The 115,343-nt window shown below is 69.8% G+C and carries 94 protein-coding genes, 1 pseudogene and 1 riboswitch (1 of these 96 running past the window's edge); of the genes and pseudogenes, 30 read left to right on the top strand and 65 right to left on the bottom strand.

Going from position 1 to position 115,343, the window contains the following annotated elements; translation table 11 throughout:
* The 8 genes from ACPW96_RS19170 to ACPW96_RS19135 form a co-directional block, all read right to left on the bottom strand.
* A protein-coding gene (locus tag ACPW96_RS19170; protein ID WP_425884998.1) for a carboxypeptidase-like regulatory domain-containing protein crosses the window boundary here: on the bottom strand, positions 1-673 show its 5' portion. It extends 50 nt beyond the left edge of the window; 673 of the gene's 723 nt are visible here — the first part of the coding sequence; the start codon lies at positions 671-673; its stop codon lies beyond the left edge, outside the window.
* Positions 657-1,319 (bottom strand): hypothetical protein, encoded by a 663-nt coding sequence (locus tag ACPW96_RS19165; protein ID WP_425884996.1) that lies wholly within the window; start codon positions 1,317-1,319, stop codon positions 657-659. Before ACPW96_RS19165 ends, ACPW96_RS19170 begins: the two co-directional genes overlap by 17 nt.
* A 180-nt stretch (positions 1,320-1,499) precedes the next feature.
* Entirely contained in the window at positions 1,500-2,420 is a 921-nt protein-coding gene (locus ACPW96_RS19160) for a hypothetical protein (protein WP_425884995.1), read from the bottom strand.
* 69 nt (positions 2,421-2,489) lie between these two features.
* Entirely contained in the window at positions 2,490-3,380 is an 891-nt protein-coding gene (locus ACPW96_RS19155; protein ID WP_425884993.1) for a hypothetical protein, read from the bottom strand.
* Positions 3,377-4,165 (bottom strand): hypothetical protein, encoded by a 789-nt coding sequence (locus ACPW96_RS19150; RefSeq protein WP_425884991.1) that lies wholly within the window; start codon positions 4,163-4,165, stop codon positions 3,377-3,379. The genes ACPW96_RS19155 and ACPW96_RS19150 overlap by 4 nt, the downstream gene beginning before the upstream one ends.
* A 532-nt stretch (positions 4,166-4,697) precedes the next feature.
* Positions 4,698-5,276: a hypothetical protein gene (locus ACPW96_RS19145; protein ID WP_425884989.1), complete on the bottom strand. Its 579-nt coding sequence runs from the start codon at positions 5,274-5,276 to the stop codon at positions 4,698-4,700.
* A gap of 556 nt (positions 5,277-5,832) precedes the next feature.
* Positions 5,833-6,594, bottom strand: coding sequence for a hypothetical protein (locus ACPW96_RS19140; protein ID WP_425884987.1), 762 nt, complete (start codon positions 6,592-6,594; stop codon positions 5,833-5,835).
* Positions 6,595-6,886: 292 nt separating this feature from the next.
* Positions 6,887-7,732 carry a hypothetical protein gene (locus tag ACPW96_RS19135; protein ID WP_425884985.1) on the bottom strand — a complete coding sequence of 282 codons (846 nt, stop codon included), beginning with the start codon at positions 7,730-7,732 and terminating at the stop codon, positions 6,887-6,889.
* Between ACPW96_RS19135 and ACPW96_RS19130 the strand changes: the two genes are divergently transcribed.
* Positions 7,698-8,000: a hypothetical protein gene (locus ACPW96_RS19130; RefSeq protein WP_425884983.1), complete on the top strand. Its 303-nt coding sequence runs from the start codon at positions 7,698-7,700 to the stop codon at positions 7,998-8,000. The genes ACPW96_RS19135 and ACPW96_RS19130 overlap by 35 nt on opposite strands.
* A 126-nt stretch (positions 8,001-8,126) precedes the next feature.
* Here ACPW96_RS19130 and ACPW96_RS19125 read toward each other — a convergent pair whose 3' ends face one another.
* Positions 8,127-9,479: an Ig-like domain-containing protein gene (locus tag ACPW96_RS19125; RefSeq protein ID WP_425884981.1), complete on the bottom strand. Its 1,353-nt coding sequence runs from the start codon at positions 9,477-9,479 to the stop codon at positions 8,127-8,129.
* Positions 9,476-10,153 carry a hypothetical protein gene (locus ACPW96_RS19120; protein ID WP_425884980.1) on the bottom strand — a complete coding sequence of 226 codons (678 nt, stop codon included), beginning with the start codon at positions 10,151-10,153 and terminating at the stop codon, positions 9,476-9,478. Before ACPW96_RS19120 ends, ACPW96_RS19125 begins: the two co-directional genes overlap by 4 nt.
* Before the next feature lie 401 nt (positions 10,154-10,554).
* Between ACPW96_RS19120 and ACPW96_RS19115 the strand changes: the two genes are divergently transcribed.
* A complete protein-coding gene (locus tag ACPW96_RS19115) occupies positions 10,555-12,813 on the top strand; it encodes a CHAT domain-containing protein (protein ID WP_425884978.1) in 2,259 nt (752 codons plus the stop codon).
* 44 nt (positions 12,814-12,857) lie between these two features.
* Here the strand turns inward: ACPW96_RS19115 and ACPW96_RS19110 are convergent, their stop codons facing one another.
* From ACPW96_RS19110 to ACPW96_RS19090, 5 genes are all read right to left on the bottom strand, one after another.
* A complete protein-coding gene (locus ACPW96_RS19110; protein ID WP_425884977.1) occupies positions 12,858-13,703 on the bottom strand; it encodes a transglutaminase family protein in 846 nt (281 codons plus the stop codon).
* Entirely contained in the window at positions 13,700-14,632 is a 933-nt protein-coding gene (locus ACPW96_RS19105) for an alpha-E domain-containing protein (protein WP_425821084.1), read from the bottom strand. The genes ACPW96_RS19110 and ACPW96_RS19105 overlap by 4 nt, the downstream gene beginning before the upstream one ends.
* A gap of 196 nt (positions 14,633-14,828) precedes the next feature.
* Positions 14,829-16,568, bottom strand: a complete 1,740-nt coding sequence (locus ACPW96_RS19100) for a circularly permuted type 2 ATP-grasp protein (RefSeq protein WP_425821085.1) — start codon at positions 16,566-16,568, stop codon at positions 14,829-14,831.
* 74 nt (positions 16,569-16,642) lie between these two features.
* Positions 16,643-16,969 carry a CU044_2847 family protein gene (locus ACPW96_RS19095; protein ID WP_425821086.1) on the bottom strand — a complete coding sequence of 109 codons (327 nt, stop codon included), beginning with the start codon at positions 16,967-16,969 and terminating at the stop codon, positions 16,643-16,645.
* 11 nt (positions 16,970-16,980) lie between these two features.
* Entirely contained in the window at positions 16,981-19,305 is a 2,325-nt protein-coding gene (locus ACPW96_RS19090) for a CHAT domain-containing protein (RefSeq protein WP_425884975.1), read from the bottom strand.
* 196 nt (positions 19,306-19,501) lie between these two features.
* Here ACPW96_RS19090 and ACPW96_RS19085 point away from each other — a divergent pair, with 196 nt between their 5' ends.
* Positions 19,502-21,118 (top strand): molybdopterin-dependent oxidoreductase, encoded by a 1,617-nt coding sequence (locus ACPW96_RS19085; protein WP_425884974.1) that lies wholly within the window; start codon positions 19,502-19,504, stop codon positions 21,116-21,118.
* Here the strand turns inward: ACPW96_RS19085 and rocD are convergent.
* From rocD to ACPW96_RS19060, 5 genes are all read right to left on the bottom strand, one after another.
* Entirely contained in the window at positions 21,115-22,338 is a 1,224-nt protein-coding gene (gene rocD, locus ACPW96_RS19080) for an ornithine--oxo-acid transaminase (RefSeq protein WP_425884972.1), read from the bottom strand. The genes ACPW96_RS19085 and rocD overlap by 4 nt on opposite strands.
* A complete protein-coding gene (gene ddaH, locus ACPW96_RS19075; RefSeq protein WP_425884970.1) occupies positions 22,335-23,240 on the bottom strand; it encodes a dimethylargininase in 906 nt (301 codons plus the stop codon). The genes rocD and ddaH overlap by 4 nt, the downstream gene beginning before the upstream one ends.
* A gap of 123 nt (positions 23,241-23,363) precedes the next feature.
* Positions 23,364-24,476, bottom strand: a complete 1,113-nt coding sequence (locus ACPW96_RS19070; protein WP_425884968.1) for an NAD(P)-dependent alcohol dehydrogenase — start codon at positions 24,474-24,476, stop codon at positions 23,364-23,366.
* A complete protein-coding gene (locus tag ACPW96_RS19065; RefSeq protein ID WP_425821091.1) occupies positions 24,473-24,697 on the bottom strand; it encodes a helix-turn-helix transcriptional regulator in 225 nt (74 codons plus the stop codon). The genes ACPW96_RS19070 and ACPW96_RS19065 overlap by 4 nt, the downstream gene beginning before the upstream one ends.
* Positions 24,697-25,167 (bottom strand): hypothetical protein, encoded by a 471-nt coding sequence (locus ACPW96_RS19060; protein WP_425821092.1) that lies wholly within the window; start codon positions 25,165-25,167, stop codon positions 24,697-24,699. Before ACPW96_RS19060 ends, ACPW96_RS19065 begins: the two co-directional genes overlap by 1 nt.
* A gap of 49 nt (positions 25,168-25,216) precedes the next feature.
* On the opposite strand from ACPW96_RS19060, the gene ACPW96_RS19055 reads away from it, so the two are divergent.
* Positions 25,217-25,699 carry a nuclear transport factor 2 family protein gene (locus ACPW96_RS19055; RefSeq protein ID WP_425884966.1) on the top strand — a complete coding sequence of 161 codons (483 nt, stop codon included), beginning with the start codon at positions 25,217-25,219 and terminating at the stop codon, positions 25,697-25,699.
* A gap of 237 nt (positions 25,700-25,936) precedes the next feature.
* Here ACPW96_RS19055 and ACPW96_RS19050 read toward each other — a convergent pair whose 3' ends face one another.
* The 5 genes from ACPW96_RS19050 to ACPW96_RS19030 form a co-directional block, all read right to left on the bottom strand.
* Complete coding sequence (locus tag ACPW96_RS19050) at positions 25,937-26,992, bottom strand: DUF222 domain-containing protein (protein WP_425884964.1); 1,056 nt, start codon at positions 26,990-26,992, stop codon at positions 25,937-25,939.
* A 654-nt stretch (positions 26,993-27,646) separates the two neighbouring features.
* A complete protein-coding gene (gene nhaA / locus ACPW96_RS19045; RefSeq protein ID WP_425884963.1) occupies positions 27,647-29,524 on the bottom strand; it encodes a Na+/H+ antiporter NhaA in 1,878 nt (625 codons plus the stop codon).
* Between the two features lie 168 nt (positions 29,525-29,692).
* On the bottom strand, positions 29,693-33,391 hold the full coding sequence (locus ACPW96_RS19040) for a proline dehydrogenase family protein (protein WP_425884961.1): 3,699 nt from the start codon (positions 33,389-33,391) through the stop codon (positions 29,693-29,695).
* A 116-nt stretch (positions 33,392-33,507) separates the two neighbouring features.
* Positions 33,508-34,176: a hypothetical protein gene (locus ACPW96_RS19035; RefSeq protein WP_425884959.1), complete on the bottom strand. Its 669-nt coding sequence runs from the start codon at positions 34,174-34,176 to the stop codon at positions 33,508-33,510.
* A gap of 144 nt (positions 34,177-34,320) precedes the next feature.
* Positions 34,321-34,881, bottom strand: a complete 561-nt coding sequence (locus ACPW96_RS19030; protein WP_425884958.1) for an acyl-CoA thioesterase — start codon at positions 34,879-34,881, stop codon at positions 34,321-34,323.
* A 119-nt stretch (positions 34,882-35,000) separates the two neighbouring features.
* Between ACPW96_RS19030 and ACPW96_RS19025 the strand changes: the two genes are divergently transcribed.
* Positions 35,001-35,507, top strand: a complete 507-nt coding sequence (locus tag ACPW96_RS19025; RefSeq protein ID WP_425884956.1) for a GNAT family N-acetyltransferase — start codon at positions 35,001-35,003, stop codon at positions 35,505-35,507.
* 10 nt (positions 35,508-35,517) lie between these two features.
* Positions 35,518-36,357: a coenzyme F420-0:L-glutamate ligase gene (gene cofE, locus ACPW96_RS19020; protein WP_425884954.1), complete on the top strand. Its 840-nt coding sequence runs from the start codon at positions 35,518-35,520 to the stop codon at positions 36,355-36,357.
* Here the strand turns inward: cofE and ACPW96_RS19015 are convergent.
* Genes ACPW96_RS19015 through ACPW96_RS19005 form a run of 3 tightly spaced genes read right to left on the bottom strand, consistent with a single transcriptional unit; the run spans position 36,354 to position 40,001 of the window.
* The gene (locus ACPW96_RS19015; protein ID WP_425884952.1) at positions 36,354-38,225 is read right to left on the bottom strand and encodes a cytochrome b/b6 domain-containing protein; all 1,872 of its coding nucleotides are present in this window, start codon (positions 38,223-38,225) and stop codon (positions 36,354-36,356) included. The genes cofE and ACPW96_RS19015 overlap by 4 nt on opposite strands.
* A gap of 3 nt (positions 38,226-38,228) precedes the next feature.
* Positions 38,229-39,215, bottom strand: a complete 987-nt coding sequence (locus tag ACPW96_RS19010) for an electron transfer flavoprotein subunit alpha/FixB family protein (protein ID WP_425884951.1) — start codon at positions 39,213-39,215, stop codon at positions 38,229-38,231.
* Between the two features lie 9 nt (positions 39,216-39,224).
* Complete coding sequence (locus ACPW96_RS19005) at positions 39,225-40,001, bottom strand: electron transfer flavoprotein subunit beta/FixA family protein (protein ID WP_425821104.1); 777 nt, start codon at positions 39,999-40,001, stop codon at positions 39,225-39,227.
* Positions 40,002-40,107: 106 nt separating this feature from the next.
* Here ACPW96_RS19005 and ACPW96_RS19000 point away from each other — a divergent pair, with 106 nt between their 5' ends.
* On the top strand, positions 40,108-40,641 hold the full coding sequence (locus ACPW96_RS19000) for a MarR family winged helix-turn-helix transcriptional regulator (RefSeq protein WP_425884949.1): 534 nt from the start codon (positions 40,108-40,110) through the stop codon (positions 40,639-40,641).
* Positions 40,642-40,653: 12 nt separating this feature from the next.
* Here ACPW96_RS19000 and ACPW96_RS18995 read toward each other — a convergent pair whose 3' ends face one another.
* Complete coding sequence (locus ACPW96_RS18995; RefSeq protein WP_425884948.1) at positions 40,654-41,430, bottom strand: enoyl-CoA hydratase-related protein; 777 nt, start codon at positions 41,428-41,430, stop codon at positions 40,654-40,656.
* A gap of 224 nt (positions 41,431-41,654) precedes the next feature.
* On the opposite strand from ACPW96_RS18995, the gene ACPW96_RS18990 reads away from it, so the two are divergent.
* Positions 41,655-46,814 carry a glycoside hydrolase family 3 N-terminal domain-containing protein gene (locus ACPW96_RS18990; protein WP_425884946.1) on the top strand — a complete coding sequence of 1,720 codons (5,160 nt, stop codon included), beginning with the start codon at positions 41,655-41,657 and terminating at the stop codon, positions 46,812-46,814.
* Between the two features lie 102 nt (positions 46,815-46,916).
* On the opposite strand, the gene mmsB is transcribed toward ACPW96_RS18990, so the two are convergent.
* Genes mmsB through ACPW96_RS18975 form a run of 3 tightly spaced genes read right to left on the bottom strand, consistent with a single transcriptional unit; the run spans position 46,917 to position 50,547 of the window.
* A complete protein-coding gene (gene mmsB, locus ACPW96_RS18985; RefSeq protein ID WP_425884944.1) occupies positions 46,917-47,825 on the bottom strand; it encodes a 3-hydroxyisobutyrate dehydrogenase in 909 nt (302 codons plus the stop codon).
* A 53-nt stretch (positions 47,826-47,878) separates the two neighbouring features.
* Positions 47,879-49,024, bottom strand: coding sequence for an acyl-CoA dehydrogenase family protein (locus tag ACPW96_RS18980; protein ID WP_425884943.1), 1,146 nt, complete (start codon positions 49,022-49,024; stop codon positions 47,879-47,881).
* A gap of 2 nt (positions 49,025-49,026) precedes the next feature.
* Complete coding sequence (locus tag ACPW96_RS18975) at positions 49,027-50,547, bottom strand: CoA-acylating methylmalonate-semialdehyde dehydrogenase (RefSeq protein ID WP_425884941.1); 1,521 nt, start codon at positions 50,545-50,547, stop codon at positions 49,027-49,029.
* Positions 50,548-50,724: 177 nt separating this feature from the next.
* Between ACPW96_RS18975 and ACPW96_RS18970 the strand changes: the two genes are divergently transcribed.
* Both ACPW96_RS18970 and ACPW96_RS18965 read left to right on the top strand, forming a co-directional pair.
* Positions 50,725-52,953 carry a choice-of-anchor I family protein gene (locus ACPW96_RS18970; RefSeq protein WP_425884939.1) on the top strand — a complete coding sequence of 743 codons (2,229 nt, stop codon included), beginning with the start codon at positions 50,725-50,727 and terminating at the stop codon, positions 52,951-52,953.
* 382 nt (positions 52,954-53,335) lie between these two features.
* Entirely contained in the window at positions 53,336-53,824 is a 489-nt protein-coding gene (locus ACPW96_RS18965) for an Hcp family type VI secretion system effector (protein WP_425884938.1), read from the top strand.
* A 111-nt stretch (positions 53,825-53,935) separates the two neighbouring features.
* On the opposite strand, the gene pulA is transcribed toward ACPW96_RS18965, so the two are convergent.
* The 8 genes from pulA to ACPW96_RS18925 form a co-directional block, all read right to left on the bottom strand.
* Positions 53,936-60,022 (bottom strand): pullulanase-type alpha-1,6-glucosidase, encoded by a 6,087-nt coding sequence (gene pulA, locus ACPW96_RS18960; protein WP_425884936.1) that lies wholly within the window; start codon positions 60,020-60,022, stop codon positions 53,936-53,938.
* Positions 60,023-60,195: 173 nt separating this feature from the next.
* Entirely contained in the window at positions 60,196-61,380 is a 1,185-nt protein-coding gene (locus tag ACPW96_RS18955) for a thiolase family protein (RefSeq protein WP_425884934.1), read from the bottom strand.
* 2 nt (positions 61,381-61,382) lie between these two features.
* Complete coding sequence (locus ACPW96_RS18950; protein WP_425821115.1) at positions 61,383-61,712, bottom strand: YciI family protein; 330 nt, start codon at positions 61,710-61,712, stop codon at positions 61,383-61,385.
* A gap of 85 nt (positions 61,713-61,797) precedes the next feature.
* Positions 61,798-62,253, bottom strand: a complete 456-nt coding sequence (locus tag ACPW96_RS18945; RefSeq protein ID WP_425821116.1) for a hotdog fold thioesterase — start codon at positions 62,251-62,253, stop codon at positions 61,798-61,800.
* Entirely contained in the window at positions 62,250-63,434 is a 1,185-nt protein-coding gene (locus ACPW96_RS18940) for a bifunctional 2-methylcitrate synthase/citrate synthase (RefSeq protein ID WP_425821117.1), read from the bottom strand. The genes ACPW96_RS18945 and ACPW96_RS18940 overlap by 4 nt, the downstream gene beginning before the upstream one ends.
* 10 nt (positions 63,435-63,444) lie before the next feature.
* The gene (prpB, locus tag ACPW96_RS18935) at positions 63,445-64,344 is read right to left on the bottom strand and encodes a methylisocitrate lyase (protein ID WP_425884933.1); all 900 of its coding nucleotides are present in this window, start codon (positions 64,342-64,344) and stop codon (positions 63,445-63,447) included.
* Positions 64,345-64,465: 121 nt separating this feature from the next.
* The gene (locus ACPW96_RS18930) at positions 64,466-65,992 is read right to left on the bottom strand and encodes an MmgE/PrpD family protein (RefSeq protein WP_425884931.1); all 1,527 of its coding nucleotides are present in this window, start codon (positions 65,990-65,992) and stop codon (positions 64,466-64,468) included.
* On the bottom strand, positions 65,989-66,708 hold the full coding sequence (locus ACPW96_RS18925) for a GntR family transcriptional regulator (RefSeq protein WP_425884930.1): 720 nt from the start codon (positions 66,706-66,708) through the stop codon (positions 65,989-65,991). Before ACPW96_RS18925 ends, ACPW96_RS18930 begins: the two co-directional genes overlap by 4 nt.
* Before the next feature lie 173 nt (positions 66,709-66,881).
* On the opposite strand from ACPW96_RS18925, the gene ACPW96_RS18920 reads away from it, so the two are divergent.
* The 4 genes from ACPW96_RS18920 (at position 66,882) to ACPW96_RS18905 (ending at position 70,907) form a co-directional block, all read left to right on the top strand.
* Positions 66,882-67,796, top strand: a complete 915-nt coding sequence (locus ACPW96_RS18920) for an ATP-binding cassette domain-containing protein (RefSeq protein WP_425821121.1) — start codon at positions 66,882-66,884, stop codon at positions 67,794-67,796.
* The gene (locus ACPW96_RS18915; RefSeq protein ID WP_425884929.1) at positions 67,793-69,499 is read left to right on the top strand and encodes an ABC transporter permease; all 1,707 of its coding nucleotides are present in this window, start codon (positions 67,793-67,795) and stop codon (positions 69,497-69,499) included. The genes ACPW96_RS18920 and ACPW96_RS18915 overlap by 4 nt, the downstream gene beginning before the upstream one ends.
* A 4-nt stretch (positions 69,500-69,503) precedes the next feature.
* Entirely contained in the window at positions 69,504-69,959 is a 456-nt protein-coding gene (locus ACPW96_RS18910; protein WP_425884927.1) for a GbsR/MarR family transcriptional regulator, read from the top strand.
* Between the two features lie 75 nt (positions 69,960-70,034).
* On the top strand, positions 70,035-70,907 hold the full coding sequence (locus ACPW96_RS18905; protein ID WP_425884925.1) for a hypothetical protein: 873 nt from the start codon (positions 70,035-70,037) through the stop codon (positions 70,905-70,907).
* A gap of 27 nt (positions 70,908-70,934) precedes the next feature.
* Here ACPW96_RS18905 and ACPW96_RS18900 read toward each other — a convergent pair whose 3' ends face one another.
* Together ACPW96_RS18900 and ACPW96_RS18895 are read right to left on the bottom strand one after the other, a co-directional pair.
* Entirely contained in the window at positions 70,935-71,600 is a 666-nt protein-coding gene (locus ACPW96_RS18900) for a methyltransferase domain-containing protein (RefSeq protein ID WP_425884924.1), read from the bottom strand.
* Positions 71,601-71,723: 123 nt separating this feature from the next.
* A complete protein-coding gene (locus tag ACPW96_RS18895) occupies positions 71,724-72,749 on the bottom strand; it encodes an alpha/beta fold hydrolase (RefSeq protein ID WP_425884922.1) in 1,026 nt (341 codons plus the stop codon).
* 62 nt (positions 72,750-72,811) lie between these two features.
* Between ACPW96_RS18895 and rox the strand changes: the two genes are divergently transcribed.
* Positions 72,812-74,239, top strand: coding sequence for a rifampin monooxygenase (gene rox / locus ACPW96_RS18890; RefSeq protein WP_425884920.1), 1,428 nt, complete (start codon positions 72,812-72,814; stop codon positions 74,237-74,239).
* Positions 74,240-74,307: 68 nt separating this feature from the next.
* On the opposite strand, the gene ACPW96_RS18885 is transcribed toward rox, so the two are convergent.
* The 3 genes from ACPW96_RS18885 to ACPW96_RS18875 all read right to left on the bottom strand — a co-directional run bounded on the left by ACPW96_RS18885 (position 74,308) and on the right by ACPW96_RS18875 (position 77,983).
* Positions 74,308-74,790, bottom strand: a complete 483-nt coding sequence (locus ACPW96_RS18885; RefSeq protein ID WP_425884918.1) for an NUDIX domain-containing protein — start codon at positions 74,788-74,790, stop codon at positions 74,308-74,310.
* Between the two features lie 143 nt (positions 74,791-74,933).
* Complete coding sequence (locus ACPW96_RS18880) at positions 74,934-75,944, bottom strand: aldo/keto reductase family protein (protein ID WP_425885069.1); 1,011 nt, start codon at positions 75,942-75,944, stop codon at positions 74,934-74,936.
* A gap of 71 nt (positions 75,945-76,015) precedes the next feature.
* Complete coding sequence (locus ACPW96_RS18875) at positions 76,016-77,983, bottom strand: ABC1 kinase family protein (protein ID WP_425884916.1); 1,968 nt, start codon at positions 77,981-77,983, stop codon at positions 76,016-76,018.
* A 107-nt stretch (positions 77,984-78,090) separates the two neighbouring features.
* Here ACPW96_RS18875 and ACPW96_RS18870 point away from each other — a divergent pair, with 107 nt between their 5' ends.
* Both ACPW96_RS18870 and ACPW96_RS18865 read left to right on the top strand, forming a co-directional pair.
* The gene (locus tag ACPW96_RS18870) at positions 78,091-78,558 is read left to right on the top strand and encodes a GNAT family N-acetyltransferase (protein ID WP_425884914.1); all 468 of its coding nucleotides are present in this window, start codon (positions 78,091-78,093) and stop codon (positions 78,556-78,558) included.
* A gap of 94 nt (positions 78,559-78,652) precedes the next feature.
* The gene (locus tag ACPW96_RS18865; RefSeq protein WP_425884912.1) at positions 78,653-79,291 is read left to right on the top strand and encodes a LysE family translocator; all 639 of its coding nucleotides are present in this window, start codon (positions 78,653-78,655) and stop codon (positions 79,289-79,291) included.
* Between the two features lie 19 nt (positions 79,292-79,310).
* On the opposite strand, the gene ACPW96_RS18860 is transcribed toward ACPW96_RS18865, so the two are convergent.
* The 4 genes from ACPW96_RS18860 to ACPW96_RS18845 form a co-directional block, all read right to left on the bottom strand.
* Entirely contained in the window at positions 79,311-80,147 is an 837-nt protein-coding gene (locus ACPW96_RS18860; protein ID WP_425884911.1) for an SDR family oxidoreductase, read from the bottom strand.
* Positions 80,144-80,929, bottom strand: coding sequence for an enoyl-CoA hydratase/isomerase family protein (locus tag ACPW96_RS18855; protein WP_425884909.1), 786 nt, complete (start codon positions 80,927-80,929; stop codon positions 80,144-80,146). Before ACPW96_RS18855 ends, ACPW96_RS18860 begins: the two co-directional genes overlap by 4 nt.
* Positions 80,930-80,962: 33 nt before the next feature.
* Positions 80,963-81,736, bottom strand: a complete 774-nt coding sequence (locus tag ACPW96_RS18850; RefSeq protein WP_425884907.1) for an SDR family NAD(P)-dependent oxidoreductase — start codon at positions 81,734-81,736, stop codon at positions 80,963-80,965.
* A 68-nt stretch (positions 81,737-81,804) separates the two neighbouring features.
* Positions 81,805-82,338, bottom strand: a complete 534-nt coding sequence (locus ACPW96_RS18845) for a YbhB/YbcL family Raf kinase inhibitor-like protein (RefSeq protein ID WP_425884906.1) — start codon at positions 82,336-82,338, stop codon at positions 81,805-81,807.
* A gap of 29 nt (positions 82,339-82,367) precedes the next feature.
* On the opposite strand from ACPW96_RS18845, the gene ACPW96_RS18840 reads away from it, so the two are divergent.
* The 3 genes from ACPW96_RS18840 (at position 82,368) to ACPW96_RS18830 (ending at position 85,234) form a co-directional block, all read left to right on the top strand.
* The gene (locus tag ACPW96_RS18840; protein WP_425884905.1) at positions 82,368-83,090 is read left to right on the top strand and encodes a phosphotransferase; all 723 of its coding nucleotides are present in this window, start codon (positions 82,368-82,370) and stop codon (positions 83,088-83,090) included.
* Positions 83,091-83,377: 287 nt separating this feature from the next.
* On the top strand, positions 83,378-84,718 hold the full coding sequence (locus ACPW96_RS18835) for a glutamate decarboxylase (protein WP_425885067.1): 1,341 nt from the start codon (positions 83,378-83,380) through the stop codon (positions 84,716-84,718).
* Positions 84,719-84,730: 12 nt separating this feature from the next.
* Positions 84,731-85,234: an SRPBCC domain-containing protein gene (locus ACPW96_RS18830; RefSeq protein WP_425821138.1), complete on the top strand. Its 504-nt coding sequence runs from the start codon at positions 84,731-84,733 to the stop codon at positions 85,232-85,234.
* A gap of 139 nt (positions 85,235-85,373) precedes the next feature.
* Here the strand turns inward: ACPW96_RS18830 and ACPW96_RS18825 are convergent, their stop codons facing one another.
* The 3 genes from ACPW96_RS18825 to ACPW96_RS18815 all read right to left on the bottom strand — a co-directional run bounded on the left by ACPW96_RS18825 (position 85,374) and on the right by ACPW96_RS18815 (position 88,251).
* Positions 85,374-86,156, bottom strand: a complete 783-nt coding sequence (locus tag ACPW96_RS18825; protein WP_425821139.1) for an energy-coupling factor transporter transmembrane component T family protein — start codon at positions 86,154-86,156, stop codon at positions 85,374-85,376.
* A complete protein-coding gene (locus tag ACPW96_RS18820) occupies positions 86,153-87,604 on the bottom strand; it encodes an ABC transporter ATP-binding protein (RefSeq protein ID WP_425884903.1) in 1,452 nt (483 codons plus the stop codon). The genes ACPW96_RS18825 and ACPW96_RS18820 overlap by 4 nt, the downstream gene beginning before the upstream one ends.
* Before the next feature lie 8 nt (positions 87,605-87,612).
* The gene (locus ACPW96_RS18815; RefSeq protein ID WP_425821141.1) at positions 87,613-88,251 is read right to left on the bottom strand and encodes an ECF transporter S component; all 639 of its coding nucleotides are present in this window, start codon (positions 88,249-88,251) and stop codon (positions 87,613-87,615) included.
* Positions 88,243-88,353: riboswitch (TPP riboswitch) on the bottom strand. Its footprint overlaps the gene before it by 9 nt.
* Positions 88,354-88,389: 36 nt before the next feature.
* Here ACPW96_RS18815 and ACPW96_RS18810 point away from each other — a divergent pair.
* Complete coding sequence (locus tag ACPW96_RS18810) at positions 88,390-89,802, top strand: D-alanyl-D-alanine carboxypeptidase family protein (protein ID WP_425884902.1); 1,413 nt, start codon at positions 88,390-88,392, stop codon at positions 89,800-89,802.
* Here ACPW96_RS18810 and ACPW96_RS18805 read toward each other — a convergent pair.
* Positions 89,707-91,194 (bottom strand): hypothetical protein, encoded by a 1,488-nt coding sequence (locus ACPW96_RS18805; RefSeq protein ID WP_425884900.1) that lies wholly within the window; start codon positions 91,192-91,194, stop codon positions 89,707-89,709. The two genes, ACPW96_RS18810 and ACPW96_RS18805, sit on opposite strands and share 96 nt — an antisense overlap.
* Positions 91,191-91,889, bottom strand: a complete 699-nt coding sequence (locus ACPW96_RS18800; RefSeq protein WP_425884899.1) for a hypothetical protein — start codon at positions 91,887-91,889, stop codon at positions 91,191-91,193. The genes ACPW96_RS18805 and ACPW96_RS18800 overlap by 4 nt, the downstream gene beginning before the upstream one ends.
* 127 nt (positions 91,890-92,016) lie before the next feature.
* On the opposite strand from ACPW96_RS18800, the gene ACPW96_RS18795 reads away from it, so the two are divergent.
* Together ACPW96_RS18795 and ACPW96_RS18790 are read left to right on the top strand one after the other, a co-directional pair.
* Positions 92,017-93,462 (top strand): DUF2252 domain-containing protein, encoded by a 1,446-nt coding sequence (locus ACPW96_RS18795; protein WP_425821145.1) that lies wholly within the window; start codon positions 92,017-92,019, stop codon positions 93,460-93,462.
* Between the two features lie 67 nt (positions 93,463-93,529).
* Positions 93,530-95,401 carry an alkyl/aryl-sulfatase gene (locus ACPW96_RS18790; RefSeq protein WP_425884898.1) on the top strand — a complete coding sequence of 624 codons (1,872 nt, stop codon included), beginning with the start codon at positions 93,530-93,532 and terminating at the stop codon, positions 95,399-95,401.
* A 23-nt stretch (positions 95,402-95,424) separates the two neighbouring features.
* Here ACPW96_RS18790 and ACPW96_RS18785 read toward each other — a convergent pair whose 3' ends face one another.
* On the bottom strand, positions 95,425-96,084 hold the full coding sequence (locus ACPW96_RS18785; protein WP_425884896.1) for a hypothetical protein: 660 nt from the start codon (positions 96,082-96,084) through the stop codon (positions 95,425-95,427).
* A gap of 159 nt (positions 96,085-96,243) precedes the next feature.
* Here ACPW96_RS18785 and ACPW96_RS18780 point away from each other — a divergent pair, with 159 nt between their 5' ends.
* Genes ACPW96_RS18780 through ACPW96_RS18765 form a run of 4 tightly spaced genes read left to right on the top strand, consistent with a single transcriptional unit; the run spans position 96,244 to position 99,549 of the window.
* Positions 96,244-98,007 carry a SulP family inorganic anion transporter gene (locus ACPW96_RS18780; protein WP_425884895.1) on the top strand — a complete coding sequence of 588 codons (1,764 nt, stop codon included), beginning with the start codon at positions 96,244-96,246 and terminating at the stop codon, positions 98,005-98,007.
* Positions 98,008-98,017: 10 nt separating this feature from the next.
* Positions 98,018-98,689, top strand: coding sequence for a GAP family protein (locus ACPW96_RS18775; RefSeq protein WP_425821149.1), 672 nt, complete (start codon positions 98,018-98,020; stop codon positions 98,687-98,689).
* 47 nt (positions 98,690-98,736) lie between these two features.
* Positions 98,737-99,165 carry a DUF6325 family protein gene (locus tag ACPW96_RS18770; RefSeq protein WP_425821150.1) on the top strand — a complete coding sequence of 143 codons (429 nt, stop codon included), beginning with the start codon at positions 98,737-98,739 and terminating at the stop codon, positions 99,163-99,165.
* 9 nt (positions 99,166-99,174) lie between these two features.
* Complete coding sequence (locus tag ACPW96_RS18765; protein WP_425821151.1) at positions 99,175-99,549, top strand: SHOCT domain-containing protein; 375 nt, start codon at positions 99,175-99,177, stop codon at positions 99,547-99,549.
* Positions 99,550-99,577: 28 nt separating this feature from the next.
* Here ACPW96_RS18765 and ACPW96_RS18760 read toward each other — a convergent pair whose 3' ends face one another.
* Positions 99,578-100,723 carry an AI-2E family transporter gene (locus tag ACPW96_RS18760; protein WP_425884893.1) on the bottom strand — a complete coding sequence of 382 codons (1,146 nt, stop codon included), beginning with the start codon at positions 100,721-100,723 and terminating at the stop codon, positions 99,578-99,580.
* 70 nt (positions 100,724-100,793) lie between these two features.
* On the opposite strand from ACPW96_RS18760, the gene ACPW96_RS18755 reads away from it, so the two are divergent.
* Both ACPW96_RS18755 and ACPW96_RS18750 read left to right on the top strand, forming a co-directional pair.
* The gene (locus ACPW96_RS18755) at positions 100,794-101,687 is read left to right on the top strand and encodes a formylglycine-generating enzyme family protein (protein ID WP_425885066.1); all 894 of its coding nucleotides are present in this window, start codon (positions 100,794-100,796) and stop codon (positions 101,685-101,687) included.
* A 78-nt stretch (positions 101,688-101,765) separates the two neighbouring features.
* Positions 101,766-104,105, top strand: a complete 2,340-nt coding sequence (locus ACPW96_RS18750) for an arylsulfatase (RefSeq protein ID WP_425884891.1) — start codon at positions 101,766-101,768, stop codon at positions 104,103-104,105.
* A gap of 74 nt (positions 104,106-104,179) precedes the next feature.
* Here ACPW96_RS18750 and ACPW96_RS18745 read toward each other — a convergent pair whose 3' ends face one another.
* From ACPW96_RS18745 to ACPW96_RS18725, 5 genes are read right to left on the bottom strand one after another with little or no spacing between them, the layout of a single operon-like run.
* Positions 104,180-105,820, bottom strand: a complete 1,641-nt coding sequence (locus ACPW96_RS18745) for a SulP family inorganic anion transporter (protein ID WP_425884889.1) — start codon at positions 105,818-105,820, stop codon at positions 104,180-104,182.
* Between the two features lie 22 nt (positions 105,821-105,842).
* Positions 105,843-106,220, bottom strand: a complete 378-nt coding sequence (locus ACPW96_RS18740) for a PLDc N-terminal domain-containing protein (protein WP_425884887.1) — start codon at positions 106,218-106,220, stop codon at positions 105,843-105,845.
* A gap of 37 nt (positions 106,221-106,257) precedes the next feature.
* Complete coding sequence (locus ACPW96_RS18735; RefSeq protein ID WP_425884886.1) at positions 106,258-107,199, bottom strand: HAD family hydrolase; 942 nt, start codon at positions 107,197-107,199, stop codon at positions 106,258-106,260.
* Positions 107,200-107,246: 47 nt separating this feature from the next.
* Complete coding sequence (locus tag ACPW96_RS18730; RefSeq protein ID WP_425884884.1) at positions 107,247-109,322, bottom strand: ABC transporter ATP-binding protein; 2,076 nt, start codon at positions 109,320-109,322, stop codon at positions 107,247-107,249.
* The gene (locus ACPW96_RS18725) at positions 109,319-111,046 is read right to left on the bottom strand and encodes an ABC transporter ATP-binding protein (RefSeq protein ID WP_425821156.1); all 1,728 of its coding nucleotides are present in this window, start codon (positions 111,044-111,046) and stop codon (positions 109,319-109,321) included. Before ACPW96_RS18725 ends, ACPW96_RS18730 begins: the two co-directional genes overlap by 4 nt.
* A gap of 209 nt (positions 111,047-111,255) precedes the next feature.
* Between ACPW96_RS18725 and ACPW96_RS18720 the strand changes: the two genes are divergently transcribed.
* Positions 111,256-111,606, top strand: coding sequence for a VOC family protein (locus ACPW96_RS18720; protein WP_425821157.1), 351 nt, complete (start codon positions 111,256-111,258; stop codon positions 111,604-111,606).
* 112 nt (positions 111,607-111,718) lie between these two features.
* Here ACPW96_RS18720 and ACPW96_RS18715 read toward each other — a convergent pair.
* The 4 genes and pseudogenes from ACPW96_RS18715 to ACPW96_RS18700 all read right to left on the bottom strand — a co-directional run.
* Positions 111,719-112,104 (bottom strand): annotated as a pseudogene (locus tag ACPW96_RS18715) (SLC13 family permease); the annotation flags it as partial.
* Between the two features lie 126 nt (positions 112,105-112,230).
* Complete coding sequence (locus ACPW96_RS18710) at positions 112,231-112,842, bottom strand: hypothetical protein (protein ID WP_425884881.1); 612 nt, start codon at positions 112,840-112,842, stop codon at positions 112,231-112,233.
* A 58-nt stretch (positions 112,843-112,900) separates the two neighbouring features.
* On the bottom strand, positions 112,901-113,734 hold the full coding sequence (locus ACPW96_RS18705; RefSeq protein ID WP_425884879.1) for an endonuclease/exonuclease/phosphatase family protein: 834 nt from the start codon (positions 113,732-113,734) through the stop codon (positions 112,901-112,903).
* 70 nt (positions 113,735-113,804) lie between these two features.
* Positions 113,805-114,737 carry a DnaJ domain-containing protein gene (locus ACPW96_RS18700; RefSeq protein ID WP_425821161.1) on the bottom strand — a complete coding sequence of 311 codons (933 nt, stop codon included), beginning with the start codon at positions 114,735-114,737 and terminating at the stop codon, positions 113,805-113,807.
* Positions 114,738-115,343: the final 606 nt, after the last annotated feature.

The raw sequence follows: 115,343 nt of genomic DNA, 5'->3' as shown, positions 1-115,343 counted from the left end.
CATCCGCGGAGGGCGCGTCGACGGTTGCCGTGACGGATATGCCGCGGGCGCGGATGCTCAGGACGAGCGGACCGCCCTCGACCGTGGCGACTGGAAGGCGGAACCTTCCGCGATGATCGGACATCACCCAGGCACCGGAGTCGGTGAAGGCGACCCGCGCCGCGGCGAGCGGACGGCCGTCGGATGCGACGACCCGGCCGTTGACCACGCGCATGTGCACCGGCACCGTGCGGAGCGGCTCGCGCACCAGCGGGGCTGCGGGGCGGTCCAGGATGCGCCGCACGGGCACGCGCAGGATGAAGGCGGGTGCCGGCGGCCGGGCGAGGGCGCGCCAGAGTCCGAGGCTCGGGCCCGACGCATCCATCGGCCACTCGCCGTCGGATCTCGCCGACAGCGCCAGCCCGCTCGTGATGCCGGCAGCCTCGAAGACCGGGAGCCCGACGGTCGTCACGAGCACGCCGAGCGAGAGCTCGGCACTGCTGATGTACCGCCGGTCCGGTCCGGACGCCGGCGCCGCCTCCAGTTCGAGGGGACGGAGCAGAACGGCTCCGTCGCCCTCGTGCTCGTCGTCGAAATCGTGGATGACCGGGAGGTCTGCGACCGCGCGCGCCCACTGCCCCACCGGGTCGAGGGCCCGGGCGAAGTCGTCCCCTGATTCAGGGTTCGGTGCCATATGCCCACAGCTCCATCGGAGTCGCGAAGTAGATCCAGCCCCAGAAGCCGGGTACCGCCGACGTGGCGGGCGCTCGGAACCAAGCCGTGTCGCGCACTTTCGCGAGTCGGAGGATGAGACCGATGGTGAGGGACCACACGCATTGGAAGAGCGTCAAGATCACGTAGGAAATACCCACGAGCGGAAGAAAGATCGGGCCGAGGATGCGCGCCTGCAGCAGGTGCACCCGTTCGTGATTGCCGGCACCGCCGATATTGACCGTTCCGAGCGTCTGCAACACGGTCACCCCGAACCCGGAGGCCCCGCGCGCCTTGTAGGAGACCCATTCCTTTCCGGCGCTCAGCGACGTGGACGGGTTTCCGAAGAACGGATAGATGATGTTGCCCACCACCGCCCCGAAAAGCGTGTTGGGCAGCGACCAGGTGTGATCGAGTACGAGCAGCAGCCATCCGCGGGCGGTCGTCAGCTCGTAGCTGCCGAGGATGCCGGCCATGATGGCGAGGAGCAGGGCGATGCCGCCGACGACTATCAGCACCCACGGCTCCCGCAGAGCAGGCCACAGTACCGAGGCAGCGAGGCAGGCACCCGTAGCCAGCGCGACCGCGACCACGGCGGTCAGCAGGGTGCGGACGAATGGGTTTCCCATGGTGGGCCTACCCCCTCCGGGCCGTGCGGTCGACGCGGGCGCGCGCGCCGGCGCCCATCGCCGCCGCGACAGTCGGCAGACCTCGCGAGTTCCACACCCACTCGCAGCGCCGCGTCCCTCTGGTCGCCACGGCCACAAGGTAGCAGTCGCCGTGCGGCGGCACCAGAGGCGCACTCGTGACTAGGTGGCGCCCCGTTCCCACACGATGGCGGAGATATCGTGCGTGCCGCTCGCCGGGTTGGCGGGGTCCATCGTCAGCAGCGCCATACGTTCCTGATCTGTGAATCTCACGCACAGAAACGAGGTCTCCTCCGGCGGGATGCGCAGGGTCTCTCCCTGCGTGTAGCCCGCCGCGGCGTCACAGGCTTCAAAGGTGCCTTCGTCGACGAACGCCAGGAACCGGCTGTCGTACCCGACGACCGACAGGAAGCCGTCCGCCTCCATGTTGCCGACGAACAGCAGGTCGATGATCCTGTATTCGTCGGAGTAGTAGTCGCCGCGCTCGCCCTCATCGACGTCGAACATGAGGTTGTTGAACGCGACGAAGTCATACTCCCCATAAACGTCGTGGGTGGGGCTCGGTGCTGCTGACGGGGACTCGGATGGGGTGGTCTCCGGGTCTGATGTCAGGAGCCTCCACACGAAGATGCCCCCTTCAACCAGCAGGATCAGTACCACCGCGAGGATGACGATCCACCACGGGAACCTGCGCTTCTTCGGGTCGGGTACCTGGAACGCCACCGTGGGACCCGACACCACCTGATCCGGCGCCTCCTCCAGCGCCGCGCCCACCACGAACGAGAACGCCCCCGCCGGAACCTTCTCCGGCACCTTCACCGCCACATCCACCGTCGCCGTCCCGGCCACCGGCATCGCCCGCTCCGACTCCCCCACCACCTGGAACCACGATGCGTCCGCCCCCGCCCCCGGCAGCACCAGCACCCGCGCCCGCACCGGCCGACCCGTCATATTCGACACCGTGAACGACCCGGAACCCGAACGCCCGGCATCCAGCGCCACCGACGCCGGCCCCGCCACCGCGAACGGCGGCCCCTCAGCGGCCGCCGGACCCACCGGCCCGAAACCCTCACCACCCGACATGGCCACACCGTACCAGCGAGGCCACGCGAACACGCGATGCGGCCCGAACCGAGTGTCGCCGGGGAAGGACTACTCCCACACGGTGAAGCGAACCTCACGCGTCTCATCCGGCAGCGACGCTTCGAACTCGAGAATGGCCGCGTGTCCGCCACTGGTGAAGACGCACACGATCGCGTCGTCATCGGATTCCGCTATGGCGATGGATCCGGATCCGAGCACCACCTCACGGCAAGCTTCGAAGGTCGGATCGGCGACCAGGCCCACACCCCGCGTGGTGCCGCTCACGATCGTCGGCGAGCGCACGGTCGTGGCGGGACTCAAGTCGGTGTCGGAGAGTGACACATCCACGATTCCGTCCATGTCCAGGTCCTCCTGCATCGACGACTCGTCGACCAGGAAGTCGTCGCGGTTGAAGACGGGCCGCGTTGTCGACGCCGCCGTCGCAGAGGGTGACGGGGCGGGGTCGCGCCCCTCAGGACGTGTGAGGGAGTAGATCAGGATGCCGCCACCGGCGAGCAGCAACGCCGCCACCGCAGCGAGGATCACGATCCACCACGGGAACTTCCGCTTCTTTGGGTCGGGTACCTGGAACGCCACCGTGGGACCCGACACCACCTGATCCGGCGCCTCCTCCAACGCCGCACCCACCACGAACGAGAACGCCCCCGCCGCAACATTCTCCGGCACCTTCACCGCCACATCCACCGTCGCCGTCCCGGCCACCGGCATCGCCCGCTCCGACTCCCCCACCACCTGGAACCACGACGCGTCCGCCCCCGCACCCGCCAGCACCAGCACCCGCGCCCGCACCGGACGACCCGTCACATTCGACACCGTGAACGACCCCGCACCCGAACGCCCGGCATCGAGACTCAACTGCGACGGACCCCCCACGGCGAAGGGCGGACCCGCAGCGTCCGTATGCCCCGACGGACCGAAACCGTCGGTGGAACCGCTCATGCCGTGTCCTCCCACACCACGAACACGAATGTGTGGGAATTGCCAGTCATGTCGGCGGGAAAGAACCTCATCGCCGCCATCCGGCCCTCGTCGGTGAAACGCACGCACACTACTGTGAACTCGTCGACAGGCAGAAGAATGCTCTGCTTCTCGTCGTCGTCATAGTCCGGCGCGGACTCACAGGCGCCGACGGTCGCATCCTCTGCGATGGAGACTCGGGCGCCGGGTGCGAAGGCCGAGCCGCTCACCCCGACCACCGAGTTCGAGAACCACGGTGAGGAGAAACGGACGTCGGCGCCTCCCTCCTCCCCGTCCAGGTCTTCGCCCCCTCCGTCCAGATCGAAGTCCATTCCCCCGAAGGCCTCATAAGACCCCTCGTTGACTTTGGACCACGCGGCTGTCGGGCGCGTGAGATTCCAGATCAGGATGCCGCCGCCGACCAGCAGCAGCCCCACCATCGCAACGATCAGAATCCACCAGGGGAACTTCCGCTTCTTGGCCTCCGGCACATGGAAGGCCACGGTGGGACCCGACACCACCTGATCCGGCGCTTCCTCCAACGCCGCACCCACCACGGAAGAGAACGACCCCGCCGGCGCCTTCTCCGGCACCTTCACCGCCACATCCACCGTCGCCGTCCCCGCCACGGGCAACGCCCACTCCGCCACGGCCGACGGCGCGGTTTGCGGAGGCTGCACAGCCTGGCCGGCGATGGCGAACCATGACAGATCAGCGCCCACGCCCGGACGGACCATCAGCCGCGCCCGCACGGGACGCCCCGTCACGTTCGACACTGTGAAGGATGCCCGGCCCGCTCGGGATCCATCCAAGCTCAGCTCCGAGGGCCCCCCGACGACGAATGGCGCCGCATCAGCGGCACCGGGCCCCAGCGGCCCGAATCCCTCAGCACCCGACACGGCCACAACGTACCACCGGAGTTCGGCGTGCGCGTCGCGACGCTGAGGACGTGTCGCGGCTAAGAGTCTTGCGGTCGGTCAGCTCAGCGAAGGCTGCCGATCGGAACAGGAGGACTTTCGTCGCTACCGGCCCGCATCGCTTTGGCGGGACGGGCCCCGCGCCCCGTCCGAATCCATCGGCGTGTTCGACGGTGACCCGCGGTGAGAGGTCCAGCGCGCACCGTCGTCCCGTCCTGTGCGTGGCACCAGCGACCACGCCCGCACCATCCCATTCGACACCGTGAACGACCTGGCACCGATCCGCGAGGCGCCCAACCCCATTGCGACGGTCCTGCGTGATCAAGGGCGCGGCCTCTGTCCGACCGCCTTCGACGATCCCAAACCCTCATGCGCGACATCGTCAGGCCTGTCGCTCCCAGATCGTGTAGACAATGGTCCGCTCAGCTTCCCCCGCGACCTGCGGCGCGATCTCCAAGACGCCGAAGTGACGCGCACCCGTGACGAAGCAGACATACACAGCGAATGGCAAGTCGGGGACCGATGCATAGGTCGTGACTTCCGGATCGGACGTTGCCTCGACACACGTGTCGTAGTCACCATTCGCGACGACGGCCACGCCGGCGGACGTGGTGCTGTTGATGTTGAGGGGCAACAGTCCGGGGACACCGTTGCTGTAGACATCGTCGTCGAAGAAGCACAGGTCGCTGCCGGGAAGGAACTTGCAGTTCAAGTTCGGCCATACCTCGGGCTTCTCGAAGTCGACCATGGTGTTCCCCACGGGGACATCGAGGGACTCGCTGGCCAGCACTTCCGGCGTCGGGGTCGGCGTCGGTGTCGGCGACTGGCTCATTGCGGGGTCATCGGGCCTGGTCAGCGCCCAAATCAACGCAGCTCCGCCCAGCAGGAGCACCACCGCGGCGACGATCACGATCCACCACGGGAACTTGCGCTTTTCCTCGGTCGGCACCTGGAACGCCACCGTCGGTCCTGACACGATCTGATCCGGCGCTTCCTCCAACGCCGCACCGAGAGCGAATGACGCGGCGCCCGCCGGTGTCTGAGCCGGCACTCGCACCGTTACGTTGACGATGGTCGTGCCGGCGACGGGCAGTGCCCGCTCCGCCGCCGCGGACGGTCCGACCGACTCGGCGGGCAGTTGCGAACCGCCCGAAGGTAGCGACTGCTGGCCCTCTCCCGCGACGTGAAACCAGGATACGGCGGCTCCCGCGCCCGGTTGCACGAACACCCGCGCCCGCACCGGTCGTCCCGTCACATTCGACACCGTGAACGACACCGTCCCCGTCCGCGCCGCATCGAGCGCCAGTTGTGACGGGCCGCTGACGACGAACGGCGCAGCCTCTGCCGCACCAGGACCCGACGGCCCGAACCCCTCTGAACCAGACCCGCTCACGGCGTCAACGTACCACCGGCCGCGTAGCCGACACGACGGCGAATCGAGAGTTCATCCCCGACCCGACCTCGTGGCGCGCTCGCATGTCATGCGGCTGGCCCGAACGCGGTCGACGGGAGACGAGTCATTCGCCCGCCTCCCAGGTTACGAAGTCGACGACATAACCCCCGGATCCCGCCGCGATCGTCATGACGACCGGCCGCCCTTCGCCGGTGGATCGAACACAGACGAAGAGGTCGTCTTGCTCGGGCAGGACGTCGATGGTCTGGGCTTCGTCGTCGGTGTAGCCGGTGGCCGCCTCGCACGCTTCGAATGTCGGCTCTTCCACCTCAGCGAGCCGTGCCTCCTGGAGCCCTCTCAGCAGAAGCTCGCCAGAGCCGGCTCCTTGAGAGAAGAGGACGTCCGGCGAGGCCTTCGGACGAGACGGGTCAGACCGTTGCCATTGCTCCCCCGTGTCGAGATCGACAACGATCTCCGGCGCCGCGATGACGACGAACCCGCTGTCGAAGACGACCGGGCCGTCATCCGTTCGTGGCGGTCGAGTGAGGTTCCAGATGAGGATACCGCCGCCGACCAGAAGCAGCAGCCCCCCGACCGCGACGATCAAGATCCACCACGGGAACTTCCGCTTTTTCGGCTCCGGCAGCTGGAACGCCACCGTCGGACCCGAGACCACCTGATCCGGCGCCTCCTCCAACGCCGCTCCCACCGCGAAAGAGAACGGTCCCGCCGGTGCCTTCTCCGGCGCCTTCACGGACACATCCACCGTCGCTGTCCCTGCCACCGGCAGGGCTCGTTCGGAATCCCCCACCACGTGGAACCACGACAGGTCCGCCCCCGCACCCGGCAACACCAGCACCCGCGCCCGCACCGGACGGCCCGTCAAATTCGACAGCGTGAACGACCCCACACCCGAGCGCGCCGCATCTAACGCCACCGAAGCCGGACCTGCCACTGCGAACGGCGGACCCTCAGCGGCCACCGGACCCACCGGACCGAAATCGCCACCCGACGACATGGGCACACCGTACCGCAGGCGGCGGGCTGAGACCAGTTCTCCGCCATCACCCCCGCTTCGCTTGCCGACGAGGCTCAGCTGGGGCTGATCCGTTGTCCGGAGGGCGCCTGCTCGCCGGGGCGCGTCAACGCATGAGAACGGCGCGCGCCGGCCCGTCAGCTCAGCGCAGCCCCCGGATGGGAACCCGAACGTCGTCGGACCCCCCGCGAGGGATGACGGCCGAGACGGGTCCATCTCCCAGCCCGGATCCATCGGTCTCAATGACGGTGACCCGCCCTACTCTGTCGCGAGTGCAGGCCTTTCCCACAACTGGCGAAGGCAGGCTCACCGTGACTTCGTCCTCAGCCGTTACCTCTGCGGATTCAATCACCAGCGGGCAACTCGAACTTCCGAACGTGAGCAGGACGAAGTCGTCTGACGAGAACCACCCTGCGCTCCGTGCGAGACCGGATGAGCCGTCGGAAGGAGATTCACCATCCGGGTCGCCCGGTAGTGTGACGAGCCCTTCGTAGTCACCCCTGAGAACTATCCGGTGATCCTCCGTCATGTTCAGCTGCTCCGCCGGAATCGCCAGAGATGCTCGCAGCGCCCCGTCGGCGGAGCAACTCTCGTCGTCCTGATCCAACAGCTCGATTTCGAGCGTGTCAGCTGCCTCGGTGATTTCACCGACGGTTGGCGCGCACGTGGCACCGCCCTGCGTCACGATGGCCACAGCTCGGCCATCGCTGAGCCACGCCGCCGCCGGCAAGGCCGGCGCGGGACTGGGAGGAGGAGGAGTGCGTGTCAGGTTCCAGATCAGGACAGCGCCGCCAGCCAGCAGTAGCAGCGCCACCACCGCGACGATGGCGATCCACCACGGGAACCTCGGCTTCTTGGGCTCAGGCACCTCGAACACGACCGTCGGAGAGGAGACAACCTGATCCGGCGCCTCCTCCAGCGCCGCACCCAGGATGAAAGAAAACGAGCCCGCCGTGGCCTTCTTTTCCACCTCGACGGACACGTCCACCGTCGCCGCCCCTGCCACCGGCATCGCGCGCTCCGACTCCCCGGCGATTTTGAACCACGACGCATCCGCCCCCGCGCCAGGCAACACCAGCATCCGCGCCCGCACCGGCCGCCCCGTCACATTCGACACCGTGAACGAGCCCGCACCCGCACGCGAGCCATCCAGCGTCACCGCCGACGGACCCGCCACCGCGAACGGCGGTTCACCGCTCGCCACCGGATTCACTGGTCCGAAGCCATCGACCGATCCGCTCACGGCGACACCGTAGCACCGGGCACATGGCACTCGACAGAGGGAGCCCGCGTAGGCGATGGTCCCGAGACCGTGTGCACCCAACGTCGTCTGCAGTCGCCGATCGAATCTTGCCCGACGGTTGGCGTACGAACGGGGCCCCTTACTCCACGCAGTACTCGACGGTCACCGTTGCCGGACCTTCGATCCCGTCCTTGCTGGCGACGATCCGAGCTGTTCCGTAGGTCACCGCACCCACCAACCCCCCTTGGTCGACGGTGGCGATGCCGGGGCTGAGGGAGTTCCACTTCAGGGCCTCGATCGGTCCCTCGGAGTTGTCTTCGTAGGTGCCGACAGCGGTGAGCTGAATTTCTCCGTTCTGGCAGATCGTTTCCCCGTTCGGGCGGACGGTGATCCTTACGAGGCGCGGCGGAAGTACATGCACCGTTGCCGGTGGGCTGGTGAATCCGCCTACGGTCGCCGTGATCGTGGTGATGGTGCCGGGTCCGGAGAGGACGGTGACGACGCCAGCATCATCGACCTGCACCCTCTTAGTGCTGGGCTTCCATGCGACCTCGCCCTCGAGCGAACCGGAGGTGCCGTCGCTGTATTCGCCGATCAGGGTCAACTGTCGCTTCTCGCCAACCCGCATCTCAACCGAGTTCGGCTCAATGCGAACGCCGGCCAGCTCCGCCGGTTCCTCCGGATCCACCGGATCCACCGGATCCACCGGATCCACCGGGTCCACCGGGTCCACCGGATCCACCGGGTCCACCGGGTCCACCGGATCCACCCTCACCGTCACCGTGGCGGTGCCCTCAACGTTGCCCTCGCTGGCGCTGATCAGCGCCGCCCCGGCCGCAACCGCGTGAACGTGACCGTCCTGGTCGACCGTGGCCACAGCGTCGTCATCCGACGCCCAAGTCACAAGCGAAGTGAGGTCGGCCGTTTCTCCGTCCGCGTACGTCCCCGTGACGGACAGAGATACATCGTCCCCGGCCAGGAGCTCCGACGCGGGCGGGTCGACCGCGATCTCGACCAGTTCGGAGTCGGGTACCGGAACCACGATCAGGGTGGCGATTCCCAGGACTCCGGACCGCTCGGCAGTGATGGTGGCGGCGCCTGGAGCGACCGCGACCACCTGTCCGTTGGTCACCGTCGCGACGGTCGGGCTGGACGATCGCCATATGAGGTCCGTCCCCGGCTGGGTGGATCCGTCGGAGCGGTGAACGGTCGCGTCGAGAGTGAGGGAATCCCCGGGGATGAGCGTCTGCTCATCGGGGTCGAGGACGATCGACGTGACACCGGGCGACACGACCCCGCTGGCGGCGGGGTGAGCCAGCACGAGCCCCGCGACGACGACGACCATCACCGCCATGACCGCAGCGTATATGCGGCGAAGACGCGCCGCGTACTTCCGAGCGCCGAAGGACACCGACCGCTCGAGGTTCACGGGAAACTCGTCCGCTCGCTCCCGGGCATAGTCAATCAGCGCCCGCCGATCCACCTCGTTCATCGCCCGCCGCCCTCAATGCTTCTTCCGCCGATGATCGCCTGAGCCGAGCGCAGATCGGCCGCGATATCTTCGAGCGGGCGCTCGGTGATGCTGGCCACCTGCGCCAGTGGCAGCTCGGCGAACTCGCGCAGCACGACGACGGTACGCTGCGCGAGCGTGAGCGATGAGAGCGATCCGGATGGCGGCATAGGGGCCGGGGGATCCGGCGAAGGACCTTCTGTCCATCTCTCGTGCGATTCCACCAGATGCACGAACACGCACATGACATAGGCGCGAATATGCGGGGTGACGGGCCCCCGCCATTCCGCCGCCGTCTTCGCCCACGCGGCTTCGAGGAGCGCTGCGGCAACCGCGGGGTCTGCACAGAGGAGCTGGGCGTACAGAGTGAAGTCGCCCCTCTGCGAGGTGAACGCGTGGAAGAGCTCCTGCTCCCGGTCGCGCAGCGCCGTGCTCACCCGGATACCGGAGGGAAAGCCGAATTCGATGTCGCGAATGGCGGGGAAGAGCACTGCGGCGAACAGCGCCGCCGTTCCGAGGCCGAGGACGACCAGTCCCGTGATGTTGAAATCGCGAAGGGCTCCGAGGACGAATCCTGCGACGATAGCCGCGATCGCGAGGACGGCGAGTATGACGCGCTCCGGCCTGATCGCGGCGCGGAATGAGCGAGGCGGCACCTCACACATGGGCTTTGGCACAACTAAACGGCACCGAAGACGCGCCCGACAGCGCCGACGACGGCACCCCACCAGCATCCGGACCCACCGGATCGAAATCCTTCGACCCGCTCACGGCGTCACCGTACCACCGGCAGCCCACCTGCAATAGGCACAAGGCGGTGGGCGAGGCACTTCACCTGCGAGGGATATCTGTCGGAATCGCCTCTGTCTCGTACGGCCGCAATCTCCTGGCTCCCATCCGTTCGCTTGGCGCGGGGTGACAACCGACGGCCGGGCAGCGGCTGACGCGAACCGATGCTCGTCTCCGCGGGCGAGTGCGGGCCACTCGCCCAGGCCGCCGCGTATCAGGGGCGCTTTCGGCCGCCTCTTCTCGGTGTCATCATCGTCACGAGGGTTCTATGGATGCGGTCATCGAGCTGGAGATACGGGCCGGAACAGCCGACGGCTCGTTCGACGTGCGCGTCGTGCGGTCTCTCGCCGGTGGGGACCCTTCCGCGACGATCACTCTCGACATCGACGAGATCCTCGGTGACCTTCCCCGGATCGAGTCCAGTGTTCTGGCGTCCTCGGTGCGCGCCCGGCGGGTGATGACGAACAGCGAGTCCGCCATCCAGGAGATCGGCGTGCGGCTGTTCGAGGCGGTCTTCTCCGGTCGTATCGGCGCCGCATACCGCTCCAGCGCCGCCGTCGCGTCCGAGCGCAACCTCGTGCCGCGCGTGGCCCTGCGCCTCGTCTCACCCGGCCTCGCGGCGCTCCCCTGGGAGGCGATGTACGACTCCGAGGCGGGGCGCTACGTCAGCCGCAAGGAGCCGCTCGTCCGCCGCGTGTCCTCGCCGTTCAGCGCCGAGGCACCGCCGGTTCAGCCGCCCCTGCGGATCCTCGGGCTCGTCTCGTCGCCGCGCGGGCTGCAGGTGCTCGACGTCGAAGCCGAGCGGGAGCGCCTCGAGCTCGCACTCCACGACCACATCGAGAAGGGCAGCGTCGAGCTCGTGTGGCTGGAGGATGTGACATGGAGCGGGGTCCAGAACATGCTGTTGACGCAGCCCTGGCACGTGCTGCACTTCATCGGCCACGGTGGCTTTGACGAGCAGACCGACGAGGGGCTCGTCGCCCTGGTGGGCCGGGACGGCCGCGCGGAGTTCGTGACCGCGAGCAGTCTGGCCGACCTGTTGAACGAGGCCGACCCGCAGCCCCGCCTCGTCGTACTGAATTCCTGCCAGTCGGGTGCGACCGGGACATCGGACCTCTTCGCCGGCACGGCGGCCTCCCTCGTGCGCAGCGGCATCCACGCGGTCGTGGCCATGCAGTTCGCGATCAGCGACGAGGCCGCGCTCGCCTTCTCTCGCAGCTTCTACGTCGCACTCGCGAGCGGACGCCGCATCGACGAGGCGGTGCGCAGCGGCCGGATCGGCATCCTGGGCATCGCGCGCGACACCCTCGAGTGGATCACTCCCGTCCTCTATCTGCGCGGGGACGGCGCGCGTGTGCTCGATAAGGCGCCGCCGCGTGTTCCGGGAGCCGATACCGGTCATGCGCCTCCCGCTCCCATACCGCCGGAAGGCCCGGTCGTCGGCGTGGCGACGCGGGGGCCGGCGTCCGATCCGCTGAATTTCGGACCGTCATGGGCCGGGACGGATGCCGAGCCGGATGCCGAGACGTCTCTCTTCGTCTCGCCCGAGGAGCCGCCACCCGGCCGTCCGGTCGGGCTCGCCTCGGCCGGCCTCGCCTCGGCCGCTCTCGCAGGATCGGCTGCGCCGGCTGCGCCGGCTGCGGCGGCACCGGCTGAATCAGGCCAAGAACCACGACCGGCACCCGAGGCGGCGCCGGAAACGCCCGCGGTACCGCCACCCGAACCCACGCCGGAGCCTGCCGCCGAGCCGGCGCCCGAACCGGAGCTTGCCGCGCCGGCAGCGGGATCCGAACCCGCCCCGGGCGCGCCCGCCGAGCCGGCACACGAAGCACAAGCCGACGCCCGACCGGAAGCCACCGCCGTCCCGGTCCCGGCACCACGCGCAGACGCCTCCCCACCCCCGAAGGCGCCCGCGTCCGACGCACCGCCACCTCCGCCGCCTCCGCCGCCCGTGCCCGCCGCGCCGACCCCACCCTCCACGCCACCCGGGTCGCGCCGCCGCGTGGCGATCATCGTCGCCATCGTCGCCGTCCTGGTCCTCGCCCTGGCAGGCGGCGTCTGGGCAGCGTTCGCGCTCCTGAACCTTCCCCAGGTGGTCGCAGAGGAGACAGACGCCCCATCGCCCCCCACTCCCGAACCGACCGCGACGGTGCTCCCGGCGGTGTCGCTGGCGGTGCCCGGCACCGTGGCCTGGACCGACACGGGCGTGTCCTGCGCCGCCGGCGACGAGTTGGCCATCACCGCTGAGGGGACGATCAATCACGCACCGCCGGCCGACGCCACGGCTTCACCTGACGGGCTGGCCGATCCCAGCTATCACCAGTACAACATCGCAGAGCTGCCGGACGCGCCGCACGCCGGTCTGATCGGCCGCCTCGGCCAGCAGTCGCCGTTCTTCATCGGGTCGAGGGCGACGTATGTCTGCCCCGAGAACGGGACGCTCGCTCTGGGGATAAACGATGCAGGCACGGCCAACAACGGCGGAGCGTTCCAAGCGACCGTGATCAGGACGCAGGTCCTCGACTGACCGTCCTGCTCGCGGGCTGACCGCGCTTCCCGATCGAGTCGCGGCTACGCCTCGCGCGTGATCGTCACCTTGACGAAGAGCTGGCTCTTGAAGGGACCGGCGTAGACGCCCCGCAGCGGCGGCACGTCGTTGTAGTCGCGGCCACGTCCGACGAGCACGTGACGGTCCCCGATCTCGATGTTGTTGGTGGGATCAAAGCCCCACCAGTCACCCGAGAACCATTCGACCCACGCGTGCGACTCGCCCGTCACGGCCTCGCCGACTCCCGCATTCGGACGCGGGTGCAGGTAGCCCGAGACATACCGCGCCGGGATGTTGACCGAGCGCAGGGCGCCGAGCGTGATGTGCGCGATGTCCTGACAGACGCCCTTGCGCGCCTCCCACGCCTCCATCGCCGTGGAGTGCACGCCGGTGATCCCATGCATGTACTCGACGGCATCCCCGATCGTCGTCGCGATGTCGTGCGCCGCGCGGCTGGGGTGCTCGTGCCGCGCCGCGATGGTCTGCGCGAGCTCGACGACCTCCGAATGCGGACGCGTGCGGTGGGTCTGCACGAGCTGCTCGACGGTGTCGATGACACGAGCGGACTCGGTCGCGAGCCGATCCCACGAGATGTCGGCGTGCTCGATCGGCCGCGGCCGCACCTCGACCAGGCTCCGGGCGGTGATGTTCAGCTCGGTGTGCGGGGAGAGCACATCGAAGGCGCTGACGCGCGTGCCGAAGTAGTCGACGTACGCGTTGACGGATGTCGAGGGGTGGATGTCGAGGGACGAGCTCAGCACGAATTGGCTGTCGGTCGTACCAGGGAGCATCCGCGCCTCGTTGTACGACGCCGAGACGTCGCCGAGGTAGCGGAATCCCGTGGCGTGCTCGATGCGGAGCCGTTTCAAGAGATCTCTCCGATCCAGTTCGGTTCGGCCTGCGTCGGGAAGAAGCGGGCGCGGATGGCCTCGGATGCCTCGCGGGTGACCTTCTGCACCTGGTCCATGTGGTGTGGCAGCTCGCTCAGGATCTCGCTGATCGGGCGGTACTCGAGGTCGTTGCGGATGCGGCCGAGGGCGCGCAGCACCTGGTTCGAGTGACCCACGCGGTCCTGCCCGGGGTCGATGGCACTCATGCAGTCCTCCGCGCGCGAGATGGAGTAGATGATCGAGCGGGGGAAGAGGCGGTCGAGCAGCAGGAACTCAGCCGCGTTGCGGGCGCTCGGCATCCCGCGGTAGGTGCGCAGGTATGCCTCGTACGCCCCGCACGACCGGAGGATGGTGGTCCACGAAGGGCCGGACGCCTGGGTCAGCGACCGCGTGGCGAGCATCCGCGCCGTCATGTCGGCCCGTTCGATGCTCCGCCCGAGCGTGAAGAACTGCCAGGCTTCGTCTCGGCTCGTGGAGGAGTCGACGATGCCCACCGCCAGCGCCGCGCGCTCGCGCACCCACTTGAAGAACTCGTGCACCTTCTCGGTCTGCAGGCGCCGGGGCATGCCCGCATTCGTCGTGTTGAGGCACTCCCAGAGCTCGGAGGAGACGATCTCCCGCGCCCGGCGGGCGTTCTCCCGCGAGGCGGTGAGCGAGTAGGAGATGCTGGCCGGGTTCATCCGATCGACCGCCAGTCTCGAGAGCACGTCCTCGCGGCGCACGATCGTCCCCGCGTCGGCCTTCGTCGAGCCCATGACCAGGAGCAGCGAACGGCAGGCGGTGTCCTCGTCGATCCATGGATCCTCGAGCAGCAGCTGCAGGTGCACGTCGAGGATGCGGGCGGTCCCGTCGCTGCGTTCGATGTAGCGGCCGATCCAGAACAGGCTTTCGGCGATGCGGCTCAGCATGAGCCGTCCTTCCTGGTCTCTGAGCGAGCGGAGCGAGTCGAAGGGTCGGCGATGCGGCTCAGCATGCTGCACCGTCCAGGGTTGGTCCCTGAGCGAGCGAAGCGAGTCGAAGGGTCGGCGATGCGGCTCAGCATGCTGCACCGTCCAGGATTGGTCCCTGAGCGAGCGGAGCGAGTCGAAGGGTCGGCGATGCGGCTCAGCATGCTGCACCGTCCACGTTTGGTCCCTGAGCCTGTCGAAGGGTCGACGCCTCGACATGCTCGGCGACCGGGCGTTGAGCCTGCTGCTGCTGCTGCTCCTGCTGCTCGATGCGGGTGCGAGGACGGTCCTGGGGCGAATGCGAGACGGCCGGCTGGCCGTCGTAGATGATCGGGATGGCGGCGGTGATGGTCGATGCCTGGTCGGCGACCAGACCCGGAAGGCCGTTGCCCTGGCCGTACTCGACGTGCCCAGGAGCTGACCCGCCCACGATCCAGGTGTCCTTCGATCCGCCGCCCTGGCTCGAGTTCACGACGAGCTGCCCCTCTGGCAGCGCGACCCGGGTCAGGCCGCCGGGCAGCACCCAGATGTCGTCGCCGTTGTTGACCGCGAAGGGACGAAGGTCGGCGTGGCGGGGTCGCATCCCGTCTTCGACGAGCGTCGGGATCGTCGACAGCATGACGACAGGCTGCGCGATCCAGCCCCGTGGATCGGCCAGAAGGCGGGTGCGGAGCTTCTCGAGCTCGGCGGGAGAGGCATCCGGCCCCACGACGAGACCCTTGCCGCCGGAGCCGTCGACGGGCTTGACCACCAGCTCGTCCAGGCGGTCGAGCACCTCTTCGAGCGCGCCCGGATCCTCGAGGCGCCAGGTGTCGACGTTCTTGAGGATCGGCTCTTCGGAGAGGTAGTACCGGATGAGCTCGGGCACGTAGGTGTAGAGCAGCTTGTCGTCGGCGACGCCGTTGCCGACGGCGTTCGCGATCGTCACGTTGCCCAGGCGCGCGGCGAGCATGAGCCCGGGGGCGCCGAGCATCGAGTCGGCGCGGAACTGCAGCGGGTCGAGGAAGTCGTCGTCGACCCGGCGGTAGATGACATCGACGCGCTTGGGTCCGCGGGTCGTGCGCATGAAGACCTTGCCACCCGCGCAGAGCAGGTCGCGGCCCTCGACCAGTTCGACGCCCATCAGGCGGGCGAGCAGCGTGTGCTCGAAGTAGGCGGAGTTGTAGACGCCGGGCGTCAGCACGACGACGTTGGGCTCCTCGACTCCTGGCGGCGCGGAGGCGCGAAGCGCCGCGAGCAGCTTGTTCGGGTAGTCGCCGACCGGGCGCACGCGCATCGAGACGAACAATTCGGGCAGCGTCTGCGCCATCACCCGGCGGTTCGATATGACGTAGCTCACCCCGCTCGGCACGCGCACGTTGTCTTCGAGCACCCGCATCTCGCCGTGTTCATCGCGGATCAGGTCGATGCCCGACACCTGGATGCGCACGCCGTTGGAACTGTGGATGCCGGCCGCCTGACGGTAGAAGTACTGCGACGACGCGATCAGGTGCGCGGGCAGCACCCCGTCGCGCACGCAGTACTGGCGCCCGTACGCATCGTCGAGGAACGCCTCCAGCGCGCGAACGCGCTGCTTGACGCCCGCCTCGATGCGCGACCACTCCTCGTACGCGATGACCCGCGGAACGGCATCCAGCGGGAACGGACGCTCCTCGCCGGCGAAATCGAAGGTGACGCCCTGCGCCAGATACGAGCTCGCAAGCGACTCCGTGCGCCCGCGCAGCTCTTCCTGCGTCATCTGGGCGAGCGCCTGGTAGAGCTCCCGGTAGGCCGATCGGGATTCGGCCGGAGCACCGGGATGCTCCGGGCCGCCGAACATCTCGTCGAACGCGGGGATGCCCCCCGTGGTCTTGCGTGGCGCGAGTGTCGACCCGTAGCCGTCGAACAAGTCACCCATGTGGAGAGCCTAGTCCGGGGTGTGTTGCCGCTGTGTTTCGGCGTCGGGCGGGGACCCTCCTCGGCCGAGCCGCCTCAGTCTCGCCTGTTCCAGACCATCAGAACCCGGAAGTTGGCTGTCGCGCTGGCCGAGATGAAGGCGCCGACCCCCGTGCTCAGCTGGATGCCGAATTCGACGTGGAACTCGTCCGGCTCATCCGCGTAGGACCGCAGCTGCCGCACCATCGACCGCACGGCCGGTTGCACCTTGGACAGCGCGTCATCCAGCCCCTGCTCGGCCCGGGTCACCACCTCGCGCGAAGGCAGCCCGCGGGTCACGACACCCCCGGGCATCCCGTCCTCCTCGGTGACCTGCACCGTCACCTCTGAGCCGTCCTCGGTCGTGTATGTCACAAGTCGCATGATGCTGCTCCTCAGTCGGTGGTCGGATCGACGGTCCTCTGAACCGTCGCCTGCCAGGCGCCGCTGTTTCCGGGCAGACCTACGTCGTTGATCCCGAGGTACAGCTGCCCGGCTCGGGGGCACACGTAGGTGACGTCGGAGCCGACGAAGAAGGGCTCGTTCTCGTCCAGGCTTCCGATGAGACTGGCGGTCGCCACGCCCGGGAGCTCGTCGATCCCGAAGGGCAGGTAGACGGGGTCGGGCGATCCGTCCGGCGCGAGCAGGCCGTCAGGCGGCACGGTGGAATTCGGATTGTCCTCGTGCAGGATCGTGCCCGTGGCGGTGATCCGGAGCTCGTCGCCGATGTCGCACGTCACACCGGACGGCGTCCACGCGGCCGCCGCGGGAACGTCCAGCTGGACCGCCGGGTAGGTGGAGGGGGAGGCCGCAGCCGACGGGGTCGGTCCGTCGGCCTCCGCGGTGGAAGCGGGATCAGGGGTGAGAGCACCCCACAGGGCGATTCCGGCCCAGGTGAGCCCGGCGAGCACGAGGACGGCGGCGACGCCCAGGATGATCGGCAGTGCCGGCACACGTCGCCGGGGACGCGTCTCGCGCGGCGCTTCATCGACCGGAGGAACGGGAGGACCCGCGGCAGCCGGAGTCTCGGGACCGGCAGCAGCCGGAGCGACAGGCGGAGCCGCTGTAAGGGAAGTATCCGGCGCAGCGGGAGGAGCCGCAGCTGCGGGAGGAGGAGCTGCAGCAACCGGAGCATCCGCATCCGCAACCGCAGGAGCAGCCGCCGCAGCCGGAGCATCCGGAGCGAGGGGCGCAACCGGAGCAACCGGAGTATCCGGATCCGCAGGGGCAGCCGCAGCAACCGGAACTTCCGCAACCGCCGGCGCACTCGCAGCAACCGGAGCATCCGGAACGTCGGGCACCGGGCCGGAACCTTCGTCGGGCACTTCGCCGACCACGGGGCCGAACCCATCGCTCTGCGCCTCACCGGGCGACTCGCCGGGCACCGGGCCGAAGGCATCACCGGCCACCTCGCGGGCCACCGGGCCGGTCGCCGGTCCGGTCGGGGGGCCGAATCCATCGGCCGGCACCGCGCCGAGGGCGCCGCCCACCGCTGCCCCGCCGACGACCGCTGCCCCGCCGACCGCCGCGCCGCCCACCGCCGCGCCGTCAACCGTTGCGGCGCCGACATCCGCACCGCTCACAGCACCACCCTCCTCGGCGACACCGCGTACCAGGGGCACGGCGTCGAGGAGTCGCGTGTCGTCTCCGCGCAGATACAGCACGGGGGTGACCCATTCGAGCGTGTCGCGGTTGGTTCCGAGGATGCCGATCCGTCCGCTGCGCACGGCATCCCCGAGTCGGCGGCCGCTGGCCAGCGCGACGTAGAAGCCGCGGGCGAAGGCCAGCGCGGCGTAGTCGCTCACCGCGAACTGCATCGCCACGACGGAGTGGACTCCGCTTCTCACGAGTGTGGCCGCGGTGCCGGCGAAGAGATCGGTGGTTCCGGTGGCTCCCGATTCGCACGAGTTGAGCACGACGAGCCGCGGCGTGGGTTCGGCCTCGTCGATGAGGTCGGCGAGGCTGCTCGCCGGCACGTAGTCGGCGCGTCCCTCTCGGCCGACGAGGGCGATCAGGCCCTCATCGGACTGAGGGTCATACCCTCCGTGTCCCACGAAGTGCAGAACGTGCCACGGCTCCCGCAGCAGCTTGTTGTGCAGTCCTCCCCAGGTCACATCCTCCAGCCAGCTGAGCTCGACCCGCCCCTCCCGCAGATGATCGTGCAGCGCCGCCTCGAGACGTTCTCGCTCGGCTTCCACGTCGAGCGCGGCGAGGCCGCGCGGCGACGAGATGATGCCGAGGATGCGCAGGGGGGCACGCACGGAGGGGATCTCCGGAGCGTACGGCGAGGAGACCCGGCGGATGACGGCTCCCTTGCGGCTCAGATATCCTCCGACCTCCGGATCGTAGAGCGACTCCCACGGCAGGGCGGCCAGCTCGGGGGCCGTGAGGCGCAGCGTCAGCTGCGTGACCATCTCGCGCTCGGACGCCACCGCCACACTGGCCCGGTACACCCCGGCGATCCGGCCGGCGAACACCGTCTCGAAGAGCCGCACGCCGATCGCCTGCAGCGCCGACTCCCTGCTGGTCAGCACGCGACGGGCGGACACTGCCGATGCGAGGATGCTCGACTCGAGCTGCGGAAGACCCGCCAGGATCCCATCGACGTCCAGGACGATCGTGGCCGACGGCTCCCCGCCGGCGAGGGAACGCACGACGTGCACCGCGTACGAGCCCGGTTCAGGCCCCGGGGCTATCTCGAGTTCAACGACCGCGTCCATGTCCGTCGAATTCGTCGCCCGACGAGCCCCGCACGCAGTTGCCTCCCACACCCCTGTCCGAGAACATGGCCACACCGTACCACCGGGCGACTCGCGGCGAGCCTCCGGCGGACACCGGCCCCGGCGACGGCGGCGAGCGTCCGACTTCCGCGCCCCCGCCGGCCCGGCGGCGCGCTGCGCGGCCTAGGCTCGGAGCGTGGCGCTGAACCGCACGACGCGGACCACACTCGCGGCCGCGTTCGCGGGTGTCGCCTCGGCGGTGCTCGGCGCCGGCGTGGGCGAGCTTTCCGCGGCCCTGATCGCCCCGGAATCCAGCCCGTTCGCCGCGATCGGCGGCGCACTGATCGACGCGGCGCCGCCGTGGGCGAAAGACACGGCGATCGCGCTCTTCGGCACGGCCGACAAGGTCGCACTGCTCGTGGGAATCGCGATCGTGCTGCTCGCCGTGGCGGCCGGCGCCGGCATCCTGGATCTTCGCCGCCCGCCGTGGGGCCGCATCGTCTTCATCGTCATCGGGCTGGTCGGGGCGGTCGCCGCGATGACGCGCGCGCAGGCCGCCGGATTCGCATGGCTGCCGTCGATGCTCGCCGGCGCGGTGTCAGCGGGTGCGCTGCTGCTGATCCTGCGGCAGAGGCAGAAGACTCCGGATGCCGCCACCGGCGACCCGGGCGAGACCGGCGCGCCGGGCGAGACCGGCGCCCCGGGCGACACCAGCCCTTCGAGCGCCGCCGGCGCCCCTGACCCGGGGCGCCGTCGCGTGCTCGTCTGGGCGGGGTCCGCGACAGCCCTCGGTGTGCTCGCGACGCTCGGCGCCACCGCCGTGCACGCCGGCACCCGGGGCATCACGGTGATCCGCGAGGCGCTGCGCCTTCCGGCCCCGGCCGTCGCCGCCCCGCCGGTGCCGGCGGCCGCAGAGCTGGACATTCTGGGGCTTGCGCCGGTGATCACACCGAACGAGCGGTTCTATCGCATCGACACGGCGCTCGTCGTGCCGCAGGTCGACCCAGCCACCTGGAGGCTGCGCATCCACGGCATGGTCGAGAATGAGGTCGAGCTCACGTGGGACGAGCTGCTCGCGCTGCCGCTCGAGGAGAGCGTCACGACGCTCGCCTGCGTGTCGAATGAGGTGGGCGGTGGGCTGATCGGCAATGCGCTGTGGCTCGGCTACCCGATCCGCGAGCTGCTCAGCCGCGCGAAGCCGACTGCCGATGCCGACATGGTGCTCTCGCGCTCGATCGACGGGTTCACGGCATCCAGCCCTCTCGAGGTGCTGACCGACGACCGCAACGCCATCCTCGCCGTCGGCATGAACGGCGAACCGCTGCCTGTCGAGCACGGCTTTCCCGTGCGGATGGTGGTGCCGGGGCTCTACGGCTACGTGTCGGCGACGAAGTGGGTGACCGAGCTCGAGGTGACGCGGTTCGACGAGCAGCGCGCGTACTGGACCGACCGTGGGTGGTCGGAGCGCGGCCCGATCAAACTGGAGTCGCGCATCGACGTGCCGGCCGGCGGTCAGGGCCTGAGGGCCGGCGAAACTGTGATCGCCGGCGTCGCCTGGCAGCAGCAGGTCGGCATCGAGGGCGTCGAGGTGCAGATCGACGAGGGTGAGTGGCGCCCCGCGACGCTCGCCACCGCCATCTCGAACGACACGTGGGTGCAGTGGAGCATCCCCTGGACCGCGAAGAAGGGCGACCACGTTCTCCGGTGCCGCGCCACGAGCAAGGCCGGCGAGCTGCAGACCGAGGAAGAGGTGGGCGTGGTGCCCGACGGCGCCACCGGCTGGCACTGGCGCACGGTGGCGGTCTTCGACTAGCCCTCCAGCACCAGGCGCAGCTGCTCCACGGCCCAGTCCAATTCCGTCGAGCGGATGACGAGCGGCGGGGCCATGCGGATGGTCTGACCGTGCGTGTCCTTCACGAGCACTCCGCGTGCGAGCAGCCGCTCCGCGACCTCGCGACCGGTTCCCGCCGCGGGGTCGATGTCGACGCCGGCCCACAGGCCCGCGATGCGCACGCCGGTGACGCCGTGGCCGAGAAGCCCGTTCAGGCGCTGCTCGAGGTGCTCACCCAGCGCCCGGGCGCGCTGCTGGAACTCGCCGGATGACAGCATCTCGACCACGCGGAGGCCCACGGCCGCGGCCAGCGGGTTGCCGCCGAACGTCGAGCCGTGCTCGCCCGGGCGGAGAACCCCGAGCACGTCGGTGTTCCCCACGACCGCGGAGAGGGGAAGGATGCCGCCGCCGAGCGCCTTGCCGAGCAGGTACAGGTCGGGCACGACGCCTTCGCGGTCGCACGCGAACGTCTCGCCGACCCGGCCGAGGCCCGACTGGATCTCATCCGCGAGGAAGAGCACGTTGTTGCGCTCGGTGATCTCGCGCACGGCGCGCAGGTAGCCCTCCGGTGGGACGATGACCCCGGCCTCGCCCTGCACCGGCTCGAGCAGCACCGCGGCGGTGTTCTCGTCGATCGCAGACTCGAGAGCAGCGGCGTCGCCGAACGGCACCGTCACGAAACCCGGTGCGTACGGACCGAAGTCGTCGCGGGCGGACGCATCGTCGCTGAAGCCCACGATGGTCGTCGTGCGGCCGTGGAAGTTGCCCCCGGCCACCACGATCATCGCCCGGTCGGGCGTGATGCCCTTGACCCGGTAGCCCCAGGCGCGGGCGACCTTTATGCCGGTCTCCACCGCCTCCGCGCCGGTGTTCATCGGCAGCACGAGGTCCTTGCCGCAGAGCTCGGCGAGTGCCGCGGCGAAGGCGCCGAGGCGATCGTTGTGGTACGCCCGGCTGGTCAGGGTGAGGCGGCCGAGCTGCTCCTGGGCGGCGGCGACGAGAGCCGGATGCAGGTGCCCGAAGTTGAGCGCCGAATAGGCGGAGAGCAGGTCGAGGTAGCGCTTGCCCTCGACATCCGTCACCCACGAGCCCTCGCCCCTGGCGATCACGACGGGGAGCGGGTGATAGTTGTGCGCGACGTGCTCCTCTTCGGCCGCGATGATGCGGGCGGTGTCGGCGTCGATGTCTGCGACGGACGTCATGACGCGCCGCGCAGCTCGAGGGTGCAGCACTTGATCCCGCCGCCCCCGAGCAGCAGCTCGGAGAGGTCGACGAGCACCGGGTGGTAGCCGCGTTCGCGCAGCTGCCGCTCGAAGCCCTTGGCGCGGGGGGAGATGATCACGTTGCGGCCGTCGCTCGCCGAGTTGAGTCCGAACACGGCGCCGTCCTCGTCCGAGACGTGGATCGCGTCGGGGTAGCGCTCGGCGAGGAGCGCCTGGCTCTCCGCGTCGAACGCCGCCGGCAGGTAGGCGATGTTGGCGCGCTCCGGGCCGCCGTTCTCGACGCCCTCGACCGGGTCGAGGACGGCGATCGCGGTGTCGAGGTGGTAGAAGCGGGGGTCGGTCAGGGTGAGCGTGAGAACCTCGCGGCCGAAGATCTCGCCGATCTCGCGGTGGCTGTCGCCGGTGGAGCGGAAACCGGTGCCGGCGAGGATCGTGTTCCCGACGAGCAGGAAGTCGCCTTCGCCCTCGTTGACCTCTTCCGGCACGCGCGTGTCGAAGCCGTTCGCGCGGAACCACTCGATGAAAGGGCCTTCTTCGCCGGCGCGCTCCTGGAAGCGGAACTTCGGGCCGTACGCGATGCCGTCGATGAGGAACCCGCCGTTGGCGGTGTAGACCATGTCGGGCAGCCCGTCGACGGGGTCGATCAGCTCGACCTCGTGGCCGAGCTCGATGTACGTGTCGTACAGCGCCTGCCACTGCCGGACCGCGAGGGCGGTGTCGGTCGGGTTCGCGGGCACCATCCAGGGGTTGATGGTGTAGCTGACCGTGAAGTGCTCGGGGCGGCACATCAGGTAGCGGCGGCGGTGCTGCGTGCGGGTCACAGCAGCGGCCGACTCCGGTCCCTGAGCCGGTCGAAGGGCGGCGATGTTCTGCGTGGACATGTGTGCTCCTCTGGAAGGGGCGGCGGACGCTGTCCAGGGGCCAGGCGGCCCTTCGACTCGCCGCGCTTCTATGAAACAGCGCGGGAGGAAGGGTGCGACTCAGGCACGCCAGCACCTATTGTCTCACGTCGGGTCCTCCGGGGTGATCAGCACGACGACCTTGCCGACGGTGTGGCCGGCATCCACGTGCGCGAGCGCCTCGCGCGCCTCCCCGAGGGGCCAGGTGCGCTCGATGACCGAGCGGATGGAGCCGTCCGCGGCGAGGGCCGCGAGCCGGCTCGTGACGTCGGGCTTCGTGACCGCGGCGAGCGGGCGGATGCGGCGGCCGCGGCCGCTCGGGGCGAGCAGCGCCGCGCGGAGCATGCGGCCGATCGGCCCCAGGACCCTGCCGCCCTCGCCCGAGACCAGCACCAGCGTGCCTCCGCGCTGCTTCCGGGAACCGGGGCGCAACAGGGAGCGGAGGGCGCGGAGCGGGGCGGTTCCGGCGATGTCGATGATGACATCGAAGGATGCCGGGGGCAGAGCCGAGGCATCCGTCTGCGTGTAGTCGAACGTGCGGGACGCACCGAGCTGCTCGACCAGCCCGCGGCTGCGGGCACCGCAGAGCGCCCAGACCTCGGCCCCGCGATGGGCGGCGAGCTGCACCGCGAAGGTTCCGACGCCGCCGGATGCCCCGATCACCAGCACGCGCCGGCCTTCGGCGACGCCGCCGCTCTCGATGGCCTGCCAGGCTGTGCCGCCCGCGAGCGGCAGGGCGGCGGCGGCGATGGGACCGAGGTTCGCGGGGCGCCGCACGAGCCGGGATGCGGGAGCTTTCACGTATTCGGCGAGGCCGCCGCCGGCCAGCTCGCCGAGCACCTCGTCGCCGACGGCGAGCTCGACGACGTCCGGCCCGATGGCGGTGACCGTGCCGGCGACATCCCGTCCCCGCGTACGCTCCTTCGGCCGGCGAATGCCGAAGAAGAGCCGCAGCAGCAGGGGGTCACCGCGCATGATGTGGGTGTCCGCGGCGTTCAGGGACGTGGCGCGAACCCGCACCAGCACCTCGTCGTGACCCGGATTCGGAACGTCTGCGCGGACCACGTGCGCGGTGTCCGGACCGCCGTAGTGGTTCTGGATCCAGGCGTCCATCGTGCGGGTCCGGGTGGGAGTCGCGCCGGCGTTCGGGGTGGGGCTCGGGATGGCGTTCGGAGTGGCGTTCGGAGTCTGGTCGGGTGCGGGGATTCGGGTGCTCATGAGGGGTGTCCTTCTGGGTACTGGAAAAGGGTGTCGAGTCCCACGCCGAAGACGCGGGCGATCTGGAACGCCAGCTCGAGCGACGGGGAGTACTTCTCCTGCTCGATCGCGATGACCGTCTGGCGGGTCACGCCGATGCGCCTGGCGAGTTCGGCCTGCGTCATGCCCTGCGTCTCGCGGACCGCGCGGATGGAATTGGTGACCTTCGTCGGCTTGACCATCACGGCATCCCCCGGCGGTAGACGACGATGCGGGTGAGTCCGCCGAGGAACGCCGAGAGGAAGAATCCGAGGAAGATCGCGTTGCCGATCCAGAACCACGGTCCCTCGACCATCGCGAGGACGAGTGCGACAAGGCCGCCGATCACCATGAACGCCTGACCGACGCGGTCGCCGAGCTGCTCGATCTCCCGGTCTCGGAGGTCGGCGGTGTGCCCCGCCTCGGGATTCGCCATCCCGGCGAAGATGCCCCAGAGGATGCTGAGGACGATCGAGACGATGATCGCACCGACGATCGTCCAGATCATGGGCCACACCCAGTCGATCTCGCTGACAGGCGTGGTGGCAAGCTGCGGGAGCACGATCGCGAGATAGACGGCGGTTCCACCCGCACTCGCGATCAGCTGGGCCCAGGTGTTGCGTTCGGCGTATCCCATGATCGCCCGCCCTTCGATGTCTAAAATGTTTGACACAGATGACGGTACGCCCTCTGGATCCCTGTGTCAAGAATTCTTTACACCAGTGCGAAGAGCCGCGGGCCCGGTGACGCCACGGGTGACGGCGCGGGGGCTGGGGCTCGGGCTCGGGCTGGGGCTCGGGCTCGGGCTCGGGCTCGGGCGACGGCACAGTGGACAGCAGCGGCACAATGGAGGGGTGAATCCCGAAGACCTCGTCGCCGCCTACCTGGCGGACGTCTCGAACGAGGCAGACCCCGATCGACGTCGTACGGCGATCGAGCGTCTGTTCGACGAGAACGTTCGGTACGTGGATCAGGACGGTGCGGTCGATGGGCGAGAGGACTTCATCCGACGCATCGATGCCCTCGCGGCGATGATGGGGCCGAGCACCCGGTTCTCCCTGAGGAGGCCGGTCCAGCACGCCGACGACGCCGTGCTGTTCCATTGGCAGCTCGGTGCACCAGGAGAAGATCCCGTTCTGGCCGGGAGTGACATCGCTCTCGTCAGGGATGGTCGGATCTCCCGCCTTTACGCGGTCCTCGACTAGCGCCGCGAACGACCGGTCGCCGCGTCGTGACGTCCCGACCGGGCGCCGCGCCGCGACGACCCCACCGGGCGCGGCGTCGTAACGTCCGGACCGCGCGCACGTCGTGACGACCCGACCGTGTAGCCGCGTCGTGACGACCCGACCGTGGCGCCGCGTCGTAACGATCCCACCGGGCGCCGCGTCGTGACGGCCCGACCGGGGCGCCGCGTCGTGAAGACCGGACCGTGGCCACGTGACTCAGAAGGGCGGCGGATCGGCGCTCGTGGTGTATCCGGTCGGACTGGTCCACGCGATGTCTCCGGTGACCGGATCGCGCGCCATCGCCCAGAGGCTTTCGTGCTTGATCGTGTGGTGACTCCGGCAGAGCGGCGCGAGATTGTCGTCGCGGGTGCCACCGCCGTATTGCCAATCGATCGAATGGTCGACGTCGCATTCGGCGGACGGCCGGCGGCAACCGGGGAAGATGCACAGCGGATGCCGCACCCCGAGCCATCTGCGGAGCGCTCCGGGAACGCGGTAGGCCCCGCGGTCGACATCGAGCACCGTCCCTGTCACCGGATGAGTGAGCACTCGGATCCACCACGTCGCGCCTGCTGCGAGCCGTCGCGCGGTGTCCAGATCGATCGGGCCGTAGCCCTCGAGCATGGCCGGCTCCCCGCCGTGACCGAGCAGTGTGAGCGCGGGGATCGTTATCGCCACGGATGCGACGACGCCGGGCCGTCGGTCGGAACCGGCCGGGTGGCCGGAGCCGGGAACTCCCGCCGTCTCGCCCCCTGGCCCCTTCCGACGCTCGCCGCCGCCACCGCCCTCGATCTGCGCGCGGACCCCTGAAGCACCTGCGTCGCCGTCGTGCGCGCGCTCATTCGCGGCCTCGCCGTGCGAAATCAAGTCGGAGAGGGCGTCGGCGCGGAGTTGCGCGAACGTGCCCGTCTCGCCTTCGCACGAGCTCAGGTGGCGCGCCGCAGCGGTCACCCGAGCAAGCGCGGCGTGGGCGTCGACCGCGGGCATGAAGGCGCCGACCGTCGCCATCCCGTCGAGCTCCGGCGTCACCCAGACCCGCCGGTCTTCCGCTGCCCTGCGGTGGCGGACCTCCACCGACTCCGGGTGCAGACGTTCGCGAATGACCCGCGCGCGGATCCGGAACTTCCCGCCGTCAAACGACTCGGCCGACGCAGCGACCTGGGCGTCGAAGCGGTCCCACGCCTCTCGTGCGTCATCGGGAACGCTGCCGGCGAGCTGCGCGGCGGTGACCGCGTTCGCCTCAGCGATCCGGCCGACAGAAATCCCTCCCACACCCGCGGGCACCGCCGCTTCAGGGTTCCAGCGTTTCCTGCCCGGGCGTGCACCGTCCCTTCCGCGATCCGCAGTCGCACGGCGATGTCCGCGCCCGCGGCGCGCATCGCGACCTCGCTTCTCGTTCGGCGGATCGAACCGACGGACCGACCCCGAGGATCGAACCAGTCCGGCTCGAGAGTCGGGTCCCGACCCACCCAGGGCGCCGGATCATCGGCCGCCGCATCGAGCACCTCACCCATGATGCGGTACTGGTCCGCCACGAGCACCCGCGAGCGCATCACGGCCCCCTCCAGCTCGGACAGCCCCGCGTCGAACGACTCCTCGGAGGAGGGACTCCACGGTCCTCTCGCAAGGACCTCGACGTCCCCGTCGAGCACGTCGCGCGCATCGATGAACCGACCCGGATCGCCCGTCAGCGAATCATCGAATCGGAGAGTTTCGTACATATATACGACTGTACGGGCAGCCTCCGACATCAGATGCGCTCTCGTCATCGCTCGAGTGAATCGTCCTCGCGGGCCACGCCGGAGTTCCGATCCTGTGAGCGTTGTGCGAACCCTGCTCCGGCCTCGATCGCGATCGGCATGATGGGGCCATGAATCGTGGTCGTTCGACGGCTGTTCCGCCCCGAGCTGCATCCCCCGCCGAGTCCTACCGAACAGGCTCCGACTGCTCCGCCTCGCCGAGCGCCCGGATGAGGGACTGCGCATCGTACGGACCCGTGTGGCGCCGGCCGTTGACGAAGAGGGTCGGAACCGACGTGATGCCCATCGCCTCGGCATCCAGCATGTCGTCCCGCACGCGCCCGGTGACTTCGGGTGATGTCAGATCACGCTCGAACTTCTCGACGTCGAGACCGAGCTCACGAGCGAGACGGACGATGTCGGAGGGACGCTGATTCTCCTGATCGGCGAACAGTCCGCGCTCGAACTCGAAGAACTTGCCCTGCATGGCGGCGGCCTCCGCCGCCTCCGCGCCCGCGAGCGCGTTCGGGTGGTACTGGGTGAGCGGCGCATGCCGCCAGACGTAGCGCAGCCGGTCGCCGAGCTCTTTGTGCACCTCCTGGATCGAGCCCGACGCCTTGAGGCAGAACCCGCACTGGAAGTCGCCGTACTCGACGATCGTGTACGGCGCGTCGGCAGCACCGAACACATGGTCGCGCCGCGCGTCTACAGGGCGCGCGAGCGTCTGACCGACCTCCACGTCGGGGCGCAATGCGTCCGAGATGCGGAAGACGAGCGTCGCGATCAGGAACGCGAGGACGGATGCCGCGAGTACGCCCACCCGCGCCTCGTTCTGCGAATCGGCGTCCTCGATGGCGATGTCGACGATGAACAGCGAGATCGTGAAGCCGATGCCGCAGAGCGCGGCGCCGCCGGCGATGCGATCCAGGGTGAGCCCGGGTCCGAACTCGCCCAGCTTGAGCACGCGCAGCACGGCCGCGGCGCCGAAGACCCCGAGGAACTTGCCGACCACGAGTCCCGCGACGATTCCCCATGTCAGCGGAGAGGCGATCGCCGCGCCGAGGATCTCGGGACTGAGCACCACCCCCGCGTTGGCCAGTGCGAACAGGGGGAGGATGACGTAGGCGACGTAGGGTGCGTACGCCGACTGCAGCCGCTCGTTGATCGAGATCGACTCCCGCAGGCTGTTGGCGGCCGCCCGGGCGTATTCCGTGTTCGGCGACTGCCGGAAGGTGCGAGCGAGATCGAGGGCGTGCTCGACGTCGCGCCGGTCGGGCCGGTACACCGGCACCAGCAGGGCGATCGCGACGCCGGCGAGCGTCGGGTGCACACCCGAAGCGAGGAAGCACAGCCAGACGATGACGGCGAGGGTCGCGTAGACGGGACCGCGCCCGCCCCGCAGGTAGCGCGTGAAGTACACGCCGGCGAGTCCGATGGCCGCGAGAACGAGCGGCAGGGGATTGAAGTTCTCGGTGTACACGAGCGCGATGATGCTGAGCGCCCCGATGTCATCCACCACGGCGAGCGCGAGCAGGAACACCCGCAGCCGCCCGGGGACGCGCGGTCCGATCAGGGCGAGCGCCCCGACGAGGAAGGCGGTGTCCGTGGAGATCACGATGCCCCACGCGTGCGCCTGCCCGGAGTCCGCCGCGATCATCACGAACAGCAGAGCGGGAAGGGCGAGGCCGGCGATCGCCGCGAGCACCGGCACCATCGCCCGCGACCAGCTGGTCAGCTCTCCGATCGCGAACTCCCGGCGCACCTCCAGGCCCACCGTGAAGAAGAAGATCGCCATGAGGGCGTCGTTGACGAGCGCGTGCAGGGTGAAGTCCAGCTGCAGATCGCCCACCCCCACCGTGAGGTGGGTCTCCCAGAACGCCTCGTACGAGCCGTGCGCGACATTGGCCCAGACGATGGCCACGACCGTGGCGATCAGGAGGAGAAGCGCCCCGATGCGGTTCCGGCCCAGGTCGCGGATGCGCGCGGCGATCGACCGGTGCGCACGCGACTGCGCGACGACCTGCTCGGGATCGGGGGATCGCTGGATGATGGTCAGGTTCGACATACGCCCGCATTCTCTCGCACGATGGGGGGACCGGCAATCGGCGGCACTCCGGTTCCCTCTACGTGTCAAGTCCGGCCGGGTCGGATCCCTTCCCATCGGGTCCTTCTCGGTCCAATCAATCCGGTCGGATACCTTCCCGCTCGATCCCCGTGGTCGTCTTCCGTCAGCTCAGATGACGTCGGCGCTCCAGGCGTCGGGGTTGCCGAACCGGTGTGCGGTGATCGTGATCGACTGCTCGTGCAGGAACGGAAGCAGCTCGATCCGCCCCGCGGTCGTCACCTCGTTCGCGTACACCGCCAGATCTGGATCGCCCGACACGGCGATCGCCAGCGCCCCGTGCAGTGCAGACACCGTTCCCGGCGAGCCGATCAGGCGCACCCGCGGCGGCCGGCCGTCGCCCGACATCCGCTCGAGCCACTGATCATCGGTCTCGACCGAGACCGGCGTGCCGAGCTCGCCTAGCACGCGCCGCACGTCGGCGGGAAGGCCCACCGGCGTGCTGAGGGTGAATTGCGACCCGGTGCGCACTCCGGCCACGACGACACGCAGCAGCGCCTGCCAGGTGGCGTCGCCCGTCGCGCGCAGAGCGACCGGCACAGGCCGGTATCGGAACAGGTTCCGCTCGACACCCAGGTCGGAGACATCCCGGACCCGTCCGAACTCGCGGTCCCACGCCACCGCATCCGACAGCGCCGCCCGCCGAAGCCATTCGAAAGACGCGAAGTCCAGCGAAGGCTGGGCCGCCTCGATCAGGGCGGTGATCCGGGTGTCCAGCCCCCGCAGGTGCAGCGTCGAGGAGGGCGCCCCGCCCGCCGTCGCCCGCCACGACCCGAGGCCGATCAGGTAGTTCGGACCGCCCGCCTTCGTGCCCGCCCCGACCGATGAGCGCTTCCACCCGCCGAAGGGCTGCCGCTGCACGATGGCGCCCGTGATGCCGCGGTTCACATACAGATTGCCGGCCTGCACACGGTCGAGCCACACGGCGAGATCGTTCGGGTTCTGCGTGTAGAGCCCGGCCGTCAGGCCGTAGGCCACCGCGTTCTGCAGCTCGATCGCGTGCGACAGCGAGTGGGCGTGCATCACGCCCAGCACCGGCCCGAAGAACTCCTCGGTGTGGAACCGCGACCCTGGCTGCACGCCGGTGCGGATGCCGGGCGACCAGAATCGCGCGTCGACGTCCACACCAGGGCCCATGGCGCGCGGCGCGAGCGGCCGGGGCTCGACGAGCCACTTCTCGCCCTCGTCCAGCGTCGTCAGCGCCCACGCGAGCTTGCCCTGCGGCGCCTCGATGAGCGGACCGACCTCCGACAGCGGATCGCTCGGCGGCCCGACCCGCAGCGAGCGCGTCGCATCGACGAGCTGCCGGGCGAAGCGCTTGGAGCGGGCCACCGGCCCGACGAGGATCGCGAGCGATGCCGCCGAGCACTTCTGCCCGGCGTGCCCGAAGGCGCTCTTGATGAGGTCTCCCGCCGCGAGGTCGAGGTCGGCGGAGGGCATGATGATCATCGCGTTCTTGCCGCTGGTCTCGGCGAGCAGGGGGAGCTCGGGTCGCCATGATCGGAACAGGGCGGCCGTCTCCCACGAACCCGTGAGGATGACGCGATCCACGGCCTCGTGCGCGATCAGCCGCCGGCCGAGCGCGCCCTCCTCGATGTCGACGAGGGCGAGCACGTCGCGAGGAACCCCCGCCTCCCAGAGCGCCTCGCTCACCACGGCGGCGCACCGGCGTGCCTGCGGAGCCGGCTTGAAGACGACGCCCGACCCGGCCGCGAGCGCGGCCAGCACTCCGCCGGCGGGGATCGCGATCGGGAAGTTCCACGGCGGGGCCACGACCGTCAGGCGCGACGGCTCGAAGACGGCCCCGCTCACCCGGTCGAGCTCCCGTGCCGTCGCCGCGTAGTAGTTCGCGAAGTCGACCGCCTCGCTGATCTCGACATCCGCCTCTGCGAACACCTTGCCGGTCTCCGAGGCAGCCACTTCGATCAGCTCGCCGCGGCGGGCCTCGAGGGCGCGCGCCGCACGCTGGAGAACGGCGGCACGCTCCGCCGCCGGAAGCCCGCCCCACGCCACCGCGGCCTGCTGCACGCGCGCGATCGTCGCCTCGAGCACCGACTCGTCGTCGATGCGGGCGGCGTCGATCGTGGCATCGCCTGCCGTCGACCGGTCGATGCGGCCGAGGATGTCGCGGGACCACGCGCGGTTGGCGGGCAGCGCAGGATCGGTGTCCGGCGCATTCCGGAAGCCGGTCGCGCCGGCGGCCGGCGAAGATTCGCGCGTCTCGTAGACCGCGGTCTCGACGACGTGCTGACCGCCGAACACGGATGCCTCGGCCGGGGGCTCGATACCCAGCACCGCCTTCGTCAGGCCGTCGTCGTCCGCGGCCCCCGCGGCGTCCGGCGCGTCGGGCGCGTCACGCAGCACCCGGGCGTCGCCGACGGGAGCCACCGCGGCCCGCCGGTCCTGCCTCCGCTTCGGCCCGATGGGCAGCGACGGATCGTGCGATCGGGCGATCGAGGCGACGAACCGCTCCCGCTCGCGCTCGAACATCGACGGGTCGTCGGCCAGCTCGAATGCGGCCGAGAGGAAGTTCTCGCTCGATGCGTTCTCTTCGAGCCGGCGGACGAGGTAGCTGATTGCCACGTCGAACTCGTCGGGCCGCACCACGGGCACGTAGAGCAGCACGTGTCCGACATCCCGGGCGACGGCCGCGACCTGGCCCTGCGCCATGCCGAGCAGCATCTCGAACTCGACGCTTTCGCGCACCTCGCGCTCGCCGGCGAGCAGCCACGCGTAGGCGATGTCGAAGAGGTTGTGGCCGGCGATCCCGATCTTGACGGCGCTCGAGCGCGTGGGCTCGAGCGCGTACTCGAGGCACCGCAGGTAGTTGGCGTCGGAGTCGAGCTTCGAGTCGTAGGTGGCCAGCGGCCAGCCGTGCATCACGGCATCCACCCGCTCCATCGCGAGATTCGCGCCCTTCACCAGGCGGATCTTGATGCGCGCCCCGCCCGCCGCCACGCGCTCCTTCGCCCACGCGGTGAGCTGCTGCAGGGCGGGGAGCGCGTCGGGCAGATAGGCCTGCAGCACGATGCCGGCCTCGAGATCGCTCAGCCGGGGGTCCTCCAGGATGCGCGTGAAGACCGCGATCGTCAGGTCGAGGTCGCGGTACTCCTCCATGTCGAGGTTGATGAACGTGGTCCCCGAGCCCGTCGAGGGGTCACCCCCCGCGGTCAGGTAGAGGGGCATCAGCCGCTCGATGACCTTGTCGACGACGTCGTCGAAGGACCACATGGAGATATGGCTCGCGATCGCCGACACCTTGACAGACACGTAGTCGACGTCCGGGCGACGGATCAGCTCGTGGATGCCGTCGAGCCGGCGGAGCGCCTCGTGCTCGCCGAGCACGGCCTCGCCGAGCAGGTTGAGGTTGAGGCGTGCACCGCTCTCCCGGATCTTCGCGATCGCGGGGCCCAGCTTCTCGGGCCGGGCATCGACCACCAGGTGGCCGACCATCTCGCGCAGCACGCGCCGGGCGATCGGGACGACCGGGGTCGGCAGCACGGGTGCCATCGCTCCGCCGAGCTGCACGGCACCGCGCAGGTACCAGGGCAGGAACCCCGGCACGAGGGGGGCGACGCGGTGCAGATTGGATGCCGCGGCGACGATGCTCTCGGGCCGCATCACACCGTCGACGAAGCCGAGGGTGAAGGGGAGACCGTTCGGGTCGCGGAGCACTCCGGCGAGCCGCTCGGCGGCGGGATCGACCTGAGCCTCATCGCTCTCGGTCACCCAGCGCTGCGCGAGTTCGATGGCCCGCGCGGCCGGGTCGGTGGCCGGCGCTTGTGGCGCCGGAAGAGGTGTATAGGACATGCGACAAGCCTACGACCGCCGCATCTTCGGTGACCGGCGATCCGCGGGGCGGCGCCGCAGGCCGGCGCGAGCTCAGCGAGGGGTCGGGCGCTCACTCGACCCCTCGCGAGCAGTCGTCAGACCCGGCGCTCGTCGCCCGGGCGGCGCGTCTCCGCATCGGTGCGGGTGTCGGTCGTGGTCTCGCCGGCGATCACGGGATCGCCGTGCTGCGATCCGGAGCCGCCGACACCGTCCGGCGCGGTGTTGCGCGTGTCCGCAGGCGCGGAGCCGGGGACGCCCGACTGGGGCATCTCTGCGGTGGTGCGGGTGCCGGCCGTGCTGCCGGTGTCGCGGGCGTCGGCGCGGGTGGCGGCCGGGACGCCGCGGGCGTCGGAGTCGACGGTCTGGCCGCGCGAGCCATCGGTGTTCACGAGCGGGTCGATCTCGTCGGCCTTGCGCAGCGCTTCGGCCTGCGCCTGGCGCTGCTTCGCGGCATCCGAATCGTGCTCGCCCACGCTGTCGGCGAGGCGACGCGCCTCGACGTCGGCCTGCTGTGCACGGGCCTTGGCCTGCTCGGCCTCGGCGGCTGCGGATGCGGAGTCGGCACGCACCTGTGCGGCCTTCGCCTCGCGCTCGCGCGCCGCCAGCTCGGCCTGGCGCGCCTCTTCGCGCAGCTTCTCGGCCTTGTCGTGCTGAACCTGCCGCTGGTGCTCGGCGCGACGCCGAGACGTCATGAGCACGATGCCGACGATGACGGCCACCACGACGACGGCCACGATGATCCATATGAGTACGGACGTATCCATGGGAACTCCCCCTTCGGTGCGCGCAGCGATGCGGTCGCATCGAGTGCGCTCCTTCGACACAACCGCAGAAGCGGCCGCCGGGCAACGGCCTTGCGCGTGTCCGTTTCCTGGGCTAGACCGGCCTATTCCCGGCCTCGGGGCGCGCTAGCCCCAGACGCTGGGGGCCGCGACGCGCGTCGACGGGAGCGCAGAGCCCGCCGCCCACTCGGAGATCCACGGGGCCAGCGGCGGCAGATCGTCGGGTCGGTGGAGCGCCTCGAACAGCTCGTCGTGCGGCACGATCCCGCCCGTTCGGCGCAGGAATCGGGCGCGCACGATCATCTCGGCATAGACCTCGCCCCCCACGACCGCGCGGTGCATCATGTACACCGACCGGTCATCGTGCCCGAGCAGCCGGGACTCCACAGTGAAGCGCTGCCAGAGCTCGAGCGACTTGCGGAACGTGATCGTCTCGCTCGCGACGACGGCGTACCAGCCCTTCGCGTTGAGCACGTCCCAGATGCCGGTGCGGATCAGCAGATCGAAGCGACCGAGGTCGAACAGAGACGCGTAGCGGCCGTTGTTCATGTGACCGAGCAGGTCCAGATCGGTCGGCATGGTGCGGAGCCTGACGCGTCCGATCGACACGGGATCGATGCGCCCCCCTCGTCGAAGGAGGACCTTCGCGCGCCAGATGGTCAGGAGGGTGCGCCAGATCACATTCACGAGGCCCGAGCGTAGTGAATCCTCCCCGCCAGGGCCGATTCGTTTGTGGCCTTCCGACAGGCCTGTCAAGGGCTTTCGCTCGATTTCCCCCGGCGCCGCGCCGCGCGTAGAGTCTGGCCATGGATGCCGAACTCCAGACCGACGTCATCGTCCGACCGGTTCGCGATGTGGATGCTGAGGCTCTGGGCCGCGTGCATGCCACCTGCTGGCACGAGACATACGACCACCTCATCAGCAAGGCCGCTCTGGAGCGCGTATCGCCCCGTCGCATGGCGGAACTGTGGACGCACTGGGCCGCTCAGGGGCCGGAGTACCGCATGTCGGCCGCGCTCGTAGAGGGTGAGATCGTCGGCTTCGTCGGTTCGGGACCCGCTCGCGACGACGACGCCCCCCGGTCCCGGGAGCTGTACTTCATCTACCTGCTGGACGCGTGGCACGGCACCGGCATCGGCCAGAAGCTGTTCGACGCCGCCGTCGATGACAACGAGCCGCTGTACCTGTGGGTCGCGGACGACAACCCCCGTGCGCACCGGTTCTACGTGCGCAACGGCTTCAAGGCCGACGGCGCCAGCCACGTCGAGCCCTTCCTCGGGGAGTCGCTCACCGAGGTCCGTTTCGTTCGCTGACGCCGCGCGGGTGCTGCAGATCTGGGCCCTTCCGGGCATACCCGAAGTCACGTCGGGCACCGACCTCGTCGGGGTGATCTCGGATGCTGTCCTCGCGTCCGGCGCCGCACTCGAGGAGGGCGACATCCTCGTCGTGACATCGAAGATCGTCTCGAAGGCCGAGGGTCGCTTCGTCGAGGCATCCGACCGCGAAGACGCCATCACGGCCGAGACGGTCCGTGTCGTGGCGACCCGCACGACCCCGAACGGATCCACGACGCGCATCGTCGAGAACCGGCTGGGCATGGTCTCGGCGGCCGCGGGGGTCGACGCCTCGAACACCCCGCAGGGCACCGTCCTGCTCCTTCCCGTCGACCCGGATGCCTCGGCGCGCGCACTCGCGGCGGGGCTGCGCGAGCGACTCGGGATCCGGCTGGGCGTGCTCATCTCCGACACCCTGGGTAGGGCTTGGCGCGAGGGCCAGACCGACTGCGCCATCGGCGCCGCGGGCGTCGAGGTGATCGATGATCTGCGGGGGCAGACGGATGCCGATGGCCGGCCCCTCGTGGTGTCGATGCCGTGCGTCGGCGACGAGCTCGCGTCGGCCGCCGACCTGGTCAAGGGCAAGGCGGCCGGCCTTCCGGTCGCCGTCATCCGGGGCCGTGCCGACCTCGTCGGTTCGCTCGACCTGCCGGGCGCTCGCTCGATCATCCGCCCCGCCGAGCGCGACATGTTCCGGCTCGGCGCCGATGAGGCCTACGCCGAGGGGTTCGCGGCCGGGGCAGCCGCGGGCGGCGCGTCTGCCGCCGGGGGCGCTGGCGCCGGAGGCGACCCGGCCGCAGATGCCGACCCGGCCCGCGACGGCTCCTAGCGCCCGCTGACCTTGCCCGAGAGGGCGGCGATCGGTGCGAGCACGAGCGGACGCGCCGCGATCCAGCCGATTCCGATGATCACCATCGATCCGACGAAGATCCAGAACCCCACCCAGTTCACGGCATCGCTGCCGGCGTACATGTGGTTCAGGTTGCGCAGCGCACCTGTCGCGAAGACCAGGGCGACGTGCACGATGATGAACGCCACGAAGTACAGCATCACCGGGAAGTGCACGGCCCGCGCCCACTCGATCGGGTAGGCCTTGTTCAGCGCCTTGGCGTTCTTGGGCCAGAATCCCGACATCCGAACGCCCGTGATCACCGCGAGGGGCGCCGCGATGAACACGGTCGCGAAGTAGGCGAGCTGCTGCAGGCTGTTGTAGTTCACCCAGCCGTTCTCGGTCGGCCAGTCGAGCGAGACGTACTGGATGGCGGCCGACAGGGCGTTGGGAAAGACCTCCCAGCTGGTCGGCACGATGCGCACCCAATGCCCGGTGGCGAACAGCAGCACGATGAACAGCAGCCCGTTCACGAGCCACAGCACGTCGAGGGACTGGTGGAACCACAGCGACAGGCTGATCTTGCCCTTGCCGTTCTTCGACCACTTCGGGGTCCAGAACACCGAGGGGCGCTTGTCGGTGCGCACCTGAAGGCCGGTGCGGATGATCAGCACGATGAGGAAGGTGTTGAAGAAGTGCTGCCACTGCAGCCATGCCGGGAAGCCGGGCTGCGAGCCCTCGGGCAGCGGGTACTCGCCGGGATACGCCGTCAGGAAATCCTGCATGAACGGCAGCGTGATGGCCCAGCGGACGGCGAAGACGGCCATCAGCGCCAGGATCAGAAGGGCGAGTGCGCCCAGCAGTCCGCTGATCGCGAGCGGCCATGACGGGCGGCGGAGCCGGTTCGCCCAGGTGTCGGGCACGGGCTCGGGAAGAGCTGAGGGGCGCGAGGCCGCGGCGACGCCGGGAAAGACGGTGCGGGTGAAGGGGAGCGGGGGCCGCGGGCCCGCCGGAACGGCGACGGCGGACGCCGCGGGGCGGACCTCGATCGCGGTGTCGGGCGCCGGAGCGGGCTCAGCAACCTCATCCCCGGTCGCTGAGCCTGTCGAAGCGTCGTCGGTCGCTGCAGCTGCCGCTGCCGCAACCCCGGACACTGAGCCTGTCGAAGCGTCGTCGGCGGGCACCGCTGAGACCGTTGCCGCTGCCGTGGCCCCGGTCGCTGAGCCTGTCGAAGCGTCACGCCTCGCCGCCGCGGCCGGAACCGCGGACGCTGGTGGCCACAGCTCGCCGCCGGCCACACGCGGCAGGCCTCGGCGGAGGGAGCCGGCACGCGCGTCGACCGATGCCTCGGTGGCCGCCGCGACGGCGGGTGCGGCGGCGGGCTCGGGTTGCGCGGCCTCTGCGGGCGACGCTTCGACCGGCTCAGCGACCGGTGCAGGAGCCGCGGGACTCGCCGGAGTGGGAGCGGTGGACGCTGCGACCGCGGCTGCGGTGATGCCCGCGGCAGGCCAGGGCTCGCCGCCGAGAACGCGCGGGAGGCCGCGGCGAAGGGATCGGGCGGCCGGAGCGGGCGACGCCTCGACAGGGTCGGCGACTGGGGGTGCGGCGGCGGCCCGGGCCGTGGGGACCGGAGCTGCGGCCTGCGACGCCTCGACAGGCTCGGCGACCGAAGCTTCAGCGGCTGTGGAGGCGGCGGCCGGGGCTGCTGTGTGCGACGCCTCGACAGGCTCGGCGACCAGAGCTGCGGCCACCGGGGCTTCGGCCGTGGAGCCCGCGGGCGCAGCCGCGCGCGCCGGTGGCCACGGCTCGCCGCCGGGGCGGCGCGGAAGGCCGCGGCGCAGCGTCTGCCCGGGTGGGAGCGTCGCCATCGCCTACGCCTTCCGGGCCTCGAGGGCCGAGATCAGCTGCGGAACGACGGTGAACAGGTCGCCCACCACGCCGAAGTCGGCGATGTCGAAGATCGGGGCGTCGGCGTCCTTGTTGATCGCGACGATGGTCTTCGCGGTCTGCATGCCGGCGCGGTGCTGGATCGCCCCGGAGATGCCCAGCGCGACATACAGCTGCGGCGACACGGACACCCCCGTCTGCCCCACTTGAGCGGTCTGCGGGATGTAGCCCGCGTCGACAGCAGCCCGGGACGCCCCGACGGCCGCCCCCAGGGCATCCGCGAGCTGATCGACGAGCGCGAACTTCTCCTGCGACCCGAGGCCGCGTCCGCCCGACACGACCTTGGACGCGCCGCGCAGCTCCGGCCGCGTGGAGGTCTGCTCCGCCTCGGTGAACGAGGCGATGGATGCCGCCGCCTTGCCGGAGGCGCGCACCTCCAGCGTGTCGACCCGAGGGGTGACGGCATCCGCCCTCGCCTCGATCGCGCCCTGGCGCACGGTGATGACCGGCGCACCCCAGGTCACGGCGGCGTCGACGCTGTACGACCCGCCGTAGACGGAGTGGTGTGCGAGCACGCCGTCCTGGTCACGGGCGACGCCCACGACATCGACGAGCAGCCCCGAACGCGTGCGGGCGGCGAACCGCCCCGCGACATCCCGTCCCTCGATCGAGTTGGAGATCAGCACGGCATCGGGCCGCACGAGGTCGAACGCCTCCACGAGGGCGTCGACGGTCGGCACGGTGAGCGACGTGGTGACGTCGGCCATCTCGGCGACGAGGACCGAGGCGGCGCCGAGCGCTCCGGCAGCCTCGGCCGCCGGAGCACCAGCGCCAGGTTCCGCCACGATCAGCGCCACGGGCGTGCCGACGCCGGCGGCGGCGCCGAGCAGTCCGGCTGCGCTCTTCGCCAGCTCGCCCGAAGGCATCACATCGACCAGCACGAGGATGGAATCAGCTGCGTATTCGGTCATGTCTCTTCCTCACACCAGCCGGTTCTGCACGAGGAACTCGGCGAGCTTCTCGCCCGCGTCGCCCTCGTCGACGATCTTGACGCCACCGGAGCGCGGCGGCTTCTCCGCGATCGAGAGCACGATCGAGCGCGAGAACGAGTGGTCCTCGGCGTCGATGTCGAGGTCGGCGAGCGTCATCGTCTGGAACGGCTTCTTCTTGGCCGCCATGATGCCCTTGAAGTTCGGGAACCGCGCGTCCGGCATCCGCTCGGTGATCGAGATGACGGCGGGCAGCGGTGCGGCGACATCCATCGTGCCGGCATCCGTCGCCCGCTGGCCCCTCACGCCGTCGGCCGAGATCTCGACCGACGTGAGCGCCGTGAGCTGCGGAACGTTCAGCAGCTCGGCGATCATCGCCGGAATCACACCACCGGTCCCGTCGGTGGACAGGTTGCCCGTGATCACGAGGTCGTAGCCGGTGCGCTGGATGGCCGCAGCGAGCACCTGGGCCGTCAGCGTGAGATCCGCCCCCGCGAGCGCCTCGTCGGCGATGTGAACGGCGCTGGCGGCGCCGATCGCGAGCGCCTTGCGCACCGTGGTCGCGGATTCCCCTGGCGCCATCGACATCACGACGACTTCGGTGTCGGCGTTCTTGTCGGCGTGGGTGAGCGCGACCTCGAGTGCGCGCTCCCCGATCTCATCGAGCACGGTGTCGCTCGCCGCGCGATCGGCGAGCCCCGTTTCGAGGGAGAGCTTGCGGTCCCCGTAGGTGTCGGGAACCTCCTTGACCAGCACGATGATCTTCATTCGACGTCGCTCCTTTGCCCTTCGAGTCTATTGTTCGCGCGACCGGCCCGTTCGCCCGGCGGGCGCCCCTCGACCGGCTACCGTGGTGCGAGGAAGGGGGGCGCACATGGCACGTGGACCGCTCCCGGTCGATCCGATCGCCGAGGCGAAGCGTCAGTGGGTGGCGCACGGGTGGGTGGATGCCGCATCCGGCATGTCGGCCGTGACCTCCGTCATCCGCGCCCAGCAGCTCATGATGGCGCGTATCGACAAGACGCTGAAGCCGTTCGGTCTGTCCTTCGCCCGGTTCGAGATGCTGCGCCTGCTGGCCTTCACCCGGGAGGGACGGATGCCGATGGGCAGCGCCATCGCGCGGCTGCAGGTGCACCCCACCAGCGTGACTCACACCGTCGACCGGCTGGCCAGAGACGGGTTCGTGGTGCGCGAGCCGCATCCCGCGGACGGGCGCGCCGCACTCGTGGCGCTGACGCCCGCCGGCCGCGACCTGGTGGAGCAGGCGACGGAGGCCCTGAACGCCGAGGTCTTCGCCGAACCGGGGCTCACCGAAGACGACACGGTCGAGCTCGTGCGGATCCTCGCGCGGTTCCGCCGCGACGCCGGGGACTTCCGCGATCCGAAGCCCCAGCCCGACCCGCTGTAGCCGGGGAGGGGGTCAGCGGTTTGTGAAGTTCGGCGCCCGCTTCTCGCGGAAGGCCGCCATTCCCTCTTTCTGGTCCTCGGTGCCGAAGAGCCCGGAGAACACCTGCTTCTCGAAGCGCATGCCCTCGGCCAGCGTCGTCTCGAGGGCCGCGTCGAGGGCGGCCTTGGCGGCGTAGAGCGACGGCAGCGACTTCGACGCGATCGCATCGGCGGTCTTGCCCGCCTCGGCGAGCAGGTCCTCGGCCGGGACGACCCGCGAGACGAGCCCGGCGCGCTCGGCCTCTGCGGCCTTCATGGGCCGGCCTGTCAGCACGAGCTCGGCCGCCTTGTAGTACCCGATGGCCCGCACCAGGCGCTGGGTGCCGCCCATGCCGGGGATCACTCCGAGATTGATCTCGGGCTGACCGAAGGTCGCGGTGTCGGCCGCGAGGATGATGTCGCACATCAGCGCGAGCTCGCAGCCGCCGCCCAGCGCGTAGCCGGACACCGCCGCGATCGTGGGCGTGCGCACGCCGGCGAATCGGGCCCAGCCGCCGAAGTGGTCGCCCATGACCATCTCCAGAGCGGTCTTGGACTCCATCTCCTTGATGTCGGCCCCGGCGGCGAAGGCCCGCTCGGATCCGGTGACGACGATCGCGCCGATCGCCTCGTCCTCGTCGAAGCGGGTGGATGCGTCGGCGATGTCGTGCATCACCTGGCTCTTGAGGGCGTTCAGCGCCCCGGGCCGGTTCACCGTGATCCACCCGACGCGTCCGCGCGTCTCCACCAGGATCGTCTCGTAGTCCGTCATCGGTCCTCCGTCATGGTCAGCGTGATCACTTTAGCCGGGCATCCACGCGCGCCGCCTTCGCGCCCGTTACCGAAACGTGATAATCGGGGCCTTACCGATCTGTAAGCGATCGTGGTTCCCTGAGGGAGCCTGCCTTGCCGCCTCGAGGGGTCCTCGGGCCTCGCCACCCCACCTCGGCGATGCGGGCCGCGCCGCGAGGCGCGACCAGCGACGAAGGAGTTGCCGTGCCGTCCTCCCCCATCCCCACGCTCGCCGCCACCGCACGCGGTTTCCGCGACCGCCGGCGCCCCCTCGCGCTCCTCACGGGGCTCGCGCTCGCCATGCCCCTGGCGGTGGTGCCGTTCGCGGCGGTGCCGGCGGCGGCGGCTCCCGGCGACCTGGCGCTCGCCGGAACGGCGTCGGCTTCGGCAGCCCAGGACGACGCGGACGGCTCGTTCCCGGCATCCGCGACGATCGACGGCGACCCGGCCACGCGCTGGGCCAGCGGAAACGGGCCTGACGAGGAGGTGCCGTTCAGGGCATGGCTGCAGGTGGATCTGGGAGCCCCCGCGGCCGTGGACCGCGTCGTGCTGGCGTGGGAAGCCGCGTATGCCGCCGACTACGACATCCAGGTCGCGACGACGGCACCCGAAGACGAGACGTCGTGGACCACCGTGCAGGAAGTCCCCGACGCCGACGGCGGCACAGACGACCTCGCCATCTCGGGCGCCTCCGAGGCCCGTTACGTGCGCGTGCTCATGAACGAGCGCGTGAGCTTCGACTGGGATCCCGCGCGCCCGCACTGGTACGGCTACTCACTGTTCTCGTTCGAGGTCTACGGCACCCCGAGCCAGGTGGCGACGGTCTTCGGCACATCCGGCCTGTCCGTGCCCGCCGGCGAGACGGCGACCGTCCCCGTCGTGCTGGCGGTGCCGGCGACCGCCGATACGAGCGTACGGGTGCGTTCGACCGGCGGCACGGCCTCGGCACCGGGCGACTACACCGCGGTGGATGAGATCGTGACATTCACCGCGGGAGAGACGGCGGCATCCGTGTCGGTCGCCACGGTCGACCACGGTCCCCTTTCGCCGCCCAAGACGATCGGGCTGACCCTCTCCGACCCCTCTGCCGGGCTCGTGCTCGGCGCCCGCGCGACCGCCACCCTGACGGTGACGCCCCACGGCGAGCTGCCCGACGTCGACGAGGTCGAGGTGCTCGACGACTTCGAGTCCGGTGTGCCGGCCGGATATACGACGTGGGGCATAAACGCCGATGTGACACCCGTGCTCAGCGCGCCGGAGGCCGCGCGCGACGGCGCATCGGACGGCAACCACGCCCTCGTCGCGACCGTGGGCGCCACGCCCGCCCCCGGCGACTGGTTCGGATTCACGCACGACATCTCGCCGACGGACTGGTCGGACTACGACGGCTTCACGTTCTGGTTCCTCGGCACAGGCGGTGGCGGGCTGCTCCGCTACGAGCTCAAGTCGGGCGGACAGCTGTTCGAGAGGTCCGTGACCGACGACACCGCCGGATGGCGGCGGGTGAACGTCCCGTTCGCGCAGCTGCGCCTGAAGGGGAACCCCACCTCCGACGCGCGGTTCGACCCCACGGCATCCACCGGCTTCGCCGTGACGCTGACCGACCTCGGCGCCGGCGCCTGGACGTTCGACGACATCGCGCTCTACACCCGCGCGACCACCCTCGACGACGCCGAGGGCGACGTGCCCTTCGCAGAACCGGGGACGACGGTCGGCCTGTTCACCTGGGGATCCGACGGCTCGGTCGTCGGGCTGGGGGCGACCGAGCGGGACCGCGACGGCGCGCCCGCCGGAAACCACGTTCTCTCGGGCGACTACCTCATTCCCTCCGGCGGGTGGGGCGGCTACAGCCACAACCTCGAGGCCGGGCAGGACTGGTCGTCGTACCGCGGCATCCGCCTGCTCTGGTACGCCTCACAGGACACGCGTCCCGCCTCTCCGACCGCCGGTGCCGACATCAAGGTGGAGATCAAAGACGGTGGCACCGACGGCGAGCACGCCGAGCTCTGGTACGCCGACTTCAAGGACAACTGGTCGCCGGACGGCAGCCGATGGAAGGTCGTCGAGCTGCCGTTCGACCAGTTCCAGCTGGGCGGGTACCAGCCGGGTGACGCGGCGACGCGCAACGGAACCCTGGACCTGACGGCATCGTGGGGTTACGCCGTGACGTTCGTGCCCGGTACCGCCGCGGCCGTCGACTGGGCCATCGACGATGTCGAGCTCTACGGCTCCGCCGCGCCCGTCGCGACCGCCGTCGTGTCGAGTCCCGACGTCACCCTCGTCGAGCCGGGTGAGACGGCATCGGTCCCGGTGACGGTCACCTCGACCGACGGCGAACCGCTGACGGCCGACATCGAGGTCACCTACGCGGATGCCGCGGGCACCGCCGAGGCCGGCACGCACTACGAAGCCACGTCGGGCTCGCTCGTCTTCCCGGCCGGCACGGCATCCGGGTCTTCACAGACGATCGACGTCCCCACCCTCGCGACGGCGCCGGAGGATGTCTCCCGCTCCCTCGTGCTCACCCTCGAAGCGGCGGGCGCGACGGTGCCGACCCAGCCGCGCGTGGTGCTGAACGCCGTGGGTCTCGCCTACCTCGATGACTCACTGACGAACGGGGAGCGCGTGCAGGATCTTCTCGCTCGGATGACGCTCGCCGAGAAGATCGGGCAGATGGCGCAGGCGGAGCGCCTCGGTCTGCAGTCCCCCGACCAGATCGCCACCCTGGGCCTCGGCTCGGTGCTCTCCGGCGGCGGCTCCGTTCCGCCGCAGAACACGGCGGCCGGATGGGCCGACATGGTGGATGCCTTCCAGCGCCAGGCGCTCTCGACCCGGCTGCAGATTCCCCTGATCTACGGGGTGGATGCCGTGCACGGCCACAACAATGTCGTCGGCGCGACGATCTTCCCGCACAACCAGGGGCTCGGAGCCACGCGCGACCCCGACCTCGTCGAGGCCGCCTCGCGCGCCACGGCAGAGGAGGTCCGTGCGACCGGCGTGCCGTGGACCTTCGCCCCGTGCCTGTGCGTCTCGCGCGACGAGCGCTGGGGGCGCAGCTACGAGTCGTTCGGCGAGGATCCGGCGCTCGTCCGCTCGTTCGCCGAAGCCGCCACCGTCGGCCTCCAGGGCGAGGACCCCGGCGACATCACGGGCGCCGACGAGGTGCTCGCCACGGCGAAGCACTGGGTGGGCGACGGCGGAACGACCTATGTTCCGCAGACCGGTTCCGGCTACCCCATCGACCAGGGCGTGACACGCGTCGGCACCCTCGAAGAGCTGCGGACCCTGCACGTCGAGCCCTATGAGCCGGCGATGGCCGCGGGCGTGGGCTCGATGATGCCCTCGTACTCCGCGGTGTCGATCGCGGGCGGCGAACCCGTGCGGATGCACGAGAACGGCGCGCTGAACAACGACCTGCTGAAGGGCGAGCTCGGCTTCGACGGATTCCTCGTCAGCGACTGGGAGGGGATCGACAAGCTGCCGGGTGGCACCTACGCCGAGAAGGCGGCCCGCTCCGTCAACGCCGGCGTCGACATGGCCATGGCGCCCTACAACTTCGCCGCGTTCATCGACGCGGTGGCGGCCGGGGTCGGCGCCGGGGTGATCACCGAGGCGCGCGTCGATGACGCCGTGACGCGCATCCTCACCCAGAAGTTCGCCCTCGGTCTGTTCGATCAGCCGTTCGCGGACCGGTCAGGGCAGGATGCCGTGGGCGGGGCGGAGCACCGCGCCGTCGCGCGGGAGGCCGCCGGCGCCTCGCAGGTGCTGCTGAAGAACGCCGACGGCGTGCTGCCCCTGGCGAAGGACGCGAAGATCTACCTCGCGGGCTCCAACGCCGACGACCTGGGCAACCAGGCGGGCGGCTGGACGATCTCGTGGCAGGGCGGATCGGGCGACATCACGCAGGGCACGAGCATCCTCGAGGGGATCGCCGAGGTCGCCCCCGGTGCGGCGGTGACCTATTCCGAGGATGCCTCGGCCCCGATCGGCGACGCCGGTGCGGGCATCGTCGTGGTGGGCGAGACCCCGTACGCGGAAGGCGTCGGCGACGTCGGCAACAGCGGCAAGAGCCTTTCGCTCTCGGCGGCGGACCGCGCCGCCATCGACACCGTCTGCGCCGCCGTCGAGTGCGTCGTGCTCGTCGTGGCGGGCCGTCCGCAGCTCGTCAGCGATCAGCTGCCGGACATCGATGCACTGGTCGCGTCGTGGCTGCCCGGCTCGGAGGGCGCGGGAGTCGCCGACGCCCTGTTCGGCGACCGCCCCTTCACGGGCCGGCTCCCCGTCACATGGCCCGCGTCGGCCGAGCAGGTTCCGATCAACGCGGGCGACGAGGACTACGACCCCGAGTACGCCTATGGCTGGGGGCTGCGGACCGACTCGGGCCGCGACCGCCTGGACGAGGCGGTCGCGGGGCTGCCAGCCGGTGACGCCCGCGACGCCGTGCAGGCGATCCTCGACGCGGACGTGTGGAGCGGTGAGGACCTCGATCCGGCTTCCGCGGAAGAGGCGCTGGCGCTCATCGCGGATGCCGCGGCCGTCCTCGGCGGCGAGGACCGGGCGACCGCACGAGCCGCGGGGCTCGTCGTCTCGCTCGTGCGCGATCTCGCGCAGGATGCCGTCGTCACGGGTCGCGACGGGCTTCCCTCCGATGCCGAGGCGATCACCGCGGACGCCGAGCACGCGCTGATGGCGGGCGACCCCGGCACGGCCGTCGCCCTCCTCGCGGAGGTGGCCGGCATCGAGGCGGTCGCTCCCGTGGCATCCGCCATCACGCTGTCGGTGACGCGCGCCGAAGCGGCCTTCGGCAGCCCTGCGACCGCGCGCGTGCTGGTCACGGCCGACGGCGCCCTGCCCGGCGGCACGTCCCCCACGGGGACGGTCGCCGTGCTGTCCGACGGCGTGCAGGTGGCCACGATCGACCTCGCCGCCGACGGGGACGGGCGGGCCGTCGGCTCGGCCGTCCTGCCGGCGAATCTTGCGGTGGGCGCCCACACGCTCACCGCCGAGTACCCGGGTTCCGAGTCCTCCGATCCCCCGATCCTCGCGTCCGAGTCGGCGGAGACGGACTACCGCGTCGTCCGCGCCGAGCCCGAGCTCTCCACGGACGGCACGCGCTGGGTGGTGAGGCGCTCCGCGGAGAAGGTCGTGGACGTGCAGGTCGAGGGGGTCGCCGGTGCGGTTCCGACCGGCACCGTCGAGGTGTGGGTGAACGCCAAGAAGCGCGGCACGGCAACCCTCGGCGCTGATGGCACCACTCGCATTCCCCTGCCGAAGTCCACGGGGACGGGCCGCGTGGTCGTGAGATACGCCGGCGACGGCACCTTCGCGCCCACCTCCGTCGGACGCATCCTGCTGGTGCTGTGAAAGGAGGAGGGGTTCGGGCCGGCCGCCCCAACCCCTCCTCCTGCTCGACCGGCTACGCCGCAGCGCTGCTTGACGGGCTACGCCTCAGCGCTGCTTGACCGGCTACGCCTCCGTGCTGCGGGCGCGGACGGTGTGGATGATGCCCGAGAAGTCCTGCCCGGCGCCGTCCCCCGCCGCGAAGTCCCGGTAGATCTCGCGCGCGAGGCGCCCGAGGCGCGCGTCGACGCCCGTGAGATCGATCGCCTGCTCGGCAAGCCCGAGGTCCTTCGACATGAGAGCGCCGGCGAACCCCGGTTGATAGTCCCGGTTGGCCGGGCTGGTCGGCACGGGCCCCGGTACGGGGCAGTTGGTCGTGAGCGCCCAGCACTGCCCGGACGCGTTGGATGCCACGTCGAACAGCGCCTGATGCGTGAGGCCGAGCCGCTCACCCAGCACGAACGCCTCGGCGACGGCGATCTGCGAGATTCCCAGGATCATGTTGTTGCAGACCTTCGCCGCCTGGCCGAGGCCGGGTCCGCCGCAGTGCACGACGCGACGGCCCATCGCCTCGAGCACGGGCAGCGCCGCGGCGAAGTCCTCCTCCGATCCGCCGACCATGAACGCCAGCGTGGCGTTCTCGGCGCCGACGACTCCGCCCGACACAGGAGCGTCCAGACTGCGATGCCCCGCGGCCTCTGCGAGCTCGTGCGCCTGCTGCGCCTCGTCGACGGCGATGGTGGAGCAATCGATGAACAAGGTACCGGGCTTCGCGACCGCGAGCAGCCCGGGGGTGTCCTCGGAGCCGCGGTACGCATCGAGCACGTGCCGGCCGCCGGGGAACATCGTGATCACGACGTCGGCGGATGCCGCGGCATCCTGCCCCGAAGAGACCACGTCGACGCCGGCCGCCGTCGCGGCCTCGAGCGCCGCCGGCACCAGGTCGTAGCCCAGCACGCGGTGCTGGGCCTTCACGAGATTGGCGGCCATCGGGCCGCCCATGTGCCCGAGTCCGAGGAAGGCGATGGTGGTCATGACTGCTCCTTTGCGGTCGGTGTCAGAAGCGGATGCGGCGGCGGGTTCCGAACTCAGCGGCTCGCGGCCAGGAGGCCGCGCCCGACGACGAGCTTCATGATCTCGTTCGCGCCCTCGAGGATCTGGTGCACGCGCAGGTCGCGCACGACGCGCTCGAGACCGTACTCCTGCAGGTAGCCGTACCCGCCGTGCAGCTGCAGGGCGGTGTTGGCGACGCCGAAGGCGGCATCCGTCGCGAATCGCTTCGCCATCGCGCAGGCGATGGCGACATCCGGAGCGCCCTGATCCATCTTCTCCGCGGCGCGCTCGAGCAGCGCGCGCGAGGCCTGCAGATCGGTCTCCATGTCGGCCAGCGTGAACACGACCGACTGGTTCGCTGAGAGCGGGCCGCCGAAGGCCTCGCGCTCCTGCACGTAGCGCAGTGCCTTGTCGAACGCCCACTGGGCTCCGCCGAGCGAGCACGCCGCGATGTTGACGCGGCCTCCGTTCAGGCCCTTCATGGCGATGCCGAAGCCGTCGCCTTCCGCGCCGAGCAGGTTGGACACGGGAACGCGCACGTCGTCGAAGATCACCTGCCGGGTCGGCTGCGCGTTCCAGCCCATCTTCTTCTCGTTCGGTCCGAAGCCGAGCCCCGGGGCGTCGCCCGGGACGACGATGGCGCTGATGCCCTTCGCCCCGGGCTCGCCCGTGCGCGCCATGACGACGTACACCGCCGAGGTGCCGGCACCCGAGATGAACTGCTTCGTGCCGTTCAGCACGTAGTCGTCGCCGTCCCGCACCGCCGACGTGGTGAGGGCCGCGGCATCCGAACCCGCTCCAGGCTCCGTGAGGCAGTAGCTGCCGAGGTCCTGCATCGTCACGAGCCGCGGCAGCCACTGGCGGCGCTGCTCGGTGGTCCCGTGCGCGTCGATCATCCACGCCACCATGTTGTGGATCGAGATGTAGGCGGCGATCGTCACGTCGCCCTTGGCGAGCTCCTCGAAGATCGCGACGGCGTCGAGGCGAGAGAGGCCGGAGCCGCCGACATCCTCCCCGACGTAGATTCCCCCGAGGCCGATCTCGCCCGCCTCGCGGAGGGTGTCGACGGGGAAGTGCTTCTCCGCGTCCCAGCGGGCGGCGTTCGGGGCGAGAGCGGCAGCGGCGAAATCGTGGACGGCCTCGACGAGGGCCGCTCGTTCGTCTGTGTAGGTGGTGAACATGATCAGTGCATCGTCGGGATGACGAAGCTCGCCCCTTCCTTCGTCTGCTGAGCCGAGCGAAGCGTGGTGGACGGCCAGCGACTCGTCACGGTCTTCGTCTTCGTGTAGAACCGGAACGCGTCCGGGCCGTGCTGATTGAGGTCGCCGAAGCCGGACTTCTTCCAGCCGCCGAACGTGTGGTACGCGATCGGCACGGGGATCGGCACGTTCACCCCGACCATCCCGACCTCGACGCGGGCGGCGAAATCACGCGCCGCGTCGCCGTCGCGCGTGAAGATCGAGACGCCGTTGCCGTATTGGTGGTCGGTGGCCATCGCGAGCGCCTGCTCGTAGTCCTCGGCGCGGGCGATGATCAGCACCGGGCCGAAGATCTCCTCGCGGTAGATCGCCATGTCGGCGGTGACGTCGTCGAAGAGGGTCGGGCCGAGGTAGAACCCGTTCTCGTAGCCGTCGACGCTGTACCCTCGGCCGTCCGCGAGCAGGGTCCCGCCCTCATCCACCCCGAGCTGAATGTAGTGCTCGACGCGCTTCTTGGCGTCGGCGGTGACGAGCGGACCGTAGTCGTTCCCGTCTTCGAGGGCCGGGCCGACCTTGAGGTGCTTCACCCGCTCCGTGAGCTTCGCGGCGAGGGCGTCCCCCGTCTCCTTGCCGACCGGAACGGCGACGGAGATCGCCATGCACCGCTCGCCCGCCGATCCATAGCCGGCGCCGACGAGTGCATCGGCCACCTGGTCGAGGTCGGCGTCGGGCATCACGATCATGTGGTTCTTGGCGCCGCCGAAGCACTGCGCTCGTTTGCCATTGGCTGCGGCGGTGGCGTAGATGTACTGCGCGATCGGCGTCGACCCGACGAAGCCTACGGCCTTGACGCGGTCATCGTGCAGGATCGCGTCAACGGCCTCCTTGTCGCCGTTGACGACGTTGAAGACACCTGCGGGAAGCCCTGCCTCGAGGAACAGCTCGGCGATCCGCAACGGAACCGAGGGGTCACGCTCGCTCGGCTTGAGGAGGAATGCGTTGCCTGCGGCGAGCGCGGGGCCGGCCTTCCAGAGCGGGATCATCGCCGGGAAGTTGAAGGGAGTGATGCCCGCGACCACGCCGAGGGGCTGGCGCATCGAGTAGACATCGATGCCGCCGCCGGCCCCGCTCGAGTACTCGCCCTTGAGCAGATGAGGGGCGCCGGCGGCGAACTCTATGACCTCGACGCCCCGCTGGATGTCGCCCTTGGCGTCGTCGATGGTCTTGCCGTGCTCGCTGGAGAGCAGGCGGGCGAGGCTGTCCATGTCCTTGCCGATGAGGTCGAGGAAGCGCAGCAGCACGCGGGAGCGCCTCTGCGCGTTCTGCGCCGCCCACTCGAGCTGCGCGTCCGCCGCCACGCCGATCGCGGCTTGGACCTCGGCGGTGCTGGCGAGCGGGACGCGGGCCTGGACGGTGCCGCTGCTGGGGTCGAAGACGTCGCCGAACCGCCCTGATGTTCCGTCGACGTGCTTTCCGCCCACGAAATGGGTGAGGTCACGAGTCATTCTGTCGACTCCTCCCGCGCCGTCATTGGCACGATGGTCATTTTAGCTGGACATCCAACTATATCGCAGGACGACCAGCCGCTGAACCGTTGGGTAGACGTTCACCCGGCGGACACCGGCGCTCACTACGAAAGGGTGCGGCACATTCCGTGCGACATCCCGGACCCGAGGACATCGATGCCTTCTCTTCTCCCCCGCCGCAGCGTACTGGCAGCCGCGTCTCTGGCCGCCTGCGGAGCGCTCGTCGCCGCGCCGCTGACCGCGGCATCCGCTGCGATCGTCGCCGACCCGATCATCTACTCGGCCGACGACGCCGCGCTCGAACTCGAGCCGGTAGGCACCTTCGAGAGCGGGCTCTTCGACCAGTCGGGCGCCGAGATCGTCGTCCCCTATGGCGACCGGCTGTTCGTCGTCAACGCGCAGGCCGGCTCGGTCGACGTGCTGGACTACTCCGACCCGGCCGACATTGTGAAGGAATTCCAGATCAGCTCCGACGGCGTCGCCAACTCGGTCGCGGTGCGCGCCGACGCACTCGGCGTGATCGCCTTCGAGGCCCCGGTGAAGACCGACCCCGGTCACCTCGTGTTCTTCGACGCGAACGCCCCGGATGCGGCATCCGCTTCTCTCGGCGGGGTCACCGTGGGCGCGCTGCCCGACATGGTCTCCATCTCGGCCGACGGCTCGTACGCCGTCGTCGCCAACGAGGGCGAACCGGCCGAGGACTTTTCGATCGATCCGGAGGGATCGGTCTCGATCGTGAGCCTGCCCGACCTCGATGAACTCACGGCGCCGACGCAGACGGACGTGCGCACGGCGGACTTCCACGCCTTCGAGGGCGAGGCCCTGCCGGAGGGCGTGCGCGTCTTCGGGCCGACCCCGCACGGCGACGACCTGCCGGTCAGCCGCAACCTCGAGCCGGAGTACATCACGATCGACGGCGACACGGCGTACGCGGCCCTTCAGGAGGCGAACGCGGTCGCGGTTCTCGATCTCGGCACCGCCGTCGTCACCGACATCCTGCCGCTCGGCTTCAAGGACCACGGCGTCCCTGGCAACGGCCTCGACGCGAGCGATCGCGACCCGAACGGCGCCCCCACGATCAACATCGAGACCTACCCGGGCCTGCACGGCGTGTACATGCCCGACGGGCTGCAGTCCTACGCGGTGGACGGCGAGACCTACCTCGTCACGGCGAACGAGGGCGATGCCCGCGAGTGGGGCGACTACGTCGAGCCGTCTCGCGTGAAGGACCTCGAGGAGGACGGCTACGGGCCTGTCTGCGACAACCTCGAGGCGTATACGCCGGATGCCGCCCTCGGCCGGCTGAACGTGACCCGCGAGCTCGGCTTCGACGAGGCGGAGGGCTGCTACGACGAGCTCTATGCCTTCGGCGGGCGGTCGTTCTCGATCTGGAGCACCGACGGACAGCAGGTCTTCGACTCGGGGGACGCCTTCGAGCGCATCACCGCCGCAGCCAAACCCGGGTTCTTCAACTCCAACCACACGGCATCGAACCTCGAGGGCCGGAGCGATGACAAGGGGCCGGAACCGGAGAGTCTCACGATCGGCACCCTGAGCGGGCGCTCGTACGCATTCATCGGCTTCGAGCGGGTGGGCGGCATCGCCGTCTTCGACATCACCGAGCCCGCGACATCCCGCTTCGTCACCTACATCGGCAACCGCGACTTCTCGGTCTCGGTCGAGGATGCCGACGACCCGGCAGCGGTGCTCTCCGGCGCCGGTGACCTGGGGCCGGAGGGGCTGGTGTTCATCCCGGCGGAATCCTCCGTGACCGGGACGCCGCTGCTCGCGGTGGCGAATGAGGTGTCGGGCACGACGACGCTCTTCTCGATCGCCGACGCGCTGGCTCTCACGAACGTCTCGCCGCCGACCGTCTCGGGTTCGCCCGACGTGGCCCGCGTGCTGACGGCGACACCGGGCGAGTGGAACGCGCACGGACCGGCGTTCGCCTACCAGTGGCTGCGGGACGGGTCTCCCCTGGCCGGTGCGACCAACGCCGAGTACCGCGTGAAGCCCGCCGACCAGGGCCGCGTGCTCAGCGTGCGCGTGACGGCGACGGCAGCAACGCACACGGCGACGGCCGACAGCGCGCCGGTCACGGCACGCTACCTGGCGGTGGCCACGGCAACGACGGACAGGGTGGTCTTCACGACGAAGGATGCCGTGTCCGTCCGGGTCGCCGTGCTCCCCGTGTCGGGGCCTTCGGCCACGGGCACGATCACCGTCCGGGTCGCGGGCAGGGTGCTCACCGGACAGCTGGCCGCCGGCGCGGTCACCGTGCCGGCGGGGGCGCTGCCCCGCGGCATCCATCCCGTCCTCGTGACGTATGCCGGGAGCGTTACGGTGTCGCCGACGGCCGGTGCGGGAATCGTGGTCGTGCGCTGACGCCGACGCGCGTTGCACTCGCGTGGCGGGCGGGCGGGCGGGCGCGCGGCGCGGGACGGCGAGGCATGGCACTTGGCGGGCGCTAGCCCCCTTCGCTCGGTGGGCGCTAAGCGCGCGTCGACAGGTCAGGGACCGGCACCTTGCGACCAGCGAACCAACCCGACGTGAAGGGAACTGAACTCGCTGGGCCCTGAGTGCGGGTTCACGCGCGCGCCACCCGCACCTTGCGACCAGTGAAGCCGAGCGGATGCGAGCCGCTGCGACGCGCTGGGCGCGCGAAGTGCGGGTTCAGGGCGCGAGCCCCGGTGACCTTTCGGAGGCGCTGCCCGAGTGGGATCCTGGCCACGACGGCGCAGGGTGCGACGCCGGAACGGAGCGCGACATGTCGATCGATCTCTATCTGCAGCTGGACGGGATCCCGGGCGACTCCGCCGCCAAGGGGCATGAACGGTGGATCGAGGTCACCGGGGTCGACTGGGGGATGTCGCATTCCGCCGGGTCGGGGTCCGGGCACGGCGGGGGAGCCGGTGGCGGAGCCGGGCGCGTGAGTTTCGGCCCCCTGGATGTCGCCGGCTGGCTTGGCAGCGCCACCCCGCGCGTGCTCGACGCGTGCGCCCGCGGCATCCACCTGCGCCGGGCGGTGCTCGAAGCGGTCGCACCCGGGGAGAGCCCGAGGGTGACGGCGAGGTGGGAGCTCGAGGAGGTTGTCGTCTCGGCGCTCTCGGTCGCCGGTGCCGGGGCGACTCTGGCGGATGCCACGTCGCTCACCTATGGGCGGATCCGCTTGACGACCTTTGCGCAGGACGCATCCGGCGGTGCCGGCCAGGCCGTTTCCGGCGGGTGGGACATCGAGTCCTCGCAACCCTGGTGAGCGGCGACGGATGACGAAGGCGGGGTCCGGCGAGCCGCAGCCCGCCGAACCCCGCCATCACCGACTCCCCGGCGATCACCAGCCTCGGCCGTCACCGGCCGAGGCCGCACCTCACCAGATCAGCACGGGCACCGGGATGACCGCGCGAGAGTCGTTGTAGGCATCGCCGCCGGTGAACGTCGTGCGGAGGAGGTGCAGGCCGCGACCGAGGGCCGGCAGCGCGATGTCGACCTCGCCATCGGCGTCCGCCGAGAGCTCCGCGGTGGCGATGACGACGCCGCGGTCGTAGACCGTCACGGTGCCGACCGGCGCCGAGCCGTCGGCCGCGAGGATGCGGCCAACGACCTTGACCGGCGTTCCCGACTTCGCGGCGATCCGGTTCGGAGCAGCGGCGACGAAGGTGTCCACCGACTCCTGATCGACCAGCACCGCTACCGATCGCGCCGGCACGGTGACGGTGCCCGTCGCGGCATCCCACGTCGTCGTCTTCACGACCGCGTCCGCGCCGTTCGCCTGCGCGTCGGCCAGGGCGAACGCGCGACCGGCGAGGGTGCCGACGGTCTGGGTCACCGGATCGGGCGACGCGTTGAACACCAGGAGCGCGCCCTCGAGCTCGGGGTCGACATCCTCGCCCACCAGGTCATCGATGAGCATCGTGATCACGCCCGGCGCGGCATCCGCTCCGCCGTTCGGGAACGACACCTTCTCCTTGATCAGCTCGGCCGAACCGAGGCGCAGCAGGTCCACTTCCGAGCGCAGACGCAGGAGGTCGAGGGCGGATTTCTCGGCCGCGGCGATGTCGGCGGGGCCGGGCTTGAGCGCCGGGTTCTCGAGCAGCGGACGCATGATGTCCCACTTCTCTCCGTTGTCGGCCGCCATGGGGAGACCGGAGCCGAACGTCGACTCCTGACCCGTCCAGTCGATGCGGTTGAACCAGTCGCCGGAGTTGTAGCTGTTGCGATCCAGCGACTTGGAGCGCAGCAGCTCGGTGCCTGCGTGCCAGAACGAGACGGCCTGCGAGAGCGTCACGGTGGCCAGCTGCACGGTGTTCATGCGCACGCGGTCTGACATCGAGGTCTCGGTCGGCAGCTTCAGCACCGACAGGTCGTAGAGCGTCTCGTTGTCGTGTGCGTCGACGTAGTTGATGACCTCCGCAGGCTCGTCGGCGTAGCCGGCGGGGGCATCGTTGTAGTCCACCTCGGCTCCGCTCTTGACGGTTCCGTCGGACGCCTCGAAGGAGAAGTCCTTCAGATTGCCCGCGAGGCCCAGCTTCACGAGGTCGGTCTGCTCGCCGAGGTCGCGCAGGCCGGTCCGCGTGGGCGTCTGGCCGTTCGGATCGGTCTCGAGCCCGGTGCCGAAGCCCTGTTCGTACGTCGAGTCGCCCGCGACCGGGCTGCCGCCGTGCACGCCATCACGCAGACGGTCGTTGAAGGTGCCGATGCCGGTGCCGCCGAGCTGGCCCTGTGTGGCCTGCTCGAAGAGCGCGTTGTTCGCCACCTCGCCGAAATTCCAGCCCTCGCCGTAGAGGTAGACCGCCTTGCCGTCGATGCCGTCCTTCTCGACCGTGAGCTCATCGAGCGCCTGGCGGACAGCCAGCATGTTGTCCCGAGAGTGGTGCCCCATGAGGTCGAAGCGGAAGCCGTCGACCTTGTAGTCGCGGGCCCACGTGACGACGGAGTCGACCATCAGCTTCTCGGCCGCGGCGTGCTCGGTCGCCACGTTCTGGCAGCAGGTGGAGGTCTCGACCGCACCGACGTTGTTCAGTCGGTGGTAGTACCCCGGCACGACCTGGTCGAGCACGGAGCGGGGCTCCTGGCCGGACTGCGCCGTGTGGTTGAAGACCTCGTCGAGCACTACCTGCAGGCCGGTCTGGTGCAGGGCCCCGACCATGGAGCGGAACTCGGCGACGCGCGCCCCGCCGTTCGGGTCGACCGCATATGAGCCTTCCGGTGCCGAGAAGTGGTACGGGTCGTAGCCCCAGTTGAACCCGTCGGCGTCGCGGATCTCGTCGATGCAGGCCTGCTGCTCCTCCGAAGCCGGTGCGAACGATTCGAGATCGCAGTCGGGCACCGCCTGCTCGTCCCGGTCCTCCTCGATCGTCGCGATGTCGAACGACGGGAGCAGGTGCACGGTGTTCATCCCGGCCTCGGCCAGCTGCGCGAGCTGCGTCATGCCGGCGCTGTCCTCGTGAGTGAACGCCTTGTACGTTCCACGCTCGGCCTCGGGGACCGACTCGTCGGTGATCGAGAAGTCGCGGATGTGCAGCTCGTAGATCGTGCGGTCGACGGGCTTGTCGATGACCGGGGCCTCGGCCTTCTCCCAGCCCTTGGGCCGGTGAGCCTTATCGCGCAGGTCGATCGCGACCGAGCGCTCCGAGTTCACCGTGAGGGCCACCGAGTAGGGGTCGGTGACCTCGTTCGTCTCGATCGCACGCGTGGTCGGCGCGTACACGCGCACCTCCCACAGGTACTCGGCGCCCTTCAGCGCCGCCTTGCCGACGACGGACCAGGTGCCGGATGCCGCGTCCCAGGCGGCCTCGTGGCGCTCTGGGGCGCCGGTGGCACCCGGCTCCCAGGTGAGCAGCGTCGCCGCCTGGGCGGTGGGCGCCCAGAGCCGGAAGGTCGGCTTGTTGCCCTGGAACGAGACGCCGAGCGCCTTCCCCTCGAGCTCGTCGGCGTAGAGGTCATCCAGCACGCCGGGGAGCTGCACGCCGGTGAAGGCGGTGAGCTTCCCGCTCGAGTTCCGCTGGGCGACCGCGAGCTGACCCTTCAGCAGTTCCGCCACCGCGTCGCGGTCCTGGTTCTCGACCCTGACGGCGCGGTAGTCCGCAAGAGCGGGGAACCGCTCCTTCTGAGCCGCCGTGAGCCCCGTCTCGATCGGCACGAGCGGCAGCGCCTCGCCGCCGGTGACATCGCCGTTCTCGATCTCGAGGCCGGCTTCCGGGGATGAGTACAGCTGCCACTGCGTTCCGGCGCCGAGCGTGGCCGGCCACGCGATGGTGTCCGCGTCGATCCAGTGCGCCTGCGACGTGCCGACCCCTTCCACCGCTGCGGCGGTCGACGCGACCGTGAGCACGTGAGTCTTGCTGTCGTAGAGGAAGGCGGTGACTGCGCCCTCTACGGCCGAGAAGGTGATGTCGGGGCCGCCGGGCACGCCGCCGGCGCCGTAGTTCTCGTCCCAGCTCAGGCCGTGGGTGACCTTCACGGCGTACGAGCCGGTGGGCAGGTCGTCGGTCGTGAACTGGAAGGTCCCGTCGCCGTTGCGGTCGAACATCATCGCCGCCAGGCACGAAGGCAGCCAGTCGCCGTTGGAAGGGCCGCCTGTGCAGCCGAGCTCGCTCTGGAACGAGCCCGCCAGGGTGATGATCGGCCCATCGGCCGTGGATCGGATGTTCTTGGTGCGCGGGTCGAAGTAGAACGTGATCGGACCGCCGAGGTGCTCGAGCGCGATGTCCCCGCCGCCCTGGACGCCGCCGGCCCCGAAGTTGACGTCCCAGCTCTTGTCGGTCGCGATCTTGTACGCGTAGCTGCCGGCCTTGAGCTCCGGCAGCGACAGCCTCCAGATCCCGTCGACGAGGGTCATCTGCACCTGGTCGCACGCGGGGTCCCAGTTGCCGCCGTCGCCGCCCGTGCAGCCCAGCTCGGAATTGAAGCTGCCGGGGACACTCGCGAAGTCGTAGTCGTCCGCCTTCTGGGGCTCGGGCTCGTAGGGAAGCTCCGGTTCCTCGTCTTCGACGAGGGTGACCGCGTTCCCGACGGACGCGTAGGTGGAAGCCGCGGATCGGTGGCCCGCGGCATCCGTCGTCACCGCGCGGTACTCCACCAGCGTGCCCGCGTCGAGGCCGCGGATGTCGTGGAACACGCGGGGATCGGTGTCTTCGGCCGTGCCGAGGGGCGTCCAGTCATTCGAGCCGACCACGCGCCACGCGAAGCTGGTCTCGCTCCACGTGTCGTCGGCGACATCGGCCGACACGGCGACCTGGCCGCTGAGCCCGGCGCCTGGGGCGGGGGCCGAGACCGTGAGAGCGGATGCCTCTGCCGGCGCCGTGACGGTGCGGTCAGCCTTGTAGACCACCGTGCCGAGCGCGGGAACGGTGACCGATGCGGCGGCCGCGGCATCCGTGCTCACCGCAGCCCCGCCGCCGTACAGCGGCGCGTACGCGGCGTCCGCCGTCAGCGTCGTGAGAGACACCGTCTGCGGGGTCGTGGTGTTGTTCAGCGCGACGAGGTACTCGGTCTTCTCTTCGCGGTCGACCCGGGAGAATGCGTAGACGCCGGCGCCATCGGTGACGTGGCGCTCGATCTGCGCCCCCGTCGCGAGGGCCGGGTTGGACGCGCGCAGCTGCGCGAGCTCTTCGATGTGCGTGTAGAGCGGCGCGGCGGTGTCGTAGCGATCAACCGATCCGGCGTTCTCGCCGGTGACCAGCGGCTGGTTCTGGTACTCGGCCACCTGGCTGGCGAAGAGCGTCTGACGGGCGCTCTTGTCGTTGCCGGGCTCGGCGCCGACGAAGCCCTGCTCGTCGCCGTAATAGACCACGGGCTGACCGCGGGTCAGGAACATCAGCTCGTGCGCGAGCTCGTCGCGCTGCGCGACGTCTCCCGCGTCGCGGAGGAAGTATCCGATGCGGCCCATGTCGTGGTTGCCGAGGAAGGTCGGCAGCGCGGTCGCCGAGCTGTCGGGCGTCGTGTAGTGGTCGTCGCCATCGAACAGCGCCTGCAGCGCCTTGGTCGACTTGCCCTCGGCGAACGTCTGGGCGCCGGACTGGAAGGTGAAGTCGAGCACCGAGTTCATGTCGGTGTCGCGGACGTAGGGGGACAGCTTGATCGGGTCGGCGTCGTAGACCTCGCCGAACATGAAGAAGTCGGGCTTGTTCGCCTCCGTGCGGGCGTAGTCGAGCACCTCGGCGCTCCACTTCTCCCAGAACTCGAAGTTGACGTGCTTCGCCGTGTCGATGCGGAAGCCGTCGATGCCCCGGTCGATCCACTGCTCGTACACGTCGACGAAGCCGTCGACGACCTTGGGGTTCTCGGTCATGAGGTCATCGAGCCCGGAGAAGTCGCCGTACGTGACGGACTCGCCGGCATAGGTCGAGTCGCCGCGGTTGTGGTACAGCGTCGGGTCGTTGAGCCACTCCGGGACCTTCGTCTCGGAGGTCACGACGGGCGTGTACGGGAACGACGTCGCTGGGTCGAATTCCGGGAAGTCGGGGTCGCCGGCCTTGGCGGCGATGTCCACCTCGTTGCCGTCCGCGTCGGTGTAGGGACTGGAGGCGAGGCTCTTGTAGCCGTACTCCTTCTCGGCGTAGTCGATGACGTCGGCGGTGTGGTTCGTGATGATGTCGAAGTAGACCTTGATGCCCTCGGCGTGGGCCTCGTCGATGAACGCCTCGAGCTCCTCGTTGGTGCCGAGGTGGGGGTCGATCTGCGTGAAGTCCGTGATCCAGTAGCCGTGATAGCCCGCGGAGGCGTCGGCGCCGGTGCCCTGCACGGGACGGTTCTTGAAGCTCGGCGTGAGCCAGATGGCCGTCGTGCCCAGACCCTTGATGTAGTCGAGGTTCGCGCGGAGGCCCGCGATGTCGCCGCCGTTGTAGAAGCCCTTGTCGGTGGGGTCGAAGCCGTGCGCCAACCGGTCGCCGGCGATCCCCGCCGTGTCGTTCGAGGAGTCCCCGTTGGCGAACCGGTCGGTCATCACGAAGTAGAACTGCTCGTCGCTGCCCGGCTGGCGAACCGGCGCGGCGGCCAGCGCATCGTCGTCGGCGGTGTAACCCCCGCGGACCGAGACGACCTCGAGCCCGATCCGATGCGTCACATCGTCGAACAGGAAGCGCAGTGTCGCGGGGCCCTCGATCGTGAGGGGGATGTCGTCGCCTTTGAGGACGCCGTCGGCCCCGTAGTTCTCGTCCCACGAGTCATTGACCGCGACCTTGTACATGTACGTGCCGGCGGGCACCGTGAACTCCGCCGCATACACGTTCTCGGCATCCGTCGGCGCCAGGTCCGTCACGTTGCACTCGGCGAGCCAGTCGTCGGCACAGCCGAGCTCGCTCTGGAAACTGCCCACCACCGCGAACGTGCGATCGGCTGCGGCGACCGGCGCCGCGGCGATCGCGGGTAGCGCGACGCTCCCGGCGAGCACGAGGGCGGCAGACACGATTGTGGCGAGCAGGCGGCGTGCTCGTGCGGGGGTCGTCTTCGACACAGGGGTGCTCCATTGGGGAAGAGGGCACGGCGACGTGCCCCGGTGCGTCCTGTGACCGTAGCAAAGGCGTCCGACAAACTGCAAGCGCTTACAGAATGAGAATGCCCTCATGAAGCGCGAGCGCGCTGCCCGCGTCCTCCCGCCTCATGTAAGCGCTTGCACCCGCCCTCGCGTCAGAAACGCTCGATGATCGTGGCGTTGGCGAGGCCGCCGCCCTCGCACATCGTCTGAAGTCCGTAGCGACCGCCCGTGGCCTCGAGCGAAGCGAGCAGCGTGCCGAGCAGGCGCGTGCCCGATGAGCCGAGTGCATGTCCCAGCGCGATCGCCCCGCCCCAGCGGTTGAGCTTCTCCGGGTCGCCGCCGACCTCGGCCGCCCACGCCAGGGGGACCGATGCGAAAGCCTCGTTCACCTCGTAGGCGTCCAGGTCGTCGATGCTCAGGCCGCTGCGCTCGAGGATCCGGCGCGTGGCGGGGATGGGCCCCGTGAGCATGAGGAGGGGATCGTCCCCGACCACGGCGAACGCGTGGAATCGCGCGCGCGGCGTGAGCCCGAGCTCGGCCGCCTTCTCCTCGCTCATGATCAGCACAGCCGAGGCTCCGTCGGTGAGCGGCGACGAGTTGCCGGGCGTGATGCGCCACTCCAGCTCGGGGAATCGTGCGGCCAGCGCGTCGGTGCGGAACGAAGGGTTGAGCCCGGCGAGCCCCTCGGCCGTGGTGGACGCACGGATCGTCTCGTCCATCGAGACGGGAGTTCCGTCGTCGACCTCCACCGGGAGAACCTGGGAATCGAAGTCGCCCCGGGCCCACGCATCCGCCGCCCGTCGATGCGACTCGGCCGAGAACTCGTCCAGCCGCTCCCTCGAGAAGCCCCACTGCTGCGCGATCAGCTCGGCCGAGACTCCCTGATTGACGAGCCCCTCCGGGTAGCGGGCACGCAGGCGCGGCGAGCCGGGCGTGCCGCCGGTGGCCGATGAGCCGAGCGGAACCCGGCTCATCGACTCGACCCCACCGGCGATCACGATGTCGTACGCCCCGGCCATCACTCCCTGCGCCGCGAAGTGCGCAGCCTGCTGGCTCGACCCGCACTGGCGGTCGATCGTCGTACCAGGCACCGTCTCGTCGAAGCCGGCCGCCAGCACCGCGTTGCGGGCGATGTTGACGCTCTGATCCGCCACCTGGCTCACGCATCCGAGGATCACGTCATCGATCTGACGCGACTCCAGGCCGCTGCGCTCGAGCAGGGCGCTCAGAACTCCCGCGGCGAGGTCGACGGGATGCACGCCGCTCAGCGCGCCCCCCGGTTTGCCCCGGCCGGTCGGGGTGCGGACGGCGTCGACGAGAACGGCACTTCTGGGCATGGCTACTCCCACTGCATGAACGGACGGATCTCCAGCTGGCCGTTGCGGGCCATCGGATGACGGGATGCGATCTCGACCGCCTCCTCGAGGCTCTCGCACTCGAGGATGTCGAATCCGCAGATCACCTCGACCATCTCGGCGTAGGGTCCCCGCGTGACCAGGGTCTTGCCGCCGCGCACCTTCACGACCGTCGACGCGGTCGGCGGCTCGAGCACCTCGCCCATGATCCGCTTGCCGCTCGCATCGAGCGGCTCGACCCACAGGTCGACGTCGGAGTCGTCCGGCACCTCGTCGGGGGCGGCGGAGCTGACGACGAACATCATGTACTTCATGGAATCATCCTTCCTTCGTGGAACGGTTTCATCCAGGGCGTCGAACCATCCGGTGGGTTCTCGACCATTCCGGAAAAGAAACTTGTCAGGACCGCTGTTCCGGCGTGCCGTAGCTGCTGCGCTGCTCGATCACCGCGAGGGTGCACCGGGAGATGCACGCCAGCTTGCCGGCCTCATCGACGATCCGGATCTCCCACACCTGCGATCGGCGACCGAGGGCTGCGGGTGTCGCGGTGGCGGTGACCCAGCCCGAGAACACAGGGCGGATGTGGTTCGCGTTGATCTCCTGCCCCACGACGTGGAACCGCTCCCGGTCGACGGCGAGGTAGCCGGCCCACGATGCCAGCGTCTCTGCAAGGGCGATCGACGCGCCGCCGTGCAGGACGCCCGCCGGCTGGACCGTTCGGTGGTCGACCGGCATCCGGCCCACCAGGGCATCGTCGCGGACCTCGACGATCTCGATCCCGAGGTTCTCGATCAGGGTCCCGCGCGCCATGGCGGCGAGGTCGATGATGCCGACGTCGCCGAACCAGATCCTCACCCGGCCGCCTCCTCGGCACGCTGTGCCGTGTCTTCGGCCTGTGGGACGTAGCCCTCGATGTGCCGCTCGTCGACGCCGTTGTACGCCGACAGGGGGCGGATGAGGGCGTTGGATGCCGCCTGTTCGATGATGTGCGCGGTCCATCCGGTGACCCGGGAAGCGACGAAGAGCGGCGTGAACGTCAGGGTGTCGAAGCCCATCAGGTTGTACGCCGGGCCCGAGGGGTAGTCGAGGTTCGGATAGATGCCCTTGCGCGCGACGAACTGCTTCTCGAGCTCGTCGTAGAGCGCCGCGAGCTCGCGGGCTCGGCTCGACGGGTCCTGCGAGTAGTGCTCGACGAGCGTGTCGAGTGCGGCCTTCATCGTCGGGACGCGGGAGTCGCCGTGCTTGTAGACGCGGTGCCCGAAGCCCATGATCTTGCGCTTCTCGGCGAGCGCCTGATCGAGCCAGACCTCCACGGCGGCGGCCTCGCCGATCTCATCGAAGATGTGCATGACGGCCTCGTTCGCACCGCCGTGCAGCGCTCCCTTCAGCGCGCCGATGGCGCCGACGACCGCCGAGTGCAGGTCGGCCAGCGTGCTCGTGATGACCCGTGCGGTGAAGGTCGACGCGTTGAAGGAGTGCTCCCCGTAGAGGATCATCGACACGTTGAACGCCTCGACCACGACGGGATCCGCCTCCTCGCCGAAGGACATGAACAGGAAATTCGCGGAGTAGTCGAGGTCGTCGCGAGGGGGGATGATGTCCTGCCCCCGGCGACGGCGCTGGTCGTAGGCGACGATCGCCGGAAGCTTGGCGAACAGCACCATGCTCTTGCGGAGGTTCGTCTCGCGAGTGGAATCCTCCGATTCGGGGTCCGACGCGCCGATCACCGAGACGGCGGTGCGCACCACGTCCATCGGGTGCGACGTCAGCGGGATCAGATCGATCGCTGTCTTGACGTTGTCATCCAGTGCCCGCTGCGAGCGCTCCAGGCTCCGGAATCGCTCGAGCTCCTCGGCGGTCGGCAGCTCGCCGTTCCAGAGCAGGAAGGCCACGGCCTCGAACGGCTGCGTGGCCGCGAGCTCCTGCACGGGGTAGCCGCGGTACAGCAGGCTGTTGGTGTCGGGATTGACCTTCGAGACCGCGGTGTAGTCCACGGTGACCCCGGCGAGGCCCTTCTTGATCTCTGGTTCAGTCATTCGGGTGCTCCTAGCGCTGGATCTCGAAGTTGAAGACGCTGGTGTCGAAGTGGTTGTAGCCCTCGTAGTCGAGAAGCTCGTAAAGGTCGGCGCGGTGCTGCATCTCTCCGAGCTTCGACGTCAGGTGTCCATCCTCGTTCAATGTGTCGAGGGCGCGGTCCGCCGCGCCCATCGCCATGCGCAGCAGCGACACCGGCCAGATGACGATGTTGATGCCGACATCCGCCAACTGCGAGCTCGAGAACAGCTCACTCTTGCCGAACTCGGTCATATTCGCCAGCAGCGGCACATCGAGCGCCTCGCGCATCGCCGCGAATTCGCCCAGGTCGCGCATGGCCTCGGGGAAGATCGCGTCGGCGCCGGCATCCACCAGTGCCTTCGCCCGGTCGATGGCGACCTCGAGTCCTTCGACGGCGCGGATGTCGGTGCGCGCCATGATCAGGAAGTTGGGGTCACGGCGGGCGTCGGCCGCGGCCCGGATGCGCTTGATCGCGGTCTGCTCGTCCACGACCGCCTTGCCGTCGAGGTGTCCGCAGCGCTTGGGGTTGATCTGGTCCTCGATGTGCGTGCCGACCAGGCCCGCGTCTTCGAGCGTCTGGATCGTGCGCGCCACGTTCATCGGCTCGCCGAACCCGGTGTCGGCGTCGATGATCGCCGGCAGCTCGGTCATCCGCGCGATCTGCTGCCCGCGGCCGGCGACCTCGGTGAGGGTGGTGAGGCCGATGTCGGGGAGTCCGAGATCGGCGCTCAGCACGGCGCCGGAGATGTAGACGCCGTCAAAGCCCTTGCGCTCGATGAGCCGGGCGCTGAGGGGGTTGAAGGCGCCGGGGAAGCGCAGCAGCTCGCCGCTGGAGAGCCGCTCGCGGAAGAGGCGGCGCTTCTCGGCCGCCGGTGTCTGGGAGTACAGCATCAGCGGCTCCTCCCCGGCGCAGGGGGTGCCGCGCTCAGGCTGGACGGGGCGGAAGTCGACGCGGCGGGGTTTACGAGGGCCCGCAGGGTCCGCTCAGCCTGAATCCGGTACGCGGCGCGCATCAGAACAGCCCCTTCGGGGCAGGCGCGCCCGCCAGCACGCCCATCTTCGCGACGATCGTCAGCTGCGCGACCTCGGCGGGCGTCAGCTCGGGCAGGCGCTGCACCAGCTCGAGGAAGCGCTCGATCTGGTGCGCGGCGAGCACCGGCTCGGCCAGCAGACGGAACTTGCGGATGTAGTCCTCGCGGGCGAAGGGCCGCGCGCCGAGCGGGTGTGCGTCCGCCACCGCGATCTCATCGACCAGCTCGGTGCCGTCGGTGAAGCGGATCACGACGCGGCCGCCGAACGCCTTCTCGGCCGGGTCGGTGGAGTGGTAGCGGCGCGTCCACTCCGCGTCCTCCGCGGTCGTGACCTTGTGCCACAGCGCCACGGTGTCTTCTCGGCCTGCGCGCTCCGGGGTGTAGGAGTCGACGTGGTGCCACGCGCCGTCCTGCAGCGCCACCGTGAAGATGTACGGGATCGAGTGGTCGAGCGTTTCGCGGGATGCCGTGGGGTCGTACTTCTGCGGGTCGCCGGACCCGGAGCCGATCACGTAGTGGGTGTGGTGGCTCGTGTGCAGCACGATCGACTCGACCTTGGCGGGGTCGCCGGCGTCCGGCCGCTCGGTGTGCAGCTTGCGGGCCAGATCGATCCAGGCCTGCGCCTGGTACTCGGCCGAGTGCTCCTTCGTGTAGGAGTCGAGGATCGCCCGCTTGGGCTCCCCGCCGGCGGGCAGCGGCACCTCGTACGCGGCGTCCGGACCGTCCAGCATCCACGCGATCACGCCGTCCTCGCCCTCGTAGATCGGGCTCGGCGAGGTCTCGCCGCGCATCGCGCGGTCGACCGCTTCGACGGCCATCTTGCCGGCGAAGGCGGGGGCGTGCGCCTTCCACGTGGAGATCTCGCCCTTGCGGCTCTGCCGCGTCGCGGTCGTGGTGTGCAGCGCCTGCCCGACCGCCTGATAGATCGTCTCGGTGTCGAGCCCGAGCATCGTTCCGATGCCCGCGGCCGCCGACGGGCCGAGGTGGGCGACGTGGTCGATCTTGTGCTCGTGCAGGCAGATCGCCTTGACGAGGTCGATCTGGATCTCGTAGCCGGTCGCGACGCCACGCACCAGGGCCGCGCCGTCGGATCCGACGTGCTGGGCGACGGCGAGGATCGGGGGGATGTTGTCGCCGGGGTGCGAGTAGTCCGCCGCCAGGAACGTGTCGTGGTAGTCGAGCTCACGCACGGCGACGCCATTGGCCCATGCCGCCCACTCCGGGCTCGACCGCCGCTCGATGGCGCAGCCGAAGATCGTCGCGCCGGAGCCGCCGATCGACACGGCGTGATCGAGCGCCTGCTGGCGGGCGGCGCTCACGGGCGCGCGGGTGAGGGATGCCGCGGCGACGGCCGCGTTGTCGATGAACCGGTTGATGATCATGTCGACCACCTCCGGTTCGACATCCACGGGGTCGGTCGCGATCTCGGCGATGCGCCAGGCGAGCTGTCCCTCGCGGGCGAGCTGCTCGTCGCTGCGGTGGACGCGGAGGTGGTGCGTGATGGTCATGTATGGCCTTTCTGGGGGTGCAGGGCCTTCGGGACGCGACGGGACGTTGCGGCCCCCGAGTCTGTCGAGGGCTCCGGAAGGGAGTCGAGGATGTTCGTGAGCGCGTTGTGCAGGTGCACGTGCGTGGCGTGGGCCGCCAGCTCGGCGTCTTGATCGGCGATCGCGGCGGCGATCAGCCGATGCTCGGCGACCGATTGAGCGAGGCGGGCCGGGCGGTCCCGCGCGAGTCGGCGCACCCGCACGAGGTGGGTACGGACCGTGCGGAGCGCGCCGGTCAGGTAGTCGTTGCGCATGGCCTCGTCGAGCGCGGCGTCGAAGCGGGCGATGAGCGCGTAGTACGCATCGAGTTCGCCATCGGCGCCCAGCTCCGCGTGCGAGAACTCGGCGGCGAGCGCGGCGAAGACCTCGGAGTCGCCCCGCTCTGCGGCGAGGCGAGCGGCCGTCTCCTCCAGGGCGCGGCGCACTTCGAACAGCTCGCGGATGTCGGCGGCGTCGACCCCGGTGACGACCGTGACGCGCGGCGACTGCTGCTCGACGAGCCCGTCCGCCGCAAGGCGACCCAGCGCCTCCCGCAGCGGAGTCCGGCTGACCCCCAGGCGTCCGGCCTGCTCCACCTCGCCGAGGACTGCTCCTGCCGGCAGCAGTCCGCTCTGGATCTCGTCGAGGAGCGTCGCGTAAGCACGGTCGCTGGCGCGCATGCCGACCTCCTCACCCATCGAGCATCCATCGGCCGAGTTCGCGTCGATCGACCTCGCCACATTGTATACAAACAACCGCGTCGCGCGCTACAAAGACCAGGAGTGCCAGCCCTTCGTATACACAGCGCGCGACCGCCTCGCGAGAATGCATTGTCTTCACAAATTTGTGAAACGCGCGTATTCTCGGCGACATGACCACAGTGATCCGCACGGCCGGGCTCGTCAAGCGCTACGGCCGGGTCCGCGCTCTCGACGGCCTCGACCTCGAGGTCGACCAAGGACAGGTGCATGGCTTCCTCGGCCCGAACGGCGCCGGCAAGTCGACCACCATCCGCATCCTGCTCGGGCTCGCGCGCGCATCCGCGGGCGAGGCATCCGTCTTCGGCGGCCACCCGTGGACCGACGCCGTAGCCCTGCATCGCCGCATCGCCTCCGTCCCGGGCGACGTGAGCGTCTGGCCGAACATCTCGGGCGGCGAGGCGATCGACCTGCTCTCCCGGCTCCGCGGCGCCTCCCGCCACGACCCGGTCTACCGCGACGAGAAGGCGCGGCTCATGGAGGCGTTCCAGTTCGACCCGCGCAAGAAGGGGCGCGCGTACTCCAAGGGCAACCGGCAGAAGGTGGCGCTCATCGCCGCCTTCGCGGTGCCGGCCGACCTCTACATCTTCGACGAGCCGACAAGCGGCCTCGACCCCCTGATGGAGGTGATGTTCCGCAGCGAGATCGCCCGCATCCGCGCGGCCGGTTCCACCGTGCTGCTCTCCAGTCACATCCTCTCCGAGGTCGAGCAGCTCTGCGACCGGGTGTCGATCATCCGCGCCGGCAGGATCGTCGAGTCGGGCACCCTGCCCGAGCTGCGCCACCTCACGCGCACGGAAGTGTCGTTCGAAGGGACGGATGCCGCGGTCGTCGCCGGCATCGCGGCCGCCCACGATGTCACCACCGCCGACGGGCGTGTTCGGTTCACGGTGGACAGCGATGCCGTGCCGTCCGTCCTTCCCGACCTGGCGAGCCGCAGCGTGGCGGGCCTGCGCATCCAGCCGCCTTCGCTGGAGGAGCTCTTCCTCCGGCACTACGGCGACGACCTCGCAGAGCTGTCGAGATGAACGCGCTCCCAGAGCGGGGCTCCGCCCCACACCCCCGGCTCGCTGACGCGCTCCCAGAGCGGGGCTCCGCCCCACACCCCCGGCTCGCTGACGCGCTCCGCGCCCTCTCGAGTCAGCGCATCCGCCGCGACTGGCGCCAGCTCACGATGTGGATCCTCGGCACCGCGCTCCTCGCCTACGCGTCCTTCGCGGGCGTCGCCGAGACCTATGGCACTGAGCAGGAGCGGGCATCGATCCTCGCGGCCGGCCTGGCGAACCCGGTCATCCTGCTGTTCCGTGGCCTTCCGTCCGGCTCCGGTGATGGCGAGTTCATCGCCTTCCTCATCGTTCCGTGGCTGGCGATGCTGGCCGCGCTGATGAGCTCGTTCCTCGCGGTGCGGCACACGCGGGGCGACGAGGAAGCCGGCCGCGCCGAGATCGTCTCCGCGACCCCCGCTGCCCGGATGCTGCCCACGATCGCCACCCTGCTGCACGGCATCGGTGCGAACGTCCTGCTGGGCGGGCTCACGGCCCTGGCCTTCGTCGCCGTCGGCCTCGACGCCGGCGGCTCGACGGTGATCGGGCTCGCGGTCGCGTCCGTGGGGTTCTTCTTCCTCGGCTTCGGGCTGGTCGCCGCGCAGCTCATGCGCACGTCGCGGGGCGCCAACTCACTCGCCATGGCGGTGCTGCTCGGCACGTTCCTCCTCGCCGGCATCGGCAACGCCCTCGGTACGCCGAGCGATGATCTGAAGAGCATGACCAGTTCGTGGGTGGCCTGGCTCTCACCCTTCGCCTGGGCCGAGAACACCCGCCCGTATTCGGACGACGCGATCGGTCCGGTGATACTCACGCTCCTCGTCGCCATCGTGCTCGTGGTCGCCGCTCTCGCCCTCCAGAGGGCGCGGGACGTCGGTGGGGCGTTCGTTCCGGAGCGCAACGGCAGAGCGGATGCCACGGCGACCCTGTCGTCGCCGAGCGCTCTGGTCTGGCGCCTCACCTACCCGGCGGTGATCGCGTGGGGCGTCGGGGCCGCCATCGTGGGGCTGCTCGCGACGTCGCTCGGCAGCGTCATCGACCAATTGGGTGCGCAGAATCCGGCGGTCGCGAATGTGCTCGAGCAGATCGCCGGCGACACCGGGTCACTCCAGGAGGGGGTGCTCGTGACCTTCTTCACGATGGTCGGCATCTTCGCTGCGTGCTGCGCCGTGCAGACGGTGGTGCGGGCACGGCAGGAGGAGACGCACGGGACGGCCGAACTGCTGCTGTCCACGCCTCTCTCTCGAGTGCGGTGGCTCGCGTCGTTTCTGTCGGTGGGGCTCGTGGCCGTGATCCTGATAGCGGCGATCGCCGTCGGAGGCGCTGCCCTCGGCATGGGGAGCGACTCGAGCGATCTGCTCGACGACGCCGTGGTCGCCGGCGTCGGCCAGGCTCTGGCGGCGACCGTGTTCCTTGGTCTGACCGGCCTGATCTTCGTGGTGGCGCCTCGTGCGACCATCGGCGTCGGCTGGTCGTCGGTCGCACTGGCGACCGTGCTGGGCCTGTTCGGACCGCTGCTCGGCATGCCCGACTGGGCCGTGCACCTCTCCCCCTTCGCCGCGACGCCGATGCTCAGCGGCGGCGAGGTCGACGCCCGAGGCGGGTGGTGGCTGCTGTTCGCGGCGGGTCTCGGGGTGGCGGCATCCCTCGCCCTCATGCGGCGGCGCGAACTGGTGACCGGTGGGTGAGGGGATGGAGCACCGGGGGGTGGACACGGCCGAGCAGGCGGCGGGGATGCTGGCAGGCGCCGGGATGCCCCGGATGCCGGCGAGGGTGATGATGGCGCTCGTCGGGTCTCCCGACTCCGGATACTCCGCGGCCGAACTGGCGGATCGCCTGGGAGTGTCGGCCGCGGCAGTGTCGGGCGCCGTGCGGTACCTGCAGTCGCTGCGGATGATCCAGCGCCTCTCGCGACCTGGCGATCGGATCGCACGCTACGACCTCATGGACGACGGATGGCATTCGATCGTCATGGCCAACGCCCCGATGTACGCGAAGCTGGCGGAGGCGATGGAGGCGATCGCGGCCGACAACGGTGACGCGCCACTCTCGGTCGCGCGCGCGCTGCGTGTGGCGGACTTCATGCGCTTCCTCGCTGAGCGGATGCCGCAGCTCGTCGTCGAGTGGGAGCGATCACACGGCGACTGAGGATGCCGGCATCCGGCATCAGGGCCTCGATACCCGCGAACGGGGTTAGCCTGAATCCGTGAAGCGGGGGTCCCGGTGGAGGGTCGGTCGGATGAGTGGGCGGAGCTCGCGGCACTGCGCCGCCGGGCCTACTCGGCCGACGCCGACATCGCGAAGGACCCTGTCGCGCTCGCCCGCCTGACGGAGCTCGAAGACCGCACCCTGCAGCACCGCGCGGCCGCCGCGGGCCTGCGTGAACCCGACACTGCAGCTTCGCGGGCCGACGCGGCGGATGTGCCTCCGACGGCGGCTGGTCCGCAGCCGGTGGCCGGGCCACCGCGAACGATCGCCGCACCGTTGCGCGCCGACGCCGACCCGCTGCCCGCGGTCGCCGACCCGATCCACACGGTCGCCGGGCCGATGCACACGGCCGCCGCGCCGCGCCGGCGCCCCGGATGGCACGCCGCGCTCGTGGCCGGCACCGCGGCGGTCGCCGTCGCGCTCGGAGCCGCGGCGTGGTGGGATCGCTCCGTCCCTGTGGCGGACCCCGATCCGAGGAGCGCGGTGGTCGAAGCGGTCCTTCCCGGCGGCGACCGGCCCCGGTCGTCCGAGGAGGGCTACGAGGCCTTCCTCAACAGGCTGCGCGACGACGTGCTCTCCACCGCCAGTCCCCAGGTGCTCGCAAGCCGCATCATCCACAGCGAGCTGCGCCCCTACGGGGGGATGAACGGGCGATCGGTGTGGGCCGGGCCGACGATCGACGGGGCGGTGTGTCTCATCGTCAGCAACGAGGAGACGCCCGTGATCGCGTGCGGGTACCCCGAGACCATCGAGGCGCACGGCATATCGATCGTGCTGCCCTCCGGATATTCCGACACGTCGGTGGAGGCGGTGTACCCGCCGGGACAGTCCATCCGGTACACCCTCGGCCCCGGTCTGTCCGTCACCACACAGCCCGCCGTGGACTGACCGCGAACGATGCCGCCCCGCGCACCGCTAGGCCCGCGCGACGCCGGCGATGTGGGTGTTGAAGGGCAGGAACGGCGTGTGGAGACGATACCGCTCCACCGTGACGCTCGCGAAGCCGGCCGCTCGAATCGACTGCTCCAGGTCGCGCTCGCACGAGCAGCCCTCGAACGCCCAGGCCCATGGACGGCGGAGGATGCGCTGGGCAGCGCGCGTCGGCGTGCCGGCGGGCGCGACCACGTGCTCGAGGAATCGGAAGGTGCCTCCGGGTCGCAGGATGCGCCGGATCTCCGCGAGCACCGCCGCGGGATCCTGCACCGAGCACAGCACGAGCGACGAGATCACGCTGTCGACGCTCTCATCGGGAAGACCCGTCTGCTCGGCCATGCGCTCGCGCAGGTCGAGCCGCACGCCGCGGCGGTGCGCCGCATCCCGGAGCGGGTCGTGCATGTATCGGTTCGGTTCGATCGATACGAGCGTGCTGCCGACGGGCAGGTAGCGGAGGTTCGCGCCGACGCCCGACCCGATCTCGACCACCTCGGGAGGGAGATCGGCGAACAAGCGCTGCTTGCGGCTGCGCAGATTCGCCTCCATGTAGGGGTCCATCACGCTGAAGAACGCGGCGTTCAGCCGCCCGCGAAAGGCGTGCTGCTCGAATTCCGTCTCGGACGGGGCGACTGCGGTGGTCTCGGTCATGGCTGCTCCAGCGGGTCTCGGTTGCGGACGACACCAGTCTGCGGAAGTCCGTGCCCCCTTTCAGGCGTGGAAATACCTCACTTCGGCCCCGACTTCAGGCCCTCGCGTGAGCGCTCCCTCACTTCAGCGGCCCAGCTCGTCGTGTCGGGACACGTACCAGGCGGCGATCTGCGCTCGGGTTCTGAAACCCAGGCGAACGCGGATCCGTTCGACGTGGCCCTCGGCGGACCGTTCGTCGATGCCCAGTCGCGTGGCGATCTCGCGGTTCGTGCAGCCCTCGCTGACCAATCCGGCGACCTGAGCCTGCCGGGGAGTCAGGGTGCGCGGTGCGCGCGGCCGCGCGTGCAGGCCGAGGAAGCGGCGGATCGGCGCCACCACCGCGTGCGCATCTCCGGCGTACGGCAGATGGGAACGCCCGGGAAGCACAACCAGCTGGGCGCCCGGGATCCCCTCGGCCAGTGCCGCGGCCTGCTCGACGGGCGCTGCGCGGTCCTGGGCGCGATGCACCACGAGCGTCGGAGCGCGGACCTGCGCGAGGAGGTCGCGGACGTCCAATTCGTAGCTCAGCGCCAGCAGCGCCCATGCGGTCGACGCGGACGAGCTCGCCCGCTGATACCGGCCGAACTCCCGGCGCGCGCTGGGATCGGCATCCGGGGCGAAGATGTCAGTGAGCACGTCGGCTCCGAGACCCCAGTGCGACTCGACCAGCCCCAGGACGTGCTCTCGCGCGCTGGGGGGCGAGACATCAGCGCCGACCGCCCACCCGCCGTACAGCACGAGACGCCGGGTGGTCTCCGGGTGCGCGGCGGCCCAGGCCACCGCGACCAACGAGCCCATGGAGGTGCCCATGAGGTCGAAGGGCTCCGGGCCCAGCGCCGCAGCGACTGCGGCGAGCTGTTCCAGTTCGAACGCCAGAGACGGTCGCCGGGTCGATGACCCCGACAGCCCGCAGCCGACCCGGTCGTACCGCACGAGCCGGCATCCGTCGGCCAGGCTCTCGTAGAACGCGCGCTCCTCCGGGTGCTCCCAGCTCAGCTGCAGATGGCTGAGCCAGCCGTCGACGTACAGCAGCGGACGTCCGGCACCGACCGACGCATACGCGACCTCCGTACCATCGGCCATCCGCAGCCGGCCCACGCGCTGTTGCACGCGTCCATTATGATTCTCGCGCGCGACACCGGGACGGAGAAGGCGCAAGGCGGGAGAACCGGATGCCCGAAGTGATCATCAGCGGGGGCGGCCCGACCGGGATGATGCTCGCGAGCGAGCTGCGGCTGCACGGCGTCGATGTGCTGGTGCTGGAGCGTGAGGCCGAGCCGAGCCGGATGGTCCGCTCGCTGGGCCTGCATCCACGGAGCATCGAGATCCTGGATCAGCGGGGCCTGCTGGAGCGCTTCTTGGAGCACGGGCAGCAGTACCCCGGCGCCACGCGCTTCGCCGCGATCGACGAACCATGGCCGCCCGACCTCGACACCGCGCACGGCTACGTCCTCGGCATCCCGCAGCCGGTCACCGACCGTCTGCTGGCAGAGCGCGCCGCCGAGCTCGGGGCGGAGATCGAACGTGGGCACGAAGTGGTGGGCGTCGAGCAGGACGAGGACGGAGTGACGGTCGAGCTGGCGGACGGAACGCGTCGCCGCTCCCGGTGGCTGGTCGGCTGCGACGGCGGTCGCAGCCTCGTGCGCAGGGTGACGGGTGTCGGGTTTCCCGGCGAGCCCGCGCAGACGGAATGGCTGCTGGCCGAGCTGGAGGTCACCGCACCGCCGGAGGAGCTGGCGGCGCTGGTGGCGGAGGTGCGCAAGACGCACAGAGGATTCGGGATCGGTCCCACCGGGAACGGGCTGCACCGCGCGGTGGTCCCCGCCGCGACGGTGGCCGAGGACCGCACCACGCCGCCGACCCTCGAGGAGTTCCGGACGCAGCTTCGGGCCTTCGCCGGAACCGACTTCGGCGCCCACTCCCCGCGTTGGCTCTCCCGCTTCACCGACGCCACCCGCCTGGCCGAGCGCTATCGCACCGGACGGGTGCTCCTCGCCGGCGATGCCGCGCACGTACATCCGCCGCTCGGCGGCCAGGGTCTCAACCTCGGCATCCAGGACGCGTTCAACCTCGGCTGGAAGCTCGCGGCCGCGGTGAACGGCTGGGCGCCACAAGGGCTGCTGGACACCTACGACGCGGAGCGCCGTCCCGTCGCCGCCGACGTACTGAACACCACGCGAGCCCAGGCCGTGCTCATCTCGGCCGAACCGGGTCCGCAGGCGGTGCTCCGACTGCTCACCGAACTGATGGCCTTCGAGAACGTCAACCGGTTCGTGATCGAGAAGGTGACCGGAATCGGGGTGCGATACGACCTGGGGAACGGGAACGACCTGATCGGGCGGCGGCTGCGCGACATCCGGCTGTCGACCGGTCGGCTGTACGAGCTGACGCGCGAGGGCCGCGGCCTGCTCCTCGACCAGACGGGCGGGCTGTCCGTCGCCGGGTGGGAGGACCGGGTCGACCGCGTCGCCGACCGCAGCGCCGAGCTGCCGGCGCCCGCCGTGCTGCTGCGACCGGACGGCCACGTGGCGTGGGCCGGCGAGAACCAGAGCGATCTGCTGCGCACTCTGCCCCGGTGGTTCGGCGCCGCGACGACCTGATCCGCGCCCCTCGCACGCGGGCCGAAGAGCGAACAGCGCGCGATGGACGGGCCGGGATGCCGCGCGTTTCAGGACTTCGCGCCGAGCTCTTCCAGGTGCCGTGCGAGCGCGTCGAGCGCCGGGCGCTGTCCCTTCACCAGCCGCGGCCGGGCCTCGTCCACCGGCATCCACTCCGCCCGGTCGACCTCGGGGAAGGTCTGCATCCGGCCGGACCGTGGCGGCCACTCCAGCTCGAAGGTGCCGTACTTGAGGTCCGAGGCCTCGAACGTCGCACCGTCGCCGACGAACACGACGATCTTCTTGCCCGACGAGTACGGGAACGTGCCGAGTTCCGCGTAGGCGACGTCGGGCGAGTCGACGCCGAGCTCCTCGAGGAACTCGCGCCGCGCGGCATCCATCGCCCCTTCGGCGTCTTCGTCGAATTCACCCTTGGGAATCGACCATGCGCTCTCGTCCTTCGCCACCCAGTACGGGCCGCCCATGTGCGCGATCAGCACCTCGGGCGCCGGTGTGAGCCGGTAGAGGAGGATGCCGGCGCTGATCTTCGCCATCGTCGGATCCTCCCTACCGGCTGACCGGTCAATCGACTCGCGTCTGAGCTGTTGAGCGACTCGCGTCAGAGCTGTTAAGCGACTCGCGTCTGAGCTGTTAAGCGACTCGCGTCTGAGCTGTTAAGCGACTCGCGTCTTCGCTGTTAGGCGACTCGCGTCTTCGGCGAGACGCGGTACGTGTCTTCGGCGTCGTCCTGAACGACCCCGGAGAGCGCCTGGTCGATCGCGGTCATCACCTCGGCGTCGAGCACGACGCCCGAGGCCTTCACCGAGTCCGCCAGCTGCTCGGGCCGCGACGCGCCCACGAGCGCGGCGGCGACGTTCTTATTCTGCAGCACCCATGCGATCGCGAGCTGGGGCATCGTGAGCCCCGCCTGCTCGGCGATCGGCTTCAGGTTCTGGACCGCGGTCAGCACGTCCTCGTCGAGGAAGCTCTTGATGAAGTGCGCACCGCTCTTCTCGTCGGTGGCGCGGCTGCCCTCAGGCACCGGCTGGCCGGGGAGATACTTGCCCGACAGCACACCCTGGGCCATCGGCGACCACACGATCTGCGAGATGCCGAGCTCTTCCGAGGCGGGCACGACTTTGCCCTCGATGACCCGCCAGAGCATGGAGTACTGCGGCTGGTTCGAGATGAGCTGGATGCCGAGGTCCTTCGCCAGGGCGGAACCCTCACGCAGCTGCTCGGCGGTCCATTCCGAGACGCCGATGTACAGCGCCTTGCCCTGTCGGACGACATCCGCGAACGCCTGGAAGGTCTCTTCGATCGGGGTTTCGTAGTCGTAGCGGTGGGCCTGGTAGAGATCGACGTAGTCGGTGCCGAGGCGCTTCAGGGAGCCGTTGATCGAGTCCATGATGTGCTTACGGCTGAGACCGGTGTCGTTCGGACCCTTGGGTCCGGTCGGGAAGTAGACCTTCGTGAAGATCTCGAGCGACTCGCGGCGCTCGTCCTTCAGCGCCTCACCGAGCACGGACTCCGCCGCGGTGTTGGCGTAGACATCCGCCGTGTCGAAGGTCGTGATACCCAGTTCGAGAGCCGCGCGCACCGTGTCGATGGCCTTGTCGTTCTCGACCTGGGAGCCGTGCGTCACCCAGTTTCCGTATGTGATCTCAGAGATCTTGAAGCCGCTGTTTCCGAGGTAGCGATAGTTCACCATGACTCCAACGCTACCGGGCTGCACTCGGTCGCAGACGCTCGAGCAGCCCGAGGCCGGGGCCTGCGTCGTCACCCGTCGGCGCTGCGCCGCCGGAAGGCTCCACTGAGGCTTCGCAGCAGGAGGAGCATGCCGCCGAGGCCGAGCACGCTGCCCAGGAAGGAGAACGCCCGCACGTCGTCTGTGAGAGCGGGCCCGACGTCGGAGACGGCGAGGAAGAACCCGGTGGCCACGAGCGCGATGCCGACGAGGGTTGCCGTGACCTCTCCGACGATGGAGTCGACCCACCGACGGTCATCCACGCTCTCCAGCGCTCGTATGCGCACCGAGAAGGTGCCGTCCTGCAGTGCTGACGTAATCCCCTCGATGCGGCGCGGGAGCCGCCGCAATTGTTCGGCGACGATCGCCGACTGGGCCTGCAGGTCCAGCGCGACTCTTCGCGGAGAGGAGAGCTGAAACGCGATCTGAGGAGCCCGCGCCAACCCGCGGCCCACCATGTCGTAGCCGGGCACGAGCCTGCGCAACGTGCCTTCCAGCGAGGTCAGCGTGCGGAAGACGAGGAGCAGCGACGGCGGCATCGCCAGCCGATACTTGCGAAGCACCTCGATCAGCGCACTGAAGACGTTCTCTCCCCCTGGCGCGTGCGTCACCCGGGTGAGGATCGCGCCGATGTCGTGCTGGAGGGCGGTCTGCTCCACGCTTCCGCCCGACATCGGCGCACAGAGCAGCAGCACGATGTCCGTGGCCGACACGTCGTCCTCGTTCGCGATCGCCACCAGCAGCGGCGCGAGGAGCCTGCGCACGCTCCGCTCGAGCACGCCGACCGCGCCGAAGTCGATCAGTGTGACCGTCCGGTTGCCTGCGAGGACCACGTTGCCTGCGTGCAGGTCCGCGTGGAAGACGCCGCGCACCGCGATCTGCTCGAACACCGAGTCGACGACGAGATCGACGACCGCGTGGGCGGCCTCCGGCTCGAGGGTCTTCGGCGTCAGCCGGCTGAACGGGATGCCATCCGCCCGCTCGAGCACCAGCATCCGGGCGGTGGAGAGGTCGTGGTACACCTTCGGGATATTCAGCGCCGCGGACCGCGACTGGGCGATCGCCTCCCGGAGCATCTCGGTGTTGGTGGCCTCCACGCGGTAATCCAGTTCGTCGCGCAGGGCACGCGCGAATTCTCCCGCGAGCGCGCGCGCCCCGAGGTCGCGCGCCCACTCCGTTCGGCGCTCGGCGTCCGCCGCGAGCCGCTCGAGGATGTCCAGGTCGGTCGTCACCTGCGCTCGTGCACGCGGACGCTGGATCTTGATGACGACCCGCGCGCCATCCCGCAGCTTCGCGGTGTGCACCTGCGCTACGGATGCCGCCGCGAGGGGGACCTCATCGACCGAGAGGAACACCTCGTCCAAGGGACGCTTCAGCTCTGCGCGGATGGCCGCCTCGGCCTCCGCCCAGGGGATCGGTGTCGAGTCCATCTGCAGCGTCGAAAGGGCCCTGATGAACTCGGGCGGCAGCACGTCCTCGCGAGAGGAGAGCACCTGGCCGAGCTTCACGAAGGTCACTCCGGCCTCGTTCAATGCGGAGACGAGCGCCTCCGGAAGCTCCTCGCTGTAGCCTCGCGCGCGGTTCTGGTACAGACCCAGCCCATGCCGGGAGGCGATCACGACGATCTGCGCGTAGCGCCTCGCGCGGTCGCGCCGCTTGATCGCCTGGCGGATCACGACGACCGGATTGCGCAGCGGTCGGGTGGGGATCAGGAACTCGCTGATGACGATGACGACCACCACGACGGCGAACACCCATCCCACGATCAACGCGACGAACGTCACGACGACCGGCCAGCCGACCAGGAACTCGCCGTCCGCATAGACGTGCGTCTGCTCCAGCATGTAGATCACCAGGGGGGTGCTCAGCAGGAAGACGGCCACCGAGATGATCACCGACCGCACCCACCCGACCTGGGTGTCCAGCAGGCGTCGCGACACCCAGGTGGCAACGGCGGCGAATGCGAGCGCGACCAGCGTGAAGACGAGCCAGGTGGGCATGCCTCAGATTCTGTCAGCCATCGGGAGCGCGTGCGCGGCGATCTCCGAGTCTTGCCATGCCGCCGACGCTGCCGGGGCGTCGGTACCCCCCGGCGTACGGTGGAGGAGTGAACGAGGATGCCCTCTCCATCCGCCCCATCGAACCGCGCGACGCGGGCGAGGTGCTCACCCTGCAGCGGGCGGCCTTCGTCTCGGAGGCACTGATCTATCGCAGCGTCGACATGCCGCCACTGACGCAGACGCGTGAAGAACTCGAGGCCGAACTCGTGTCGAATCTCGGCTGCGTCGCCTTTCTGGGGCCACGGATGGTCGGCGCGGTACGAGCCCAGCGGGACGGCGACCTGCTGCTGATCGGACGGCTGGCCATCGCGCCCGACATGCAGGGGCGCGGGATCGGCTCGAAGCTGCTGGCGGCGGTGGAGGAGCGTTCGGATGCCGCGGAGGCGGAGCTGTTCACGGGCTCCCTCAGCGAGGCCAACCTGCGGCTGTACCAGCGGCACGGGTACGTCGAGACGGAGCGCGTGACCGAGGACGACGGCATCGAGCAGGTGTTCCTCCGCAAACGGCTGCGCTGAAGGCGGTGCGACCGGCGAAGACCGCGGGGCGGGCGAAGACCGCGGGCCGGGCGAAGACCGCGGGGCCCGAGTGCGGCAGGACTAGGGTGAGCGCGTGGTTCCTCTCGACAACCTGCTCGGCTTCCTCGTGGCCGCGATCATCCTGATCGTCATTCCCGGACCGAGCGTACTGTTCACGATCGGCCGGACGCTGGCGCTCGGGCGAGTGGGCGGCCTGCTCAGCGTGCTCGGCAACGCGCTCGGGGTCATCCCCATCGTCGTCGCGGTGTCCCTGGGCGTTGGCGCGATCGTCGCGCAGTCCGTTCTGCTCTTCACCATCCTCAAGTTCGCGGGCGCCGCCTACCTCGTCTACCTGGGCATCCAGGCCATCCGTCACCGCAACGAGGCGGCGCGACGCGTCGAGGCGGGAACACTACCCCGCTCACGGCGCCGCCAGCTCGCGGAGGGGTTCGTCGTCGGAATCACCAATCCCAAGACGATCGCCTCCTTCGTGGCGGTCCTTCCCCAGTTCGTCGATCTGAACAGCGGCGCGGTGCCGCTGCAGCTCTTCGAGCTCGGGATGATCTTCGTGGCGCTGGCCCTCGTATGCGACTCGGTGTGGGCGCTTGCGGCGAGCGCTGCCCGCGATTGGTTCGGGCGATCGCCGAAGCGCCTCGCGGCCATGTCGACCACGGGTGGCGGGCTGATGATCGGGCTCGGCGGCGTACTCGCACTCTCGGGCACCAAGCACTGATCCGCGTTCCGGCGGCTTCCTACAGGAAGATGTCGGGGAACATCCGCTCCTCCGGCGTGCCGGGAACGGCGGCGTAGCCGGAGAGGTCGGTGATGCCGGCATCCGCCAGCACGTCCTCGACGATGAGCGTCTGTCCGGTGAATGCCCGCGCGGGCATGACCAGCACCTCGTAGGCCGCATCGGCGTAGATCTCGGGGGTACGGCTCGCCGCCATGACCCTGTCGCCGCCGAGCAGATTCTGCACGGCAGCCGTGGCGATGGTCGTACGCGGCCACAGCGTATTCGCTGCGATCCCGTCGTCGGCGAACTCGGCGGCGAGCCCGAGCGTGACCATCGTCATCCCGTACTTCGCCAGGGTGTAGCCGGTGTGGGCACCGAGCCACTTGGGGTCGAGGTTCAGCGGCGGCGACAGCGACAGGATGTGCGGGTTCTCGCTCTCGCGCAGGATCGGGATCGCCGCGCGCGAGAGCAGGAACGTTCCTCGGACGTTCACGTCCTGCATGAGGTCGTACTTCTTCGCCGGCAGGTCGAGCGAGCGCGACAGGTCGATGACGCTGGCGTTGTTGATCACGATGTCGATGCCGCCGAACTCGCCCTGCGTCTTCAGCACGGCCTCGGTGATGTCGTCGTCGTTGCGCACGTCGCCCACGATCGGCAGCGCCTGTCCGCCGGCCGCCCGGATCTGCTCCGCCGCGGAGTGCACCGTGCCCTCGAGCTTCGGGTGCGGGGTGTCCGTCTTGGCGAGCAGGGCGACGTTGGCGCCGTCGGCGGCCGCGCGCAGCGCGATGGCGAGGCCGATGCCGCGGCTTCCGCCGGACATCAGGATGGTCTTGCCGGCGAGGGGCTGATCGGTCATGCGGTTCTCCGGTCCTGCTTCTGGGCGGATGCCGCGGCGAAGGCCGCGACGCGCGCCTGGGCGTCGGGGGTGTCGAGCGAGGCGCCGATGGAACGCGCCTCCTCGGCGAGCTGGTCGACGAAAGACCTGGCGGACGAGTCGCGCACGAGGCGCTTCGCCTGGCCGTACGCCTGGGCGGCACCGGCCAGCCAGAACCGCGCGACCTCCTCCGCCCGCGACCGCACCTCGTCGGGAACCACGACCTCGGCGACGAGACCCCACTCGAGCGCCTCCTGTGCGCTCAGCATCCGGTCCCGCAGCACAAGCTGCAGCGCGCGCCGCTCACCGACGGCCTTCGCGAGCTGCGCCGACACCGAGAGGTCGGGGGTCAGCCCGATGTTCGCGTACAGGCTGCCGATGCGCGAGTTCTCGCCGATCACGGCGTAGTCGCCGGTGAGCAGGATGCCGAGGCCGCCGCCGGCCGTGGTGCCCTGTGCGGCGACCGCGACGGGCAACGACGATTCCGCGAGGGCGCGGATGCCGGAGTTGATCACTCCGGCGAGCTCGGTGATGTCGGTGCCCGTGGCACCGGCCGCCATCGACATCACGTCGCCGCCGGCGCAGAAGTTGCGGCCCTCCGCCTCGAGGAGGATGGCGCGCACGTCGGCGCGGGTCGTCGCCTCGACGGTGATCTCGGCCCACGCATGGGCCATCCGATCGTCGAAGGCGTTCATGCGATCGGGCCGGTTGAGAGTGATGCGGCCGAGGCCGCCTTCGACCGTGAAGAGGATGCGCTCACTCATGGGGTGCCTTTCTGATGCGTCCGCCGCGCGGGATCATTTCGGTGCCATGCGGATCGCACCGTCGAGCCGGATGGTCTCGCCGTTCAGGTAGCCGTTCTCCACGATGTGCAGAACGAGCGCGGCATATTCATCCGGACGCCCGAGGCGCGAGGGGTGCGGAACCTGCGCGCCGAGGGAATCCTGCGCAGCCTGTGGGAGGCCCTTGAGCATCGGCGTCTCCATGATTCCGGGGGCGATGGTGCACACCCGGATGCCGTACCTCGCGAGCTCCCGCGCAACCGGCAGGGTCATGGCGTGCACGCCGCCCTTGCTCGCCGAGTACGCGGGCTGGCCGATCTGGCCGTCGAACGCGGCGACGCTGGCGGTGTTGACGATCACGCCGCGGTCTCCGCTCTCTCCGTCCACCGTTCCCGGCTCGGTCCTCGCCATCACGGCGGATGCCTGCGAGAGCACGTTGTACGTGCCGATCAGGTTGATGCGGATGATGCGCTCAAAGTCGTCGAGCGAACCGGGGTTTCCGTCACGATCGAGCACCTTGGCCGGCGGCGCGATGCCGGCGCAATTCACCACGACGCGCAGCGGCCCGGCAGAGGCGGCGCCCGCCACGGCCTCCCGCACCTGGTCGACGCTCGTGACGTCGGCGGCGAGAAAGGCGCCCCCGAACTGCGCGGCGACCTCGGCGCCCGGCGAGGACGGCAGATCGAGGATGGTGACGGCGGCACCAGCGGCCGCAAGGCGGCGCGCCGTCGCCAGTCCCAGCCCGCTGGCGCCGCCCGTGACGAGGGCGCTCGAGCCTTCGATGTTCATGCGTTCTCCTTCGAACGGGGATCCAGTGCCAGCCTACGCGGAACCCAGTGCCACGTTGACGCGCTGGATCACGACCGCTCGTATGTGCCGACCGGAACGACGCGTGCGCGCGCGAGCGAGTGGTAGTGCAGATGGAACGCGAGGACGGTCGGCGTGCAGCGATCCGGCAGGTCGAGTTCCGGCACGTCCACAGCGTGCACGAGAAACAGGTACCGATGGACGCCGGTCCCCTCCGGCGGGCCTGCGCCCTCGAACTGCGTCTGCCGGTATTCGTTGGGCAGGGTGATCGCACCCTCGGGCAGCAGCCGTCCGTCCGCCGAGCCGGCGTCGCCCGGCAGGCTCGTGACGGATGCCGGGATGTTGTAGACCGCCCAATGCCAGAAGCCCGTTCCGGTCGGGGCGTCGGGATCGAAGCAGGTGACCGCGAAGCTCTTCGTCGCGGGCGGGAACCCGCTCCACTCCAGCGCGGGCGACCGGGACTCGCCGCCCCAGTCCGGCGCGTACATGCTGCGGGGAATCGGCGCCTCGTCAGTGATCTCGGCGCTGGTCACCTCGAACGAGGGCAGGGGCTTCAGCAGGGCGTACGGGTCGTAGTCGAGCATGGCCCCACGCTACGCGCGAGGATGGAGGGGTGTCGATCCCCGCCGAAGCCGTCGCCGCCCCGGCGGTCGTGCAGACGCTCGCCGGCCGCGACGGCCTCGCACCGGTGTGGCGCAACGACTATGGCGGCCTGACGTTCCGCGCGGGCTCGCGCTACATCAAATGGTGCCCGCACAACCTCGAGACATCGCTCGCCGACGAGGCGACGCGGCTTGCGTGGGCGGCAGCGTACACACCGGTGCCCCGGATGATCGAGTACGGCGCCGATGCCGATGCCGAGTGGCTGGTGACCGAGGCGCTGCCCGGCGAGAGCGCGGTGGCGCCGCGCTGGCTCGCGAATCCCGCGACCGCCGTGCGCGCGATCGGCGAAGGGCTTCGCGCGTTGCATGAAGCACTTCCGGTGGGGGAATGCCCCTTCGTGTGGGATGTGCCGAGCCGGATCGCGAACGCCGCGGCACGCGGCATCCAGCTGCCGGCCCGCTTCGCCGACGCGCCCGCCATCGAACGCGCCGTCGTCTGCCACGCCGACGCGTGCTCGCCCAACACCCTGATCGGCGACGACGGGCGGTGGACCGCCCATGTGGATCTGGGGCAGTTGGGAGTCGCCGACCGCTGGGCCGATATCGCCGTCGCCTCGATGAGCACCGAATGGAACTACGGTCCCGGCTGGCAGGACGCGCTCATCGCGGCATACGGCGTGGAGCCCGACCGGCAGCGTCTGGCCTTCTACCGCGACCTCTGGAACGCCACCTGATCCGCATCACGCGGATCGCGTGATGCGTGCCCGGTGGCGGCGGGCGTAGGCAGGATCCCGGAGCGAAGTGTTTCCTTGCACCGATATCCCCGCAGGGCCCACACTGAGCAACAGGCCGCTCGCCGTGCGATGAGAATCCCAGGCCGCACGGCTTCGAATGCGCTGATTCACGCCACCAGGCAGGAGCCGTAGCAATGACCGTTTCTCCCCCCACGTCCGAGCCCATCAAGCCCGGCGAGTCGACACACGCCTTCACCGGCCTCGGCGACACCAACCAGCTCAATCCGATGTTCGCGCGGGCGGGTGAGGCAACGGACTTTCCGCTGGACCGGATGCCGGACGGCGAATCCTTGCCGGAGACGGCCTATCAGATCGTGCACGACGAGGCGATGCTCGACGGCAATGCGCGCCTGAACCTCGCCACGTTCGTGGGCACCTGGATGGACCCGTACGCGACCAAGCTGTATTCCGAGACGGCCGACAAGAACATGGTCGACAAGGACGAGTATCCGCAGACCGCGGCCATCGAGACCCGCTGCTGGACGATGCTGGCGAGCCTGTGGAACGCGCCTTCGTCGGATAAGGCGATCGGCACGTCGACGATCGGCTCGTCCGAGGCCTGCATGCTCGGCGGACTCGCGCTCAAGCGCCGTTGGCAGCTCGCCCGCAGAGCGGCCGGCGAATCGACCGAGAAGCCGAACCTCATCCTCTCCAGCGCGGTGCAGGTCTGCTGGGAGAAGTTCTGCAACTACTTCGATGTCGAGGCGCGCTACGTGCCGATCTCCGACGAGCACAGGGTGCTCGACGGGTTCGAGCTCGACAAGTACGTCGACGAGAACACCATCGGCGTCGTCGGGATCATGGGTGTCACGTACACCGGCATGTACGAGCCGATCGCGCAGATCGCGGCGGCACTGGACAAGATCCAGGACGATACCGGTCTCGACGTCAAGATCCATGTCGACGGAGCCTCCGGCGGGATGATCGCGCCGTTCCTGCAACCCGAACTCGAGTGGGACTTCCGAGTCGAGCGCGTCGTCTCGATCAGCACGTCGGCCCATAAGTACGGGCTGGTCTACCCCGGACTCGGCTGGGTCGTATGGCGCACCATCGGCGACCTGCCGGAGGAACTCGTCTTCGACGTCACCTACCTCGGCGGCCACATGCCCTCGTTCGCCCTGAACTTCTCGCGCCCCGGCGCGCAAGTGCTGTTGCAGTACTACCTGTTCCTGCGCCTCGGCTGGGACGGGTACTACAAGGTGCAGAAGGCATCGCAGGATGTCGCACTCTACCTGTCGGGCGAGATCGCCAAAATGGATGCCTTCGACCTGTGGAACGACGGAAGCGACATTCCGGTGTTCGCCTGGCAGCTGACACCTGGTCACACCGACAAGTGGAACCTGTACCACCTCTCTGAGCGCCTGCGGCTGAAGGGCTGGCTCATCCCCGCGTACCCGATGCCGGACAACCTCTCCGACCTCACGGTGCAGCGCATCGTCGTGCGGAACGGCCTGAGCCGCAACCTCGCCGAGTCCCTCGTGCTCGACATCAAAGAGGCGGTCGACTACCTCGACCGTCTCGAGTCCCCCATGCCGACCGAGGGCCTCGTGTCCTCCTTCACCCACTAGGAGCGGGCCCGCATGACGGCGCCGGCCATTCATGGAGCGGTGCGGCACATCGACGATGTGCCGCACCTCACGATCACGCGGCGACTGGCCGGGTCGGCGCAAGACGCGTGGCGAGACCTCACCGCGTCCGATCGCCTCGAAGGGTGGATCGGCCGGTGGGAGGGCGATCCGGCGTCCGGTCACGTCGACTTCTTCATGACCGCCGAGGGACAGGATGTCGAGGCCGAGCGGTACACGATCCTCGAGTGCGATCCGCCTCGGCGCTTCGCGGGCGACACGTCGTCGCCCGCGGGCGCCTGGCACCTGTGGTTCGAGCTCTCCGAGGCGGGCGACGAGACGATGCTGACCTTCGGGCAGCGGCTCGACCCCGGTGTCGACCTCGCGTCGGTGGGACCTGGCTGGGAGTACTACTTGGACCGCCTCGTCGCGATGCGTTCGGGACGAGACGTGGACGCGGTCGAGTGGGATGCGTACTACCCGGCGATGAGCGAGCAGTACGCGGCGTTGCGCGGCTGAGGGCCCGGATCGCAGCGTTCCCCGATAGCCCGTGGCGGTCCCGTTGTGACCACCGGTGCGCCCTTCGACGAGCCGCCCGGCGCCCTTCGTCTCGCTCGTTCAGGGACCGGAGAGCAAACGATGTGCCAGCGCCATCCGCTCAGGAGGGGCCGAGGATCAGATTCCACGTGCCCGCGAGCACCGCAGCCGCCACCGCCGTGAGGGAGATCGCCAGGCCGACGGCCATGAGCACCCACTCGCGCCATCCGAACGCCGACTCCCGAGCCCACGTCCGCGCGCCCGGGCCGCCGAATCCCCGAGCCTCCATCGCCGTCGCGAGCTTCGAGCCCCGGCGGATGGACAGCACGAACAGGGCGAACGTCATGCCGAGGAAGCGCCGCAGGCGCCCCGAGTCGCCCACGCCGCGCGCGCGGCGCGCCAGCGCCATCGCGGCCCAGTCGTCCCGCAGCAGCGACGTGAGACGCATCGCCGCGAGGGCGCCCAGCACGAAGCGGGCGGGCAGGCGCACGATCTGCGCCAGGCCGTCGGCGAGGTCGGTCGCATCCACGGTCGCGAAGAGCACAACGGCCGGCAAGGCGATCGCCAGCACGCGGAAGAAGGTGGCCAGCGCGAGCGACAGCGACCCTTCGCTGATCCGCACGAGCCACCACTGGGCGTACACCTCGCCGCTCGTGGCTCCGTAGAGCGCGATCGTGACCGCCGTCAGCGGAGCCGCCAGCCACACCGGCCACGTGCGCCGCCAGAATTCCCGCCAGGTCAGACCGCAGAACGCGAAGAGCACCGACTCCAGCCCGAGCGCGACGGCCGCCGACACCCAGTCGATGGTCAGCACGAGCGGGAGCGCGATCAGCAGCGCCGCGCCGAGTTTGGCCACGGCGTTCACCCCCGCGACCGGCCCGCGGCGCACCGTCGGCGCGTTCACAGCGCGGCCCCCATCCGCACCTCGCGCGCCCGCAGCGCATCGAGCACGTCGAGGTCGTGGGTCACGGCGACGACGGCGGTCCCGGCATCCCGGAGGCCGGCGATGATCGCCACCAGTTCCGCCCACGTGCGGGCATCCTGTCCGAAAGTCGGCTCGTCGAGCACGAGAACCGCCGGGCGGGTGGCGAGGGCCGCCGCCACCGTCAGTCGCCGCTTCTCGCCGCCCGAAAGCGTGTACGGGTTCGCCTGGGCGACACCGTCCAGCCGCAGGCGCTCGAGCAGATCGCCGACGCGCGCCGCCACCTCCCGGTCTCCGAGCCCGAGCGCACGCGGTCCGACCTCCAGTTCCGCGCGCACCGTCGTGGTGAGCAGCTGGTGCTCCGGGTCCTGCATGACCGTGCCGATGCGCGTGAGCAGCTCTCTGGAGGACCACCGGATCGGATCCCCCTTGATCCCACGAGAGAGATCGTCGGATGCCTGCACGCGCCCCGCGTGCGGCGGGAGCAGCCCCGCCAGCGTGAGTCCGAGCGTCGTCTTGCCCGCCCCGTTCGGGCCGGTGATCCCCAGCACTTCGCCGCCGCGCACATCGACGTCCACGCCGGCGGCGACGGGAGCGTCCCGCACCCTCGCGACCGCGAGGCCGCCGGCCCGCAGCAGGGTCCTGCCCGGGCCGGTTCCCGGCGCCGGAGGGTGGGCGGGCGGGATGCCGGGGACCCACACGCCGGACGCCGCGAGCTCCTGGCCGTGCGCACCGAGCACGGCGTCGACCGATCCGTCGGCGACCACTCCGCCCTCGCCCAGCACGAGCACGCGGTCGATGATCGGCAGCCAGGCGGCGAGGCGGTGCTCTACGACGACCAGCGTCGCCCCGGTGGCATCGAGCACCCGCGCGACGGCGTCGCGCACCTCGCGCACCCCGTCCGGGTCGAGGTTCGCCGTCGGCTCATCCAGCAGCAGCACCCCGGACTGCATCGCAAGGGCGCCGGCCAGCGCGAGCCGCTGCTTCTGCCCGCCGGACAGCGCCGATGTCGATCGGTCGAGCGCGACATCCAGCCCCACCGCCTCGAGGGCGTGCCGCACGCGGCGCCAGATCTCCTCGCGCGGCACCCCGAGGTTCTCCGCGCCGAACGCCACGTCGTCGCCCACGCGGGCGAGGATGGCCTGGCTGTCGGGGTCCTGCAGCACGAGGGCGGCGCGCCCGCGGGCATCGGCCGCCGGCATCCCGTCGACGAGCAGCGCGCCGCGCGACTCGCCCTCGTCGTCACCGCCGAGCACGCCGGCGAGCCCGTGCAGCAGCGTCGACTTCCCCGATCCGGAGGCACCGAGCAGCAGGACGCGCTCTCCGGGGTCGACGTGGAAGGAGACATCCGACAGCGCCCATTTCAGCCGGGTCGCGTGCCGCCATGCCCACCCCTCCGCCGCGACGGCCGCCGGGCGGACCGTTCCCATCCGGGAGCTCAGACGCGCCGCGACACCTCGCGGCCCGACGCGAAGCGGGAAAGCGCCCCGGTGGCCGCGAGTGCGCGGGCGATGAGCCACGAGCCGAGCCCGGCGATCACCGCACCCGACACGGTGGTGCTGGCGATGTAGATGACGGTGAACGCGGTATCGGCGCCCGGGTACCAGAGGATGCGGTCGTTGATCCCACACGCGAGGCCCGCGCCCGCACCGGCCAGCATCGCGACGGGAAGGCGCCAGCTCGCGTAGAGGAACAGGAAGAAGACGAGCTCCGCGCCGAGCCCCTGCACGAGACCCGACACGATGGTCAGCGGCCCCCACTGGTTGCCGATCAGCGCGGAGATGACGGCGGCGACCAGCTCGGTGTACACAGCCGCGCCCGGCTTGCGGATGATCAGCCCGCCGAGGACGCCGGCGAACAGCCAGGGGCCCGCGAGAAGCCCCTGCAGACCGGGAAGGAGCGGGGTGAGGACCGTGGACGGCAGTTCGTAGCCGACATTCCACAGCAGGAAGATCAGGGATGACGCGACCCCGATCACGCTGGCAACGACGATGTCGACGACCCGCCAGCGCCAGACGACGGCGGCCAATCCTCGGGGCTTCACCGGGGACGGCGAACGGAACGTGGACGTGTGCATGAAGGCTCCTCCCTGCGCTGGCATGATCCAGATCAGGTTCGACGGTCGAAGCGTGGTTCGCTTCCTCTCAGCCCGGCTCACCGGACTCCCGTGTGTTCGCGTCGAGTATACGCCCGTCGAGCGTTGTACCTTTGGCTCGTGACCGCTCCACATGCCGCGCCCGAGCGCACCGGGCGCTCCACGTCGCGCGCGGCCCTGCGGGCGGCACCGACCCCCCGCGCGCTGGAGTGGGTCGACAGCACCGATGTCGCCCATACGACGACCACCTCCGGCTTCAGCCTCGGCACCGCCCCGTACATTCCTGCCCCTCAGGCGGACCTCCTGACCGACGCGCCGCACCGCTCGCCGTGGCGGCCTGGCGTTCTCATGCCGGCGGCGCTGATCGGCCTTCTGGCCGGCGCCTACGCCGCCGCCACGCTGCTCTGGCCGCTCCACGCCGTCCCGCCGGTCGTGGAGGCTCTGACGGTGCAGGCCGTCGCGGCACCCGCGGCAGCGCCGCCGTGGCCGGTGGAGGGCGGCGCCGCGATCAGCGTGGCCGGGATGGGCGCGCCCCTCGCGTCGACCGCGGAGTCGACGCCCATCGCCAGCATCACGAAGGTGGTCACGGCGCTGCTGGTCCTGGATGAGATGCCCCTCGCCGTCGGCGAAGAGGGCCCCGAGTACCGCTTCACGGACCGCGACATGACGGCGTACTGGCAGTACCGCAGCGACGACGAGTCGGCGCTGGAGGTGCCCGTGGGCGGCACGCTCAGCCAGTACCAGCTGCTGGAGGGAATGCTGATCGGCTCGGCCAACAACTACGCCGACCGCCTCGCCGCCGCCATCTGGCCCTCGGACGCCGTCTTCGCACGTGCGGCCAACGACTGGCTGCGCCTGCACGGGGTGCCCGGCATCACGATCGCCGACCCGACGGGCATCGACTCCCGCAATGCGGCGTCGCCCGAGGCGCTTCTCCCGCTCGCACAGCGGGCGATGTCGAACCCGGTGATCGCGGAGATCGTGGCGAAGACCGCGGTGGACCTGCCGGGGGCGGGATTGGTGGAGAACACCAACGGTCTGCTCACCGACGCCGGGGTGAAGGGGATCAAGACGGGGTCGCTGCGCGAGGACTGGAATTTGCTCTCGGCCAAGGACATCATGATCGGCGAGACGCCCGTCCGCCTCTATGCCGCGGTGCTCGGCCAGCCCGACGATGAGGAGCGCCTGGCCGCGTCCCGCGCCCTCTACGCCGAGCTCGAGGCGTCGCTGCAGTCGTTCCCCTCGGTCGCGAGCGGAACCGTGGTGGGCACCGTCACGACCGAGTGGGGATCGGATGTCGACATCCGAACCGCCGCCGATGCAGAGGTCGTGCTGTGGAACGGCGGGATCGGCTCGACCACGACCTCCTTCTCCCTCGGCGAGGCTCGCGGCGAAGGCGACGAGGTCGGCACGCTCTCGGTGAGCGGGCCGCTCGACTCAGACAGTACGACCGTCGTGCTCGCGGACGACATCGAGGGTCCCAGCGCCTGGTGGCGCCTGACCCACCCGCTCGAGCTCTTCGGCATCGACTGAGACGTCCGGATCGAGCGCCTCTGCGTCGACGACGAGAACCTCGGCGGACGGCCGTCGCACCAGCTCGCAGATCCACCAGACGAGGAGGGCGACGAGTACGACGGTGAAGATCTCGCCCACCCCGAGCGGACGCAGCAGCCACAGCCAGATGACAGCGAGCACCGCGATCACGGTGCGCACGAGCACGCGCTGGCGGTCCATCCAGATGCCGAAGCCGCCCGTGTGCGCACCCCGGGAGAAGACGGCTCGCCGGATCGAGTGGTTGAGGCTCGTGACCGCGCGGCGCGTGGCGACGGAACCCGCCCAGCGACCCTGCGTCCACGCGAAGACGGCGATCACGATCCCGAGCACCGTGAGCACGACGGCGGTCTGGCGCATGGCGCCGACGACCTGCTCGTAGATCGAGACGAGGGCACCCGAGGGAAGCCCGAGATTGCCCGCGGTGATCCCGACCACCGTCACGCCGCTGCTCAGCGCGATCACGAGGATCAGCGCACCCAGCGCCAGCCCGATGCCGGATCCGAGCACGGCCGTGGTCTTCCGGCGCGCGAAGGCGATCCCGGCGATGAACAGGGCGAGCATCAGCACGGGGATCCAATAGCCCGCCGTCACGGCGAGGTTGTAGATCACGCGGATGGTCGCGAGGGAGTCGCTCTGGGCCACGACGATGGTGCGGTTCACCTCGGGGATGGCGGAGGCGAAGGTGACCCCGCGGTCGACCAGCCTCTGCTTCACCTCGGCGACGATGGGGCCGAGTTGGATGCCGACGGTGCCGTCGTCCTCGATGACGACCGCGCCCGATTGGCCCCCGGTCGCCGCGGCGACCAGCCCTCGGTGGCTCGCGCGCAGGGCGCTGTCCCAGATGTCCTCGAACTGGGCCGACTCCACCACCCGCGAGACGGTCTGATCGATGAGACCCTCGACGCCCTGGATCGCCGGGGTGCGCAGCAGATCGATCGCCGCGAGCGCACGCGGCGGCAGATCCAGTTGTGCGATGCCGTCGAAGAGGTCGTTCGTGATGGTCGCGATGTCGACCTGCTCGTTCACGGCGGTCGTCACCTGGTCGATGACCATCGCCTGCACGTCGGGGTCATCCACGAGTGGCCCGAAGGTCGAGACGAACTGGTCGGGATCGACCAGCTCCACCCGCGCCCATGCACCGACGACGGACACGGGCACAAGGATCGACGCGATCACGATGCAGAGGGCGGAGACGAAGGCGCGCCATCCGTTCCGCTTCCTCGGCACGGGCTCGGCGCCCGCGACGAGCGGATCGATGGGAGCGGTCTCGGCGAGCGATGCGAGCCGCTCGTTCTCCGCTTCGAGGGCGGCGATCCGGGCCTTGAGGGCCTCGGCGTCATCTTTGGATGCGGCTGTTGCTGGCGAGGTCATGAGCCCATAGTGGCCCTCGCCGCTCCCCGACGGTAGTTCGAAACGAGAATGAGGATGCTGGCCGCGAGCACCCAGACGGGGAAGATCAGCGTCGCCCAGAGGCTCAGCGTCGTGACGAACAGCAGCACGAGGGCGACGAGATACGTGATCACCGCGAACCACCGGGGCATGACCCCCGTGCGCAGCCACATCGTTCCGAGGGAGATCAGCAGCACGCCGGCCATCCGCAGGGCGTAGACGTTGCTGACCTGGAGCATGACCGCCCGCCCGAAGGTCGCCACCTCCGTGCGGCTGCCATCGTCGCTGATCAGCGGAATGGTGGTGACGATCCCGCCGGCGAGCGCCGCCGTCATGAACACCATCGCCAGGAACAGCAGACCGCTGCCGATGAACACCGACGAGAAGAGCTGATCCTCGGTCTCCTTGAACCGGTCGCGGATCACGCCCATGAACCACAGGAACGCGATGCCGGCGAAGGGGACGAGCGCGAGCCCGATGTTCAGCCGCGCGGCGGCGCCGGCATCCAGCCAGCTCGAGTCGTCGGTCAGCCGGTCCGGCAGGGTCGAGCGCATGAGCACCAGCGACGTCGTGAAGAGCAGCGCGAACAGCACACCTGCGAGAGCGGCGGCTCGCGGAGAGTTGAGCGGTCGTCTGGCCGGGGCGGCGGCGGGCACGGGAGCAGCGGCATCCGACATGGATTCATCCCTTCTCGGTGACGCGCAGGCGTCGTGGGACTGACAGTATTCTGCCGAGCCGCCGGGTGACAGACTGTGGCCACCTCGGTGCCGTGCGGGACCGAACACGTCGATGTGAGGAGATGTCATGAGCGAGCACGCCACCGCAACGGATCCGATCCCGCCGCAGCCCTCGGACTTCGCGGGCCGCCATGCGTACGGCAGGGCGGTGCGGGTGCACACCCCGCGGTCGAGCCATGCCGAGTGGTTGCCGGGCGAGAACCGCACCGATCCGGTGTCGCTGCTCGAGGAGCAGGCCACCTCGCGCGTCCCGGAGCTGATCCCCGTGCGGCACGGACGCATGATGGTCTCCCCGTTCACGTTCTATCGCGGCGCCGCGCTGCTGATGGCGGCGGACCTCGCGACCACGCCGAGCACGGGGCTCACGGTGCAGCTCTGCGGTGACGCCCATCTGTCGAACTTCGGTCTCTTCGGCTCGCCGGAGCGCCGGCTGGTCTTCGACATCAACGACTTCGACGAGACGCTGCCCGGGCCCTTCGAATGGGACGTCAAGCGCCTCGTCGCGAGCTTCGAGATCGCCGGCCGGCATCGCGGCTTCACCGACGAGGAACGGCGCGAGATCCTCCTCGCGGCCGGCCGCGGCTACCGGGAGCGGATCCTGAAGGCGGCAGGGGAGTCGGTGCTGGATGCCTGGTACGACAAGCTCGATGCCGAGCAGGTGCAGTCGTGGCTGCGGGAGGAGAAGGCGGCCGGCACGGCCGAGAAGCGACAGCTCAAGGGCTTCGAATCGATCGTCGCCAAGGCGCTCACGAAGGACCGGATGCGCGCCTTCGAGAAGCTCGTGACGAAAGAGGGCGGTCGCCTGCGTATCGTCTCCGAGCCGCCCATGATCGTTCCGGTGGAGGACATCGTCGGCTCCAGCCAGAGCACCGAACAGACGGAGGCCGCGATGCGGGAGATCCTCGCGTCATACCAGACCACTCTTCCCTCGAGGCGACACCCGCTTCCCGAGTACACCTACGTGCACATGGCCCGAAAGGTCGTCGGGGTCGGCAGCGTGGGGACCCGTGCCTGGATCATCCTGCTCACCGGCCGTGACGACGCCGACCCGCTCTTCCTGCAGGCCAAGGAAGCGCAGGAGTCCGTGCTCGAGCGCTTCCTCGGTGCGAGCGAGTACGAGGAGCACGGCGAGCGCGTGGTGCGCGGCCAGCGGATCATGCAGGCCTCGAGTGACATCTTCCTCGGCTGGCAGCGGGTGCAGGCCCCGCAGGACGGTGTCTCGCGGGACTTCTACGTGCGACAGCTGCACGATTGGAAGGGCTCCCTCGATCCGGAGGTGATGGTGCCCCGTGGTGCGCTGCTGTACGCCCGCATCTGCGGCGAGACCCTGGCGCGCGCACACGCCCGCTCCGGCGACCGCGTGGCGATCGCCGCGTACCTCGGCAAGTCGACGACCTTCGAGGAATCCATCGCCGATTTCGCCGAGGCCTACGCCGAGCAGAACGACGCCGACTATCAGGCCTTCATCGCGGCCATCGACTCTGGCAGGCTGAAGGCGACCCCGGGCCTCTGACTTCTCCTCCGGATGCCGGCAGCTCGGGCATTCCGCCGCACCACCCCGCCATTCGGAACGGATCCCCATGCAGAACAAGCCCGTCACGCCCGCCGTCGAAGAGGCCCACCGGGCGCTCTCCGCCTCGCTGCCGTTCGCCGACACCTCCGACTTCGACGACGCCGACCGCGGCTTCGTCGCGGCCCTCGTGCCGGGTGTCATCACGCGGCCCGACGGCCAGGTGGTGTGGGACAACGACAGCTACGCCTTCCTCCACGGCGACGCCCCGGCATCCGTGCACCCGAGCCTGTGGCGTCAGTCGCAGCTCGTTGCGAAGCAGGGGCTCTACGAAGTCGTCGAGGGCATCTACCAGGGCCGGGGGTTCGATCTGTCGAACATCACCTTCGTCGAGGGCGACACCGGCGTCATCGTCATCGATCCGCTCATCTCCACCGAGACGGCCGCGGCTGCGCTCGCCCTGTATCGCGAACACCGCGGCGAGCGCCCCGTGGTGGCGGTGATCTTCTCGCACAGCCACGTCGACCACTTCGGCGGCGTCTTCGGCGTCACCAGCGAGGCCGAGGTGCAGTCGGGCGCCGTGCAGGTGATCGCCCCCGAGGGCTTCGTCGAGCACGCGGTCGCCGAGAACGTCTACGCCGGCACCGCGATGTCACGGCGGGCCGGCTACATGTACGGCGCCGTGCTCGCCCGCGGGCCGCAGGGCCAGGTCGGGGCCGGTCTCGGCCAGACGACCTCCAGCGGGGAGGTGGGCATGATCGTCCCCACCCTGGAGATCACGACCACCGGCGAGACGCACGTCGTCGACGGCGTCGAGATCGAGTTCCAGATGGCGCCGGGTACGGAGGCGCCGTCGGAGATGCACTTCTACTTCCCGAAGTACCGCGCTCTCTGCATGGCGGAGAACGCCACCCACACCCTGCACAACCTGCTGACACTTCGCGGGGCGCTCGTTCGAGACCCCCACGTCTGGTCGCAGTATCTGACGGAGGCGATCGACACGTTCGGGGACCGCACCGACGTGGCGTTCGCATCCCACCACTGGCCGACCTGGAGCCGGGAGAGGGTGGTGCAGTATCTCTCGATTCAGCGCGATCTCTACGCCTACCTGCACGACCAGACCTTGCGCCTGATCAACCAGGGTTACCAGGGTGCGGAGATCGCCGAGCTCATCCAGCTGCCCCCTGCGCTCGAGAACGCGTGGAGCACGCACGGCTACTACGGCTCGGTGAGCCACAACGTCAAGGCGATCTACCAGCGGTACATGGGCTGGTTCGACGGCAACCCGACCCGCCTCTGGCCGCACCCGCCCGCCGAGCAGGCCAAGCGCTACGTCGAGGCACTCGGCGGCCTCGACCGCGTCGTGGAGCTCGCCCAGGCGGCCTTCGATGCCGGTGACTTCCGGTGGGCGGCCACACTGCTCGACCACGCGATCTTCACGGAGGAGCACCACGCCGCCACCCGCGCACTGCTGGCGGACACCCTCGAGCAGCTGGGCTACGGGGCCGAGAACGGCACGTGGCGCAACTTCTTCCTCTCCGGGGCGACCGAGCTGCGCGACGGCAACTTCGGAACCCCCACCGCCACCTCTGCTCCGGCGATCGTCGCGCAGCTCACGCCGGAGCAGCTCTTCGACGCGCTCGCGATCTCGGTGAACGGCCCCAAGGCGTGGGACCTCGACCTCTCGATCAACGTCGTCTTCACCGATCTGGATGCCGCCTACCGGCTGACGCTCCGCAACGGCGTGCTCATCCAGCGCAAGGCCGAGATCGACCCCGGCGCGACGGCCACCATCACGACGACGAAGCCTCGCCTGCTCGCGGTGATGGCCGGCGACGTCAGCTCCCCCGGGCTCGACATCACGGGCGACGCCACCGCGCTCAGCACCCTGATGGGTGTGCTCGACCAGGGCGACCCGGCCTTCAACATCGTCGTTCCCTGACGAGAGCGTCTCGGGTCACGCCGTCAGACGCGGACGGGGAACGTCAGCAGCACGACCAGGCCGACGAGCGCGAGGCCGCCGGCGAGGCCGAGGATGATTCGGGTGGCAAGCGGCGAGATGCCTCGCTGCGCGATCGCCGCCAGGAAGAGCACGAGGGCGAACATCACGGTCATCAGCGAGTAGTTGTCGCCCTTCTCGTTGAAGTCCAGTGCCTCGGCCTGCTTGGCATCCGCGCGCTCCTTCGCCGCCGCCGCCTTCTCGGTTCCGGGCGGCACGTACTCGGGGCGCTGAAACGGACCCCGCTCCTGCTGGCCGTCCGCCATCCATGCGTCGAAGGCGGCGGCGAACTGCTCCGAGAACCGGGCCTCGATGTAATCCGCCAGCTCGGTGTCTCCGTTCGCCTCGGCGAGCACCCACTGCGAATAGACGGCGAGGTCGAACCCGCGGGCGTCTCGGGCCTGGCTGTCGTAGTCGGCGGCTTCGATGCGCGCCGCGGATGCCTCGCTGAATGCGACCGAGGAGTCGCCTCCCCACTTGTTCGACTCGAAGCCGCACCACGCCGTCAGCACCGCGACGAGGGACAGCAGGATGACCGCGATGAGCTCGTGCGTCTCGCTGTACCTGGGCGGCCGGTCGGCGGGAGGCGTCGCGCTCGCAGTCGTCGTCGCGGGGAGTCGGCTCATAGGGCTACGGTATTGCCCCTCTTCCGGTGGGCCGGGCATGCTCGTCATCCGATCCATGTGAAAGTCGGTCCATCCCGCGTCATTCGCTGGCAGCCCCTCCGTGCGGGCGATAGGTTCGGGATGCCGCGTTCCGCGGCGCCCTCGCCCTTCGGAGCCTTGATGCAGAAGCCGCTCGCCGGACTCACGCGACAGAACGTCGTTCGCGAAGCCGTCGCGGGTGTGACTCTGCTCGCGATCGCGATCCCGCTCAACATCGGCTACGCGCAGATCGCCGGGCTTCCGCCGACCGCGGGGCTCTACGCGCTGGTGGTGCCCACCGTGATATACGCGCTGGTGGTCTCCTCCCGGCAGCTGGTGCTGTCTCCGGATGCCGCGGCCGCGGCCCTCGTGGCGTCGTCGATCGGCGGTCTCGCCGTCGCGGGTTCGCAGGAGTACGCGACGCTCGCCCTCGCACAGGCGATCCTGTCCGGCCTGATGTTCCTGCTGCTCGCGGTCTTCAAACTCGGCTTCCTCGCGAACTTCCTCTCGAAGCCGATCCTCGTCGGCTTCGTCGGAGGGCTGGCCCTCGACATCCTGATCAGCCAGATCGCCAAGATGCTCGGGATCTCGATCAACTCGGGCGGTGAGTTCGTCGAGAAGCTCACCGACCTCGTGCTCGGGCTGCCGACGACGAATGTGATCTCGCTGACGATCTCCGTCCTCTCCGTCGCCATCCTGCTGCTCGGCAAGCGCTACCTCGGGGCGGTCCCCTGGGCCCTCGTCGTGCTCATCCTCGCGACGATCCTCGTGATGATCGCCGACCTCGACGATGCGGGGGTCGCCGTGCTCGGCGAGGTACCTGCCGGGCCGCCGGCCCTCACCTGGCCGGTCCTCGAGTGGGCGGCATGGCTCTGGCTCGTCCCGTCCGCGATGGCGCTGACGATGGTGACCACGGCCGAAGGCCTCCTGGTCGCACGCTCCTACGCCGAGAAGAACCGCTACCCGACCAGCCCCAATCGCGACCTGTTCGCTTTCGGCCTCGGCAATATCGCCGCCGGCGCGAGCGGGAGCTTCGCCATGGGATCGTCGACGTCGCGCACGGCGGCGATGGACCAGACCGGGTCGCGCACGCAGCTGCCCTCGCTCATTCTCGCGGCGGGAACCCTGCTGCTGCTGCTCTTCGGCACCGCCCTCCTCGCCGACATCCCCTCGCCGGCGATCGGCGCGATCGTCGCCGTCGCGATCCTGCCGCTCCTCGGCATCCGCGAGTTCCGCTCGCTGTGGCGTCTGGACCGCTTCGAGTTCCTCGTGGCGGCGACGTGCTTCCTGGTCACGCTGTTCATCGGCTCGATCCCCGGCATCGTCGTCGCCTTCGTGCTCGCGCTGATCAACCTCGCCAAGCGCGCCGCCAACCCCGCGATCGACGTGCTGGCGACGAACGACTCGCCCACCGACTCCCTCCTCGACGGGAGCCCCGCAGGCTCTGTGACGGTGCCGGGCGTCGTGGTGATCCGGCTCGCCGCACCCCTGTTCTTCGCCAACGGCGACGTCTTCTCGCAGGCGGTCAAGCAGGCGGTGAGCCAGTCGCATCAGGGGCCTGTGCACGACCTGGTCATCGACATGGAGGCGGTAAGCGATGTCGATGTCACCGCGGCCGAATCGTTCGCGGCGCTCAAGGGGTGGCTGCGCGGCGAAGGCGTGGTGTTGTCCTTCAGCCGCGTCCGCCCCGGCGCGCGCGAGCGCCTCACGGTGTTCGGAATCCTTGAGGGAGAGACCGTGTACCCCACGAACCGGGCAGCGACCGACGCTCTCGCGCCGCCCATGGGATGGCGTGAGAAGCTGCGCGACCGCCTCTTCGGCCACCCGGCTGTCCCCGAGCACCCGGACGTACCGGCCCCGGGCGCGCCGACGGAAGCCGCTCACATCACCCGCAGCAGCAACTAGACAGGACATCATGGGCCAGGTACTCGGAGACATCCTCCCCCTCGCCGTCGGAGTCGCGATCAGCCCGATCCCGATCATCGCGGCAATCCTGATGCTGCTCTCGCCCAAGGCGAAGGGCACGAGCGTCGGCTTCCTGCTCGGCTGGGTGGTCGGCATCGTCGTCGCCGTGACGCTCTTCACGCTTCTCTCGTCGGTGCTTCCCGAGAACGATGACAATGCCGCCAAGCCTGTCCAGGGCGTCATCCAGCTGCTGCTGGGGGCGGGGCTGCTCTTCCTCGCCCTCCGGCAGTGGCGCTCCCGCCCGGCCCCCGGTGAGCAGGCCGCTCTGCCGAAATGGATGTCGGCGATCGACACGATGACGGCCGGAAAGGGATTCGGGCTCGGCTTCCTCCTCGCCGCCGTCAACCCCAAGAACCTGCTGATGGGCGCCGGCGCGGGCCTCGTCATCGGTGGCGCGGGCCTGGAGGCGGGCGCGACCGTCGTGGCGATCCTCGTGTTCACCCTTCTCGCGGCCTGCTCCGTGGCGATCCCCGTGATCGCCTACCTCGTCGCCGCGAAGAGCATGGCCGGACCCCTCGAGTCGCTGCGGACCTGGCTCGTACAGAACAACGCGACCGTCATGGCCGTGCTGCTCCTGGTGATCGGCGCCGTGCTGATCGGCAAGGGGATCGCGAGCTTTTAGACACCCCGCGCCCGCGTTCGCGGGCGCCGGAGAAGAAAGGAAACGGAATGGTTGATTTCAAGTACGGTCCTGTCGAGCTGTATCTCGTCGGGTTCGAGGGGGAGCGGCCCTCCCCCGGCGTGTTCGGCGCCCTCGCCGACCTCATCGAGGCCGGGCTGGTGCGCCTGCTCGACCTCGTGATCATCTCCAAGTCGGAGAACGGTGACCTCGAGGTCGTCGAGATCGAGGACGAGGCCGAGAACTTCGGGCTCGGCAACCTCGAGCTGGTCGCGCTCGGTCTCGCGGGCAGCGAGGACATCGAGGAGTTCGCCGAGCTCATCCCGCCCGGCGCTTCGGCAGTGCTGCTGGCGCTGGAGCTGCTGTACGCCCGCGCACTCGCGAGCAAGGTCGCCGAGTCCGGCGGCGTCGTGCTGCGTACCGAGCGCATTCCCGCACCGATCGTCAACGCGGTCATCGACGCCGCAGAAGAGAACTAGGAGAAGAAGATGCCCCTTCGCAGAATGGGACGCCCGGGCCTCGTCGGCCTCGCCGCCCGCACCGCCGTCGTCGCCGGCACCGCCACCGCGGTCAGCGGCGGCATGCAGCGCCGCCAGCAGGGCAAGGCGCAGGACCAGTACGAGCAGGAGCAGTACGAGGCGGCGCAGCAGCAGGCGCAGATCGACGCCGCCGCTCAGGCCGCAGCGGCGCAGTACGCGCAGCCGCAGTACGCTCCCCCGCCTCCGCCGGCACCCGCCGCGCCGGCCGCGGCCGCGGGTGGCACCGACATCGTGGCGGAGATCCAGAAGCTCGCGGCACTGAAGGACGCGGGCGTGCTGAGTGACGAGGAATTCGCCGCCGCGAAGGCCAAGCTGCTCGGCTGAGCGACCGCCGAGCCCGAGGAGTCGCGCGTCAGCGCGAGCGTCCGACCGGCCCCCGTCCCCGCTTCTGCGGCGGCGGGGGCCTCTCGCCGCCGGGGGCGGGCATGGGAGACGCGGCCGCTCGAGGCGCGGCATCCGTGTCACCCGACAGCCACCGCAGCCACAGCGCGTCCGGATCGCCCTCCAGCACGAGTGCGCGCACCAGCAGCGTGAGCGGGATGGAGAGGATCGCGCCGAGCGGGCCGATGATGAACGTCCAGAAGATCACCGAGAAGAAGCTCAGCGTCAGGCTGAGGTTCACCGCGTCGCTGACGAACTTGGGCTGCACGAGCACCTGCAGTGTCACGTTCACGACGCAGTAGATCGCGATCACGATGAGCATCAGCGGCCAGCCCCCGACCACGAGCGCCAGCAGCGCGGGCGGGATGAGCCCCAGCACGAAGCCGATGTTGGGCACGAAGTTCGTCACGAACGCGAGGATCGCCCAGACGGCCGGAACCGGGATGCCGAGGGCCCACAGGGCGAGCCCGTCGACGATCGCGACCACGGCGCCGAAGCTCGCGTTGACGACGTAGTACCGGCGGACCCCCGAGTTGAAGCGCCCGATGCGCTCGAGCGTTCCCCGCCGCGCCGCTCCGAAGCGCTGGGCCGCGTTCTCGTAGCGCGCGCCGTCGGCCGCCATGAAGATGACGTACGCGAGCACGAAGAAGAACGCGGTGAGGATGCCGAGCGCCGTGCCGCCGAGGGACGTGGCCAGCCCCACCAGCGCGGAGGGGTCGAGCACGCCGGCCGCGGCATCCGCCGCCTGCTCGTCGAGCCCCACGGACTGCAGCCAGGCGACGACGTTGTCGGCGGTCGCCTCGAGCTCATCGGCATAGTCGCCGATGAGCAGCACGAACTGCCTTCCGGCGTAGAAGAGCAGGAACGCGAGGATCGCAAGGATGACGTAGGCGACGACGATCACCGCTGTCGTGGCGAGCCAGCGCGGCCAGCCGCGCCGCTCGAGGGGCCGGCGGAGGGGCTGGCAGATGATCACGAGCACCGCACCGAGCACGAGCGGGCCGACGAGCTCGCGCGCGAAGTACAGGCCGGCGAGCGCGATCACCGCGGCGGCGAGGCCGAGCAGCGTGCGCAGCATCGGTGACAGCAGCGCCGGAGATTCATCGTTTCGTGGCATGGCGGCCTTTCCGGGGGCCAGACTATCGGCCGCCTCTCCCGGCGCAGGTTAGCGTTGGGGGGTGGCCGAGATGATCGCGATCCCGGGCGGCACGCTGCGTATGGGGTCCGCCGAGTTCTACCCCGACGAGGGACCGGTGCACGAGCGGGTCATCGAGCCTTTCGAGCTCGATGCGCACCCGGTCACCAATCAGCAGTTCGCCGCCTTCATCGAGGCGACGGGCTACGTCACGGTCGCGGAGCGCGACCTCGATCCCGCCGACTTCCCCGGAGCCGATCCGGCAGAGCTGGTGCCGGGCGCCCTGGTGTTCACCCCGACGGGCGGCCCCGTGGACCTGCGCGATTGGCGGCAGTGGTGGCGCTGGCAGCCCGGCGCCCGCTGGCGCGAGCCGTTCGGGCCCGGTTCCTCCATCGACGAGCGGCCGCGGCATCCGGTCGTGCATGTGAGCTTCGAGGATGCGACCGCGTACGCCGAATGGGCCGGCAAGCGGCTCCCCACCGAGGCCGAGTGGGAGTGGGGCGCGCGGGGCGGGCTCACCGGCGCTCGGTTCGCATGGGGCAACGAGCAGAATCCGGCGGGCGAGGTGCTGGCGAACACGTGGCAAGGCGCATTCCCCTACCGGAATACCGGTGCCGCGGGCTGGGTGGGAACATCTCCGGTCGGCACCTTCCCGGCGAACGGATACGGCCTGATGGACATGACCGGCAACACGTGGGAGTGGACGAGCGACTACTACGAGCCGCGGCATCCCCTGCCCGGTGTCTCGGGCGTCGACGCCGGCCCGCGGACGAATCTCCTCGCGGCCCGGAGCGCAGAGCCGGGCTCTCGCATCCCGCGGCGGGTGCTCAAGGGCGGCTCTCACCTCTGCGCGCCTGAGTACTGCCTGCGCTACCGCCCCGCTGCGCGCAGCGCCCAGGCCGAGGACACCGCCATGACGCACATCGGCTTCCGCTGCGCGCGCTGAAAGTCTGGCCTCTTCGCTCCACCCCACCGTAGGCTCAGAGGACGGGGGCAGGGTTCGATGTCGATGGAGGAATGCGCTGTGGCCAGAGAGTTCCAAGGAAAGATCGAGCTGGACGTCCGCGATTCCGTCGCGGACTGGGATGCGTTCCTCCCCGGCAAGGCACCCGAGGGTGCGCCGAACGTGCTCGTCGTGCTCTACGACGACACGGGCACCGCCGCATGGTCGCCCTATGGCGGGCGCATCGACATGCCGACGATGGACCGCCTGGCCGCGGGTGGGCTGACGTACAGCCAGTGGCACACCACCGCGCTCTGCTCGCCGACCCGCTCGACGTTCCTCACGGGACGCAATCACCATCAGAACGGCTTCGCCACGATCTCGGAGTCCTCCACGGGGTTCCCCGGCTACAACTCGCACATCCCGCCCACGAACGCCACGATGGCGAACGTGCTCCGGGATGCCGGCTGGGCCACGTTCTGGGTCGGCAAGAACCACAACGTCCCGATCGACGAGTGGACCGCCGGGGCGTCGAAGAAGAACTGGCCGCTGGCCCAGGGCTACGACCGCTTCTACGGGTTCATCGGCGGCGAGACGAACAATTGGTACCCCTCACTCGCCGAGGACAACCACTACATCGACCAGCCGTACATGCCCGAGGACGGCTACCACCTCTCCAAAGACCTCGCCGACCAGGCGCTCAAGATGATCCGCGACGTGAAGCAGACCGAGCCGGGCAAGCCCTGGTATATGTGGTTCTGTCCCGGGGCGAATCACGCGCCGCACCATGCGCCCGAGGAGTACATCGCCAAGTACAAGGGCCGCTTCGACGACGGCTATGAGGCGTACCGCGAGTGGGTGCTGCCGCGCATGATCGAGCGAGGCATCCTGCCCGCCGACACCGACCTCACGCAGATGAACCCGATGCCCGACGGCACCTTCACGCAGACCGACCTCGTGCGGCCGTGGGCGGAGCTCAACGACGAGGAGAAGGCGATGTTCTGCCGCATGGCGGAGGTGTTCGCCGGCTTCTCGGAATACACAGACGCGCAGGTCGGCCGCATCGTCGACTACCTCGAGGAGTCGGGCCAGCTCGAGAACACGCTCATCCTGTACTGCGCCGACAACGGCGCATCGGGCGAGGGCAGCCCGAACGGCTCCGTCAACGAGGGCAAGATCTTCGGCGGGTACCCCGACTCCCTCGAAGACAACCTGCGCCTCGTCGACAAGCTCGGCAGCCCGGACACCTACAACCACTACCCGACCGGGTGGGCGATGGCGTTCTCGACCCCGTACCGCATGTTCAAGCGCTACTCCTACCAGGGCGGCGTGTGCGACCCGCTCGTCATCCACTGGCCGGCGAAGATCGCCGCCCAGGGCGAGGTTCGCTCGCAGTACCACCACTGCACCGACATCGTGCCGACGATCCTCGAGGCGTGCGGGGTGGAGATGCCCGAGACGTACGCCGGGGTCGAGCAGAAGCCGCTGGCGGGGATCTCGATGGGTTACACGTTCCAGGCCGACGGGCCCACCGAGAAGAAGACCCAGTACTACGAGATGCTGGGCAGCCGCGGCATCTGGCACGAGGGTTGGAAGGCGGTCGCCGAGCACGGTCCGATGGCGGGCATCGCCGGGTTCGAGAACGACGTGTGGCAGCTCTTCCATACGGATGTCGACCGGGCCGAGGCGCACGACCTCGCCGCCGAGCACCCCGAGAAGCTGGAGGAGCTGAAGGCCCTGTGGCTCGAGGAGGCGAAGGCGAACGACGTGCTGCCGCTGAACGACCTGCAGATCATCGGCAACGCGAAGGACTTCGAGACCTTCGTGGCGATGGAATTCCACCAGCCGGCGCCACCGAGCGGTCAGTTCGTGTACTACCCCGGCACGTCCGAGGTGCCCGAGCGGTCGGCGGCCAACGTGCACAACGTCTCGTACAAGATCCTCGCCGAGGTCGACGTGACGCCCACCACCGAGGGCATCATCTTCGCTCACGGGTCCCGATTCGGGGGGCACGCGCTGTTCATCCAGGACGGAACGGTCACCTACGCCTACAACTTCCTCGGCATCCCGCCCGAGGACCGCATCCAGGCGCCGGCGCCCACTTCGGGGAAGCACATCATCGGCATCGAGTTCACGAAGGAGCGGATGGGCGAGTTCCGGGAGGGCATCGGCCCCCTGAAGCTGTACATCGATGACCAGCAGGTCGGTGAACAGGAGATCCGGACCGTGATGGGGCACTTCTCGCTGTGCGGAGAGGGGCTGTGCATCGGCTACGACTCCGCCGACGCCGTCTCGAGCATGTACGCGGGGTCGAGGTTCGAGTTCACGAATGGCGAGATCGCGAAGGTCGTCTTCGACATCGCCGACGATGCGTACATCGACGTCGAGGCGCACCTCGCGGCGGCGATGGCACGGGACTGACGGACCGCACCACAGGGTGACACGACGAGGGACCGGATGCCGCGGCATCCGGTCCCTCGTCGTTCTGGTCTGCGTCAGGGGGCGGATGCCGCGGCCAGCGCGGCCTGCACGCTCGTGTGCACACGGCGCTCGTGGTCGAGGATCATGAACCACGGCGTCCTCGCCGCCACGGCGGCCGCCCGCTCCGGCAGCGCAGCCACGTGCAGCGCGATGCCGTGCTCGCCGAGCTCGCGGTCGAGGTCGGCGAGAGCATCGAGCACCGTGATCGAGATGGCCTCGAGGCGCTGGAGGTCGAGCACGACCGCGTCGACGGGCGGAGTCTGAGCGGTCGCGAGCTCGATGATCGCGCGCTCGTTCGCCAGCACGTTGGCGGTGTAGAGCGCGCGACCGAGATGGATCGCGATGGTGTCGCCCCGCCGCCCGATGACCGAGAGACGAGGGATGTTCAGCTCCCGCAGCACCAGCACGAGGGTGACGACCACGCCGACCGCGACTGCGGCGAGCAGCCCCGCGACGAGCCCGATCACCGCGACGCTCAGTGCCATCCAGAAATCGAGCGGGCTGATGTGGGACCAGCGCACCAGCTCCGGGATGTCGATCAGGCCGATCACCGCGACGAACACCATCGACGCGAGCGTCGCCTCGGGAAGCAGGCTCAGCACGGGCCCGAGGAAGAGGGCGACGAGCACGGCGAGCGCGACCGTCACGAGCGTGGAGAGCTGGGTCTTGGCGCCTGCGCTCTGGTTGACGGCGCTCTGCGAGAAGCCTCCGGCCGCCGGCATCGTCGTGAAGAACGCCCCCGCGACATTGGCGGCGCCGGTAGCGAGCAGCTCCTGGTCGCTGTCGATCTGGGGCTCGGTGGTGCGACGGATGCCGCGCGCCACGGCCGCCGATTCGAGGAAGGCCATGATCGCCACCGCGAAGGCACCGGGCAGCAGGGCGCCGAGGTGGCTGAAATCGGGGATGCCGGGCACCGGCAGCCCGCCCTGTACCGGCTCGATGAGGTTCACCCCGGCCGCCGCGAGACCGCCGAAGGCGACCAGCAGGATGCCGCCCACCACCACCACGAGCGTGCCCGGGATCTTCGGCGCGAAGCGCTTGAGCAGCACGAGGGTGAGGATCGAGGCGACCGACAGTGCGATCGTCGGCCAGTTGACGGTGGTGAGCGCCTCGCCCACTGCGGCGAGCGAGCGCAGGAAACCGTGGCCGGAGAAGTTGTATGTCTCCCCGAGCAGCTTCGGCAGCTGGCCGACGGCGACGGTGGCCCCCACGCCGATCTTCAGCCCGAGCACGGTTGCGCCGCTGATGTTCTCCACCAGGGCTCCGAGCCGGAACAGCCGCGCGAGCAGGAGGATCGCCCCGACCAGAAGAGTGAGCGCCATGAGCGAGCCGAGGGCGTCGTCAGACCCGGCTGCCACTCCGGCGGAGACCAGCGTCGTCGCGGTGAGGGTGGCGATCGTCGAGGTCGTCGACACGCTCATGGCCCGTGATCCGCCGAGCAGGGCGTAGACGAGCATCGGCACGATGCACGTGTAGAGTCCGACCTCCACCGGCAGGTTCGCGATGGTCGCGTAGGCCATCGCCTGTGGGACGACGACGGCCCCGGCCGAGATGCCGCCCACGATGTCCGGCGCGAGCCACGCCCGCTGATAGCGGTCGAAGGTCGGGAGCAGCCAGGTGGCGCGGCTCGGGGCCGGGGCCGTCGGGATGGTCACCCCTCGAGACTATCCACGGTGATCAGCCGGTTGCCCTCAGCGCCTTGTCCTTGATCGCCTCGTACTCGCCCTGGCTGATGACGCCCTGGTCGGCGAGCGCCTTCGCCTTGCTGATCTCGTCGGCCGGATTGTCGAACCTTCTCGGCTTGTAGTCGTCGTCTTCGCGGACCTCTTCCCGCCCGTACGCCCGCCGCTCGGCCATGCCCTTGCCGCGCGCGATCAGGTAGATCAGCGCGCCGAGCGCGGGGAAGAAGCAGATCAGGATGATCCATCCCGCCTTGCCCCAGCCGCTCACGGTGTGGTCGCTGAAGAGGTCGAAGATGATGAAGATGACGACGCAGATGAACGAGATCCATATGAACGCCCAGAACAGCCAGACCAGGTAATCGGAGAAGCCCATGTCGGACCCTTTCTTGTTTGGTGGGGGAGCGCCGCGGTCAGCTCGCGGGCTCCGGGGGGAAGACGGTGCTCCAGTCGTGCTTGACGCTGACCCGGGTGATGCGCCCGGCACTCGCGAGCGCGAGCGCCCGTTCGGCGCCCTTGTCGTAGGGGTCATCGCCGCGCCCCGTGTCGTCGTCGTGGTGGATCAGCAGGGAGAAACCCGGGCGGTCGGCTGAGTGAGCGAACCTCAGCATGGGGATGTCGCCGTTCGAGTTGCCGCCCGCGAACAAGGGGCGCCGCCCGATGCGCGACCAGATCCGCACCGGCTTCTCGGGCCCGTCATCCATGAAGGAGAAGGACGCCCCGTAGCGGACGACGTTCGCCTCCGCGTCATACGCGAGCCCCAGCGCCGAGCCGATGACCCGCTCAGGGGGAATGCCGTAGGCCGCCTCCGTCATCGGACGCATGAAATCGCGGTCGCCGCCGGAGACGATGTAGCACGTGAAGCCGTGCTGCTCCAGATAGCGGAGCAGCTCGAGCATGGGCTGATAGACGACATCCGCGTACGGTCGGCGCAGGACGTGGTGCATCGCATCGCGGTAGAACGCGGCGACCTCGCTCTCGTAGTCCTCGACGCTGACTCCGTCGGTCAGGGACACCAGCGCGCCGATCATCGTCCGGAGATCCTCGTCGTCGCCCGCATAGTGCTTGTCGAGGGCTGCTCCGAGCCACCCCAGGTCGCCGGCTGCGACAGCCCGGTAGGGCTGGCGCTCCGCCAACGAGGGGTCGTGCTGCGCATGGGCCGCCCACTTCTCGACGATGTAGGCGAGTTGCGTCGGCATCGGCTTCTCGGTCCAGAGCGTGCCGTCGTTGTCGAACACCGCGATGCGCTCGGCGATCGGCACCGCGTCGGCGCCGTCGCCGCTCACCGACTCGACGAAGTCGATGATGGCGCGGCGCGTCGCGGTGTCGCGCCAAGACGGGAGCAGCTCCGGCACGGTGTCCTCTCACAGGTTGTTGCGAGTCCGAACCTACTCCCTGCGCGTCACGACGACGAGGAGGCGGCTCCTGCTGTTTCCTCCGCGCCGGAGACGTCTGCCACGTCGGCCTCCATGCGCGCCAGCTGCTCATCGGTCTCGGCGGCCGCCTGCTCGAACTGCGAGCGGTAGAGGCGCCAGTAGGCGCCCTCCGCCGCGATCAGCTCTTCGTGCGTCCCCTTCTCGACGATGTCGCCGTGCTCCATCACGAGGATGAGGTCGGCGTCGCGGATCGTGGAGAGACGGTGCGCGATGACGAAGGACGTGCGGCCCTCGCGAAGCGCGGCCATGGCGTGCTGCAGAAGGAGCTCGGTGCGGGTGTCGACCGACGACGTCGCCTCGTCGAGGATGAGCACCGACGGCTGGGACACGAACGCACGGGCGATCGTGATCAGCTGCTTCTCGCCCGCCGAGACGTTCGACGCCTCCTCGTCCAGGACGGTGTCGTAGCCCTCCGGAAGGGAGTGCACGAACCGGTCCACGCGTGTCGCCTTGGCCGCCTCGATGACCTCCTCATCCGTGGCCGTCTCGCGGCCGTACCGGATGTTCTCGCGGATGGTTCCGGCGAACAGCCAGGGGTCCTGAAGCACCATTCCCGTGCGCGACCGCACGTCGTCGCGCGTCAGTTCGGCGATGTCCTGTCCGTCGAGCAGGATGCGGCCGCCGTCGAGCTCGTAGAAGCGCATGATCAGGTTGACCAGTGTCGTCTTGCCCGCACCCGTGGGGCCGACGATCGCGACCGTCTGGCCAGGCTCCACCCGGAACGAGAGGTCCGTGATGAGGGGGCGCTCGGGGGTGTATGAGAAGCGCACGTTCTCGAACTCGATGACTCCTTCGCCGTCGAGGGGGTCCGGCGCATCGACCGAGTCCGGCTCCTGCTCTTCGGCATCCAGCAGCTCGAAGACGCGCTCGGCGGAGGCGACTCCGGACTGCACGACCGCGGCCATGCCGCCCAGCTGCGAGAGCGGCTGGGTGAACTGCTGGGAGTACTGGATGAACGCCTGCACGTCGCCGAGGCGCAGCTGTCCGTTGGCGACCATCAGTCCGCCGAGCACCGCGATGCCGACGTAGGTGAGGTTTCCGATGAACATCATGCCGGGCATGATGATGCCGGAGAGGAACTGCGCCTTGAAGCTCGCTTCGTACAGTTCCTCGTTCTCGAGCTGGAACTTCTCGCGCGAGTCGGCCTCGCGACCGAACACCTTGACGAGCGCGTGACCGGAGAAGGACTCCTCGACGCGGGCGTTGAGGCGACCGACCTTGCGCCACTGCGTGTTGAACGCCTTCTGCGAGCGCGGGCCGATCACGCCGAAGATGACGGCCATGAGGGGAAGCGACACGAGGGCGACGAGGGCGAGCTGCCAGGAGATCGAGAACATCATGATCAGCACGCCGATCACGGTGAGCACCGACGTCACCACCGAGGACAGCGACTGCTGCATCGTCTGCGTGATGTTGTCGATGTCGTTCGTGACGCGGGAGATCAGTTCGCCGCGCTGGACCTTGTCGAAGTAGGACAGCGGAAGCCGGTTGATCTTGATTTCCACCGACTCACGCAGGCGCCACATGGTGCGCACCATGATGATGTTGATCACGAAGCCCTGGATCCAGCTGAGGAACGAGGACACGACGTAGATCGCCAGGACGGCGACGATCACCATGCGGAGCGCCTCGAAGTCGACGCCGGCGCCGACCGCGAAGTCGTTCATCTCGCCCACGATGTTCGCGATATCGGTCTGCCCGGCGGCGCGCAGCGCGGTGACGACCTGCTCCTGCAACGTGCCTGCGGGGAACTGCGCGCCGAGGGAGTTGGAGACCGCCCCTTCGAACACGATGTTCGTGGCCTCACCCAGCAGCTTCGGGGCGATGACGGCGAGCACGACGCCGATGGCGCCGAGGATCGAGACGAAGGTGAACGCGACGGCGTGCGGCCGGAGGAGGCCGATCAGCCGCCGGAAGCTCTTGCCGAAGTCCGCGGCCTTGCCCGGCTTGACGCTGTCCCAGTCGCCGGAATTCTGCCTGGCCTGCTCGGCCAGCTCGAGTTCGAGGCGTTCCTCCTCTGTGAGGGTGTCCGGCGTGCTCATACCTCTACCCCCAGCTGGGACTGGACGATCTCGCGATACGTCTCGTTCGTGTTCAACAGTTCTTCGTGGGTGCCGTGGCCGACCATCTGCCCGTCTTCGAGCACCACGATCCGGTCGGCTTCCGTGATCGTCGAGACGCGCTGGGCGACGACGATCTTGGTGACATCCGGCAGCTCACGCCACAGCGCCTGCCGCAATCGGGCATCGGTCGTCAGGTCGAGGGCGGAGAACGAGTCGTCGAAGACGAGCACGTCCGGCTGGTGGATGATCGCGCGCGCGATCGCCAGGCGCTGGCGCTGGCCGCCGGAGACGTTTGTGCCTCCCTGGGCGATGCGCGCGCCGAGCTGGCCGTCCATCTCCTGGACGAAGTCCTTTCCCTGCGCGATCTCGAGTGCCTTCCAGAGCTCCTCATCGGTCGCCTCCTCGCGACCGAACCGCAGGTTGGAGGCGATGGTGCCGCTGAAGAGGAAGGGGCGCTGCGGGATGAGGCCGATGCCCTTCCAGAGCTCGTCGAGGTCGGCATCGCGCACGTCGACGCCGCCGACCCGCACCGCGCCGCCCGTCACATCGAACAGGCGGGGGATGAGGGAGATGAGGGTCGTCTTGCCCGAACCGGTCGAACCGACGATGGCGACGGTCTCGCCCTTGCCCGCGCGGAAGCTGATGCCACGCACGACGGGGAACTCCGCTCCGGGATAGGTCAGCTCGACGTCGTCGAACTCCACCGATCCGGGCTCCGGGAACTCGGTGACCGGGTTCTCGGCGCGGGTCAGGGTGGACTCGCTGGCGAGCACCTCGCCGATGCGCTCCGCGGACACCGCGGCACGCGGGATCATGATCGTCATGAAGCTCGCCATCAGCACGCCCATCAGGATCTGACCGACGTACTGCATGAAGGCGAAGAGGGTGCCGATCTCGACGCTGCCCTCGTTCACCTGGATGCCGCCGAACCAGATCACGCCGACGACGGTGACGTTCAGCACGAGCATGGCGACGGGGAACAGCAGTACGAAGAGCGAGCCCACCTTGCGGCCGACGACCATGATGTCGGTGTTGGCGACGGCGAACCGCTCCTCCTCGATGTCTTCGCGCACGAATGCCCGCACCACCCGCACGCCGGTGAGCTGCTCGCGCATGACGCGGTTGACCGCGTCGAGCTTCTTCTGGAAGGAGCGGAAGAGGGGAACCATCCGGCTGACGATGACCAAGGCGAACACGAGCAGCAGCGGCACGGAGACGGCGATGAGCCAGCTCAGCTGCGCATCCTGCTGGACGGCCATGATCACGCCGCCGATCGCCAGCAGCGGCGCGGTCACGAGCATTGTGGCGCCCATCATGGCGAGCATCTGAACCTGCTGCACGTCGTTGGTGTTGCGGGTGATGAGCGAGCCGGGCCCGAACTTGGAGACCTCGCGCTCGGAGAAGCCGCTCACCTTCTCGTAGACGTCGCGGCGGATGTCGCGCCCCGCCGCCATCGCGGCCCGGGCGGCGAAGTACGTCGCGATGATTGCCGCGACGATCTGGCCGAGCGAGATCGCCAGCATCACCGAACCGGTGGACCAGATGTACGCGGTGTCGCCCTTGGAGACGCCGTTGTCGATGATGTCGGCGTTGAGCCGCGGCAGGTACAGCGACGCCATGGCGGAGATGAACTGGAAGACCAGCACCCCCAGCAGGAGCCACCGGTACTGCTTCAAGTACTGGAAGAGGATTTTGCCGAGCACGGGAGTCTCCGAAAGGGGGGTGGCGAGGATTGATGTGTGCGGGCGACGCCGACGTTCCAGCGTGCCACGAACCGCCGACACGCTCGCGTGATCGGGGGCGTCGTCCGCTGAGGGCGGAAAGAGGGCGGGGGTCCCGCGTGCACGATCCCCCGGATGCCCGCCTTCGGTGCCGGGCCGCGGATGTCGCCGGGTCATGCTACGCCTATGTCATGACGAAGCACAATCAGATCGATCTCGTCGAGTTCCCCGCCGGCGATGCCGGCGCACTGCGCGCCGCCAGGGCGTTCTACGAGAGCGCCTTCGGCTGGGGTTTCACCGACTACGGCGAATATCTCGACACGTCGGACAGCGGCACGGTCGCGGGCATCAACGCGGTCGCAGACGAGCATCAGCAGCGGATGCCGCTCGTCGTGATCTACGTCGAGGACCTCGAGGCGGCGCGCGAGGGCGTGACGACCGCGGGCGGCACGGTGCTGCACGACATCTACGCGTTCCCCGGTGGGCGGCGGTTCCACTTCGTCGATCCGGCGGGCAACGAGCTCGCGGTCTGGTCGCAGTAGGTCGGCGCAGGCGGCCATCAACAGCACGGACAGCACGGTCAGCGGAAGGCCTGACGAGCGCGTACTCGAAGAACCCGAAGGCCTGCCCGCCGGCATCGACGGCGGCACTGGAGACGATGGGGTTCACCGGAGTGCCGGTCAGCGTCAGCAGCGACCCGGCGCTCGCCGCGAACGCGAGCGGCATCAGCAGCTTGGACGGCACCATCTTCGCCCGCACCGCAACGACGACGACCACGGGAACCAGCGCGGCCACCGCGCCGTTGATGCTGATGAAGGCCGCGAGCACCGCAACGAGCGCGCCGATGATCGCCGTGAGCCGGAATCGTCCGCTTCCCGCGCGTCCGATGACCTGCTGACCAGCCATGCCGTGACGCCCGTCGCAACCAGGGCCTCGCTCACCACGAAGAGCGAGGCGATGAAGAGCACGGTGGGGTCGCCGAAACCGGCAAGCGCCTGGGGAAGGGTCAGCACGCCGGTCAGGAACAGCGCGAGCGACACCCCGATGGCCACGATGGCGAGCGGCACCAGGCCGCTGACGAACGCGATCACCGAGAGCAACAGGATCGAGAGCGTGGGGACGATCGGATCTATGCGGTCAGCGTACCGACGCGGCTTCGCCGGGCGTCACGACCTCGTCGAGCTCAGGCGCACCGGTGTCGCGATGTAGCGGCTCTCGGCCGAGAGGTATCTGCCGGCCAGTCCGGCCACCAGCGCTCCCAGCCCGCCGACCGCCAGGTCGCCGATCGAGTCCTCGTAGCCGACGTAGATGGTCGGGTCCACGAAGGTGTGGCCCGCCCACTCGGCGACTTCCCAGACCACGCCGGCCGCGAGCCCGAACGCCACCGTCAGGCTCACGATCGCACCGCGGGGAACCTGTTCGGTGGCGGGATCCGGCACGACGGCGAGCCGCACGGCGAGGATGTAGAGGACCGCAGCGAGAAGTCCGTTCAGCGCGAAGTGCACGACGAGGTCCCAATAGCGCACCTGAGCGTACGTGTCGAGAACGGCGCTCCAGCCGGCGACGAGAAGAGCGATCCCGAAGGCCGCGTCCAGCGCGGGGCGGATGCCGAGGAAGCGCGGGATCACCAGACCCAGCAGCACGAGGGCGAAGACCGCGACATCCACCGGCGACCACCAGATCATGGCGGCGATGATGCTCAGCACACCCAGCACGCGCACGCCATCCGCACAGAGCTCCGCGACCCCGCGAGCCGGCCGGAGGAATGTCGCCTTCATCCCCCCAAGCGTAGGCGGCGTGGAACCGGGGCGGCCCGATCCCACGCCATCGCGAGCATCAGGAAAGGGCCGTCGATTCGAAGCGGATGCGCGCCTGCACCGGCTCGTGATCGGACGCCGCGGCGCCATCGAAGCGCACGGCGTTGATGCCGACGGCATCCACCGTCACCGCGTCGCTCACCAGGATCCAGTCGATGCGCTTGCCCCCGGTCTTCGGTGCTCGGTATCGCGAGAAGGTGTCCCACTCCGGTGTGAGGCGGGCCCGGGCGGCCGTCCAGGCGTCGCGCAGCGGACCGGATGTCAGGGTGCGGTACGGGGCCGATCGAGTATCGCTGTTCATGTCTCCGAGCACGAGGGTCGGCCGGTCGCTCCGACGCACGAGATCGACGATCATCTCGGCGGAGCGGGCGCGCGCGGCCCGCGAGAGGTGGTCGAGGTGCGCGTTGAGCACGCGGAACGGGATGCCGGTGGCTGTGTCGATCAGGTTCGCACTCACCAGCATGCGGGGCAGCAGGTTTCCCCACGTTCTCGAGCCCGCGACATCCGGGGTGTCCGACAGCGCGAGCTGACTCCAGCTCTCCAGGGCGATCCGGCGAGTGTCGTAGAGGATGGCGCACCGCTCGTCGCTGCCATCGGGGTTGCGCCCCCGACCCACCGCCCGGTACGCAGGTCCGAGCACGTCGGCGACGAAGGCGACCTGATCGGGCATGGCCTCCTGGATGCCGACGATCGTCGGCAGTTCGCGCTGGAGGATGGCGCGCAGGAGCGGGCGGCGCCGGGGGCCGTAGTCGGGGCTGCGGGGTGAGACGCGGGCGGCCCGCCGCCGGATGTTGTAGGTCATGACGTGCAGGTCCGGCGGCTCGACCGGACCGATCAACGCGTCGCCCGGCATCCACAAAGCGTAACCACGGGTGGAGGGCAGGGGGTCGGGTTGCGGGCGTGCTTCAGGTGCCGTTGCAGTGTCAGACGAAGCGGACGGTCTGCTGCAGGCGGGTGCGGATGTCGAAGATCTCGTTGCCGCCGATCGACCGGGCGCCCGGCACGCCCTGCCGCAGCAGGTTGCCGAGCGCGCCGCGGGCCACCGCGACGACCGGGATGCCGCGCACGCGGCCGAGCGGGATGACCGCCTGGTCGAGGTCCTCATCCGGGAGCACGACGATGGCTCCGCCGAAGCGCACGCCGGCCGCCCTGGCCACGACACGCATGCGGCCGAGCAGGTCGGCGACGGGCGACCCGTCCACGCCCTCGCCCGTGAGCTCGCCGCGGCGGACGCCGACCGGGCCGCCGAAGTCCTCCGACAGCACGGCGTAGAGCCCCGACGGGCTGAGCACGATGTGGTCGAGCTTGTCGTCGTTGCCGCCGCCGCGGCCGGCAGCCGCGACATCGTGCCAGACGGTGAAGCCCATGCCGAGGTCGGAGACGACGCGAGCGGTGGCCTCCTCGGCGAGTGCGTCCGCCAGCATCCGCCGCAGTTCCCGCGGAGCCCGCCGGACCAGGGCCGGGTCGTACGGGTCATCGAGGGCGACGCCGCGCCCGACCCATTCGCGCATCAGGTCGAGGTAGCGCTCGCGGCGCCAGCCGCCCGGCTGGCCCTGGGACCGCGCCTTCGGCCGCGTGTCGGCGGGCGGACGCGGCGCCGGACGCCATCCGGACCAGTCGGCGGGCGGCGGTGTGGCTCCGAACCCATGCCCGCGGTCATACGCGGCCCGTGCCTCGGGGGTGCCGACGAGTTCCCACGCGCGCTGGACGCTCACGAAGACGGCGGCGTCGCCACCGGTGTCCGGGTGCGTCTGGCGAAGGCGCAGGCGGTACGCCTTGCGGAGGCCCTCGACGTCGACGTCCGGGTCGACGCCCAGCACCTGGTAGGCGGACGCGGAGAGCGGACTGTCGAACACCGGCGCCTCCTCTCAGGCTGCCCGGCCACCGGGCGGCTTACAGGCTACCCGCCGGAATCCGGAGCGGCTCTCAGGTTCGCCCGGGGCGAAGAGCTGCGGCTCATGAGCATCGATGACCGCGCCCCCTGGTCCCGCAGCGACACTTCGTCTTGCTGCGCGCTCAGCGCCGAGCTATGTGAAGCGAAAAGCCCCAGCGGCCGAGGTTGCGGTCCCTGAGCGAGAGCAGCGAGACGAAGGGCGCTGACCAGCCGAGGTTCCCGTCCGTCAGCGAGCGCCGCGAGACGAAGGGCGTCGAATAGCCGGTCCCCGCCGATGCGAAGGGATGCTCGCGACGGAAGTTCCGGTCTCTGACGGAGGTCGCTTCGTCGCGTGAAGCGGTTGCCGAGCGGGGGACGCTTCGTCTCGCTGTGCGCGCTCAGCGAACGGGAGGCGGCGATCCGACGGGCTCTTCCACCGCAGCTCTGAGACCCCACTCTTCAAAAACCACCGTCTCGCGTTTGGGCCAGCGTGCTTCGTGTTGCGAAGCGGTTGGTTGCGTCCGGCATGGTGGTGTACGAACCCCCCGGTGACCGTGTCGCTGCGGACGTAGCGACGGTCACCGCGTGA

Source organism: Micromonospora sp. DT81.3, assembly GCF_049847225.1.
Classification (GTDB): Bacteria; Actinomycetota; Actinomycetes; order Actinomycetales; family Microbacteriaceae; genus Microbacterium.
Note: the sequence above shows the minus strand (reverse complement) of the source record. Positions and strands in the feature narration are given on the sequence as shown.

Excerpts from the sequence above, each read along its gene's own strand:
- ACPW96_RS19165 (WP_425884996.1), bottom strand. The coding sequence starts at position 1,319 with ATGGGAAACCCATTCGTCCGCACCCTGCTGACCGCCGTGGTCGCGGTC.
- ACPW96_RS19160 (WP_425884995.1), bottom strand. The coding sequence starts at position 2,420 with ATGTCGGGTGGTGAGGGTTTCGGGCCGGTGGGTCCGGCGGCCGCTGAG.
- ACPW96_RS19155 (WP_425884993.1), bottom strand. The coding sequence starts at position 3,380 with ATGAGCGGTTCCACCGACGGTTTCGGTCCGTCGGGGCATACGGACGCT.
- ACPW96_RS19125 (WP_425884981.1), bottom strand. The coding sequence starts at position 9,479 with ATGAACGAGGTGGATCGGCGGGCGCTGATTGACTATGCCCGGGAGCGA.
- ACPW96_RS19115 (WP_425884978.1), top strand. The coding sequence starts at position 10,555 with ATGGATGCGGTCATCGAGCTGGAGATACGGGCCGGAACAGCCGACGGC.
- ACPW96_RS19105 (WP_425821084.1), bottom strand. The coding sequence starts at position 14,632 with ATGCTGAGCCGCATCGCCGAAAGCCTGTTCTGGATCGGCCGCTACATC.
- ACPW96_RS19100 (WP_425821085.1), bottom strand. The coding sequence starts at position 16,568 with ATGGGTGACTTGTTCGACGGCTACGGGTCGACACTCGCGCCACGCAAG.
- ACPW96_RS19095 (WP_425821086.1), bottom strand. The coding sequence starts at position 16,969 with ATGCGACTTGTGACATACACGACCGAGGACGGCTCAGAGGTGACGGTG.
- ACPW96_RS19090 (WP_425884975.1), bottom strand. The coding sequence starts at position 19,305 with ATGGACGCGGTCGTTGAACTCGAGATAGCCCCGGGGCCTGAACCGGGC.
- rocD (WP_425884972.1), bottom strand. The coding sequence starts at position 22,338 with ATGACGTCCGTCGCAGACATCGACGCCGACACCGCCCGCATCATCGCG.
- ddaH (WP_425884970.1), bottom strand. The coding sequence starts at position 23,240 with ATGTCCACGCAGAACATCGCCGCCCTTCGACCGGCTCAGGGACCGGAG.
- ACPW96_RS19070 (WP_425884968.1), bottom strand. The coding sequence starts at position 24,476 with ATGAGCACCCGAATCCCCGCACCCGACCAGACTCCGAACGCCACTCCG.
- ACPW96_RS19065 (WP_425821091.1), bottom strand. The coding sequence starts at position 24,697 with ATGGTCAAGCCGACGAAGGTCACCAATTCCATCCGCGCGGTCCGCGAG.
- nhaA (WP_425884963.1), bottom strand. The coding sequence starts at position 29,524 with ATGTCGAACCTGACCATCATCCAGCGATCCCCCGATCCCGAGCAGGTC.
- ACPW96_RS19040 (WP_425884961.1), bottom strand. The coding sequence starts at position 33,391 with ATGTCCTATACACCTCTTCCGGCGCCACAAGCGCCGGCCACCGACCCG.
- ACPW96_RS19035 (WP_425884959.1), bottom strand. The coding sequence starts at position 34,176 with ATGGATACGTCCGTACTCATATGGATCATCGTGGCCGTCGTCGTGGTG.
- ACPW96_RS19025 (WP_425884956.1), top strand. The coding sequence starts at position 35,001 with ATGGATGCCGAACTCCAGACCGACGTCATCGTCCGACCGGTTCGCGAT.
- ACPW96_RS19015 (WP_425884952.1), bottom strand. The coding sequence starts at position 38,225 with ATGGCGACGCTCCCACCCGGGCAGACGCTGCGCCGCGGCCTTCCGCGC.
- ACPW96_RS19010 (WP_425884951.1), bottom strand. The coding sequence starts at position 39,215 with ATGACCGAATACGCAGCTGATTCCATCCTCGTGCTGGTCGATGTGATG.
- ACPW96_RS19005 (WP_425821104.1), bottom strand. The coding sequence starts at position 40,001 with ATGAAGATCATCGTGCTGGTCAAGGAGGTTCCCGACACCTACGGGGAC.
- ACPW96_RS19000 (WP_425884949.1), top strand. The coding sequence starts at position 40,108 with ATGGCACGTGGACCGCTCCCGGTCGATCCGATCGCCGAGGCGAAGCGT.
- ACPW96_RS18995 (WP_425884948.1), bottom strand. The coding sequence starts at position 41,430 with ATGACGGACTACGAGACGATCCTGGTGGAGACGCGCGGACGCGTCGGG.
- mmsB (WP_425884944.1), bottom strand. The coding sequence starts at position 47,825 with ATGACCACCATCGCCTTCCTCGGACTCGGGCACATGGGCGGCCCGATG.
- ACPW96_RS18980 (WP_425884943.1), bottom strand. The coding sequence starts at position 49,024 with ATGTTCACCACCTACACAGACGAACGAGCGGCCCTCGTCGAGGCCGTC.
- ACPW96_RS18975 (WP_425884941.1), bottom strand. The coding sequence starts at position 50,547 with ATGACTCGTGACCTCACCCATTTCGTGGGCGGAAAGCACGTCGACGGA.
- ACPW96_RS18970 (WP_425884939.1), top strand. The coding sequence starts at position 50,725 with ATGCCTTCTCTTCTCCCCCGCCGCAGCGTACTGGCAGCCGCGTCTCTG.
- ACPW96_RS18965 (WP_425884938.1), top strand. The coding sequence starts at position 53,336 with ATGTCGATCGATCTCTATCTGCAGCTGGACGGGATCCCGGGCGACTCC.
- ACPW96_RS18955 (WP_425884934.1), bottom strand. The coding sequence starts at position 61,380 with ATGCCCAGAAGTGCCGTTCTCGTCGACGCCGTCCGCACCCCGACCGGC.
- ACPW96_RS18950 (WP_425821115.1), bottom strand. The coding sequence starts at position 61,712 with ATGAAGTACATGATGTTCGTCGTCAGCTCCGCCGCCCCCGACGAGGTG.
- ACPW96_RS18940 (WP_425821117.1), bottom strand. The coding sequence starts at position 63,434 with ATGACTGAACCAGAGATCAAGAAGGGCCTCGCCGGGGTCACCGTGGAC.
- prpB (WP_425884933.1), bottom strand. The coding sequence starts at position 64,344 with ATGCTGTACTCCCAGACACCGGCGGCCGAGAAGCGCCGCCTCTTCCGC.
- ACPW96_RS18930 (WP_425884931.1), bottom strand. The coding sequence starts at position 65,992 with ATGACCATCACGCACCACCTCCGCGTCCACCGCAGCGACGAGCAGCTC.
- ACPW96_RS18925 (WP_425884930.1), bottom strand. The coding sequence starts at position 66,708 with ATGGGTGAGGAGGTCGGCATGCGCGCCAGCGACCGTGCTTACGCGACG.
- ACPW96_RS18920 (WP_425821121.1), top strand. The coding sequence starts at position 66,882 with ATGACCACAGTGATCCGCACGGCCGGGCTCGTCAAGCGCTACGGCCGG.
- ACPW96_RS18915 (WP_425884929.1), top strand. The coding sequence starts at position 67,793 with ATGAACGCGCTCCCAGAGCGGGGCTCCGCCCCACACCCCCGGCTCGCT.
- ACPW96_RS18910 (WP_425884927.1), top strand. The coding sequence starts at position 69,504 with ATGGAGCACCGGGGGGTGGACACGGCCGAGCAGGCGGCGGGGATGCTG.
- ACPW96_RS18900 (WP_425884924.1), bottom strand. The coding sequence starts at position 71,600 with ATGACCGAGACCACCGCAGTCGCCCCGTCCGAGACGGAATTCGAGCAG.
- rox (WP_425884920.1), top strand. The coding sequence starts at position 72,812 with ATGCCCGAAGTGATCATCAGCGGGGGCGGCCCGACCGGGATGATGCTC.
- ACPW96_RS18885 (WP_425884918.1), bottom strand. The coding sequence starts at position 74,790 with ATGGCGAAGATCAGCGCCGGCATCCTCCTCTACCGGCTCACACCGGCG.
- ACPW96_RS18875 (WP_425884916.1), bottom strand. The coding sequence starts at position 77,983 with ATGCCCACCTGGCTCGTCTTCACGCTGGTCGCGCTCGCATTCGCCGCC.
- ACPW96_RS18860 (WP_425884911.1), bottom strand. The coding sequence starts at position 80,147 with ATGACCGATCAGCCCCTCGCCGGCAAGACCATCCTGATGTCCGGCGGA.
- ACPW96_RS18855 (WP_425884909.1), bottom strand. The coding sequence starts at position 80,929 with ATGAGTGAGCGCATCCTCTTCACGGTCGAAGGCGGCCTCGGCCGCATC.
- ACPW96_RS18850 (WP_425884907.1), bottom strand. The coding sequence starts at position 81,736 with ATGAACATCGAAGGCTCGAGCGCCCTCGTCACGGGCGGCGCCAGCGGG.
- ACPW96_RS18845 (WP_425884906.1), bottom strand. The coding sequence starts at position 82,338 with ATGCTCGACTACGACCCGTACGCCCTGCTGAAGCCCCTGCCCTCGTTC.
- ACPW96_RS18835 (WP_425885067.1), top strand. The coding sequence starts at position 83,378 with ATGTTCGCGCGGGCGGGTGAGGCAACGGACTTTCCGCTGGACCGGATG.
- ACPW96_RS18830 (WP_425821138.1), top strand. The coding sequence starts at position 84,731 with ATGACGGCGCCGGCCATTCATGGAGCGGTGCGGCACATCGACGATGTG.
- ACPW96_RS18820 (WP_425884903.1), bottom strand. The coding sequence starts at position 87,604 with ATGGGAACGGTCCGCCCGGCGGCCGTCGCGGCGGAGGGGTGGGCATGG.
- ACPW96_RS18815 (WP_425821141.1), bottom strand. The coding sequence starts at position 88,251 with ATGCACACGTCCACGTTCCGTTCGCCGTCCCCGGTGAAGCCCCGAGGA.
- ACPW96_RS18805 (WP_425884900.1), bottom strand. The coding sequence starts at position 91,194 with ATGACCTCGCCAGCAACAGCCGCATCCAAAGATGACGCCGAGGCCCTC.
- ACPW96_RS18800 (WP_425884899.1), bottom strand. The coding sequence starts at position 91,889 with ATGTCGGATGCCGCTGCTCCCGTGCCCGCCGCCGCCCCGGCCAGACGA.
- ACPW96_RS18795 (WP_425821145.1), top strand. The coding sequence starts at position 92,017 with ATGAGCGAGCACGCCACCGCAACGGATCCGATCCCGCCGCAGCCCTCG.
- ACPW96_RS18790 (WP_425884898.1), top strand. The coding sequence starts at position 93,530 with ATGCAGAACAAGCCCGTCACGCCCGCCGTCGAAGAGGCCCACCGGGCG.
- ACPW96_RS18785 (WP_425884896.1), bottom strand. The coding sequence starts at position 96,084 with ATGAGCCGACTCCCCGCGACGACGACTGCGAGCGCGACGCCTCCCGCC.
- ACPW96_RS18780 (WP_425884895.1), top strand. The coding sequence starts at position 96,244 with ATGCAGAAGCCGCTCGCCGGACTCACGCGACAGAACGTCGTTCGCGAA.
- ACPW96_RS18775 (WP_425821149.1), top strand. The coding sequence starts at position 98,018 with ATGGGCCAGGTACTCGGAGACATCCTCCCCCTCGCCGTCGGAGTCGCG.
- ACPW96_RS18770 (WP_425821150.1), top strand. The coding sequence starts at position 98,737 with ATGGTTGATTTCAAGTACGGTCCTGTCGAGCTGTATCTCGTCGGGTTC.
- ACPW96_RS18765 (WP_425821151.1), top strand. The coding sequence starts at position 99,175 with ATGCCCCTTCGCAGAATGGGACGCCCGGGCCTCGTCGGCCTCGCCGCC.
- ACPW96_RS18760 (WP_425884893.1), bottom strand. The coding sequence starts at position 100,723 with ATGCCACGAAACGATGAATCTCCGGCGCTGCTGTCACCGATGCTGCGC.
- ACPW96_RS18755 (WP_425885066.1), top strand. The coding sequence starts at position 100,794 with ATGATCGCGATCCCGGGCGGCACGCTGCGTATGGGGTCCGCCGAGTTC.
- ACPW96_RS18740 (WP_425884887.1), bottom strand. The coding sequence starts at position 106,220 with ATGGGCTTCTCCGATTACCTGGTCTGGCTGTTCTGGGCGTTCATATGG.
- ACPW96_RS18730 (WP_425884884.1), bottom strand. The coding sequence starts at position 109,322 with ATGAGCACGCCGGACACCCTCACAGAGGAGGAACGCCTCGAACTCGAG.
- ACPW96_RS18720 (WP_425821157.1), top strand. The coding sequence starts at position 111,256 with ATGACGAAGCACAATCAGATCGATCTCGTCGAGTTCCCCGCCGGCGAT.
- ACPW96_RS18710 (WP_425884881.1), bottom strand. The coding sequence starts at position 112,842 with ATGAAGGCGACATTCCTCCGGCCGGCTCGCGGGGTCGCGGAGCTCTGT.
- ACPW96_RS18705 (WP_425884879.1), bottom strand. The coding sequence starts at position 113,734 with ATGCCGGGCGACGCGTTGATCGGTCCGGTCGAGCCGCCGGACCTGCAC.